102 protein-coding genes, 2 tRNA genes and 3 pseudogenes (2 of these 107 running past the window's edge) are annotated in these 115,343 nt (G+C 65.2%); 52 read left to right on the top strand and 55 right to left on the bottom strand.

Features of this window, described 5'->3' with window-relative positions; genetic code table 11:
* On the top strand, window positions 1–304 hold the 3' end of the coding sequence (gene pknB, locus AL755_RS22040) for a Stk1 family PASTA domain-containing Ser/Thr kinase (RefSeq protein ID WP_054012845.1). 1,625 nt of this gene lie to the left of the window's left edge; only the last 304 of its 1,929 coding nucleotides appear in the window; its start codon lies off the left edge, out of view; it ends in the stop codon at window positions 302–304.
* Here the strand turns inward: pknB and AL755_RS22035 are convergent.
* From AL755_RS22035 to AL755_RS22030, 3 genes are read right to left on the bottom strand one after another with little or no spacing between them, the layout of a single operon-like run.
* Window positions 301–939 (bottom strand): anthranilate synthase component II, encoded by a 639-nt coding sequence (locus tag AL755_RS22035; RefSeq protein ID WP_054012844.1) that lies wholly within the window; start codon window positions 937–939, stop codon window positions 301–303. The genes pknB and AL755_RS22035 overlap by 4 nt on opposite strands.
* On the bottom strand, window positions 936–1,106 hold the full coding sequence (locus AL755_RS23665; protein WP_192841647.1) for a hypothetical protein: 171 nt from the start codon (window positions 1,104–1,106) through the stop codon (window positions 936–938). The genes AL755_RS22035 and AL755_RS23665 overlap by 4 nt, the downstream gene beginning before the upstream one ends.
* A 2-nt stretch (window positions 1,107–1,108) precedes the next feature.
* A complete protein-coding gene (locus AL755_RS22030) occupies window positions 1,109–1,909 on the bottom strand; it encodes a class E sortase (RefSeq protein WP_445290520.1) in 801 nt (266 codons plus the stop codon).
* Between the two features lie 241 nt (window positions 1,910–2,150).
* Between AL755_RS22030 and AL755_RS22025 the strand changes: the two genes are divergently transcribed.
* Window positions 2,151–2,405: a cell division protein CrgA gene (locus AL755_RS22025; RefSeq protein ID WP_054012843.1), complete on the top strand. Its 255-nt coding sequence runs from the start codon at window positions 2,151–2,153 to the stop codon at window positions 2,403–2,405.
* A 4-nt stretch (window positions 2,406–2,409) separates the two neighbouring features.
* On the opposite strand, the gene AL755_RS22020 is transcribed toward AL755_RS22025, so the two are convergent.
* The 3 genes from AL755_RS22020 to AL755_RS22010 all read right to left on the bottom strand — a co-directional run bounded on the left by AL755_RS22020 (window position 2,410) and on the right by AL755_RS22010 (window position 7,613).
* Entirely contained in the window at window positions 2,410–2,763 is a 354-nt protein-coding gene (locus AL755_RS22020) for a hypothetical protein (protein WP_150117212.1), read from the bottom strand.
* Between the two features lie 409 nt (window positions 2,764–3,172).
* On the bottom strand, window positions 3,173–5,824 hold the full coding sequence (locus tag AL755_RS22015; protein WP_054012841.1) for a LuxR C-terminal-related transcriptional regulator: 2,652 nt from the start codon (window positions 5,822–5,824) through the stop codon (window positions 3,173–3,175).
* A 175-nt stretch (window positions 5,825–5,999) separates the two neighbouring features.
* The gene (locus tag AL755_RS22010; protein WP_054012840.1) at window positions 6,000–7,613 is read right to left on the bottom strand and encodes an FMN-binding glutamate synthase family protein; all 1,614 of its coding nucleotides are present in this window, start codon (window positions 7,611–7,613) and stop codon (window positions 6,000–6,002) included.
* Window positions 7,614–7,957: 344 nt separating this feature from the next.
* Here AL755_RS22010 and AL755_RS23795 point away from each other — a divergent pair, with 344 nt between their 5' ends.
* The 4 genes from AL755_RS23795 (at window position 7,958) to AL755_RS21990 (ending at window position 10,475) form a co-directional block, all read left to right on the top strand.
* Window positions 7,958–8,362 carry a hypothetical protein gene (locus tag AL755_RS23795; protein ID WP_054012839.1) on the top strand — a complete coding sequence of 135 codons (405 nt, stop codon included), beginning with the start codon at window positions 7,958–7,960 and terminating at the stop codon, window positions 8,360–8,362.
* Window positions 8,359–8,952: a TetR/AcrR family transcriptional regulator gene (locus tag AL755_RS22735; RefSeq protein WP_054012838.1), complete on the top strand. Its 594-nt coding sequence runs from the start codon at window positions 8,359–8,361 to the stop codon at window positions 8,950–8,952. Before AL755_RS23795 ends, AL755_RS22735 begins: the two co-directional genes overlap by 4 nt.
* On the top strand, window positions 8,953–9,420 hold the full coding sequence (locus AL755_RS21995; RefSeq protein ID WP_054012837.1) for an anthrone oxygenase family protein: 468 nt from the start codon (window positions 8,953–8,955) through the stop codon (window positions 9,418–9,420).
* A 503-nt stretch (window positions 9,421–9,923) separates the two neighbouring features.
* Window positions 9,924–10,475, top strand: a complete 552-nt coding sequence (locus tag AL755_RS21990; RefSeq protein WP_054012836.1) for a flavin reductase family protein — start codon at window positions 9,924–9,926, stop codon at window positions 10,473–10,475.
* Here the strand turns inward: AL755_RS21990 and AL755_RS21985 are convergent.
* Window positions 10,472–11,335: a rhomboid family intramembrane serine protease gene (locus AL755_RS21985; RefSeq protein WP_054012835.1), complete on the bottom strand. Its 864-nt coding sequence runs from the start codon at window positions 11,333–11,335 to the stop codon at window positions 10,472–10,474. The genes AL755_RS21990 and AL755_RS21985 overlap by 4 nt on opposite strands.
* A 97-nt stretch (window positions 11,336–11,432) precedes the next feature.
* Window positions 11,433–11,975, bottom strand: coding sequence for a peptidylprolyl isomerase (locus AL755_RS21980; RefSeq protein ID WP_054012834.1), 543 nt, complete (start codon window positions 11,973–11,975; stop codon window positions 11,433–11,435).
* Window positions 11,976–12,115: 140 nt separating this feature from the next.
* Between AL755_RS21980 and AL755_RS21975 the strand changes: the two genes are divergently transcribed.
* A complete protein-coding gene (locus tag AL755_RS21975; RefSeq protein ID WP_150117211.1) occupies window positions 12,116–13,075 on the top strand; it encodes a hypothetical protein in 960 nt (319 codons plus the stop codon).
* A gap of 74 nt (window positions 13,076–13,149) precedes the next feature.
* On the opposite strand, the gene AL755_RS21970 is transcribed toward AL755_RS21975, so the two are convergent.
* The 12 genes and pseudogenes from AL755_RS21970 to dnaA form a co-directional block, all read right to left on the bottom strand.
* Window positions 13,150–14,031 carry a DMT family transporter gene (locus tag AL755_RS21970; RefSeq protein ID WP_054012832.1) on the bottom strand — a complete coding sequence of 294 codons (882 nt, stop codon included), beginning with the start codon at window positions 14,029–14,031 and terminating at the stop codon, window positions 13,150–13,152.
* Window positions 14,032–14,133: 102 nt separating this feature from the next.
* Window positions 14,134–14,206, bottom strand: a tRNA-Ala gene (locus AL755_RS21965).
* Between the two features lie 26 nt (window positions 14,207–14,232).
* Window positions 14,233–14,352, bottom strand: a complete 120-nt coding sequence (locus tag AL755_RS24225) for a DLW-39 family protein (RefSeq protein WP_237762582.1) — start codon at window positions 14,350–14,352, stop codon at window positions 14,233–14,235.
* A 36-nt stretch (window positions 14,353–14,388) separates the two neighbouring features.
* A tRNA-Ile gene (locus AL755_RS21960) sits at window positions 14,389–14,462 on the bottom strand.
* Between the two features lie 123 nt (window positions 14,463–14,585).
* Window positions 14,586–15,110 carry a DUF3566 domain-containing protein gene (locus AL755_RS21955; protein WP_054012831.1) on the bottom strand — a complete coding sequence of 175 codons (525 nt, stop codon included), beginning with the start codon at window positions 15,108–15,110 and terminating at the stop codon, window positions 14,586–14,588.
* Window positions 15,107–17,776 carry a DNA gyrase subunit A gene (gyrA, locus tag AL755_RS21950; RefSeq protein WP_082369504.1) on the bottom strand — a complete coding sequence of 890 codons (2,670 nt, stop codon included), beginning with the start codon at window positions 17,774–17,776 and terminating at the stop codon, window positions 15,107–15,109. Before gyrA ends, AL755_RS21955 begins: the two co-directional genes overlap by 4 nt.
* Before the next feature lie 75 nt (window positions 17,777–17,851).
* Window positions 17,852–19,927, bottom strand: a complete 2,076-nt coding sequence (gyrB, locus tag AL755_RS21945) for a DNA topoisomerase (ATP-hydrolyzing) subunit B (protein ID WP_082369649.1) — start codon at window positions 19,925–19,927, stop codon at window positions 17,852–17,854.
* A gap of 364 nt (window positions 19,928–20,291) precedes the next feature.
* The gene (locus tag AL755_RS21940) at window positions 20,292–20,885 is read right to left on the bottom strand and encodes a DUF721 domain-containing protein (RefSeq protein WP_082369503.1); all 594 of its coding nucleotides are present in this window, start codon (window positions 20,883–20,885) and stop codon (window positions 20,292–20,294) included.
* Window positions 20,875–22,071, bottom strand: coding sequence for a DNA replication/repair protein RecF (gene recF / locus AL755_RS21935; RefSeq protein WP_054012829.1), 1,197 nt, complete (start codon window positions 22,069–22,071; stop codon window positions 20,875–20,877). The genes AL755_RS21940 and recF overlap by 11 nt, the downstream gene beginning before the upstream one ends.
* Before the next feature lie 26 nt (window positions 22,072–22,097).
* Entirely contained in the window at window positions 22,098–22,985 is an 888-nt protein-coding gene (gene gnd, locus AL755_RS21930; protein ID WP_054012828.1) for a phosphogluconate dehydrogenase (NAD(+)-dependent, decarboxylating), read from the bottom strand.
* Window positions 22,986–23,035: 50 nt separating this feature from the next.
* Window positions 23,036–24,159, bottom strand: a pseudogene (dnaN, locus tag AL755_RS21925) (DNA polymerase III subunit beta).
* Window positions 24,160–24,625: 466 nt separating this feature from the next.
* Window positions 24,626–26,062, bottom strand: a complete 1,437-nt coding sequence (gene dnaA / locus AL755_RS21920) for a chromosomal replication initiator protein DnaA (RefSeq protein ID WP_054012827.1) — start codon at window positions 26,060–26,062, stop codon at window positions 24,626–24,628.
* Window positions 26,063–26,632: 570 nt separating this feature from the next.
* Between dnaA and rpmH the strand changes: the two genes are divergently transcribed.
* The 8 genes from rpmH to AL755_RS21890 all read left to right on the top strand — a co-directional run bounded on the left by rpmH (window position 26,633) and on the right by AL755_RS21890 (window position 32,155).
* A complete protein-coding gene (gene rpmH, locus AL755_RS21915) occupies window positions 26,633–26,770 on the top strand; it encodes a 50S ribosomal protein L34 (RefSeq protein ID WP_011776797.1) in 138 nt (45 codons plus the stop codon).
* A gap of 55 nt (window positions 26,771–26,825) precedes the next feature.
* Window positions 26,826–27,269, top strand: coding sequence for a ribonuclease P protein component (gene rnpA / locus AL755_RS22730; protein ID WP_082369502.1), 444 nt, complete (start codon window positions 26,826–26,828; stop codon window positions 27,267–27,269).
* Window positions 27,270–27,279: 10 nt separating this feature from the next.
* Window positions 27,280–27,645: a membrane protein insertion efficiency factor YidD gene (gene yidD, locus AL755_RS22725; protein WP_237762753.1), complete on the top strand. Its 366-nt coding sequence runs from the start codon at window positions 27,280–27,282 to the stop codon at window positions 27,643–27,645.
* Window positions 27,646–27,663: 18 nt separating this feature from the next.
* Window positions 27,664–28,626: a membrane protein insertase YidC gene (gene yidC / locus AL755_RS21910; RefSeq protein WP_054012826.1), complete on the top strand. Its 963-nt coding sequence runs from the start codon at window positions 27,664–27,666 to the stop codon at window positions 28,624–28,626.
* Complete coding sequence (locus AL755_RS21905) at window positions 28,626–29,156, top strand: Jag family protein (RefSeq protein ID WP_054012825.1); 531 nt, start codon at window positions 28,626–28,628, stop codon at window positions 29,154–29,156. The genes yidC and AL755_RS21905 overlap by 1 nt, the downstream gene beginning before the upstream one ends.
* 85 nt (window positions 29,157–29,241) lie before the next feature.
* Window positions 29,242–29,880 (top strand): 16S rRNA (guanine(527)-N(7))-methyltransferase RsmG, encoded by a 639-nt coding sequence (gene rsmG, locus AL755_RS21900; RefSeq protein ID WP_054012824.1) that lies wholly within the window; start codon window positions 29,242–29,244, stop codon window positions 29,878–29,880.
* 74 nt (window positions 29,881–29,954) lie between these two features.
* Complete coding sequence (locus tag AL755_RS21895) at window positions 29,955–31,028, top strand: ParA family protein (RefSeq protein WP_237762580.1); 1,074 nt, start codon at window positions 29,955–29,957, stop codon at window positions 31,026–31,028.
* A 98-nt stretch (window positions 31,029–31,126) separates the two neighbouring features.
* Window positions 31,127–32,155, top strand: coding sequence for a ParB/RepB/Spo0J family partition protein (locus tag AL755_RS21890; RefSeq protein WP_054012822.1), 1,029 nt, complete (start codon window positions 31,127–31,129; stop codon window positions 32,153–32,155).
* A gap of 459 nt (window positions 32,156–32,614) precedes the next feature.
* On the opposite strand, the pseudogene AL755_RS22720 reads toward AL755_RS21890, so the two are convergent.
* The 4 genes and pseudogenes from AL755_RS22720 to AL755_RS21875 all read right to left on the bottom strand — a co-directional run.
* Window positions 32,615–33,101 (bottom strand): annotated as a pseudogene (locus AL755_RS22720) (leucine zipper domain-containing protein); the annotation flags it as partial.
* A 327-nt stretch (window positions 33,102–33,428) separates the two neighbouring features.
* Window positions 33,429–34,103 (bottom strand): alpha-ketoglutarate-dependent dioxygenase AlkB family protein, encoded by a 675-nt coding sequence (locus AL755_RS21885; RefSeq protein WP_054012821.1) that lies wholly within the window; start codon window positions 34,101–34,103, stop codon window positions 33,429–33,431.
* 237 nt (window positions 34,104–34,340) lie between these two features.
* Window positions 34,341–34,766, bottom strand: a complete 426-nt coding sequence (locus AL755_RS22715) for an Ada metal-binding domain-containing protein (protein ID WP_237762579.1) — start codon at window positions 34,764–34,766, stop codon at window positions 34,341–34,343.
* Window positions 34,767–34,895: 129 nt separating this feature from the next.
* On the bottom strand, window positions 34,896–35,081 hold the full coding sequence (locus tag AL755_RS21875; protein ID WP_054012819.1) for a hypothetical protein: 186 nt from the start codon (window positions 35,079–35,081) through the stop codon (window positions 34,896–34,898).
* 338 nt (window positions 35,082–35,419) lie between these two features.
* Here AL755_RS21875 and AL755_RS21870 point away from each other — a divergent pair, with 338 nt between their 5' ends.
* Together AL755_RS21870 and AL755_RS21865 are read left to right on the top strand one after the other, a co-directional pair.
* A complete protein-coding gene (locus AL755_RS21870; RefSeq protein WP_054012818.1) occupies window positions 35,420–36,805 on the top strand; it encodes a 3' terminal RNA ribose 2'-O-methyltransferase Hen1 in 1,386 nt (461 codons plus the stop codon).
* Between the two features lie 2 nt (window positions 36,806–36,807).
* On the top strand, window positions 36,808–39,345 hold the full coding sequence (locus AL755_RS21865; protein WP_054012817.1) for a polynucleotide kinase-phosphatase: 2,538 nt from the start codon (window positions 36,808–36,810) through the stop codon (window positions 39,343–39,345).
* 228 nt (window positions 39,346–39,573) lie between these two features.
* Here AL755_RS21865 and trxA read toward each other — a convergent pair whose 3' ends face one another.
* The 5 genes from trxA to AL755_RS21840 all read right to left on the bottom strand — a co-directional run bounded on the left by trxA (window position 39,574) and on the right by AL755_RS21840 (window position 44,927).
* A complete protein-coding gene (gene trxA, locus AL755_RS21860) occupies window positions 39,574–39,900 on the bottom strand; it encodes a thioredoxin (RefSeq protein ID WP_054012816.1) in 327 nt (108 codons plus the stop codon).
* 16 nt (window positions 39,901–39,916) lie between these two features.
* A complete protein-coding gene (gene trxB, locus AL755_RS21855) occupies window positions 39,917–40,873 on the bottom strand; it encodes a thioredoxin-disulfide reductase (protein WP_054012815.1) in 957 nt (318 codons plus the stop codon).
* A 139-nt stretch (window positions 40,874–41,012) separates the two neighbouring features.
* Window positions 41,013–42,467: an ABC transporter substrate-binding protein gene (locus AL755_RS21850; RefSeq protein ID WP_150117210.1), complete on the bottom strand. Its 1,455-nt coding sequence runs from the start codon at window positions 42,465–42,467 to the stop codon at window positions 41,013–41,015.
* Between the two features lie 158 nt (window positions 42,468–42,625).
* Window positions 42,626–44,359, bottom strand: coding sequence for a murein biosynthesis integral membrane protein MurJ (gene murJ, locus AL755_RS21845; protein WP_237762578.1), 1,734 nt, complete (start codon window positions 44,357–44,359; stop codon window positions 42,626–42,628).
* Window positions 44,360–44,426: 67 nt separating this feature from the next.
* On the bottom strand, window positions 44,427–44,927 hold the full coding sequence (locus AL755_RS21840) for an NUDIX hydrolase (protein ID WP_054012813.1): 501 nt from the start codon (window positions 44,925–44,927) through the stop codon (window positions 44,427–44,429).
* 175 nt (window positions 44,928–45,102) lie between these two features.
* Here AL755_RS21840 and AL755_RS21835 point away from each other — a divergent pair, with 175 nt between their 5' ends.
* Genes AL755_RS21835 through AL755_RS21825 form a run of 3 tightly spaced genes read left to right on the top strand, consistent with a single transcriptional unit; the run spans window position 45,103 to window position 47,852 of the window.
* Window positions 45,103–46,581, top strand: a complete 1,479-nt coding sequence (locus tag AL755_RS21835) for a CCA tRNA nucleotidyltransferase (protein ID WP_445290488.1) — start codon at window positions 45,103–45,105, stop codon at window positions 46,579–46,581.
* A gap of 54 nt (window positions 46,582–46,635) precedes the next feature.
* Window positions 46,636–47,283: a histidine phosphatase family protein gene (locus tag AL755_RS21830; protein ID WP_082369497.1), complete on the top strand. Its 648-nt coding sequence runs from the start codon at window positions 46,636–46,638 to the stop codon at window positions 47,281–47,283.
* Window positions 47,271–47,852, top strand: a complete 582-nt coding sequence (locus AL755_RS21825) for a PH domain-containing protein (RefSeq protein ID WP_150117209.1) — start codon at window positions 47,271–47,273, stop codon at window positions 47,850–47,852. The genes AL755_RS21830 and AL755_RS21825 overlap by 13 nt, the downstream gene beginning before the upstream one ends.
* A 168-nt stretch (window positions 47,853–48,020) precedes the next feature.
* On the opposite strand, the gene AL755_RS21820 is transcribed toward AL755_RS21825, so the two are convergent.
* From AL755_RS21820 to AL755_RS21805, 4 genes are all read right to left on the bottom strand, one after another.
* A complete protein-coding gene (locus tag AL755_RS21820) occupies window positions 48,021–49,751 on the bottom strand; it encodes an ABC transporter family substrate-binding protein (protein ID WP_054012810.1) in 1,731 nt (576 codons plus the stop codon).
* 66 nt (window positions 49,752–49,817) lie between these two features.
* Window positions 49,818–51,935, bottom strand: a complete 2,118-nt coding sequence (locus AL755_RS21815; RefSeq protein WP_054012809.1) for an ABC transporter ATP-binding protein — start codon at window positions 51,933–51,935, stop codon at window positions 49,818–49,820.
* Complete coding sequence (locus tag AL755_RS21810) at window positions 51,886–52,812, bottom strand: ABC transporter permease (protein WP_082369496.1); 927 nt, start codon at window positions 52,810–52,812, stop codon at window positions 51,886–51,888. The genes AL755_RS21815 and AL755_RS21810 overlap by 50 nt, the downstream gene beginning before the upstream one ends.
* 2 nt (window positions 52,813–52,814) lie before the next feature.
* Complete coding sequence (locus tag AL755_RS21805) at window positions 52,815–53,798, bottom strand: ABC transporter permease (protein ID WP_054012808.1); 984 nt, start codon at window positions 53,796–53,798, stop codon at window positions 52,815–52,817.
* A 1,014-nt stretch (window positions 53,799–54,812) separates the two neighbouring features.
* Here AL755_RS21805 and AL755_RS24330 point away from each other — a divergent pair.
* The 3 genes from AL755_RS24330 to AL755_RS21795 all read left to right on the top strand — a co-directional run bounded on the left by AL755_RS24330 (window position 54,813) and on the right by AL755_RS21795 (window position 58,133).
* Window positions 54,813–54,944: a hypothetical protein gene (locus AL755_RS24330; RefSeq protein ID WP_272946695.1), complete on the top strand. Its 132-nt coding sequence runs from the start codon at window positions 54,813–54,815 to the stop codon at window positions 54,942–54,944.
* Window positions 54,945–55,201: 257 nt separating this feature from the next.
* Entirely contained in the window at window positions 55,202–56,692 is a 1,491-nt protein-coding gene (locus tag AL755_RS21800; RefSeq protein ID WP_082369495.1) for a glycosyltransferase family 87 protein, read from the top strand.
* Window positions 56,685–58,133, top strand: a complete 1,449-nt coding sequence (locus AL755_RS21795) for a phytoene desaturase family protein (protein ID WP_054012806.1) — start codon at window positions 56,685–56,687, stop codon at window positions 58,131–58,133. The genes AL755_RS21800 and AL755_RS21795 overlap by 8 nt, the downstream gene beginning before the upstream one ends.
* On the opposite strand, the gene AL755_RS21790 is transcribed toward AL755_RS21795, so the two are convergent.
* Complete coding sequence (locus AL755_RS21790; protein WP_054012805.1) at window positions 58,130–58,735, bottom strand: NAD(P)-dependent oxidoreductase; 606 nt, start codon at window positions 58,733–58,735, stop codon at window positions 58,130–58,132. The two genes, AL755_RS21795 and AL755_RS21790, sit on opposite strands and share 4 nt — an antisense overlap.
* An 88-nt stretch (window positions 58,736–58,823) precedes the next feature.
* Here AL755_RS21790 and AL755_RS21785 point away from each other — a divergent pair, with 88 nt between their 5' ends.
* Window positions 58,824–59,216 (top strand): winged helix-turn-helix transcriptional regulator, encoded by a 393-nt coding sequence (locus AL755_RS21785; RefSeq protein WP_054012804.1) that lies wholly within the window; start codon window positions 58,824–58,826, stop codon window positions 59,214–59,216.
* An 86-nt stretch (window positions 59,217–59,302) separates the two neighbouring features.
* Here the strand turns inward: AL755_RS21785 and AL755_RS21780 are convergent, their stop codons facing one another.
* The 3 genes and pseudogenes from AL755_RS21780 to AL755_RS21770 all read right to left on the bottom strand — a co-directional run bounded on the left by AL755_RS21780 (window position 59,303) and on the right by AL755_RS21770 (window position 61,670).
* Window positions 59,303–59,686: an META domain-containing protein gene (locus tag AL755_RS21780; RefSeq protein ID WP_054012803.1), complete on the bottom strand. Its 384-nt coding sequence runs from the start codon at window positions 59,684–59,686 to the stop codon at window positions 59,303–59,305.
* 89 nt (window positions 59,687–59,775) lie between these two features.
* Window positions 59,776–60,480, bottom strand: coding sequence for an ABC transporter ATP-binding protein (locus AL755_RS21775; RefSeq protein WP_054012802.1), 705 nt, complete (start codon window positions 60,478–60,480; stop codon window positions 59,776–59,778).
* Window positions 60,481–60,540: 60 nt separating this feature from the next.
* Window positions 60,541–61,670: pseudogene (locus AL755_RS21770) on the bottom strand (ABC transporter permease).
* 180 nt (window positions 61,671–61,850) lie between these two features.
* On the opposite strand from AL755_RS21770, the gene AL755_RS21765 reads away from it, so the two are divergent.
* The 4 genes from AL755_RS21765 to rox all read left to right on the top strand — a co-directional run bounded on the left by AL755_RS21765 (window position 61,851) and on the right by rox (window position 66,695).
* Entirely contained in the window at window positions 61,851–63,173 is a 1,323-nt protein-coding gene (locus AL755_RS21765; RefSeq protein WP_445290487.1) for a sensor histidine kinase, read from the top strand.
* Window positions 63,170–63,820 carry a response regulator gene (locus AL755_RS21760; protein WP_054012801.1) on the top strand — a complete coding sequence of 217 codons (651 nt, stop codon included), beginning with the start codon at window positions 63,170–63,172 and terminating at the stop codon, window positions 63,818–63,820. Before AL755_RS21765 ends, AL755_RS21760 begins: the two co-directional genes overlap by 4 nt.
* A 195-nt stretch (window positions 63,821–64,015) precedes the next feature.
* Window positions 64,016–65,197, top strand: coding sequence for a C40 family peptidase (locus tag AL755_RS23790; RefSeq protein ID WP_054012800.1), 1,182 nt, complete (start codon window positions 64,016–64,018; stop codon window positions 65,195–65,197).
* A 70-nt stretch (window positions 65,198–65,267) separates the two neighbouring features.
* Window positions 65,268–66,695 carry a rifampin monooxygenase gene (gene rox, locus AL755_RS21750; protein WP_054012799.1) on the top strand — a complete coding sequence of 476 codons (1,428 nt, stop codon included), beginning with the start codon at window positions 65,268–65,270 and terminating at the stop codon, window positions 66,693–66,695.
* 4 nt (window positions 66,696–66,699) lie between these two features.
* Here the strand turns inward: rox and AL755_RS21745 are convergent, their stop codons facing one another.
* Genes AL755_RS21745 through AL755_RS21735 form a run of 3 tightly spaced genes read right to left on the bottom strand, consistent with a single transcriptional unit; the run spans window position 66,700 to window position 68,123 of the window.
* On the bottom strand, window positions 66,700–67,251 hold the full coding sequence (locus tag AL755_RS21745) for a hypothetical protein (RefSeq protein ID WP_150117208.1): 552 nt from the start codon (window positions 67,249–67,251) through the stop codon (window positions 66,700–66,702).
* Complete coding sequence (locus AL755_RS21740; RefSeq protein ID WP_082369494.1) at window positions 67,248–67,583, bottom strand: PadR family transcriptional regulator; 336 nt, start codon at window positions 67,581–67,583, stop codon at window positions 67,248–67,250. Before AL755_RS21740 ends, AL755_RS21745 begins: the two co-directional genes overlap by 4 nt.
* A 30-nt stretch (window positions 67,584–67,613) precedes the next feature.
* On the bottom strand, window positions 67,614–68,123 hold the full coding sequence (locus tag AL755_RS21735) for a hypothetical protein (RefSeq protein ID WP_054012796.1): 510 nt from the start codon (window positions 68,121–68,123) through the stop codon (window positions 67,614–67,616).
* Between the two features lie 114 nt (window positions 68,124–68,237).
* Here AL755_RS21735 and AL755_RS21730 point away from each other — a divergent pair, with 114 nt between their 5' ends.
* Together AL755_RS21730 and AL755_RS21725 are read left to right on the top strand one after the other, a co-directional pair.
* On the top strand, window positions 68,238–69,149 hold the full coding sequence (locus tag AL755_RS21730; protein ID WP_054012795.1) for a hypothetical protein: 912 nt from the start codon (window positions 68,238–68,240) through the stop codon (window positions 69,147–69,149).
* Between the two features lie 223 nt (window positions 69,150–69,372).
* On the top strand, window positions 69,373–74,367 hold the full coding sequence (locus AL755_RS21725; protein ID WP_082369493.1) for an NPCBM/NEW2 domain-containing protein: 4,995 nt from the start codon (window positions 69,373–69,375) through the stop codon (window positions 74,365–74,367).
* Window positions 74,368–74,435: 68 nt separating this feature from the next.
* Here AL755_RS21725 and AL755_RS21720 read toward each other — a convergent pair whose 3' ends face one another.
* Both AL755_RS21720 and AL755_RS21715 read right to left on the bottom strand, forming a co-directional pair.
* Entirely contained in the window at window positions 74,436–75,089 is a 654-nt protein-coding gene (locus AL755_RS21720; protein ID WP_054012794.1) for a response regulator transcription factor, read from the bottom strand.
* Between the two features lie 4 nt (window positions 75,090–75,093).
* Entirely contained in the window at window positions 75,094–76,401 is a 1,308-nt protein-coding gene (locus tag AL755_RS21715) for a sensor histidine kinase (protein ID WP_054012793.1), read from the bottom strand.
* A 322-nt stretch (window positions 76,402–76,723) separates the two neighbouring features.
* Here AL755_RS21715 and AL755_RS21710 point away from each other — a divergent pair, with 322 nt between their 5' ends.
* Window positions 76,724–78,406 carry an ABC-F family ATP-binding cassette domain-containing protein gene (locus AL755_RS21710; RefSeq protein WP_054012792.1) on the top strand — a complete coding sequence of 561 codons (1,683 nt, stop codon included), beginning with the start codon at window positions 76,724–76,726 and terminating at the stop codon, window positions 78,404–78,406.
* 110 nt (window positions 78,407–78,516) lie between these two features.
* Here AL755_RS21710 and AL755_RS21705 read toward each other — a convergent pair whose 3' ends face one another.
* From AL755_RS21705 to AL755_RS21685, 5 genes are all read right to left on the bottom strand, one after another.
* Window positions 78,517–79,320 carry an ABC transporter permease subunit gene (locus AL755_RS21705; protein ID WP_054012791.1) on the bottom strand — a complete coding sequence of 268 codons (804 nt, stop codon included), beginning with the start codon at window positions 79,318–79,320 and terminating at the stop codon, window positions 78,517–78,519.
* The gene (locus tag AL755_RS21700) at window positions 79,304–80,221 is read right to left on the bottom strand and encodes a 2-aminoethylphosphonate ABC transporter permease subunit (RefSeq protein ID WP_082369492.1); all 918 of its coding nucleotides are present in this window, start codon (window positions 80,219–80,221) and stop codon (window positions 79,304–79,306) included. Before AL755_RS21700 ends, AL755_RS21705 begins: the two co-directional genes overlap by 17 nt.
* The gene (locus AL755_RS21695; protein WP_107503968.1) at window positions 80,218–81,399 is read right to left on the bottom strand and encodes an ABC transporter ATP-binding protein; all 1,182 of its coding nucleotides are present in this window, start codon (window positions 81,397–81,399) and stop codon (window positions 80,218–80,220) included. The genes AL755_RS21700 and AL755_RS21695 overlap by 4 nt, the downstream gene beginning before the upstream one ends.
* Before the next feature lie 278 nt (window positions 81,400–81,677).
* Complete coding sequence (locus AL755_RS21690) at window positions 81,678–82,742, bottom strand: 2-aminoethylphosphonate ABC transporter substrate-binding protein (RefSeq protein ID WP_054012789.1); 1,065 nt, start codon at window positions 82,740–82,742, stop codon at window positions 81,678–81,680.
* 10 nt (window positions 82,743–82,752) lie between these two features.
* Window positions 82,753–83,940 carry a TIGR03364 family FAD-dependent oxidoreductase gene (locus AL755_RS21685; protein WP_054012788.1) on the bottom strand — a complete coding sequence of 396 codons (1,188 nt, stop codon included), beginning with the start codon at window positions 83,938–83,940 and terminating at the stop codon, window positions 82,753–82,755.
* 165 nt (window positions 83,941–84,105) lie between these two features.
* On the opposite strand from AL755_RS21685, the gene AL755_RS21680 reads away from it, so the two are divergent.
* Both AL755_RS21680 and AL755_RS21675 read left to right on the top strand, forming a co-directional pair.
* Window positions 84,106–84,795, top strand: coding sequence for a GntR family transcriptional regulator (locus AL755_RS21680; RefSeq protein WP_054012787.1), 690 nt, complete (start codon window positions 84,106–84,108; stop codon window positions 84,793–84,795).
* Between the two features lie 78 nt (window positions 84,796–84,873).
* Window positions 84,874–85,560, top strand: a complete 687-nt coding sequence (locus AL755_RS21675) for a phosphonatase-like hydrolase (protein ID WP_054012786.1) — start codon at window positions 84,874–84,876, stop codon at window positions 85,558–85,560.
* 81 nt (window positions 85,561–85,641) lie between these two features.
* Here the strand turns inward: AL755_RS21675 and AL755_RS21670 are convergent, their stop codons facing one another.
* Together AL755_RS21670 and AL755_RS21665 are read right to left on the bottom strand one after the other, a co-directional pair.
* Window positions 85,642–88,134, bottom strand: coding sequence for a beta-glucosidase family protein (locus tag AL755_RS21670; protein ID WP_054012785.1), 2,493 nt, complete (start codon window positions 88,132–88,134; stop codon window positions 85,642–85,644).
* Window positions 88,134–89,399, bottom strand: coding sequence for an MFS transporter (locus AL755_RS21665; RefSeq protein WP_054012784.1), 1,266 nt, complete (start codon window positions 89,397–89,399; stop codon window positions 88,134–88,136). Before AL755_RS21665 ends, AL755_RS21670 begins: the two co-directional genes overlap by 1 nt.
* 131 nt (window positions 89,400–89,530) lie before the next feature.
* On the opposite strand from AL755_RS21665, the gene AL755_RS21660 reads away from it, so the two are divergent.
* Both AL755_RS21660 and AL755_RS21655 read left to right on the top strand, forming a co-directional pair.
* Complete coding sequence (locus tag AL755_RS21660; protein WP_054012783.1) at window positions 89,531–90,148, top strand: TetR/AcrR family transcriptional regulator; 618 nt, start codon at window positions 89,531–89,533, stop codon at window positions 90,146–90,148.
* Window positions 90,149–90,192: 44 nt separating this feature from the next.
* A complete protein-coding gene (locus AL755_RS21655; protein WP_107503967.1) occupies window positions 90,193–91,401 on the top strand; it encodes an MFS transporter in 1,209 nt (402 codons plus the stop codon).
* Here AL755_RS21655 and AL755_RS21650 read toward each other — a convergent pair.
* Window positions 91,398–92,048, bottom strand: a complete 651-nt coding sequence (locus tag AL755_RS21650; protein ID WP_054012781.1) for a phosphatase PAP2 family protein — start codon at window positions 92,046–92,048, stop codon at window positions 91,398–91,400. The genes AL755_RS21655 and AL755_RS21650 overlap by 4 nt on opposite strands.
* A gap of 196 nt (window positions 92,049–92,244) precedes the next feature.
* On the opposite strand from AL755_RS21650, the gene AL755_RS21645 reads away from it, so the two are divergent.
* From AL755_RS21645 to AL755_RS21630, 4 genes are read left to right on the top strand one after another with little or no spacing between them, the layout of a single operon-like run.
* Window positions 92,245–93,195, top strand: coding sequence for an ABC transporter ATP-binding protein (locus AL755_RS21645; RefSeq protein ID WP_054012780.1), 951 nt, complete (start codon window positions 92,245–92,247; stop codon window positions 93,193–93,195).
* Window positions 93,196–93,197: 2 nt separating this feature from the next.
* Complete coding sequence (locus tag AL755_RS21640) at window positions 93,198–94,112, top strand: ABC transporter (RefSeq protein WP_054012779.1); 915 nt, start codon at window positions 93,198–93,200, stop codon at window positions 94,110–94,112.
* 48 nt (window positions 94,113–94,160) lie between these two features.
* Window positions 94,161–95,450, top strand: a complete 1,290-nt coding sequence (locus tag AL755_RS21635) for a sensor histidine kinase (protein WP_237762577.1) — start codon at window positions 94,161–94,163, stop codon at window positions 95,448–95,450.
* Window positions 95,447–96,169, top strand: coding sequence for a response regulator transcription factor (locus AL755_RS21630; RefSeq protein ID WP_192841645.1), 723 nt, complete (start codon window positions 95,447–95,449; stop codon window positions 96,167–96,169). The genes AL755_RS21635 and AL755_RS21630 overlap by 4 nt, the downstream gene beginning before the upstream one ends.
* Window positions 96,170–96,195: 26 nt before the next feature.
* On the opposite strand, the gene AL755_RS21625 is transcribed toward AL755_RS21630, so the two are convergent.
* A complete protein-coding gene (locus tag AL755_RS21625; protein ID WP_054012777.1) occupies window positions 96,196–97,143 on the bottom strand; it encodes a hypothetical protein in 948 nt (315 codons plus the stop codon).
* A gap of 152 nt (window positions 97,144–97,295) precedes the next feature.
* Here AL755_RS21625 and AL755_RS21620 point away from each other — a divergent pair, with 152 nt between their 5' ends.
* Entirely contained in the window at window positions 97,296–98,570 is a 1,275-nt protein-coding gene (locus AL755_RS21620; protein WP_054012776.1) for a M18 family aminopeptidase, read from the top strand.
* Window positions 98,571–98,611: 41 nt separating this feature from the next.
* Here AL755_RS21620 and AL755_RS21615 read toward each other — a convergent pair whose 3' ends face one another.
* Window positions 98,612–99,265: a DUF1345 domain-containing protein gene (locus AL755_RS21615; RefSeq protein ID WP_054012775.1), complete on the bottom strand. Its 654-nt coding sequence runs from the start codon at window positions 99,263–99,265 to the stop codon at window positions 98,612–98,614.
* Between the two features lie 96 nt (window positions 99,266–99,361).
* Here AL755_RS21615 and AL755_RS21610 point away from each other — a divergent pair, with 96 nt between their 5' ends.
* From AL755_RS21610 to rplI, 6 genes are all read left to right on the top strand, one after another.
* Window positions 99,362–100,309 (top strand): proline dehydrogenase family protein, encoded by a 948-nt coding sequence (locus tag AL755_RS21610; RefSeq protein ID WP_054012774.1) that lies wholly within the window; start codon window positions 99,362–99,364, stop codon window positions 100,307–100,309.
* 75 nt (window positions 100,310–100,384) lie between these two features.
* On the top strand, window positions 100,385–101,218 hold the full coding sequence (locus AL755_RS21605) for an intradiol ring-cleavage dioxygenase (protein ID WP_054012773.1): 834 nt from the start codon (window positions 100,385–100,387) through the stop codon (window positions 101,216–101,218).
* A gap of 213 nt (window positions 101,219–101,431) precedes the next feature.
* Window positions 101,432–101,737, top strand: a complete 306-nt coding sequence (gene rpsF / locus AL755_RS21600) for a 30S ribosomal protein S6 (protein WP_054012772.1) — start codon at window positions 101,432–101,434, stop codon at window positions 101,735–101,737.
* Between the two features lie 63 nt (window positions 101,738–101,800).
* Window positions 101,801–102,403 (top strand): single-stranded DNA-binding protein, encoded by a 603-nt coding sequence (locus AL755_RS21595; RefSeq protein ID WP_054012771.1) that lies wholly within the window; start codon window positions 101,801–101,803, stop codon window positions 102,401–102,403.
* Between the two features lie 93 nt (window positions 102,404–102,496).
* On the top strand, window positions 102,497–102,736 hold the full coding sequence (gene rpsR / locus AL755_RS21590) for a 30S ribosomal protein S18 (protein ID WP_003800144.1): 240 nt from the start codon (window positions 102,497–102,499) through the stop codon (window positions 102,734–102,736).
* Between the two features lie 15 nt (window positions 102,737–102,751).
* Window positions 102,752–103,201 (top strand): 50S ribosomal protein L9, encoded by a 450-nt coding sequence (gene rplI, locus AL755_RS21585; RefSeq protein ID WP_054012770.1) that lies wholly within the window; start codon window positions 102,752–102,754, stop codon window positions 103,199–103,201.
* Window positions 103,202–103,288: 87 nt separating this feature from the next.
* On the opposite strand, the gene AL755_RS21580 is transcribed toward rplI, so the two are convergent.
* The gene (locus tag AL755_RS21580) at window positions 103,289–103,801 is read right to left on the bottom strand and encodes a DUF1801 domain-containing protein (RefSeq protein WP_054012769.1); all 513 of its coding nucleotides are present in this window, start codon (window positions 103,799–103,801) and stop codon (window positions 103,289–103,291) included.
* A 192-nt stretch (window positions 103,802–103,993) separates the two neighbouring features.
* On the opposite strand from AL755_RS21580, the gene AL755_RS23560 reads away from it, so the two are divergent.
* Together AL755_RS23560 and dnaB are read left to right on the top strand one after the other, a co-directional pair.
* Entirely contained in the window at window positions 103,994–108,505 is a 4,512-nt protein-coding gene (locus AL755_RS23560; protein WP_160318949.1) for a glycosyl hydrolase family 95 catalytic domain-containing protein, read from the top strand.
* A gap of 437 nt (window positions 108,506–108,942) precedes the next feature.
* Window positions 108,943–110,328 (top strand): replicative DNA helicase, encoded by a 1,386-nt coding sequence (gene dnaB, locus AL755_RS21570; protein ID WP_054012768.1) that lies wholly within the window; start codon window positions 108,943–108,945, stop codon window positions 110,326–110,328.
* Here the strand turns inward: dnaB and AL755_RS21565 are convergent.
* Window positions 110,278–111,270, bottom strand: coding sequence for a DMT family transporter (locus AL755_RS21565; protein ID WP_237762576.1), 993 nt, complete (start codon window positions 111,268–111,270; stop codon window positions 110,278–110,280). The genes dnaB and AL755_RS21565 overlap by 51 nt on opposite strands.
* A gap of 72 nt (window positions 111,271–111,342) precedes the next feature.
* Here AL755_RS21565 and AL755_RS21560 point away from each other — a divergent pair, with 72 nt between their 5' ends.
* The 4 genes from AL755_RS21560 (at window position 111,343) to AL755_RS23660 (ending at window position 114,773) form a co-directional block, all read left to right on the top strand.
* Window positions 111,343–112,311, top strand: a complete 969-nt coding sequence (locus AL755_RS21560) for a LysR family transcriptional regulator (protein WP_082369490.1) — start codon at window positions 111,343–111,345, stop codon at window positions 112,309–112,311.
* Window positions 112,312–112,313: 2 nt separating this feature from the next.
* Entirely contained in the window at window positions 112,314–113,720 is a 1,407-nt protein-coding gene (locus tag AL755_RS21555; protein WP_082369489.1) for an MATE family efflux transporter, read from the top strand.
* Between the two features lie 9 nt (window positions 113,721–113,729).
* The gene (locus AL755_RS21550; protein ID WP_150117206.1) at window positions 113,730–114,335 is read left to right on the top strand and encodes a hypothetical protein; all 606 of its coding nucleotides are present in this window, start codon (window positions 113,730–113,732) and stop codon (window positions 114,333–114,335) included.
* A 72-nt stretch (window positions 114,336–114,407) separates the two neighbouring features.
* The gene (locus AL755_RS23660) at window positions 114,408–114,773 is read left to right on the top strand and encodes a hypothetical protein (RefSeq protein ID WP_192841644.1); all 366 of its coding nucleotides are present in this window, start codon (window positions 114,408–114,410) and stop codon (window positions 114,771–114,773) included.
* A 109-nt stretch (window positions 114,774–114,882) separates the two neighbouring features.
* Here AL755_RS23660 and AL755_RS22695 read toward each other — a convergent pair whose 3' ends face one another.
* Window positions 114,883–115,343, bottom strand: partial view of an N-acetylglucosamine kinase gene (locus AL755_RS22695; protein WP_160318948.1) — the end only. Its footprint extends 538 nt past the window's final position; the window shows 461 of its 999 coding nt (coding positions 539–999); its start codon lies off the right edge, out of view; the stop codon is at window positions 114,883–114,885.

Raw genomic sequence — 115,343 nt, 5'->3', positions numbered from 1 at the left:
TGACCTGGCAAAGGACCCCACGGCGGTCAGGAAGGCGGTGGAGGCCGCGCTGAAGAAGGCATCCCCGCTGCTGCAGGTGAAGTTCGAGGAGGACGTCAACGCCGCCGTGACGCCCGGCATGGTGATACGGCAGTCCGAGCCGGCCGGTACCGAGGTCCCGCAGCGAAGCGTCATCACGGTAACACTGGCCAAGGCGCCCGAGCCGGAATCACCGACTCCCTCGCCCACAGCCACCCCAACACCGACGCCGGATCCGGCGGCTACCGCCCCGACGTCGGCCCCGGACCCGGGCCCCGCGAACTAGTTGTTGATGAGGGGACTGAGGGTGGCCGCGTGTGCGGCTGCTCCGGCCAGGCCCACTGATTCAAGCCAGTTGCCCACCATCTGGTAGCCGCCCTGGGTCAGCACAGATTCCGGGTGGAACTGGACCCCGCACAAGGGTGCACTCTTGTGAGCAAGACCCATGATGACGCCGTCGGCCGTTTCGGCGGTGATCTCGAGCGAATCCGGGATGGTCGATCGAACGGCGGCCAGTGAATGGTAGCGGGTCGCCGTGACCGGGCTGGGAAGGCCGGCAAAAACGTTGGTCCCGTGGTGGAGGACCTCACTGGTCTTGCCGTGCATGAGCTGTTCGGCGTGCGTGACGACACCCCCGTAGGCTTCGGCCAGGGCCTGGTGGCCCAGGCACACCCCAAACATGGGCTTGGCGTTTTCCCCGCACCACTTGATCAGCTCAATGCAGACACCGGCCTCGGCGGGCGTTCCCGGCCCGGGGGAGACCAGGACCCCGTCGCGTGCTGCGGCGAGCTCCACCGCTTCGGCCAGGGTGACGTCGTCGTTCCTGACCACAGTGGTTTCGGCGCCAAGCTGCTGCAGATAGCCGACCAGGGTGTAGACGAAGCTGTCGTAATTATCGATCACCAGAATGCGTGTGGTCATGGCTGGGGACTACCACCAATCGTTGAGTCAGTCAGCGGGTTGAATTGTGAGAGCCAGGGGAACACATACTGCATCAGCACCAGCACTGCGGCGACCACAAACAGCACCGAGGTGATGATGCGGAACCACAGCGGCCCGGGCAGGTGTCGGAAAATCCATCCGTACATGGCTAGCCTTTCGACTTGTTCGCGGCGACCTGGGCGGCGATCGCTGCCGGCGGGCCTGCGCTGGCCGGCTGCCAGGACGTCATCACCGAGTAGGCGATGATGCGTTCCTCGGAACCGAACCGGGGGTTGCAGCTGGTCATGGTCATGAAGCGTTCCGTGGGCTTGGCACCCTTTTGCGTGGGGACGGGCAGGAGCACGTCGGCACGGGTGGGCAACACGATCTCGTTGTTGCGGAACACATACGTGTAGTAGCCGTCCTGGGTCTGGACGTAGATCTTGTCGCCCGGCACCAGGGTGTGGATCGCGTCAAGCACGGCGCCGTGCGTCTGCCGGTGCCCGGCCACGGCAAAGTTGCCAATGCCGCCGGGCATCGTGGAGCTGTCGTAACGGCCCAGTCCGTAGGTGTCCAGCTGGGCCGACGTCGTGCCCTCCACCAGCGGGCGGCTGTAGGTTTTGCCGAAACGGGGAATGTACACCACGCCAAAGATTGTCCCGGGAACCTCCGGGGCGGCCATGACCTTGGGCGGACCGTAGTTGGTGGGCGCGTTGGGTGCCGGCGGTGTCACGGGGCCCTTGAAATCGTGGGCGAACTGGGTCACCGCGTGCTGTTGGGCGTTGTTGGCGTCAATGTTTGTCCACCACAATTCCCACACTACGAACAACAACAAGATCACACCGGCGGTGATGAGGAGTTCGCCGAGCACCTGGATGAGCGTGCGGAAGAAGCCCTGTTTGGGCCGCTTGGCCCGTTCCCGACGGCGATTCCGGGCCGCGCGGCCGCGTGCCGCACCATTTCCGGAAATTAGTTCATCCACGCCAACGGCGGATTCGACATGCTCTGGCGATCGAACCACGCGAGGGATCCTCCTGAATGCGTCGGGTAAGGTCATGCAAACTTCGGCTGCACCATTTACAGCTAGAATTACGTCAACAATACCGGCAGTCCAGTACCGGGGAAGAATTCACCCTGCAACACCACTGGTTTTGGACAGCCTTCCCAGCCCCGGCACGAACTGGTGCCGTTCGACATGTCAAGGAGCTCCTGTGCCCGAGTCAAAATCGCGTCGCCGCCCCACCAAGGGCCCGGCCGAAACGCCCTCTTCGAAGGTACAGAAGCCCAACGCCGCATGGTTCCTGCCCGTCATGGTCACCCTGATGCTGGTGGGGCTGTTGTGGATCATCACGTATTACATTTCCGATGGCCGGTTCCCCATTCCGGACATCAATAACTGGAACATTGGCATTGGTTTTGCCATTGCCCTGTCCGGTTTCATGATGACGACACGCTGGCGCAGCTAAAGGCTTAGTCCTCTTTCTTACCGCTCTTCGGGGCATCGCCGTAATCCCCGGTCACGTAATCGCCCTTGGGGTCTTTGTCGGCATGCCCGGGCACATCTCCGGCAGTGCCGTAGTCGGCCTCCACGAAGCGGCCGGACGCTTCGCTGGTGCTGGCGTCCTCCGTGCCCGTGGCACCGTAATCCCCTTCAACGTAGCGTCCGTGTGCGTCGGCGACGTGGTGGCCGGCTTCGGCGCCCGCCTTCCCATAGGCGCCCTCGACGTAACGTCCATGGTCTTCCGGCGCATCGGCGTCGTTGTCCTGTGGTTCCTCATTGACGTGCTGCCCTGACATGGTCCGGCCCACTTTCCACTGTTCCATTGGCGGTTGCCGTCCGGCAGCCGTTTCTTGTTCCGCGTATCGTTCAGTCTAGGCTGCCGGACCGCCCGATCACAGACTGTTGGAGCAAACGCAGTGGATCGGCCCAAGACAGAAGGACCCCCGCCGGGGGAAGGCGGGGGTCCTTGCTTTTCTGCACTGCGGCACCCAGCTGGGGGACTGGACTGCCGCTGGTTCCCCGGCACACTCGCTGCACCGGGGAGCCTTTGCTGCGCTGTACGCAGCCACGCACGGGGCGTGCACCATCATGATATGGAGCTTTGGGCGCAGGATTCCCGAGTGGTGGACACTCGACTTTTATGCGGGCCCCCACTCTATTCGGCAGTGGCGCCACTCTAATTCCTGGTGCGGACACTTGACTAGGGCAGGTACTGTCACCGGCCATGCCCTTTTAGGCCGAGAAAACCCGTTCACCCGAGCGGTCCGCGTTGATCAACTCTGCCAGTTGCTCCCGTGACTGCAAATCCAGTTTGATGAAGGTGCGGTACAGGTGGCCCTCCACGGTGCGCAGGGAAACGTTGAGCCGTTCCGCAATGGCATTGTTTGATTCACCCCTGGCCACCAGCAACGCTATTTCATGCTCCCTGCGGGTCATCTTGGGCCGGTCAACGGCCTGGAAGACCGGAGAGATAAGTCCGGGGATCTGTTCCCGCATGGACACAACCTTGCTGGCGGTTTTCCGGCTGCGATGGACCTTGCCGTCGTCGTCGAACCGCTTTTGTGCCTGGGTGGCCAGTTCCACGGCCACCAGCTCGAACCCATAATCCATGGCCGTGACGCTGGCGCGGTCCAGGATGATGGGGTCCTGGGACAGCAGGGCTTCGGCCCACTCCGTGTAGTAGGCCTTGGAACTGGATTCAATGCGCCCGGCGACCTCCGCCATCCTTGGCACAACCTGCAATTCACCCACCCGGACCAACAAGGAAAGCACTGTCATTTCGGTACCCAGATATCCGTGTTGCTGGCATTCCTGGGCGAGGGAATGCAATTGCTTCACGCCCGCGGCGGCGTGGCCGGACATGGCCATGGCCGCCGCCGCGTAGGCGTACCCTTCCACCTGGTAGAACCTGCTGAAGCGCCGATTCGTCGACTGCAACCTTTCCAGGGGGAGCTGCGCGCCGTCGGGATCGCCGCGCATCACCAGCCCGTAGGCCAACAGGCCCAGCGCCGAGGGCAATACGAGCCAGGGATCATAATCCGTCAACGCCGCGATGGAGGGTCCCAGAACGGCAATCGCCTCATCGATATGGCCGCGCCGGGTGTGCATCATGGCCGAACCAAGGTCACGCAATCCTCCGGAGAACAGCATCAAATCCGGATTCGTAAATACTGACGGTTCCAGCGCCTGGCGCACGATGTCCCATTTGCCGTCATAAATGAAGGCCGACACTGCCCGGGCGTAGGCCAGGATGGCGATGTCGGGGCGTGGGAACCCGTCCGGGGCTTCAAGTTCGGCGATCACCTCGAAGGCCAACGCCGACGCGGCATCCATGCGTCCGGTGGTCGAGAGCACCTCGCACAGCATCGACTTCAGCAAGGTCTGATCGATCCGGTTGGCCGTCAATGGATGAATGAGCAGCTCATTGATCCGTTTGGAGGCATCGGCCGTTTCGCCCAAGGTGACAGCTGCCATGGCTTCGAGGAGCTGGACTTCAATGTCGGCCCGCTTTGCCTTCCGCCCCCTGTGCACGGCGCCAAATTTGGCTTCGTATGTCGCCAGGGCCTCCTCAAAGTGTTTCTTGTAGTCCGGGTCCGCAAAATTGGCGGCGTGCACGGCACGCAGGGCCGATGCGCCGACGTCGGCCGTCGCAGCCAGCTCAAGGCTCCTGGAGGCAAGAGCCCGGGCCTGATCACCCGACTTATAGTTCATGTACGCAATTGCCTGCTGCGCCAACAATGCTGCGACACTTTCCGGCCCCACCTGGAGGCTGCTGATTTGCAGGGCGTCCTGGACCCGCACCAGTTGATTGGCCCAGGTGGCGGCGGCAACGACGCGCACGTCACTGACAGGTACCCCGCAGTCCACGGCCCACCGGGTGAAGTTGATGAGCAGCTCCGGCCCGGCGTTGTCGGCCGGAAGGAAAACGTTGGAAACCTCGGCCAACAGTTTCCGGCTGCGGCCCACCGGAATCATCTTGCGGATGGGGCCGGCCGTCGCGGGACGGGCCAGCCTCATGGTCAAGGTGGTGCCGGAGTCGATATCCACCAGGTCCCGCTGCTGGATGTCATCGACGGACTCCGCATCGGTCAAATCCAGCAGGACGTCAAGGGGCAACGGGCCGGCCAGCGCCAGGATATCGACAATGCGCCGCGACTCCGGGCTCAGGTGGTCAAGTTCCATTTGCAGGAAGTCCCGGGATTCGGAACCGAGTTTGTCGCCGGGGTGGTCAAGCATCCAGACGCCGTCCACCTGGTGCAGGGATCCCTCTTCCATGGCGCCCGCCACAAGGCCCTTCAGGACCAGGGGGTTTCCCGCTGAGCGGCTCGAAAGGTAATTCGCGGCGGTGGAGGCCACTTTGCCGTCAAGGACGCCCTCAAGAAAGAGTTGTACGTCCTGTGTTTTGAGGGATTCAAGTTCAAACCGGGCCAGGTGGCCGTCACGCCACAATTCACGCAAATAGGTGTGGTGGCTGCCCGGTTGGTCGACCAGAATCAGCTTGGCGTCCGTGGACATGATCACCTGCATGATGACGGCGGCACTTTGTTCGTCGATTTGGTCCCCGTTGTCCACCATGAGGAAGACACTTTCCGCGGCCTCAAATCCGGCGCGGATCTGTCCCAGGAGCCCGTTGAGCACCTCGTAGTAGTCGCTGCTGCGGACCAGGTTGGGGCCCACCCTTGCGTTGACCGCGCCAAACGGCACCGAGGACAGGGCCTTGCTGGGGGAGAGCCTAATCGTTACCGATCCCGACCCGAGTGCGGCGAGGACTTGTCCGAGCATCCAGGTCTTGCCGGCACCCCGTGGACCCACGACAAGAACGCCCCGGGACGATTTGTCCTTGAGCTGGGCAACAATGTCCCCAACATTCGCGCGCCGTGCCAACTTCCCCCATTTCATACGTCTGACCAACAAAGTAAATTAGCCGCGACGAAAAAGAACCTTGCTTGAAACCCCACATTTCAAACACTTTGCACAAGTATCCTCAGTCTATGGATTTGGAAGCAGTTAGTCGATGTTTCCACTGAACGCCGAAGTACAAATGACGTTTTCTCGTCATTCAGTTCAGCATTCTTCCGTTATATCCGCGCTGGGGCATGAAGGAATCGGGGTCCGCAGCGGCCCAATCCGCAGCCCAGGATTCCGGGGTCTCGGCCAATAATTCACCTGGTTCCATCCAGTGATAGAGCTCCGCATAGGACTTTGTATCCATGTGGCCGATCCGGCGCCGCATCATCAACGGGGTGAGCTGTCCGGGACCTTCGGCGCCCATGGAGGCCATCATGCGCAGCGCCTCGCTGACCGTGGCTTGCTGGAAACGTTGCACGCGAAGGCTTTTATTTTCCACGTCCAGGGCGCGTGCCTTGCGTGGATCCTGGGTGGCCACGCCCACGGGGCATTCGTTGGTGTGGCAACGTTGGGCCTGGATGCAGCCCGTGGCCATCATCATGGCCCTGGCGGCGTTCGTGTAGTCCGCACCCTGAATAATCCTCTTGACGATATCGGTGCCCGTTGCCACCTTCCCCGCGGCGCCAATCCGAATCCGCTCGCGCAGACCGGTTCCCACAAGTGCGTTGTGCACCAACATCAGCCCCTCCGTGAGCGGGGTGCCCATGTGGTCCTCATATTCCATCGGAGCCGCACCGGTGCCGCCCTCGGAACCGTCGACGACGATGAAATCGGGCGTGACTCCCTCATCCAGCATGGCCTTGCAGATGGCCAAAACGTCGACACGGGACCCCACACACAATTTGAATCCCACGGGTTTCCCCCGGGCGAGTTGGCGCATGGTTCCCATGAAACGGATCAGTTCACGCGGAGTGGTGAATACGGTGTGGGCCGCCGGGCTGACACACTTCACACCCTCGGGCACGTTGCGGGCCGCGGCGATCTCGGCGGTGACCTTCGCGGCCGGCAGCACCCCGCCAATGCCCGGTTTGGCACCCTGGCTGAGCTTGAGGGAAAGGCACTTCACTGCCGGGTGGGCTGCCTTGTCGGCGAACATTTGCGGGTCAAAGCGGCCGTCCTTGGTGCGTGCGCCGAAATAGCCGCTACCGATCTCCCACACCAGGTCTCCACCGTTGCGGAGATGGTATTCGGTCAGCCCACCCTCCCCGGTATCGTGGGCAAATCCGCCCATTGACGCACCCTTGTTAAGGGCCAGGATGGCGTTGGCGGACAGGGCGCCAAAGCTCATGGCCGACACGTTCAGCAGCGACATGTCGTAGGGCTGGGTGCAGTCCGGCCCGCCGATCCGCACCCTGGGTGGTTCGGCGGGCGGTTCCAGTGGCGCCGTCGAATGCATCAGGTACTCGTACCCCACCTCGTTGACGTCCCGCTCGGTCCCGAAGGCCTGTTCCTGGTTGGTGCCCTTGGCGCGCTCATAGATGAGTGAACGCGTGTCCCTGTCAAAGGGGCGGCCGTCATAGTTGCGCTCGATGAAGTACTGCTGCAGTTCCGGGCGGATGTATTCGAGTGCGAACCGCAAGTGGCCCAGCACCGGGTAGTTGCGCAGGATTGAGTGCCGTTTCTGTGTCACATCGACCAGGGCAAGGACCAGGAGCCCCGCAAAAACCACCACGGCGACCCACCAGCCCGGCCCGAAGAAGACCAGCAACAGCACCGAAGCGACGGTCAGAAGGAACATCAAGGACACCACTGAAACCCTGAGCATGGACCCAGCCTAGATGATCGAGTGCCCCGCATCCGTGGATGTTTGGGCGGAATTGCCAACCGGCAGCGTGTTGGGCAAACCGGCGATCACCGTATTTTGGCGACTGGCCGGTTCTCATGGAATACGCCCACTACCGTTCCCCTTTTCCACCAGCTCCGATCTAGGGGCGGGAACACGCCATGTCAGCATGGGCGCTCCGCGTTGACCGGAGTTATGTGGTGCCAAGGCGAGCAACTCCACACATGCAAAACCGTCGCTGCCGAGAACGCCGGAAAGTTCAAGATCAATGAGGTGGATTGACCAAAGCCTTTACTAGTAAGTGGGCGAACGCTTACTATTGATCTATGGATACCGTTTCGACGAAAAACCAGAATCCTCGTTCCCCTGCCAGCCAGGCGGTGCCGCTGTGGGTGCCGGCGCGGCGATGGACGGCAGCGGTCTTGCTGGTGGCTGGAATCGCCACGCTGGCAACATCGTTCGCCGCGCTGCCCGTGCCGATTCTTGTACTCGTTGTCGCAGGATGGTCCGTGGCAGTGATGGTCCTTGCCCAATCGGGCCACGGTCCAATCGGATTCCTGATTCTGTCGATTTGTGTCAAAGTCACAACACTCTTCATCATCGGACTGCTCATCTTCGATCCTGCGTCCCCCATCGGAGCACAAAATGGTTTGTACTGGATCCCCTTAGGGCTGCTGAACATGGGAAGCGGGCTGTGGTTCCTGAAGATGATTCGCAGGAGGGCAGCGTGACTGAGCCCAGCCCCAGGCGCCGGTTAAGTGCCGATGACCGGAGGGCGGAGATTTCAGGTGCAGCGCGTTCCCTGTTTGCGACGAATGGCTACCATGCGACGACCACGCGCGAACTTGCCCGAGCCGCTGGTGTCAGCGACGCGTTGCTGTATCGGCATTTTGCCAACAAGCGGGACTTGCTTGACTTCGTGGTCACCCAGGCAATCGAGACGTTCAGTTCGTTGCCTCCGCTCGAACGAATGGCCGCACTTCCAACAGAGCAGCTCCTCCTGCGCCTCGGCCGTGGATTCCTGGAGCGGATCACCGCCAACCTCGACCTCATCCTGATCCTCGTCGGCAACCACGCAGAGGTTCAGGATGCCCGCTTTGCCGGCTTCATCGACCGTGCAGCGTCTGCGCTCGGCGAGCAGCTGGCACAGCGTGGGGTCGCCAAAAACGCGGACGAGGGCTACCTCAGCGCGAGATCGTTCTTCGGAAGCCTGATGTCATTCATCTTGCTGCAGCGCGTACTCGGCATGGACTCCGTCAGACCGGTAGACACGGACCGCTACCTCGAGCACTTGGTCGAACTGACAGTGGGAGGAAGATAGATGCTGTATCCGGGCATCATCCGGCTTCTGGCCCTCGCGACGATGGGCATCCTCGCCGGAGCGTACGTCGACGGCGCACTTGTGCTGGTCCCCGCACAAAATCGGCTCTCCGCATCGGCCTACATCGAGTCCGAACAGGCGAACACGGCGCTCGGGACAATCAGATACCGCATCCTGGTGTTCGCTGCGATCGGCACCGGAACGCTCCTTGCGATCTCGTTCGCTACGCAGCCGGCCCAATTCGCACTCTCAATTCTCGCGATTGCGCTGATTGCAGCCGCTACCGTGCTCACCATTGCGCGTGTTGTCCCGATCAATAGGACTGTGCACAACTGGGAGGCAGGTGCGCCGCCGTCGAACTGGGCGGACATTCGCCGCCAGTGGCACCGCTTGCACTACATCCGCACGGCAATGGTCCTGGCCGCAATGCTCCTTCAGCTCGCCGCGGTGGTTGGCGCGCTGCCATAGTCTGTCCCACCAACCTGATCGGATGAGGGTCCCAAAGTACTCACGGGTATGCGTCGGATGACACGAAACCCGGAATAGTGACACGTTGCTCCGGGCCCTCCAAAACCGGCGTCGCGCGACCGCTGTGCACAGACTATCCCCAGCCTTATCCACATGGTGTGGATCTCGTGGGGGAAGAACTGAAACTTATCCACTGCCGTTGACAACTTGTTCGAACTATCCACAGGCGGTCTTCGAAGGTGGGGCCATAGCGAGTTGTTCACAACGTTATCCACAGAAGTGGATAACTTTTGCCCCACTTTCGCTTAAAAGACGCGGAAGTGCCCTCCGAAAGTAATCCACAGCTGTGGAATTACATGTGTGTAACTTATTAACAATGTGTACATCCTTGTGGAAAAGGATGTGTACGACGAAGTTTCAACTACTAGAACTACATGTCTGTAAGTTATGCCCATGTGTGGATAGTCCTGTGGACAACTGTGGATGCGTGGGACGATGAACGCATGGAAATCTCCGATCCACTCGACTCAGTTCGTATTTCCCCACAGGCACCGAGCCAAAGTGACATCGATGAATACCGCCGGCTGAGCGCCGAACAGGCCGCCGGTGTGGGCATCGTCAGCACGGTGTGGCGCGGGCGTGATTACGCGGCCACGGTCTCCGCGTACCTCTCAGTGTCCTACGACCCTCCGACACTCCTGGTGAGCCTCTATGAGGGTTCACGGATCGCGCAGGCCGTGGCGTCGTCCGGACAGTGGGCGTTGACGTTGCTGACGGCGGATCAACAGCGGGAGGCCAATTGGCTGGCAAGTCCGGGCACGCCCCTTGAGGGGCTCCTGAGCCAGGTGCCTTTTAGGCGCGGGCCAGCCACTGGAAACGCCGTCATTGAGGGCGGGCTGGCGTATTTTGAGGTCGCCACAACGGCCGTTCATGAGGCGGCCACGCATTTGCTGGTGGTGGGAAATGTGGTGGGCATGGGCAGTGGGGTTCCGTGGCATCCGGGCCTGGGCCCGTTGCTCCACTATGCCGGTGACTACCGGAAGATCAAGCCCTAGCCGATGATGAACGGCGGGAAAGTGGAGACCTTGTAGACGGTCAGTGCCGCCAGGATGACCACGACGGCGGCCATGCCACCCCACTGGACCAGGTTGCGGTTCTTGATGGCCGGGGCATAGGCAATGGCTGCCGTGCACAGGGCGCCGGTGATCAGGCCGCCCAGGTGGGCCTGCCAGGAGATGTTGGGGATGATGAAGCCGAGTGCGGCGTTGATGAGCAACAGGACAACGATCTGGCGAAGATCGCCGCCCCGCTTCTTTTGAACCACGAACAGTGCCCCGAAGAGGCCGAAGACGGCGCCTGAGGCACCCACGACGGCGGTGTCGATGGGGGAGAGCAGCAGCACCCCCACGGATCCGCCGAGGGCGCTGATGAGGTAAACGGAGAGGAATCTCAGGCGGCCAAATGCCGGTTCCAGGGCGTTGCCCAAAATCCACAAGGCGTACATGTTAAAGGCGATGTGCAGGATGTCGGTGGAGTGCAGGAACGCCGACGTCAGCATCCGCCACGGCTCGGACTCCGTGAAGAACGGCGCGTAGGCAAGGTTGTTGAAGATAAAGCCGTTGGGGATGATCCAGTCCAGGGCAAAGAGCACCACGCAGATGGCCATCATGGTGATGGTGACCACCGGCCGGCCCGTGGTCACGGCCCCGCCAAAAATGGTCCTCCTGGTCGGCATGGCCCGGGCTGATTCCTTGACGCAATCCACGCACTGGATGCCAACGGCGGCGCTGCGCTGGCATTCCGGGCAGGTTGGCCGGCCACACCGCTGGCAGCTCACATAGGAGACCCTGTCAGGGTGGCGGGGGCAAACCGGGGCGCCCACGGGGGCGCCGGCGCTTGGATAGGCAGAACTCATGGCGTGGATTCCTAGAAAAGTTGCGTCAACGGCAGCGGGTAAAACAACGGGCCCGGCCCCGGGTGCTCCCAGGGGCCGGGCCCGCCACAAACTTTGCTTAGAGCTGCTCCACCGTGACGGAGTTGATGACGACGTCTTCACGCGGCTTGTCGCCGGGACCCGTGGCGACAGCCTCGATGGCGTCGACGACGGCCTTGGAGTCGGCGTCGGTCACTTCACCGAAGATGGTGTGCTTGCCCTGGAGCCAGCTCGTGTTCACCGTGGTGATGAAGAACTGTGAACCGTTGGTGCCGCGACCGCCCTGGATGCCGGCGTTGGCCATGGCGAACTTGTAGGGGTCGTTGAAGTTCAGTTCCGGGTGGATCTCGTCGTCGAACTGGAAACCGGGACCGCCAACGCCGCGGCCCAGGGGATCGCCACCCTGGATCATGAAGTCCTTGATGATGCGGTGGAAGATGGTGCCGTTGTACAGCGGGGCGGTGGTCTTCTCGCCGGTTGCCGGGTGGGTCCATTCGATGGCACCGGTGGCCAGGCCCACGAAGTTGTTGACAGTCTTGGGAGCGTGGTTACCGAAAAGGTTAACGACGATGTCGCCCAGGCTGGTGCTGATAGTTGCTTTTGCGGTTGGGATAGCAGTCATGGCGCCATTCTGCCACGCCCGACTGGCAATTTTCCTGACAAGTCCACACATTCCGCGCGGGGCGAACTGCCAAATGATGGCAAGCGCACAGGCACAGGACGTAGGCTGAAGAAGAAGACGCAGACACCTGGAGGAGAACCGTGAAGACAGTAGACCGCTTTACCCATGGTCTGGAAGAGTCGCTGAACACCGGGGTGGACAACGCCCGCGATTGGGCAGGTCCCCGTGTGGAAAGCGCCCTGGAATGGACCACACCGCGGGTTGAAGCCGCCTGGGGCTGGGCCGCACCGCGCCTGGAAAAGGGTTTCGAGACCGCCTCGCCGAAGGTCCAGGACGGCCTGCGCAAGGCCGCCCAGTACACGGCCGACGGCGTCGCAGCCGTCACCCCAAGGATCCAGGAAGGGTTGGAGAAGCTGGCTCCGAGAATTTCCGACGCCGTCGACGAGGCCGCGCCACGCATGCACCAGGCCCTTGACCGGGCCACCCCCGCCATCCACTCCGCCAAGGACAAGGTGGTGGGCGAGTACATTCCGATGTTCTCGGAGAAGTTGGGCGACGCCGCACAGGCGGTTGGCTCAGCCCTGGACACTTCCCAGGCCGCGGACCGCGCCGACGCCGTGGCAGCCTCGGTAAAGGGAAAGCTGCAGGTGAGCAAGAAGGCGCTTGCCAAGGCCCAAAAGGACGCGGCGGAAGCCGCCAAGAAGGCAGCCACAGATCTCAAGCGCAGCCAGAAGAAGGGCCACAAGGGTTGGGTTGTGGTGGGCCTGGTCATCGCAGCCTCGGCGGCCGGCGTCGCGGTGTGGAAGGCTTCCAAACCCGTACAGGATCCCTGGAAGACTCCGGCACCGGTTCACCCGGCACCGGTAGTGTCCGCCCCGCCCGCGGAGGCCAAGGTTCCGGCCACTGTCGAAGAGGCGAAGGACGCCGCCAAGGACGCCGTCGAAACCGTCAAGGACAAGGTCGAGGACACGGCAAAGGCTGCCGCGGACACCGTCAAGGAAACTGCCAAGCACCTGCAGGAGAAGGCCGCCGACGTGGTGGAGGATGCCAAGGACGCGGTCAAGGACGCGACACCCAAGCCGAAGGCTCCCAACAAGTAGTCAACTAACAGTTGCGGGCCCACAGGCCCCGTAACAAGGCAGGCCCCGGATCACTGGATCCGGGGCCTGCCTTGTTATGTGGACTCTTTGGCCGATTTCAGGCCGCTGCGGCCCTGGTACAGGACCACCACGGCGAGGCCGGCGATGATCAGGCCAAGACCGGCATAGGTTCCGGACGGCAGCTCCTCACCGAGGAAGACGGCGGCCAGGACGGCGGCTCCGGGAATCTCCAACAGGATCATCATGGAGACAACCAATGGCGAAATGGTGGCGAGCAGGTGGTTGAAGATGGTGTGGCCCAGGATTTGCGCGGCAATCGTCACGCCAAGGATGCCCCACCACGCCTCGGCGGGGAGATTGATGAGGGGCTGGCCGAAGACCAGGCACATGGCCAGCAGGATCAGCGAGGCGATGCTGTAGCAAATACTTGTGTACAAGGTGGTGGACATGCTCTTGCGGGCCCGCGCGCCGGCCATCGTGTAGATGGCGGCCAGGGCGCCTCCGGCCAGGGCCAGGACATCGCCCAGCAGCGCCTGGGGGGAGACCCCCACGTCGAAGCCGGTAATGACCACCACGCCGCCCAGGGCGATCCCCAGGCCCAGCACGATGGGGCGTGGGGGCTTTCGGCCCCTAATCCACTGGAACAGGGCTATCCAGGCCGCCTGAAGGCATACCAGGGCCGTCGCGGCAGCAACACTGGTCAGTTTCACGCTGGTCACGAAGCAGGCAAAGTGCAGGGCCAGGGCCGTGGCCGCAATGGCCGAGTATTTAAGCTCGGCGCGTGTCAGGTTCTTCAGCCCGTCCCGGTTGCCCAACAGCACGGGGGTGCCCATGGTCAGTGCGCCGAGCGCATTGCGCCAGAAGGCGATGGTGAGGGCTGGAGCGGCGGTGGCGGCCATGATCGGCCCGGACGCCGAAACACCGAGAATGCCGACTACGGCCAGGAGCAAGATCACCGTTCAACAGTAGGTGATGCCGAAGGCCGGGCAAGAACTTTGCGGGGAAGTTCACTTAAAACAAAATCACCCCGGTCCAGAAGACCGGGGTGATTCTCACGGTGGAGGCACGGGGACTCGAACCCCGAACCCCCTGCTTGCAAAGCAGGTGCGCTACCAATTGCGCCATGCCCCCGTGAGGGTGGTTCAGTATTTCCGGAGCTATTTGACGGAATCCGTCGCCTTGCTCCAGGTTGCCTTCGCAACTTTGGATTCTTGCCACTTCTTGTTCAGCAAGACCGCGGCGCCAAGAGCTGCGACCAAGATCAGCAACTTCTTCACTCCACACCTTCCATCCCTAAGAACCGGCAGGTTCCGTGGGCGCACCAGGACTTGAACCTGGGACCTCTTCGTTATCAGCGAAGCGCTCTAACCGCCTGAGCTATGCGCCCTCATCGGCCCTCATCGGGCCGAGATAAAACTTTACCCCACACTTTCCCAAACTCACAAATCGGCGGGTCCAATCAGTTGTTGAACCCGCCAATTCGCGGAATTTTGGGCCTTTCCGGACGGTCTTAGTCGTCGGTAAGGGTCACGCCAATGCCACCCACCAGGGTGGCGGAGATGTTGTACAGCACTGCCGAGAGCATGGACAGCGCGGTCAGCAGCACCACGTTGACGACGGCGATGATGGTCGCGTAGGACGCCACCTGGCCCAGCGAGGCGTACTTCATCAGGTCGAACGCGGCACCGCCCTCGGAGCCCTGGATATCCGTCATGAGCGCGTTGACCTTGTCGAACAGGCCGATCACGTCCAGGACGCTCCACAGCACGATCGAGGCCACCACGGTGATGATGCCCAGTGCCACGGACAGCAGGAACGCCATCTTCAGTACGGACCACGGCTCAACCTTGCTCACCAGGAGGCGGGCGCGGCGCGCCTTGGCCTTGGGAGCGGGCTTGACCAGCGGCGGGCGGGCCGGGGCCGGGCGCTTCACGGCTGTTGGCGCCGACGACGTTCCCGGCCGCTGCGGCGGGCGGGCGGGTGCACTTACCCTGGGGGCGGTACCGGGCCGCGGATTCGGGTTATTCGTGCTCAATCGGTGCCTCCATTTGTAGCGTCATCGTCGTTTAACGGTACTTCATCTATCTGATTGTTTGCTCCGAGAGCAGTCTCAGCGCTGCCGTCACCGTCAATGGCAGTCTCCGTGGCGCCTTCGGCGTCCTCGGGATTTTCCGCGTCATCGTCTTGTTCGAGCCCGCGTTCGCTGTTGCGCGCCACTTCGATGATGCGGTCGTTCTTATCCGGCTTGGCGAAGATGACGCCCATGGTGTCGCGACCCTTGGCCGGCACCTCCGAGACGTTGGAGCGGACCACCTTGCCGCCGCTCATGACCACGAGTACCTCGTCGTCTTCCTTCACGATCAGGGCGCCCACCAGGTCGCCACGGTCCTCGACGAGCTTGGCCACCTTGATGCCGAGGCCGCCTCGTCCCTGCAGACGGTATTCGTCGACGGCGGTGCGCTTGGCGTAGCCGCCCTCCGTCACAACGAATACGAAGGAATCGTCGGTGACCACATCGGCGGCCAGCAGCTCATCCGTATCGCGGAACTTCATTCCGGTCACGCCCGAGGTGGCCCGGCCCATGGGGCGCAGGGCCTCGTTGGACGCCGTGAACCGGATGGACTGACCCTTGCGGGAGACCAGCAGCAGGTCGTCGGTTTCGGAGACCAGCTGCGCGGAGACGAGCTCGTCGTCGTCGCGCAGGTTGATGGCGATGACACCGGCCGAACGGTTGGTGTCGTAGTCCTCCAACCGGGTCTTCTTGACGAGCCCGCTCTTGGTGGCCAGCACCAGGTACGGGGACTGCTGGTAGTCGCGCAGGTCCATGACCTGGGCAATCTTCTCATCGGGCTGGAAGGCCATCAGGTTCGCCACGTGCTGGCCCTTGGCGTCACGGCCGGCTTCCGCCAGCTCGTAGGCCTTGGCGCGGTAGACGCGGCCCAGGTTGGTGAAGAACAGCAACCAGTGGTGGGTGGTGGTGACAAAGAAATGCTCGACGACGTCGTCCCCGCGCAGCTGGGCGCCCTTGATGCCCTTGCCGCCGCGGTGCTGTGAACGGTAGTTGTCGCTGCGGGTCCGCTTGACGTAGCCGCCGCGGGTGATCGTGACGACCATTTCCTCTTCGGGAATCAGGTCTTCCATGCTCATGTTGGGGTCGTAGCCCATCATGATTTCGGTGCGCCGGTCATCGCCGTACTTGGCCGTGATCTCGGCCAGTTCCTCGCTGACGATGCCGCGCTGGACCTCGGGATCGGCAAGGATCCGGTTGAATTCCACGATCATGGTTTCGAGCACGTCGCTGCGGTCCTGGATCTTCTGGTGTTCCAGGGCTGCCAGGCGTCGCAGCTGCATGTCGAGAATGGCCTTCGCCTGGATCTCGTCGATCTCAAGCAGGGCCATCAGGCCGTCACGGGCCTCCTCCGTGGTGGAGGAGCGGCGGATCAGCGCAATGACCTCGTCCAGGGCACCCAGGGCCTTCAGGAGGGCGCGCTGGATGTGCTGCTCCTCCTCGGCCTTGCGCAGCCGGAACCGGGTGCGGCGGACGATGACGTCCATCTGGTGGGTGACCCAGTGCCGAATGAACGCGTCCAGCGGCAGCGTGCGGGGCACGCCGTCGACGATCGCCAGCATGTTGGCGCTGAAGTTGTCCTGCAGCTGCGTGTGCTTGTAGAGGTTGTTCAGCACCACCTTGGCGACGGCGTCGCGCTTGAGCACGACGACGAGGCGCTGGCCGGTGCGTCCGGAGGTCTCATCGCGGAGGTCGGCGATGCCGGCGATCTTGCCGTCCTTGACGAGTTCGGCGATCTTGATGGCCAGGTTGTCCGGGTTGGCCTGGTAGGGCAGCTCGGTGACCACCAGGCAGGTGCGTCCCTGGATTTCCTCCACATTGACCACGGCGCGCATGGTGATGGAGCCGCGACCCGTGCGGTAGGCGTCTTCGATGCCCTTGCGGCCCAGGATCTGCGCCCCGGTGGGGAAGTCGGGTCCCTTGATGCGCTCGATCAGCGCCTCAAGCAGCTCTTCGCGGCTGACATTGGGGTTGGCCAGGTACCACTGCACACCCTCCGCGACCTCGCGGAGGTTGTGCGGCGGAATGTTGGTGGCCATACCCACGGCGATACCCGAGGAGCCGTTGACCAAAAGGTTCGGGAAACGGGCCGGCAAGATGGTTGGTTCCTGGTTCTTGCCGTCGTAGTTGTCCTGGAAGTCGACGGTTTCCTCGTCGATGTCCCGGACCATTTCCATGGCCAGCGGGGCCATTTTGGTTTCCGTGTAACGGGGGGCGGCCGCGCCGTCGTTGCCGGGGGAACCGAAATTACCCTGTCCCAGCGCCAGCGGGTAGCGCATGGTCCAGTCCTGGATCAGGCGGACCAGGGCATCGTAGATGGCCGAGTCACCGTGCGGGTGGTACTGGCCCATGACCTCACCCACCACGCGGGCGCACTTGTTGAAGGAGCGCTCGGGGCGGTAGCCGCCGTCGAACATCGCGTACAGCACGCGGCGGTGCACGGGCTTGAGCCCGTCGCGGACATCCGGCAGCGCGCGGCCAACGATGACTGCCATGGCGTAGTCGAGGTACGAACGCTGCATTTCTTCCTGCAGGTCGATCTGCTCCACGCGGTCGTGGAGCACGGCGCCTTCGATCGCGGCGTCCGCGGGCTCCATCTCATTGCCCGGATTCTCGGGTGTTTCGTCACTCATAGTCTTTTATATTCCAATCCCAATATATGTCCCGTTTGATATATGTAAGTTGCGGAAGATGATCTTCCGTTCAGCCTAGATATCGAGGAACCGGACGTCCTTGGCGTTCTGCTGGATAAAGTTTCTGCGGGATTCGACGTCCTCACCCATGAGGATGGAGAAGGTCTGATCCGCCGCGGCGGCGTCGTCCATGGTGACCTGGAGCAGGGTCCGGTGGGCCGGGTCCATGGTGGTGTCCCACAGCTCGGAGTAGTCCATCTCGCCGAGGCCCTTGTAGCGCTGGATGCCGTTGTCCTTCGGGATGCGGCGTCCTGCCGCGGCACCTGCGGCCAGGGCGGCGTCGCGCTCCTTGTCGCTGTACACGTAGTCGTGCGCGGCGTTGGACCACTTGATCCGGTACAGCGGCGGCTGGGCCAGGTACACATAACCGCTTTCAACCAGCGGGCGCATGTAACGGAATAGCAGTGTCAGCAGCAGCGTGGTGATGTGCTGGCCGTCGACGTCGGCATCGGCCATCAACACGATCTTGTGGTACCGGGCCTTGTCGACGTCGAAGTCCTCACCAATGCCGGCGCCGAACGCCGTGATCATGGCCTGGACTTCGGCGTTGCCCAGGGCCCTGTCCAGGCGGGCGCGCTCGACGTTCAGGATCTTGCCGCGAAGCGGAAGGATGGCCTGGGTCCGCGGATCGCGGCCGCGGACGGCCGAACCGCCTGCGGAGTCACCCTCCACGATGTAGATTTCGGAGATCGACGGGTCCTTGGACTGGCAGTCCTTGAGCTTTCCGGGCATTCCGCCGGATTCCAACAGGCCCTTGCGCCGCGTGTTCTCGCGCGCCTTGCGGGCGGCGAGCCGGGCCTGGGAGGCCTGGATCGACTTGCGGATCACGTCGCGGGCCGGGCCGGGGTTGCGCTCGAGCCAGTCGCCCAGGCCGTCGGTGACAACGCGCTGGACAAAGCCCTTGACCTCGGAGTTGCCGAGCTTGGTCTTCGTCTGGCCCTCGAACTGCGGTTCGGAAAGCTTCACGGAAATGACGGCGGTCAGGCCTTCACGGATGTCATCGCCCGTGAGGTTGTCGTCCTTTTCCTTGATGATGTTCTTCTCGCGGGCGTACCGGTTGATCAGCGACGTCATGGCGGCACGGAAACCCTCTTCGTGGGTACCGCCCTCATGGGTGTTGATCGTGTTCGCGTAGGTGTGCACGCTCTCGGAGTAGGCGGTGGTCCACTGCATCGCGAGTTCAACGGCCATGCTGCGCGAGGGATCCTCGGTTTCGAAGGCGATGACGTCCTCGTGGACAACGTCGACCTTCTTCGAGGAGTTCAGGTGCTTGACGTAGTCGAGCAGGCCATCGTTGTACTGGTAGATCACTTCGCGGAAACCGGAAGCGGTGTCTTCGCCCTCCGGCAAGGCGTCCAGGTCCGGGTCTTCACTGTCCGAAACGTTGACCACGCGTTCGTCGGTCAGCGTGATCTTCAGGCCCTTGTTCAGGAACGCCATCTGCTGGAATCGGGCCCGCAGGGTCTCAAAGTCGTACTCCACGGACTCGAATATGCTCGGATCGGCATAGAAGGTCTGGGTGGTTCCGGTCTCGGTGGTGGCCTCGCCCTGGACGAGTTCGGTCTGGGGCTTGCCGCCGTCGGCGAAGCTCATGCGCCAGACGTGGCCTTGGCGGCGAATCTCGGTGTCGACACGGCGGGAGAGCGCGTTAACCACGGAAATACCCACGCCGTGCAGGCCGCCGGAGACCGCGTAGCCGCCGCCGCCAAACTTGCCGCCGGCGTGCAGGATGGTCATGACGACCTCCACCGTGGGCTTGCCCTCGGTGGGGTGGATGTCGACGGGGATTCCGCGGCCGTTGTCGACGACCTTGACGCCGCCATCGGCCTGCAGGGTGATCTCGATGTGATCGCAATATCCGGCCAGGGCCTCATCGACGGAGTTGTCGACCACTTCGTATACGAGGTGGTGGAGGCCGCGCGGACCGGTGGAACCGATGTACATGCCGGGACGTTTCCGGACAGCTTCGAGACCTTCCAGGACGGTGATGTCGCTGGCGCCGTAGTGTCCGTCGTCGGGCTCACCTGCCGTCGGGGCAGCGGCCGGAACAACCTGCGGGGCTGTTTCGTCGCTGTCTTGGTCTGGATTAATCGCGTTGTCCGGCTGCTCCGGATTATTCGTAGTCACAGGCGCGTTCGACCCCTTTATTGTTCGCTCGATTGCCGACGACGGGCATTGTCACGGAGACAGCTGTCCCGTGCACCTTTTCACCCTTGGAAGGCAGATAAATACCGCTCCCGAGGTCACTACAAGGCGTGCTGTAGCGCCGCTCAGAGACGGTCCTGCTTCCGATTCTACCTTGCCGAGAGCAACAATGGCCGCTAATTGTGCCCTGAGACGCACGAAAACCGGCTCAGGACGCAATAAAGAGTCCCCGGATGAGGAGCTGTACGCCGTTGGGGGTTTCAAAGGCGCTGACGCGCTTTCATAGTCCCGGCGGGAAAATTTGCTGCGTCTATCCGTAGGTATCCCGCGGTCCCCGGCCCTTGACGCTTCGGAAGCCCTTTCGCCAGCTCGGAGCCGTGGGTCCCAGGACCAGGATCTTGGTCACCACGCCGGCGCCCAGTTCGGCGTCAAACTTGGCAAGCAGCGACGACGAAAGCAGCCGCAACTGGGTGGCCCAGCTCGTTGAGTCACACCGCACGTGCAAGGTGGTGACCTCAAAACTTTCGGGCTGGCAGTGCGCGGCGATGTCCGCCCCCACCAAGGTGTCCCACTGCGCCATGACCGAACCAACCGCCAGCGGCGAGCTCCATCCCCGGTCCGAGACAAGCCGGCTGACAACATTGCCCAACCCCAGGGGGTCCCGGCCGCCATCCTTGACGTCAAGGAACGGCTGCCGCTTCGCCTTCGGGGTGGCCTTTTCGCCGAGCCGGCTGCGCGGAATCCGCAATTCGCCGCGGCTTTTGGCGATGCCGCGCATCCTGTTCAGGGCGGCCTGGGGCGCATCGACTTCGGTCACATGGTCTTGTGCCTGCGCGGCCAGGCGGCTTTTCTTGCCGGTGGCGTCGTGCGGAACGCCACTACTGGGGGGCTGCTCAGTCGGCATGGGACACCACGGCGCCCGGAATCACCTGAAGCTGCGCCCCCACCAGTTCGGCCGGAATGTCCTCGCCCACCGCGGCCGTCACCAGGACCTGTTCGGCCGTGGCGACCATGGCTGCCAGCTTTCGCCTCCGTTGGGTGTCCAATTCGGCAAAAACGTCATCGAGGATCAGGATTGGCTGGTTTCCGGCGATGTGGTCGTCCTCCCCCAACACGTGGAAGGATGCGAGCCGCAGGGCCAGCGCCACCGACCACGATTCGCCGTGCGAAGCATACCCGCGGGCCGGTGCCGCGCCGAGCAAAAGCTCGAGTTCGTCGCGGTGCGGACCCACCAGCGACATGCCGCGTTCCAATTCCCGGGTCCGTGAGGCAGCCAGGGCCGCAACGTATTTTTCCCGGAGCTCGTCCAGGCTGCTCAGGGACAGGTCCTCCGGCTCGACGGCGGTGCCCGGCAGGCCGGCGTCGTCAAGTTCCGCGTCAAGGCTGCTGCGGTAGACCGCCCGCAGCAATTTGGAGCCGTCCGTCAATTGGGCGTAGGCCTCGGACATGTGCGGGCGCAGCCGGTTGAGCAAATCGAGCCGGGCCTCGAGCAGTTTCGCCGCTGCGTCGGCCATGTGCTGGTCCCACACATCGAGGGTCGACAAGTGGCCTTCACCGACACCGTTGCGGGAGAAATGCGCGGCTCGGGCCGATTTCAGCAAGGCATTGCGCTGCTTGAGCACCCTGTCGTACTCGGATCGCGTCGCGGCATGCTTGGGCAGCAGGACCACCAGCAGTTCATCGAGAAAACGACGCCGGCTGGACGGGTCGCCCTTGACCAGGGCAAGGTCCTCGGGGGCAAAAATCACCGTGCGGCAGATGCCCAGGACATCCCGGGCCCGAATCGGGTTGGCCCGGTTGATCCTGGCCCGGTTCGCCCGCGATGCGTTGATCTCCACTTCCACCATGACTTTTTGCTCACCACGGACCAGCTGTGCGCGGATCAATGCCCGCTCGGTGCCAAAGCGAAGCAGCGGGCCATCGGCACTGACGCGGTGCGAGGACAGGGTGGACAGGTACCCGATCGACTCCACCAGGTTGGTTTTACCCAATCCGTTGGAGCCGACCAGGACCGTCACGCCGGGTTTGAGCGCAAGGTCGATGTGCTCGTAGCTGCGAAAGTCTGTCAGGGAAAGATGTTCAAGAAACACGGGTACTGCCGGCTTTTCTTTGTGTCTTAGGAACCGGCGGGTTTGGTGGCATGTCCACCAAACTGGTGGCGCAGCGCCGACACCATTTTCATGGCTGGGGAATTGTCTTCACGCGAGGAGAAGCGGGCAAAAAGTGCGGCCGTGATGGCGGGGGCGGGCACTGCGTTGGCAATGGCCTCTTCCACGGTCCAGCGGCCCTCGCCCGAATCCTCGACGTAGTCGTCAATGGATTCCAGGCCCGGATCCTCATCCAGGGCCTTGACCATGAGGTCCAAGAGCCAGGACCGGACAACCGTGCCCTTTTGCCACGCCCGGAAAGTACCGGGCAGATCCTCGATGATGTCCTTCTTCATCAACAGCTCATAACCCTCGGCATAGGCCTGCATGAGGCCGTATTCAATGCCGTTATGGACCATTTTTGCGTAGTGCCCCGCACCGACTCCGCCCACATGGACAAAGCTGTCGGCACGGTCACCCTCGGGACGAAGTGCATCCAGAACCGGCATGGCCCGGGTGACATCCTCGACGGAGCCGCCGGCCATCAGGCCGTACCCGTTCTTCAGTCCCCAGACACCACCGGAGACGCCAACATCCATGAAGCCAATGCCCTTTTCGGCCAGCTTGGCGCCGTGCTTCTGGTCTTCGGTGAAGCGGGAATTGCCGCCGTCGATGAGTAGGTCGCCGGGCTCCATGTGGTTCGACAATTCGGTGATGACAGAGTCGGTGATGTCTCCGGAAGGGACCATGACCCAGATCAGTCGGGGTGCCGGAACTGCCGCTACGAGCCCGGCGAGGGAAGGCACATCGGTGACATCGGGGTTGCTGTCAAAACCAGTGACGTCAATCTGCGCAGCCCGCAGGCGTGCCCGCATGTTGAAGCCCATTTTTCCAAGTCCGACAAGTCCGATGTGCACGGCGTTTCTCTTTTCCGGTAGAGGTGTGGAGCTAAAACTTCAGGTGTGAACTACTGGTTGGGCAGCCTCACCGGCATGACCAGGTAGCGGTAGTCGTCACGATTGTCACCGTCGATGTCGTCCTGGGCCGTCAACATGGCCGGCTTGGGTGCGGAGGTGAAGGAGAACCTCACGTACTTGCTATCGAAAGCGCTCAAACCTTCGCTCAGGTAGTGCGGGTTGAACGCGACGGTGATTTCCTCGCCGACAAGTGCCGCCTCAAGGTTTTCCGATGCCTGCGCATCCTCGCCGGTTCCGGCGTCGAGGGTGAGCTGGCCGTCCGTGAAGATCAACCTGACAGGAGTGTTGCGTTCGGCCACGAGGGATACGCGACGTACGGCCTCGGCCAGGGCGTGGGTTTCCACTGTGGCGTAGATAGGCGTGTTGTCCGGGAACAGCGAACGGATCTTGGGGTAATCCCCATCCACGAGCAGCGAAGTGGTGCGGCGTCCGCCACTTTCAAAGCCGATAAGTTCGCTGTTTTCGGAGAGCGCGATGTTGATGTTTCCGGCGCCACCGAGGGTTTTGGCGACTTCGCTCAACGTTTTGGCCTTGACCAGGGCTCCGGTGGAGATTCCCGGGAGGTGGGGTTCCAGCGGATTTCCCGCAGGGCCAGCCGGTAACGGTCGGTGGCCAGCAAGGTGATCAGGTCACCTTCAATTTCCATCTTCACGCCGGTGAGGATGGGCAGGGTGTCGTCCTTGCTGGAGGCAATGATGACCTGGGAAACAGCCTGGGCGAAGGCTTCGCCGTCGACGGTTCCGCTCAGCTCGGGCAGGGCCGGAAGTTCCGGATAGTCGTTGACCGGCATGGTGGCCAGGTGGAAACGACTGCTGCGGCAGGTGAGGGTGACTTTCGATCCGTCGGTCTCCACCTCAACCGGTGCGGCGGGAAGGCTGCGGCAAATATCGGCCAGCAACCGTCCGGAGACCAGGATGGTGCCCTCTTCAGTGATGTCCGCAGGGATTTCCAGACGTGCGGAAATCTCATAGTCAAAGCTGGCGAGGCTCAAGGTGCCGGCTTCGGCCTTGAGCAGCAGACCTGAAAGGACAGGAACCGGGGGCCGGGGCGACAGCGAACGTGCGGCCCAACTGACTGCTTCGGTCAGAACATCCCGTTCGACTCGGAACTTCACGGAAGGGTGCCGCCTTTCATCATGCGAAAAGTGTGTGGTGCCTGGGGGTGGAATCCCTGGGCTTGTGGGCCGGGACTTCCACGAATGGAATTACATGCTTGGAGACAGCTTAGCCCTTTGAGCGGCCCAGCCGAACATTGTCATTCGGTCCAAGGGGGCCGGGGATGGGTGGAGAGGAAAATGTTGTTTGAAACGAAGAATTCTTGGGATTCGTAGTGTTAATAAGTCCTGTGGATACTGTGGATAACCCCGCTGCACCGCGGCATCGCACCGATCTGCCCTGTGCACAGTTTGTGGGGCTGGCCCGTAACGGGATGTGGAAGGCGGTGGAGAACTTTTCCCGCCAATTCAGGGATCCACAGCGGGGTGTGTAGTTATCCGCAGGGTAGGGGCGGTTGTGCACTTAACTATCCACAGGATTATCCACACCTGTTAATTCACAAAAAATTTTCGTCCGCTGCGCGGACTAGCCTTCGCGCTGCTGCTGCTTGATCTTGTTGGTCAGTTCGGTGACCTGGTTGTAGATGGCGCGTCGTTCGGCCATCAGTTCCCTGATTTTGCGGTCGGCGTGGATCACCGTGGTGTGGTCACGGCCACCAAATTCCTGCCCAATCTTTGGCAGGGACATGTCGGTAAGCTCACGGCACAGGTACATGGCAATTTGCCGGGCCGTCACCAAAGTCCGCGTACGGGATTTGCTGCAGAGCTCCTCCAGGGAGATGTTGAAGTACGCGGCGGTCTGTCCGAGGATCGCGGTCGAGGTAATTTCCTGTGCGCCGTCGTCGGTGATGAGGTCCTTCAACACCATTTCGGCAAGTCCCACATCCACCGGCTGCCGGTTCAAGCTGGCGAAGGCCGTGACCCGGATCAGTGCCCCCTCAAGTTCACGGATGTTGGTGGAGATCTTCGAGGCAATGTATTCAAGGGCGTCATCGGGCGCCGAAAGACCTTCCCCAATGGCCTTTTTGCGCAGGATCGCGATACGGGTTTCCAATTCCGGCGGCTGAACGTCGGTCAGCAGGCCCCACTCGAATCGTGAGCGCATGCGTTCCTCAAAGCCCTGCAGGCGCTTCGGCGGAAGGTCGGAGGTGATGACAACCTGCTTGTTGTGGTTGTGCAGGGCGTTGAAGGTGTGGAAGAACTCCTCCTGGGTGGCGTCCTTGTTCGCCAGGAACTGGATGTCGTCGATAAGCAGGATGTCCACGTTGCGGTAGAGCTGTTTGAAGCTGGCGCCTTCGTCGTCCCGGATGGAGTTGATGAAGTCGTTCGTGAACTCCTCGGAATTGACGTACCGAACACGGATTCCGTTGTAGAGCCGGCGTGCGTAGTGGCCAATGGCGTGCAGGAGGTGGGTTTTTCCGAGCCCGGAATCCCCGTAGATAAACAGCGGGTTGTAGGCCTTCGCCGGCGCCTCCGCCACTGCCACGGCCGCTGCGTGGGCAAAACGGTTCGAGGAACCGATCACGAAGGAGTCAAAAACGTACTTCGGGTTGAGCCGGCCAAACTCCTGCGAGGTGCTCGGCAGGGTGGGTGACGGCTTGGAAGCCTGCTCGGCAGGTTCCGGGCGTTCGATCCGCTCGGAACGAAGGGGAGCGGGCTCCGCCGCGGCTTCCTCTTCCTTGACGGGGGGTACCAGATCGGCATTGACGCTGAAGGCACAGCCGATTTCTTCGGGGAAAACCTGGCGCAGGGCATCGTTGAGGGCGGTGTTAAGTTGGGTTTGGAGGACCTCGCGGGTCAGTTCATTGGGAACAGCCACCAGCAAGGTGTTGCCGATCAGGCCCTGCGGTTGGGTCAGGACGACGAATCCGCGCTGGCGCGGGGATACCCGTTCATCTTGTTCCAGAATTCGAATGACCCGGCGCCAGGAACTTCCAACGTCATTGATCTCCTCAGTGCTCATTGACTGGTCCACCCTTACTGCCGGTGGCCCGCTCCCGGGCCGGCATCTCGTATTTGTGCGCTCACTGTGAGTGACTTCCCTTACATATGCGCCGCTCGCGGCGTCGATGGCCGGGGACGATCAACATCCGTCATCCACAGAGTTATTCACAACCAGTGGATAACTTGCTACGGGCCTAGCCTAAAGGATGAAAAGGGTAGAAGATAGCTGGGAAAACGGCTTGTGGATAAATGTCACACATGGGGCCGGAGCGGGAGGCGTTGCGCACAGTTTGTCCACGGTTTGTCCACGGGTTATCCACGGAACTGTGCACAGGCAGCCGTGGATGGGTGCCGCGAAAATATGGCACCACAGCACCCCTCCGGGAAGGGGCGGCGCCCGCCGCGGTTTGACTGTGGGGGCCAAAATGACCTAATGTTGTGAAGTCCCATGTGTCTGCTTTGCGCACCTGCGCATGCTTCCTATTACTGGAAGCGATAAGCGGGCATCCATATACTTAGCGTCGGCCTGTTCTTCCCCTTACTTAGCTTCGGGCAAGGCGCATCTTTAGATTGTCTTGGAGTAACTACCGTGAGCAAGCGGACTTTTCAGCCGAACAACCGCCGTCGTGCCAAGAAGCACGGCTTCCGCCTTCGCATGCGCACCCGCGCCGGCCGCGCCATTTTGGCCGCCCGCCGTGGCAAGGGTCGCGTCGAGCTGTCGGCCTAACCAATAACTGCTTGACGATCCGTCGAGCCTTAACAGAAGTAGCGTTGGTCGCAGGGTGCTAGCCACCAGAAACAGAATGCGGACATCCGCCAACTTCTCACATACTGTACGTTCCGGCGTCCGCAATGGACGCCGGAACTTAGTGTTATCTGTGGTGTCCACTTCCGACGACGAACCAACCCAAATTGGTTTCATCGTCGCGAAGACCGTTGGGAACGCTGTGACTCGCAACCTCGTTAAGAGGAGACTAAGAGAAATAGCGTTTGAAACGGTTCGCCGCCATCCATTCGGTATCAACGTTGTGGTCCGGGCCCTGCCCGCGTCCGCAAACGCCGCGTGGGGCGAACTGGTCAACGATTACAACAGGGCATTTTCCAAGGCAGCCTCCCGCATAGCGGAGCAGCCTGGGGAAAGTGCTCGCCAGGACGCCCCACCAACGGCAGTTGTGAAGGCCAACGTGTCGAAAGGAGATGATGTCCGTGACCCAAGCAAGGCTTGAGCGTCGCGCAATGGGCAGCCCGGCCGTCGTCGGACGCTTCATCTGGCATCTTCCCCGCAACATCTTGATAGTTGTATTGAAACTGTACCGGCGACTCATCTCACCCATTTATGGGCAGGTGTGCCGGTTTTTTCCGTCATGTTCGGCCTATGCCCTGGAGGCGGTCACCGTTCATGGGGCAGTTAAAGGCAGCTGGTATGCGGCCCGTCGCATAGTGCGGTGCCATCCTTGGAATTCCGGCGGCATCGATCCGGTGCCCGCACCGGCTCACGTCCACTGGGACGATCCCTCCAAGGTCCCCTTCATTGTCCAGCTGAACCACCCGGACGTCTTTCTTCCGGCTCAGACGGATACACAAGGCCGCCCGGCGGCTTGAGGAGAATAGAAAAGTAATATGGACTTCTTCGGGACGATTCTGGCTCCCTTCAAATGGCTCGTTTCATGGATCATGGTGCTGTTCCATGACGGGCTGACCTTCCTGGGCCTGCCGGCAGCCTCCGGTGTTACCTGGACCCTGGCGATCATCGGCCTGGTGCTGGTGATTCGTGCGGCCCTGATCCCGGTCTTCGTCAAGCAGATCAAGGCTCAGCGCGGCATGCAGGCATTGCAGCCGGACATGAAGAAGTTGCAGGCCAAGTACAAGGGCAAGACCGACCAGCTCTCCCGCCAGGCCATGGCGCAGGAACAGATGGCACTGTACAAGGAGCACGGCACCAACCCGTTCTCCGCCTGCCTGCCCATGCTGATCCAGATGCCGTTCTTCTTCTCCCTGTTCCAGGTGCTTTCCGGTGTTTCAAAGGCCAACGGCACCGGCTCCGGCATCGGCGCGATGAGCCATGACCAGGTGGCACAGTTCGACCACGCCTCCATCTTCGGAGCCCCGCTCTCCGCAGCGTTCCTGCCGCAGCTGCAGGGTGGCGATCTCAACATGGCCGTTGTGGTGCTGTCGCTGATCATGATCATTGCCATGATCGCCTCGCAGTTCATCACGCAGAAGCAGATCATGAGCAAGAACATGTCCGAAGAGGCCATGGCCGGCCCGTTCATGAAGCAGCAGAAGATGATGCTGTACGTACTGCCCCTCGTGTTCGGTATCGGTGGTGTGAACTTCCCGATCGGTGTCCTGATCTACTGGACCACCACGAACATTTGGACCATGGGCCAGCAGTTCTTCGTGATCCGCCGGATGCCCACCCCCGGATCCCCCGCCTACAAGGAGTACCAGAAGCGCCGCGAGGCCAAGGGCCTGCCGTTGCTCGGTGCCTCTAAGAAGAGCATCGTCGCGGAGATCGAAGAAGTTCCCGAGCCCAAGGTCCAGCGCGTCCAGCCTCAACGTAAGAACAGGAAGAAGAAATAATGCCTGCTGAAACCGAGATTGTCCCCGAAGAAACCGTTGCCGAAGAAGTTACAACGGGAGCAAGCCGCCTCGAAGAAGAGGGCGACATTGCCGCGGACTACCTGGAGGAACTGCTGGACATCGCCGACATCGACGGCGACATCGACATTGAAGTCCGCAACGGCCGCACCTACATCTCCATCGTTGCCGATGAGGAGACGGACTCCCTGAAGGACCTGGTGGGGAACGACGGCGAAGTCCTCGACGCCCTGCAGGAACTGACCCGCTTGAGCGTGCTCTCGGCCACCGAGAACCGTTCACGGTTGGTCCTGGATATTTCCGGTTACCGGGACCGCCGCAACGTTGAACTGGCAAAGATCGCCAAGGACGCGGCGGAGAAGATTGCCGCCGGCAGCACCTCGGTGGCATTGGAGCCCATGGGCGCCTACGAACGCAAGATCGTGCACGACGCCATTGCCGGGCTGGGCTTGGAATCAGAGTCCGAGGGCGAAGGCGCCAGCCGCCACATCGTCGTCACGCCGGCACAGTAACAACACCTAAGAGTTTGAAAATTGACGGTCCCGTTCACCTGCCCTTCGGCAAGTGGACGGGACCGCTCGCGAGGGGATACCTAAAGTGGTAGAGCTAACTGCCGAAGAGACCATTGCCGCAGAGCGGATCTTCGGCGACCGGCTGGAGCTGGCCAAGCGCTACGTTGAGCACCTGGCCACGTCCGGCATCGAACGTGGCTTGATCGGCCCGCGGGAAGTTCCCCGGCTGTGGAGCCGGCACGTGCTCAACTGTGCGGTTGTGGCCGAGCTGATCGACGACGGCGCGAAAGTCGCCGACGTGGGAAGCGGCGCCGGCCTGCCGGGCCTGTGCCTGGCGATCGCCCGCCCGGACCTGTACCTCACTCTGATCGAACCGCTTGAACGCAGGGTCATATGGCTCGAGGAAGTGGTCATGGACCTGGGCCTGCACAATGTGGAGATTGTCCGAGCACGGGCAGAGGCCGCGATCGGCAAGGTTGAATGCTCCGTGGTGACGGCACGCGCCGTTTCCGCCCTCAATACCCTGGCGCCGCTGACCATTCCGCTGCTTGGCGGGCAGGGCGAACTGCTGGCCATCAAGGGACGCAGTGCGGCCGAGGAAATCACCAAGGCGGCCAAGACCATCAAGAAGCTTGGCGGCGTCCAGACCGAGGTGCTGGTTGCCGGTGCCGACATTCTTGAAGAACCCACCACGGTGGTTCGCGTGAAGGTGGCTCGGCGCTGATCCGCCAGGCCCGGCATGAGAACCGATAGGCTAGTGAGTGGCAAATACGGCCAGATGAAAGTGAGTGTGTCAGCGTGACCAGTAGCGAAGCAGCTTCGCAACGGATCCCTCCGTTCATGTCGTTGGGGTCGGCACGATCTGATGCAAACGGCGCGATCGGAACCCAGTTCGGCGCCCGACTTATAAATCAACCTAAAACGGTTGATTCATCAAACGAGCGTCATGTTTCACGTGAAACAACAGCAAGTGATGTCTCCGCTTTTGGCAACGACTTTGACGAGAGTAGTCCCATTGCCAGCCAGCTGGTCAGTGAGACCAAGCGCCGCGAGCGACTGTTGGGCCGCAAGTTGCCGCGCCCCAGCCACACGCGGATCCTGACTGTTGCCAACCAAAAGGGTGGCGTTGGCAAGACCACCACCACGGTCAACATTGCCGCCGCCCTCGCGTCGGCGGGGCTTCAGGTTCTGGTCATCGACATCGACCCCCAAGGCAACGCGTCCACGGCACTGGGTGTTCCCCATCATGCGGAAATCGACAGCATCTACGATGTGTTGATCAACGACTTCGCCATGTCCGATGTGGTGCAACAGTGCCCCGACATCGACAATCTGTATTGCGCGCCGGCCACCATCCACCTTGCCGGCGCCGAAATTGAGCTGGTTTCCCTGGTGGCGCGTGAACAGCGCCTGCGCCGCGCCATCGACGGATACGTCAAGTATCGCGAAGCCAACGGTGAAGAGCGCCTGGACTTCATCTTTATTGACTGCCCGCCGAGCCTGGGATTGCTGACCGTCAACGCGTTCTGCGCCGCCAATGAGGTCATGATCCCAATTCAGTGCGAATACTATGCACTTGAGGGACTCAGCCAGTTGTTGAAAAACATTGAGATGATCCAAAAACACCTGAATTCCGATCTGGTGGTCTCCACGATCCTGTTGACCATGTATGACGGCAGGACCAACCTGGCCGCCCATGTGGCCGCGGATGTGCGCGAACACTTCCCCAAGCAGGTCCTGCAGGCCCTCATTCCGCGTTCGGTGCGTATTTCCGAGGCGCCCAGCTACCAGCAGACCGTCATGACGTACGATCCGTCGTCCACCGGCGCGTTGTCCTACTTGGAAGCCGCCGCAGAACTGGCTGAACGCTAGACTTCATACATGGAACGCGTTCGCGTGTTCGACAATTTTACGTAGGCAAAATATCCGGCCCGGCAGTACCAAGGGCTCGTTCAATGGAGGACATTTCAATGACCGATAAGCGTAGAGGCCTTGGTCGCGGCTTGGGTGCCTTGATTCCCAGCTCGGCGTCCGACGACTCCGGTGCATCCTCGCAGCCGACGCGCCCGGTGGATTTGTTCTTCCCCGAGCCCAAGAGCCGGAAGCCCGCAGTTTCACGTGAAACAAAGAAGCCGGTTGTGGATTCGGAGCCGGCTCCTGTTTCCGGACCGGAGCTGGTGGAAGTACCCGGCGCCCGGTTCATGGAATTGCCCGTGGGGGACATTCACCCCAACCGCAAGCAGCCGCGTACCATTTTCGATGAAGACGATATGGCCGAATTGGTCCATTCCGTCCGGGAAATCGGTGTCCTGCAGCCAATCGTGGTGCGCAAGTCCTCCGAAAAGAGCGACCAACCGTACGAATTGGTTATGGGTGAGCGCCGCTGGCGCGCCTCCCAGGCGGCGGGTCTTCAGACAATTCCGGTTATTGTCCGAGAAACCACCGATGACAACTTGTTGCGCGACGCGTTGCTGGAGAACCTGCATCGCAGCCAGCTGAATCCGTTGGAAGAGGCTGCCGCGTACCAGCAGTTGCTGGAAGACTTTGGCACCACCCACGAGCAGCTTGCCGACAAGATCGGGCGTTCCCGACCGCAGGTCTCCAACACCCTGCGCCTGCTCAAACTGCCGCCCGTCGTTCAACGCCGTGTCGCGGCAGGGGTGCTCTCGGCAGGCCACGCCCGTGCCCTGTTGGCCCTTCCCGATGTGGACTCCATGGAGCGCTTGGCCCAGAAGATCGTCGCCGAGGGCATGTCCGTTCGTGCGACGGAGGAGGCCGTGCAGTTGTACCAGGCTCCCGATGCGGCAAAGCGGGTTGCGCCGGCGAAGCCCAGCCCTCGGCATGAGCGTCTTGATTTTCTTGCCAGTTCGCTGTCGGACCGTTTGGACACGAACGTGAAGATCTCATTGGGAGCCCGTAAGGGCAAGGTCAGCATTGAGTTCGCCTCGGTGGAGGACCTGAACCGAATTATGGATGTCCTGTCCCCGGACACAAACTAAGACGTCGCACCTAGGGGGTGTCGTTGTTTCACGTGAAACAACGACACCCCCTTTTTGTCAATGTCCGGGTTCTCCTGGAATGATCCTAAGACATCAAAAGATGTTGCCAATTTCCTGGGATTCACCGCTAACGGGGCAAGATTCGGCACGTATTGAACGGGTCATTGAATGCAGCATCAATAAGCGGAGCGATGCATCGAAGCGAACCGTGCGTCATGTTTCACGTGAAACGGTCGCGCACCGCCGACGAAACATGAGGATGTGGATAACGGTGGGACCGTCACAGTCTGGGCGTGGTCGGCGAACTCGATGTTTCCCCTGAACTCTTCGCGTTCCAGTTACATCGCCAAGTGAGATCTATCGGCACACTAAATTCGGTGCGTGTGTTTCACGTGAAACAAGCATCGGCGCATGAACTCGGGACCGGACTGGTCTGGCTCTGTTAGGTGTACGTGGCCATGAGATTGGTGGCACTCGGGCGATGGGTGTCGTTCCGATGACGGCGTGGATGCGTTCATTGTTGTAGTGGGGTGAGCCAGGGGTCAGGGTCATGGGCGCGTTCGGTACTGCTGGCGTCCGGGCACCGGTCGGACCCATTCGGTGGCCAGGGAGCGATATTGCCGTTGGCCCAGGGACAGTATGGTTTGATGAATTTCTGTACCGCCCCGAGTTCGGCGATGGCGGCCTTGAATACTGTTGCATTCCGGTGGGCGAAGGCGCCGTCGCTGATGACTCGTTCCAGGGTGGGGCTGGCGTGTGGGCGGCTGGAGCGATCGCATAGCCCGGTGGCGCCTTTTGCAATGTAGCGGTGGGCCCGGCGGGACGCCGTCTGGCGCGAGATCCCGAGTTCCCTGGTGACATGAGCGACAGGACGGCCGCCTCCGGACGGCTGCCGCACCAACAAAGCTCCTCCAAGAATCGTGAGCCTGGCATTTGCGTGAGTCAGAAGGAATCTCCGGACCGTGAAGGCTTAGGCAGTTCCATTAACCCCCGGGGTCCTTCCAATTAACAAGACCGCCGAGTCGCCAACCTCACGGCCCGGTGCGGCTGGGAGCCCTGCACGGCCTCTGAGCGCCCTGATCGCCTCGATAACGGCTTGGAGAGTGCCAGGGCCGTCCCGAGGTGCCACAGGGCGCTCCTGGGGCTTCCAGGGGCGCGGGCGCGTGTGACGGAGGAATGTGATGTTGGGCCGATCGCCGGGAGATCCGGGCGGTTTCGGTCTGCGCCTACTGGACGGTAGCTCCGCCGTCGCCGGCGATAGGTCCGGCCGTACTCATTGATCGTTCAATCCGGTGACGCGCATGGTGATGTTGATACGTCCGGCATTCAGCCCACAGTCGGCGGGTGCCGTGCCCGGGTGGATGCGGGTAATGCCGTGGTAGGCCAGGCGTGAGGCACCGCCGAAGACGAACAGGTCTCCGGAGGCCAGGGTGATATCTTCGTAGGGCTTCGACCTGTTTGTTGTGTTTCCAAAGCGGAACGTGGAGGTGTCGCCGATAGACAGGGACACCACGGGGGCATTGGAGAGCTCATCCTTGTCCTGATGCATTCCCATGCGAGCAGTCGCGTCGTAGTAGTTCAACAGGGCCGTGTCGGGGGTGTAGTCATCGCCGGCATTAGGGTCGCCGGATGCCTCGACGATGGCCTTCCTGCCGAGCCGGACCATCCAGTCGGGGAAGTCGAGCACGCGGTTGCCGTTTACGTCAACGGCGTTTCGCGTGTATTGGTAAGGGTGCCAGTGCCAGCCGAGACAGACCGTCTTCACGGACATTTCGTGGCCGCCGACCCTTGCCGAGCGGATGGGCACCGGCCCGTTGGCCCATTCCTTGAACCGGGCGACGATCCACTGTTGTTGTTCCAGAGTCAGCCAGTTTGGAACATGCACGGCCCCGGGCGCCAACTCGCGGCGGGGCCGGGCGATGAAGTCGTCGCCGAACAGGTAGTTCATGTGGGTATTCCTTCGAATATGAACGCATCGTCGCGGATGCGCCAGATCTTGTTGAATTCAAACGGTCCCGCCAGTCCGTCAAGGACGCCGCCGACTCGGGCCAGTCTACGACGCCCACCCAACACGCCTCCAGCGCTTGCGGACCCGGGCCCGATGGTGACGGTAGTTGCTCCCCATTGGTGGGCAAGGACAACGAGCATGTCTATCACTGCCGGAGACGTCGGCGGGGCGACGGCGTTATCCAATCCGGCAGGAGGAATTATCAGCTCGTCGATCCGGGGGGAGTGCACAATAGATGCCTCCTTCACGTCGTTCATGCTTCCAGATGAGGTACTTCTCGCGCAGGCAGACTCCACAAGGCCGGTAACCGGCAGCGATTGCCGTGGACTCATCAGCAAAGAACACCCGGCTCTTCACATAGCTGCCGAGGGCAATCGCCCTGGTCGCGGCGGGGCACTCCATCAGCCCGTAGATTTTGTTGCCGCGGTGGCCACCCCAAAGCCCCTTGGCCGGGGACGGATAGGGGCGGCCGTCGGTGCCGATCAGCTCATACTGTTTCATCGTCACTCCACGTAGTGGTGAAGTTTGGTCCCACCATTCGTGGGAATCAACGGGCCCGCGCCGCTGGTCCGCCGGTGCTTGCCGCAGTGCCATTGCGGTCATCGCTCTCTCCATACCAGGTAGACGCGTCCAGTCCTGGAAACGTGAGGTGTTCCGCCGGAGACAAGCTAAGGCTTCCAAACCAAGGATGCCGAGGCCGGATCCCTGCCGACCTCACATCTCTGCTGGAATTCACGTCTTCAAGGCATCACCAGGCGCATGGGCGCCGATGACATTCACCCATTGATGGAAGGACACCACCATGTCACTCGAAGGAAACAGGGCCAAGGTCGCCCGCCGGCTCGCTGGACTGTGTGGCGCAGCGAGTTCCATCCGAACGTCGTCGACGATCTCGCCGCGTTCGATCTGCGGCTCCACTACTCCCGCCACAATCCGCCCTTTGGGCCGTGAGTAGTCAGTGATCTCGGCAGGCGTTTTTCGCGAGGCATTCGACGGATCTGATCCTCGCCGCCTGTCTGTTCGCTGACGGAGACTGAGCCGTCGATCTGAGTTGAGAGAGAGACGCGATGGCCCTCAAAGCAGATAGCGGGGAGTCGAGCCCGGAACAGGTGGATTGCCCGGAATGCGGCAGCGTTGCGTCCCGGACCTGAGGACGGGGTCCCCGGCTGCAGTGGTTGTTTCACGTGAAACGAGACCGTGCCAACGCCGCGCGGTAGAGTGGCGGAAACGTTGACTGATATTGACCGGGGGATACCTTGCTCGTCACCATCACCTATACGGGTCCTGCCGCTACCGATCTTGGATATCTCCTCCACAAGCATCCCGGCAAGGTCCAGGCATTCGACACGAGCGTGGGCACTGCCCATGTCTTTTATCCCGAGAAGGAAGCAGCCCGCTGCACGGTCGCCATGCTCCTGGAGATCGACGCGTTGGCACTTGCAAGGAACAAGCATCTGCGGGGAGGCTCCGGCGCTGATTCCCTGGACAACTATGTCAACGACCGGCCCTACGCATCATCCTCCATGACCGCCGTGGCGCTCGGGCAATTGTTTAGGACGGCAATGACCGGCCGCTGCGACTCCCGCCCGGAACTGGCTGCCTCCGCCATACCGCTGGAGATCGCCCTGACAGCGGTTCCGGTCAAGGGCGGGTCCGGGCTGGCGCAGCGCCTCTTTGAGCCTCTTGGCTGGAACGTGGCGGAGGAGTCCATACCGTTGGATCCCCAGGATCCCGGCTGGGGTGCGTCGGACTACGTCAACCTGCAGCTTCGCGGAACGGTCCGGCTCGCCGCCGCCCTGAGGCAGATCTACGTCCTACTCCCGGTCATGGACGACTCCAAACACTATTGGGTGGGCGACGACGAGGTGGCGAAGCTGCTCCGTGCGGGGGAGGGATGGCTGAACGACCATCCCGAACGGGAACTGATCACCCGCCGCTACCTGGCCCACCAGCGGGACATGGTGGACGCCGCCACCGAAGCCTTCCCGGTTAACCATGATGCCGCAGTGCCGAGCGACGGGGACGCCGAAGCTCCAATCGTTCCGCTGCACCGACTCCGGGCCGACGCCGTCATGGCGGCACTGAAGGAGGTGGGCGCGCACAGCGTTGCGGACCTGGGCTGCGGGGAAGGTGCGCTGATCAAACGGCTCCTGGGTGATTCCGCCTTTGAGGAAATCATCGGCACCGACGTTTCCGCCAGGGCCCTGGCGAACGCGGCACAGCGGCTGCGGCTCGACGAGGTCTCCGAGCGCCACCGCGACAGGGTGCGGCTGCTCCATTCCTCCGTCACCTACCTCGACGACAGGCTGCGTGGGTTGGACGCCGCCGTCCTCATGGAGGTCGTGGAGCACCTTGATCCGGAACGGCTGCCGGCTTTGGAGCAAAGCGTCTTTGGATACTCGCGCCCACAGACGGTGGTGGTCACGACACCCAACGTCGAATACAACGTGCTCTACCCGCGGCTTGGCGCGGGGCAGCGGCGCCACCCGGATCACAGATTTGAGTGGACCCGGCATGAGTTCCAGGCATGGGCGTCCTCGGTCGGTGCCACCCACGGCTACGACGTGGACTTCCGCACGGTGGGCGACGTCGATCCCGAGGCGGGTTCACCCACTCAACTTGCGCTCTTTAGGAGGGGCTGACGATGGCTGAATTGGGAATTCCGCAACTGTGCCTGCTGGTGCTGGTGGGTGCCAGCGGGGCCGGCAAGTCCACGTTCGCCCGCCAGCACTTCCACCCCTTCGAAGTGCTCTCAAGCGACTTCTTCCGCGGGCTTGTCTCCAATGATGAGAACGACCAGGGCGCCACGAAGGCCGCCTTTGAGTCCCTCATGTTTGTGGCAGGAAAGAGGCTCGACGCCGGCCTGTTGACGGTGGTCGACGCAACCAGCGTGCAAGCGGAGTCCCGGCGTGAATTGATTCGACTGGCCCGTGACCATGACGTGCTGCCCGTGGCCGTGGTGCTGGACCTGCCCATGGCGACAAGCATTGAGCGGGACGCGCAGCGCAGTGACCGGCAGGTGGGCGCCCGGGTGATCCGGCGCCAGGCGGACCAATTGCGCCGCTCCCTGAAGAGCCTGGGCAGGGAAGGTTTCCGGAAGGTCCACGTCCTGCACAACGAGGCCGAGGTTGCCGCCGCCTCCTTCAAGCGCGAGCCACTGCTCAATGACTTCCGCCAGGACGTGGGGCCCTTCGACGTGATCGGCGACGTCCACGGATGCCTGGCCGAACTGGAAGCAATACTGGCCAAGCTGGGGTACCGGATCGACCGGGATGCCGATGGCAGGGCCACCGACGCCGCGCATCCGGAGGGGCGCAAGGCGATATTTGTCGGTGACCTGGTGGACCGCGGACCCGACAGTCCCGGCGTCCTGCGGCTCGTCATGGGGATGGTGCGCAACGGCCACGCCCGTTCGGTGCCGGGCAATCACGAGGACAAACTGGTGCGGGCGCTGCGCGGCAAGAAGGTGCAGACCGGCCACGGCCTGGCCGAAACGCTCGCCCAACTGGCCTCGGAACCGGCGGACTTCCGTGCAGAGGTGCTGGGCTTCTGCGAGGGCCTCGTCTCCCATCTGGTGCTCGACGGCGGCAAATTGGTGGTGGCCCACGCCGGACTCCTCGAAAGCTACCACGGGCGCGCATCGGCCCGGGTGCGTGCCTTCGCCCTGTATGGCGATACAACAGGGGAGACGGACGTTTACGGACTTCCTGTTCGCTACCCGTGGGCCGAGGACTACCGGGGTGCAGCAACCGTGCTCTACGGCCACACGCCGACAGTTGACGCGGAGTGGGTCAACGGGACCATGTGCCTGGACACGGGCTGCGTCTTCGGCGGCAAGCTCACAGCCCTGCGCTACCCGGAAAAGGAGGTCGTCACCGTCCCGGCGGAGCGAATCTGGTGCGAGCCGGTCAAGCCCTTGGCACCGGCGCCCGGCGCGGAACCGGAACGCGCGGCCGACATGCTGCGGATCGATGACGTGCTGGGCCGTCAGGTCATCGAAACGGGCACACATGGAAGGATCGGTATCCGGGAACAGTACGCCGCCGGCGCCCTCGAGGTGATGAGCCGCTGGGCGATTGATCCGCGCTGGCTGCCATACCTTCCACCCACCATGACGCCGGCCCCGGCCTCGGAAGTGGACGGCTACCTGGAACACCCGGGCGAAGCCTTTGCCGTCTACCGCAAGGACGGGGTGGAGCAGGTGGTCTGCGAGGAGAAGCACATGGGCTCGCGGGTCGTGGTGCTCCTGAGCCGGAATGCCGCGAGGTTCGCGGCTCCGGATGGCTGGCGCGGCACGGTGTACACGCGCACGGGCCGGCCGTTCTTTCAACCAGAGACCACGGATATTTTCCTCGCACGGCTTGACGATGCGATGGAACGGGCGGGGCTATGGGCCGAGCTCGACACCGACTGGATCCTCCTCGACGCCGAACTCCTGCCTTGGTCACTCAAGGCGGGCGAGATGATCCGCAACCACTATGCCGCCGTCGGCGCCGCAGCCACGACGGCACTGGGACGGGCCGTCACTGCACTGGAACAGGCTGCCGACGGCGGTGCCGATGTTGCCGAATTGCTGGCCCGGACCGTGGCGAGGGAGCAGAACGCGGCCGACTATGTGGCCGCGTACAGGCGCTACAGTGCTCCGGCAGAGGGGTTGGAGGGCGTGCAAGTGGCCCCTTTCCAGGTTCTGGCGACGGAGGGCAGGAGCTACTCACGCACCGGCCACGACTGGCACCTGGGCATCACCGAACGGTTGGCGGCCGCCGATCCCGAACTTATCCGGCCCACGCAGTCGATGGTTGTGGACGTCCGGGACCAGGCATCCACCGATGCCGGAACGTTGTGGTGGACGAAGCTGACCGAAAGCGGAGGGGAGGGCATGGTGGTCAAACCGCTGGCCAATCTGTCGCGTGGCACCAAGGGCATGGTCCAACCGGGCATCAAGGTGCGGGGGCGGGAGTATCTGCGCATCATCTATGGCCCGGACTATACCGAGCCGCACAATCTTGGGCGATTGCGAAATCGCAATGAGGCCCACAAACGGTCGATGGCATCGAGGGAGTACGCGCTTGGCTTGGAAGCAGTGGAACGCCTGGTGGGTGGCGAACCCTTGTGGCGGATCCATCAGGCGGTGTTTGCCGTCCTCGCCATGGAGTCCGAGGCCGTGGACCCCCGGCTGTAATTCCGAATTGTCGATGCGGTGGGCAATGGCCGCGAAAGACGAACGCCGTCACTGTTTCACGTGAAACGCTGCGGTTTCGAGAAATGGGGTCCGGGGAAGCCAAAAATCGACGGATCCGGCCAGAATACAGATCATACTTTTGACGCTTAGGATCAATCTGGGAGAAGCGCTTTAACCACGTGTGGACCGGACATCAGTCCGGTCCACACGTGGTTAAGGCAAAGCCGCTTACTGCAGGTAGTCGGCGAATTCCTTTTCAAGGTACTGCTTGGGACGGGCGCCGATCACGGTGCTCTTCACCTCGCCACCCTGGAACAGGTAGACGGCCGGAATCGAGGTGATTCCGTACTTGGCGGAGATGGCCGGGTTGGCATCAACGTCGACCTTGACGACCTGGACCTTGTCGGCGTACTCCACCGACATTTCGTCGAGGATGGGGCCGATCTTCCGGCAGGGGCCGCACCATTCGGCCCAGAAGTCCACGATGACCGGCTTGTCGGAATTCAGGACGTCTTCGGCGAAGCTTGCGTCGGTAGCGCTCTTTGCATTGCTCATGTCATTCTGCTTTCTCTTAGGAATCAAGCTCGGCGAGGAAATGTTCCACGTCCAGGGCTGCCACACAGCCGGAGCCGGAGGCCGTGATGGCCTGGCGGTAGGTGGGGTCGACGACGTCGCCGGCCGCGAAGACGCCGGGGAGGCTGGTCTTGGAGGAGCGGCCCTCGACGGCAATGGTCCCGGCGTCGGTGAGGTTCAGGACGTCCTTGACCAGGTCAACGCGGGGATCGTTGCCTATGGCAACGAATACGCCGGTGACGGGGAGATCGCTCTTCTCGCCGGTGACCAGGTTGTTGAGGCGGACGTTGTTGACCTTGTCCTCGCCGTCAATGCCCACCACCTCGGAGTTCCAAACGAACTTGATCTTCGGGTGGTTCAGGGCGCGATCGGCCATGATCTTGGAGGCCCGCAGCGTCTCGCGACGGTGCACCACGGTTACGGACTCGGCAAACTTCGTCAGGAAGATGGCCTCCTCCATGGCGGAGTCGCCGCCGCCAATGACGGCGATGTTGTGGCCCTTGAAGAAGAAGCCGTCGCACGTGGCACAGGAGCTGACGCCGTGGCCCACCAGGCGCTTCTCGCCCTCCACGCCCAGCTCACGGTAAGCGGAGCCGGTGGAGAGGATGATTGCGCGCGCCTTGAACTCGCGGCCGTCGGCCAGGGTCACGGTCTTCACCGCACCATCAAGCGCAACGGAGGTGACGTCGTCGTACATGACCTCGGTGCCGAAGCGCTCTGCCTGCTTGCCGAAGTTTTCCATCAGGTCCGGGCCCATGATGCCGTCGGGGAAACCGGGGAAGTTCTCAACGTCGGTCGTGTTCATCAGCTCGCCACCGGCAGTGACGGAACCGGCGATCATCAACGGTTTGAGATCGGCCCGCGCGGTGTAGATGGCAGCCGTGTAGCCGGCCGGGCCGGAGCCTACGATGATGACGTCGCGGATATCACCGGCGGGGGTCGCTTGCGTGGTCACGGGTGCGTGTTCCTCTTCCTTCGGGGGTGCAGCCGCGACTGGCGCGGATGCTGCGGGGCATTTGACTTACACAACTAAAACGGGTGAAAAAATATTCCGCGGGGAGCGCCCCCGCACACGGCGAGGGCGCTCCACACGGCTACTTGACGTCGATCTCGGCAATTTTCAACCCGTACGGGTATGCCTGGAACGGTTGCAGCTTGGGCAGCTGGGTGAAGTTGATGATGACGTATTTGGCCTTCACGCCGTCGGCCGCCTTCAGGGTGAAGTCCGGCGAACTGAACGATCCGCTGCCGATCTTGACCGCGCCATCAAGGGACGGCTTGCTGTTGGTGAGGATGTTGAACTGTCCGCCCGAGCCGCCGATCTGGTTGATCGTCACGGAACTGATGTTGGACACCGCTTTCAGTTCCACGGCCAGGTCGATGCTGTCCGTGACGCCGGCGAAGGTGTCGTTGGAGAACTCCACCGTGGGCCAGTAGGTGCCCTTGTTGTTGTCGAAGGCGTTCTTCAGGCGCGGGATGAACATTTCGTTGTAGTGTTCGGCGCCGGGCGCGTAGACGGTGATGTCGGAGATGGCCTGGATGGAAGGGGGCACCACGACGGCGACGGGGGGCTTCACGGCGGTGGTTTGGGCACCGGTGGCCGGCGCCGAGACTGCCGGGGTGTTCTTCCCGGTCTCCGCGACGTTGCCGCCGTTGACCAGGCTGCCAATGTGGGTGATGGCAAAGATCAGTGCCGCCGCCACGAGGGCCGTGACAATGACGCCGGTAAGCCAGCGTCCGCCGGTGCGGGGCGCGTTGTCGTCCTCGTCCTCATCCTGCTCCGGTTCCGCCGCGTAATCCTCGTAGTCGTCGCTGGCCGCTCGGGCCTCGGCCGGGAACGTGCCGGCCTTGCGGGCCTGGCCGACGGTTGCCTCATGGTCGTCGTTGATGAAGCCGTAGTCCTCGTCGTCCCACAGGGTCACCTTGGGTTCGGCGGCCGGCTCGGGAGCACGGGGCGTTGCTGCTGCGGGCGGCACCACCACGGGCGGCACCACCACGGGGGGTACGACGGCGGCCGGCACGGCCGCCGTGGGGGTCGCGGGCCGGGGGGCCTGCTGCCGGGCGGGAGGTTGCTGCGGGGTGCGCCGGACCGCCGGCGTCGGCGCGGCAGGGGTCAGCGGAGAGTCGTCCTCGTAGACGTACGCGCTGATGGACGGTGCCACGTCGCGGGCCGAGCCGAAGATCTCCGTGCCCAGCGTGTCGGTGAAGAACGGTTCACGGTAGACGGGTTCCTCAACCGCTTCCGTGGGGACCACCAGGTCCAGCAGGTCCGCGGGGGTGGTGCGTGCGGCAATGAGGTAGGTGGCGCCGTCGGCCGCACCGAGGTCAAGGATGGAAACACCCGACACCCGTTCGCCGGTGGCCACCTCGCGGGCGCTTTGGGTCAGGTTCGCAGAATTCGCCACCGCCGACACCAGGATACTGACAGGCCGGTTCAAAACCTGGTCCAGGCCGTCCAAAATGACGTCGCCCTCGGCGGAGGCCAGAATGCGGCCGGTCACCTTGTAACGGCCGCCAAGGATGGAGCCCACATCAATGGGTTGTGGCACCGAATCCTCCTCATGATTTGCTGCTGCGCGCAGCGCAGACGCGGCGGCCCGGCACGGGAATGGTGTGCTGGGCCGTAATTTTACTGATTCTATCGGACGGGGCAGTGATTCCGCCGGTTAACGCCCACGGGCACCCATCCAATCCGCTCCGCGCCGCGTCAGCGAGCGATGCGGGACCGGACTTTGCCCAGTAGCGGTTCCAGGACGTCGTCCAGTTCGCGGACCCGCAAAAGCTTCAGCATGATCCCGTAGACCAACGCCATGAACGTTCCCACCACGGCAAGCGTCACCAGGGACGCCGAGATGGAGGTCCACAGGAAACCGCCGGCGGAGGATCCGCCAAACAGCCGCAGCGCAAGGACGCCAGCCACCCCGGCCACGAGTGCCGCGAACAGGAAACGCATATAGGCCCGCAGGATCAGTCCGCCGCCGTAGTTCCCCAGCCGCTTGCGCAGATAGAAGTTGCTCAGCACCGGGCCCAGGAAGTTGTTGACCGTATATGTGCACGCCAGGCCGTAGATGATCAACGGGGCCGGCAGCTGGGCCGCAATCAGGACCATGATGACGCTGGTGACCACCACGATGCACTGGATGATGAACGGCGTCCTGGCATCCTCCAGGGCGTAGAACACCCGGTTGAGGATGAAGTACACGCTGAAGAACGGGGCGCCGATGGCCAGGATGGCCAGGATGATGGCGATCTGGCGGCCCGAGAATTCCCTGTTGCCGCCAAAGAGCATGCCCAACGGGCCCGCCAGCACGATCAAGGCCATGGCTGCAAACACGGTGGCCACGCCCGTGGTGCGCAGCGCGGCGGAAAGCGAGCTGCGCAGGCCCGAGAAGTCCCGGCCCGCGGCGGCGCGCGCCATGGCCGTGAACATCACCGTGGCGATGGACAGCGCAATGATGGAGTGCGGCATGATGTACAGCTCGGTGGCCCGGTTGAACTCGTAAACGCCGGGAATGGCCGAGCCCACGTCGGGGGCGCCGTCGGGCTTGCTGCCCGTTGGAATCGTGGCGATGCGCAAAATGACCAGGTAGCTGAGCTGGCCGATGATCATGGTGCCCATGGTCCAGCCGGCAACCCTGGCCGTGGCGCCGAGCCCCGTGCCCCGCCAGCCGAACTTGGGCCGCAATCGCAGTCCCAGCCGCTTGACCGGGATGATCAGGATCAGGGACTGGACGGCGATGCCCAAGGTGGCCGTTCCGGCCAGCATCACGGTCTGCCCGGCCGTCCAGTTGTCCACGGTGTGCTGGTGCCTGGCCGAGCTGCCCGCCACGGCGATGAACACCAGCAGCCCGGAGATTGCCACCACGTTGTTCAGCACGGGGGCCCAGGCATAGGCCCTGAACGAGTTGTGGGCGTTGAGGATCTGGCCCAAAAGCGTGTACAGGCCATAGAAGAAGATCTGCGGCAGCAGGAACAGCCCAAACGTCACGGCCAGTTCAAGCTGTTTGCCGCTGAACGACGTCGAGGCGCCCACAATGGGCACCACCAGGACCATGACAACGGCCGTCAGGGCGAGCAAACCCGAGATGCCCAGGGTGAGCAGCCGGGAGATGAAGTCGGAGCCGTTGTCCGGCTGCCTGCTCGCCTTGACGATCTGCGGGATCAGCACGGCGTTGAACACACCGCCGGCCACCAGCAGGAAGATGATGTTGGGCAGGTTGTTGGAACCCTCGAACACGTCGCTCACGGTGGTGCCGGCGATCGCAATACCCAACACGACGCCCTTGACCAGGCCCAGGATGCGTGAGATCAGGGTGCCAACCGCCATCGACGCGCTGGAGCGGGCTCCCTGCAACTTTGCCGGTGCCGGGGTTGCACCCTGCCGCCTGATCCCGGCAGGGAGGCTCGACGGCGGGATGGTGGGTTTGGCGGGGATTCTCACCCTTGATTCATTAGACATCGTTCCCCATCATCTCACTGCACGCCGGGTAAGGGCTGGAACAGGGGCCTTAGAAGTATTCCGGCAGCAGATCCCGGGCCAGGTCGGTGATCCGCCGTTCGTTCGGGAACGACAGTTTGCGGTCCAGTTCGGCCAGCGGAACCCAGGCGACGTCGACCGCTTCATGGTCGGGATCGTTCTCGATTGTCAGGAAGCCGCCCGTGGCACGCAGCAGGAAGTGGTGGACGGTCTTGTGGACCCGGTGGCCGCTGACGGTGAACCAGTAGTCGATGCTGCCCAGCGGTGCCAGGATGTCCCCGGCGATGCCGGTCTCTTCCTCAATTTCACGCACGGCCGCCTCGGCGTACGTTTCCACGCCCTCCGGGTGGCCCTTGGGCAGGCACCATTCCAGCCGGCCGCCGCGGTTGATCCGGGCGATGATCGCAACGCACAATGCGCCGTCGCGCCGTTCCACCACGACGCCGCCGGCGGAGATTTCCTCCACCGTGGGCAGCTGGCTGGCGGAGCTTGGTGCCGCGGGCGCGCTCTGGCCGCCCATTGCCGACGGCAATGGGCTCCTTTTCGGCGCGCGCGGCACTGGGTGAACCATGGAGTCCACTCTAGCTATCTTTGGGCCGGGATGATGACAGGGCGGATCCGCCGTTTTCATGCCGCGTCGGGGCAAGCGTTCAGCCGTGCGGCGGTGGCGGCGGCAAAAAGTCTGGCATTCTTAAGGGACTATGGAAATGGTGCCCGATACCTCGAATTTAGACCCGGTAGTCCTTGAACTGGGACACCTCTTTGCCGACGCAGGATATGAACTGTCCCTGGTGGGCGGCCCCGTCCGCGACCTGTTCCTGGGCAGGATTTCCCCGGACCTGGACTTCACCACCAACGCCACCCCGGATGAGATCCTGGCCGTGGCCAAGAAATGGGCGGATTCACACTGGGAGATGGGCCGGGCCTTTGGCACCATCGGCTTCCGCAAGCGCAACCGGAACAAGGACGTCCTCCTTATAGAGGTCACCACGTACCGTGCGGAGGCGTACGACCCCGACTCCCGCAAACCCCAGGTGGCGTTTGGCGCGTCCCTGGAGGACGATCTGCAACGCCGCGACTTCAGCGTCAATGCGATGGCGCTGCGCCTGCCCGGACTGGAACTCGTGGATCCCTACGGCGGCGCCGCAGACCTCGCCGCCGGCGTGCTGCGGACCCCCGGCACACCGCAGCAGTCCTTCTCCGATGACCCGCTGCGCATGATGCGGGCTGCCCGCTTTGCCTCCCAACTTGGCTTCGACGTGCATCCCGACGTGCGCCAGGCGATGACCGGCATGGCCGAACGCATCAGCATCATTTCCGCCGAGCGTGTCCGCGACGAGCTCGTGAAGCTCATTTGCGGCGCCCACCCGCGGGCCGGCATCGACCTCCTGGTGGAGACCGGGCTGGCCGATCTGGTGCTCCCGGAGGTGCCGGCGTTGAAGCTGGAAACCGACGAGCACCACCGCCACAAGGACGTCTACCAGCACTCCCTGCAGGTCCTGGAGCAGGCGGCCGCCCTGGAAACCGGCCCCGACGGCCCCGTTCCGGGCCCGGACTTCGTGTTGCGGTTCGCTGCCCTGATGCACGACGTCGGCAAGCCCAAGACCCGCCGATTTGAGCCAGGCGGCGCCGTCAGCTTCCGGCACCACGACCTGGCCGGGGCCAAACTGACTGCAAAGCGCATGAAGGCATTGCGCTTTGACAACGATTCCATCAAGGCCGTGGCCCGCCTGGTGGAACTGCACATGCGTTTTTACGGCTACGGCGACGCGGGCTGGACCGATTCGGCCGTCCGCCGTTACGTGACCGACGCCGGCCCCGTCCTGGAGCGCTTGCACCGGCTCACCCGGTCGGACGTCACCACCCGCAACCAGCGCAAGGCGGACAGGCTGTCCTTTGCCTATGACGACCTGGAAGAGCGCATTGCCGTGCTGGCCGAGCAGGAGGAGCTCGACTCGATCCGCCCCGACCTGGACGGTGCTGCCATCATGGAGCTGCTGGGACTAAAGCCCGGGCCGGTGGTGGGGCGTGCCTACAAACACCTGCTGGAACTTCGCATGGACCAGGGACCGCTGGACCATGCGGACGCCGTGGCGGCGCTGCAGTCCTGGTGGGCGGAACAACCCGAGTCCGCGCCGCCCGTTGAAACAGCCGATTCACCCGCTCCGTCCACGGACAATCCCTAAGAGCAACGCCGGGCCGGCCGCACCAGGCCGGCCCCCAGAAAAGAGGACCAACGCATGAGCCCTGCAGTTGCATCTGAAGCCGTTCCCACCGGGTCGACGCCGTTGAGCCACATCCCCGTGCCCGGCGGGCCCAAACTGTGGCTGCTGCGCCACGGCGAAACCGAATGGTCCCGCAGCGGCCAGTACACCGGCCTGACGGACCTGCCGCTCACCGAAGAAGGAGAGGAGCAGGCCCGCTCGGCCCGGCCCGCCCTGCTCGGCAACCACTTCGACCTGGTGCTCACCTCGCCGCTGCAGCGCGCACGCCGCACCGCGGAACTTGCCGGCTACCCAGACGCGGAGGTGGAGCCCAACGCCGTCGAATGGAACTACGGCGACTATGAAGGCATCAACAGCGCCGTGGTGCGGGCCGAGAACCCCGGCTACCTGATCTGGGACAGCGGCGTGCCCAACGGCGAGACGCTGGCCCAGGTGGCGGCCCGCGCCGACGCCATTGTTGACCGGGTGCGCGCACCCCAGCCCGACGGCAGCGTTGCGGCCAACGTGCTGCTCGTGGCGCACGGTCACTTCCTGCGCATCCTCACGGCCCGCTGGTTGGGGCTCGACGCCGGCGAAGGCAGGCACTTTGTGCTGGGCACCGCCAAGGTCTGCACGCTCGGGTGGGACAAGATGACCCCGGCTGTGGAGCAGTGGGGACTGTAACGGGCCGCGAGTCCCTGTATTCGAGGCCCACGCGGGTGCTTGCCGTGGTCGCGTGGGTGTTCTGCGTGCTCTTTGCCGTGAACCTGCTCATGACCGGCACGGCGGCATCCATCTGGCACTTCCTGCCGTGGCTGCTGCTGGCAGCGTGGGCGGTGTTCGTGCTCCTGTGGCGGCCCCGCCTGGTGGTGCACCCGGACGGGCTCACGGTGGTCAACATCCTGCGCGACCATGACGTGCCGTTTGGCCGCCTGACGGCCGTTCGCGTCACGCAGACGGTCATCCTGGACACCTCCGACGGGCGGATTCCCTGCTGGGGCGCCCCGGGGGTGGGCAAACTGGGCCCGCGCCGGCTGCCCGGCGGGAAGGGCTCCGGCGGGGCGGACTTTGCCGTCCCGCCCACCCAGCTCGGCGTGGATGCCGCGTGGGACGCCTGGGAGACCCGCAACGCCTCCGCCGGTGCCGCCGCTGCTGCCAGGGATGAGCCTGCGGTGGCGCACCGCTGGAACGTGCCGGCCGCCGTCGTCGGCCTGGTGCTGGCGGTGCTCGCCGTGGTGAGCGTGTTCAGCTAACGGGCCCAAGCATCGGTTTCGGCAAGCTCAACCACCGAGAACGACAAGCTCAACCACCGGTTTCGGCAAGCTCAACCACCGAAAACGGCAGGCCCAACCACCGAAAACGGCAGGCCCAACCCCGCAAAAGCGGTGGTTGGGCCTGCCGTTGTCCGTTAGTGCCTGGGCTTAGGCCTTCCAGCCCACCTTGGTCCAGTCAATCGACTGGAACTGTGCCGCACCGTAGTTGACCACGCCCGTGGTGACACCGTAGGTGTTCGGGGTGGGCGTCAACGGGATGACGGGTGTGTAGGCGAAGATGGCCTTGTCGATCTCGTTGGCCAGTGCGATCCGCTTGGCCGGATCCAGTTCGGCGTTGGCCTTGGCCCACATGTCGCCGAGCTTCGCATCGGTGATGCCGGTGAAGTTCTGGCCGGAATCCACGGGGTAGAAGATCGATTCCGTCGAGGAAACCGGGAACGGCGTGCCCGACCAGGCGAAGCCCGTCATCTCAAAGTTGCTCTTGAGCACGTAGTCGGAGAAGAACTTGTCCGAAGGGACCGTGTTGTTCTTCAGCGTGATGCCCACAACCTGCAGGTTGGCCTGGAACTGCTTGAACAGCTGCTCCGAGACGGGGTTGTTGGCGTCCAGGGTGTAGGTCAGGACCAGCTTCTGGCCGCCCTTGGCCTGGATGCCGTCGGAACCCTTTGCGTAGCCGGCCTCCTTGAGCAGGTCCAGGGACTTGGCCGTGTCGTAGCCGATGACCGATGTGGCGTCATCCTGGTAGCCCTTCTGGCCGGGCATGTAGATGTAGCTGTTCTGGCTGGTCACCGGTGCGCCGATCGGGCTCAAGCGGCTGGCGGAGATGGTGTCCCGGTCAATGGCGCGGGCCACTGCCTGGCGTACCTTCACATCGGCCAGCGGGCCCTTGGAACCGTTCATGGTGATGTGGTTCCAGGTCAGGCCGCCGGACTGCTGGATGGTGCCGTCGGTGCGCTTCTTGGCGGTGTCGTAGTTGTCCTTGTTGGTGCCGATGCTGACGACGTCCAGTTCCTTGTTCGCGTAGGCCTGGGCGAGCCCGTCACGGGAAACGACCTTCATGATGATCTTGTCCAGCTTGGGCTTCTCGCCCCACCACTTCGGGTTCGGGGTCAGCGTGACCACCTGGCCGTTGCTGTCGACGTTGGAGACCATGAACGGGCCATCCGACGGCAGCGCCTTGGACTTGTAGCCTTCGTTGAACGCCTTGGGGTCGGCGGCGATGGCCGCCGGCAGGATGCTGGCCGTGGCCGAGCCGGCCGTGCTGCCGCCCAGGATGGAGGGCCAGTCGGCGTTCTTGTTCTTGAACGTGATCTTGAAGTTCTGGTCGGTGTCCTCGCGGGACACCGAGGCGATGTCCTTGTAGACGTTGTCCGAGACCAGCTGGTAGGCCTTGTTTGCACCGCTGGAGGCCTTGACCGTGGCCTCGAAGTCCTTGTACGTCACCGGGGTGCCGTCCTGCCAGACCGCCTTCGGGTTCAGCTTGACCTCAACCACCTGGGGGTCGTCGCTGACAAGCTTGACCTCGGTCGCGTAGTCCGGGTTGACCTCCCAGCCGCCGTCGGCCGTGGTGCGCACGGGCCCACCGGTGGTCGGGTCGACGATCTGCGCTGTGGAGACGTTGTTGCCGTCGGCCTGGAGCGTGTTCCAGTTGTCCGGCAGCTGGTCAATGGCCAGCGTCAGGGTTCCGCCACTCTTGACCGCGGAGTAGTCGGCAGCCGTCCACGCCGTGGTGGGCAGCGTGCCTGTTGCTGCGGCGCCCTGGGAACTATTGACGGTGGGCTTGGTGCCTCCGCCGCCGCCGGCGCTGCAGCCGGAGACGATCATCGCCAGGGTCAGCGTCGCCGCACCCGCCGTCATGACTTTCTTGATGCGGTTCATTGTTGGCTTCCTCCTAGATGTGTTCCCTGCGTCCGGGGTTGTCCCGGCCTTTGGGTCACGAGTGTTTTACTGCAAGACAAGTTCAATCGATTCCGCATGGTGGCAGGCTGCCTCCGTTCCATCCACTTGGCGAAGCGCCGGGTCCTCACCGGCACATCGTCCCTGCGCCTCCGCGTCCAGCAACCTGTACAGGGGGCAGCGGGTGCGGAAGTTGCAGCCCGGGATGTTCTCGGTGGGGCTGGGCAGGTCCCCGTCGAGAATGATGCGCTTGCGGTTCTTCTCCAGCGTTGGGTCCGGGACCGGCACGGCGGACAGCAGCGCCCGCGTGTAGGGGTGTTTGGGGGCGTCAAAGACGGACTCCGCGGGTCCCGACTCCACCACGCGGCCCAAATACATCACGGCCACGGTGTGGGCGATCTGGCGGACCACGGCAAGGTCGTGGGCCACGAACAGGTACGACAGCCCCAACCGTTCCTGCAGATCCTCGAGCAGGTTGATGACGCCGGCCTGGATGGAGACGTCCAGGGCTGAGACGGGCTCGTCCAGCACGATGATCTTCGGATCCGTCACGAGGGCCCGCGCAATGCCGATCCTTTGGCGCTGGCCGCCGGAAAACTCGTGCGGGTACCTGTTCGCCATGACCGGGTCCAGTCCCACGAGCTCAAGGACCTCGGCCACCTTTTCGCGCCGTTCCGCGGCCGGCACGCCGTGCACCGTCAGCGGTTCGGCGATGATGTCCTGAATGGGCAGGCGCGGGTCGAGGGAGGCCATGGGGTCCTGGAAGACCACCTGGATGTCGCGGCGCAGGGCCCGGCGTTCCTTGGCGGACATGGCGGCCACGTCCCGGCCGTCGACGCTGATGCGCCCGGCCTGCGGTTTGGCGAGCTCCAGGATTTCCATGATGGTGGTGGTCTTGCCGCAACCGGACTCGCCCACCAGCCCCAGCGTCTGCCCCGAGCGGATGTCGAGGCTGACGCCGTCGACCGCCTTGACGGTGCCCACCTGCCGCTTGAACACGGCACCCTTCAGGAGCGGGAAGTGCCGCACCAGGCCCTCGACGGCCAGCACGCTGGCAGGTTCGACGGCGGCCCGTTCGGCGGCAGCCACGGGGGCCGGGACCGGGTAAATCTGGCCGCGCTTGAGTTGGCCGCCGTCGATCTCCGCCATGCGCAGGCAGGCGGCGCTGTGGTTTGATGCGTCCCCGATCATGGCGAGGGGTGGCTCGGTGCTGCGGCAGGCGTCGACGGCGATGGGGCACCGGGGCGCGAACGGGCAGCCCGGGGCAAGGTTGCTCAACTGCGGCGGACGTCCCTCCAAAGGCACCAGCCGGGTGTGCCCCGCCGTGGCCAGGTTCGGCATGGAGCGCAGCAGCCCGATCGTGTACGGCATGGTGGGCTCGTGGAACACCTGGTCCACGGTTCCGGTCTCCACGATCCGGCCCGCGTACATGACGGCGATGCGGTCGGCGTTCCCGGCCACCACGCCAAGGTCATGGGTGATCAGCACGACGGCGGCACCCGTGAGGTCCTTCGCCTTCTGCAACACCTCCAGGATCTGCGCCTGGATGGTGACGTCCAGCGCCGTGGTCGGCTCGTCGGCGATGATCAGGCGGGGGTTGTTGGCGATGGCGATCGCGATCATGGCGCGTTGGCGCATGCCGCCGGAAAACTCGTGCGGGAACGCCTGGGCCCGGCGTTCCGGGTTCGGGATGCCGACGATCTTCAACAGTTCCACGGCACGGGCATTGGCGGCCAGTTTGGAGAGGCCCTTGTCGTGCAGGAGCAACGACTCCGCGATCTGCGCGCCGATCGTGTAGACAGGCGTCAGGGCGGACAGCGGGTCCTGGAAGATGATGGAGATGCCGTCGCCGCGCAGCCGCGACATCTGGGCGTCATTGCGGCCCAGCAGCGGCTTGCCCTCGAAGAGGATCTCGCCGCTGACCTGGGCGGAGGACGGCAGCAGGCCCATGACGGCCAGCGAGGACACTGACTTTCCGGAGCCGGACTCGCCCACGATGCCCAGGAACTCGCCCTTGTTGACGTGGTAGTTGACGCCGCGCACTGCGGTGACGGAACCGCTGGGGGCAGGGAAAGTGACGCTGAGGTCGCGGACCTCGAGCAGGGGTGTGTTGTTATCAGCCACGGTTGACTCCGGAGGTAGGGTCCACTGCGTCACGCAGGGCATCGCCGACCAGACTGGCGGACAGCACGGTCCAGACCAGGATGGCGGCGGGGAAGACGAACAGCCAGGGGCGCGTGACGGCGGCGCCCTGTCCGGCATTGAGGAGGGTGCCGAGGGAGACGTCGGGCGCCTGGATGCCGAAGCCGAAGTAGCTCAGCGTGGTCTCGCTCAGGATGGCCGCGCCGACGCCGAGCGTAGCGTCGATGATCAGCAGCGAGGAGACGTTGGGCAGGATGTGCCGGCGGATGATGGTCCAGGTGTCGACGCCCATGAAGCGGGCGGCCTTGATGAAATCGCGTTCCTTCAGAGACATGGTCTGGGCTCGGATCACCCGGGCCATGATCATCCAGCCGAAGGCGGCCAGCAGGAAGATCAGCGCCACCCAGGATAGCGACTTGAAGATGGGGCTCAACAGCACGAACAGGAACAGGCTGGGCAGCACCAGCAGCAGGTCGATGAACCAGACGATGACCTTGTCCCAGCGGCCGCCAAGGTAGCCGGCAAAGGCGCCGATGATGCCGGCGAGGATGGAGGCCAGCGGGCCGGCCAGCAGGCCGATGATCAGGGATTTGCGCAGGCCCACAATGGTTTGGGCGTAGATGTCCTCGCCGATGTCGCTGGTGCCGAACCAGTGCAGGGCCGACGGGCTTGAGCCCATGTTCAGCACGTCAAGGTCGGTGGGGTTCCAGGCGTTGGGTGCCAGGCCGAAGATGGCCCACAGGCTGATCAACGCCAGCCCGACGATGCCCACCCAGAAGCGCGGCATGTGGCGCAGGCGGCGGAACACCATGCGGGAGCGGGAGGCAGGCTTGCTGCCGGGCTTGGTGGGAACGGTCGCTTCGGGGGAATCCGTGACGGGCAGTTCGCTCAGTACTTCCATGGCTATACCCGCACTCTCGGGTCGAGGGCGGAATAGGCGACGTCGGACAGGGTGCCGGCGATCAGCACCAGGATCGCGTTGAACAAGATGGCACCGGTAAAGGCGTTGATGTCGCTTTGCTGGATGGCCTGGAACAGGAACTCGCCCATGCCGTGCCAGCTGAACACCTGCTCGATGACGGCCGCCCCGGCCAGGATGGTGGCAAAGGAGTACGCGAAATATGTCGACATGGGGATCAGTGCAACCCGGACGCCGTGGCGGACCAGTGCCGATCCCCGGGTGCGGCCCTTGGACCGTGCCGTGCGGATGTAGTCCGCGGAGAGCACGTCCAGCATGGCGCTGCGTTGGTACCGCGAGTAGGCGGCGGCGCCTGTCAGGGCCAGTGCGATGGTCGGCAGCACCAGGTGTCCGGCGCGGTCGGCAAACTGGTCCCACCAGCCGCCGTCGAGCCCGGGAGTGTACTCACCGGTGAAGTTGATCAGCTGGATGCCCAGGATGCTGTTCAGGTTGGTGGCCAGGATCATGAGCAGGATGCCGATGACGAACGACGGCATGGCCAGGATGGTGAATGATCCGTAGGAGATGACCTGGTCGCTGAGTTTGTACTGCCGCACCGCGCCCCACACGCCCAGGGCCACGCCGACGACGGCGGCGATGATGGTGCCGATGATCAGCAGGCGCAGGCTGGTGCCCGCCCGGGCCGTCATCTCGCTGAGCACGGAGGTGTTGTGGATGGTGTCGCCGAGCGAACCGTGGGTGACGATGTTGACGAGCCACGTCCACACCCGCTCAATGACGGGGGTGTGGGGGTTGACGCCCAAGCCGTCCAGGATGGCGTTGACCGTCGCATCCGAGGGCCGCGGGTTGCGCCCGTAATACCGGGCCGCCGGGTTGAGGATGGCGCTTGCCAGGACGTAGGCGCTCAAGGTGGCGATGATGGAAAGGATTGCGTAATTAATGAACCGTTTGACTACGAAGCCGATCAAAGTCTCAGCCTCCCGAAGGAAAACCGGTCCGGTCCGTCAAGATGGCGGGCCACACGCTGCCGGGGTGTGTGCAGTGGCAAGAAATCATCCTTAAAGCTTGTCCGCAGTCCCCGGCCAAGGTTATCGGCAGGCGTCGTGCGAAATGGCGTTGTTCCCAGGGCAGCAAGGGGAGGGAATCGTCCCCCGTTTGCCTCTACCGTGCAAATGTACTCTGCGTCACACGCTTCCGCGGGGTTGTGCGGCGGCAACAGCCCGGCGTGGCGTACTGGCGAGTAACGATTGCACCCCCGATCGGAGCCGAAAACCCCTTTAATTCGCGGGATCCAGCCCGTTTGACGGCCCGCGGAATGTAACAAAAGTGTTATCTGCGTAGTCGGCGCCTTGGTGGTCGGGTGCCACTCCGGAGGTGTTCCCGGCGGTCGACCCGGCTGGGGTGGTTGCGGCCGGGGCGTCCAGCCGGCGTCGGACTGGTTTCTCCATCCACGGCGGGCCGCCGCGAACGTAATACAAGGAAATTTGATTAATATTCGCCGTGGGCTGGTCATGGGGGTTGGTAATGCTGTACTTTAATAATTAGTTCCGATGAATTCCCTCGGAATGTCCGCGTGCATGTTGAAAGGAGGCCATGATGTTTACAGCAATCAAGTCCGGAGTTATTGGACATCGTCTGGCCTCTGCATGGCGCGCCGGCATGGCGTCGTAACCACACAAAAGGTTACGTACGCATCCGGGTTTGCCTGACAGAGGCTGCCCGAGACCGGTCAGTCTGACCGACACCCACTCAAGTCCACCCCGGCCCTCCCGTGGAATACTCCATCGGAAACGGGTCTGCAGCGACATGGTGTGTGATCACACGCTGACCATCCGCCGATTTGTAATCGGCATCAATGCACAAAATTACTCGCGCCTTTTTGTGCTCTGATATTGCCCTTTTTCGAAAGAAGAATATGGCTTTATTTGTCGCGCCAAAAATAATAAGTATTGCCATATTCAATGGTGAGAGGGGGTGAAAAAATGAAGAAAAAACGTTCGCTATCCGCCGTCAAGAGAGTGTTCTTTACGCCGGTCGACCACCAGAAGTTCGTCGAGCTGCGCGAAAGCACGCAGCAGCAAATCATGCGGGTTGACCTGTTCAACATCCGCTAGGACACCGGCCCCGCCAGAAAGGTGGCCCACGGATGACCATTACTCATTCTGTAGACACGAGCCGCAACCCAGGGGGAACCGGCGACGGCGCCCCCGCCAACCGTGAACAGCCCGCGCTGACCGGCGCGGGCTGCTTCGCGTCCGGACGCTGTTTCGCGGAAGGCCGCAAGCCGGTGAAAACGTGTGCCCCGCGCGCATGAATACGGGCTTCTGACGCAATCAAAACTGTGTGCCGCCGACCCGGTAGGCTCGTAGCCATGGAGGATTCTCAGGCCTCGGGACAGCAGACCCGACACCGCATTGTTGTGCCGTCGCGCACCGACCCAACGCTTCGGACCATGACGGAGCCCGTTGGCGGTCCGCTGGGGCGCCGGACGGCCCCCGGCATCACTGATCCCGGATTCTTCACGGTGGAACGCGTGCTGATCTTCATGGCCATGGTCTCTGCACTTATCGCCGTGCTGGCGAAATACCATTGCCGCGAGAGCGGGTGGACCACCCCCGACCAGTACTCCACCGTGTGCTGGTCGGAATTCCCCAACTCCTTTGTGCAGCACAACCTCGGCTCGGTGTTCCCGTTCCTGGGCAAGGGCTCCACGTTTGACCAGCTGCCGCTGGCGGGCTTCATCGCCGGCATCACGGCCTGGCTCACGGGTGGTGCCGGGCATGGCGCCCTTCGCCAGCTGGCGTTCTTTGACCTCAATGCGGTACTGATTGCCGCCGTCTGGATCTTCACAGTAGTGGTGGTGGCGCGGACCGCCCGACGCCGGCCCTGGGACGCGGCCATCGTCGCCGCAAGCCCGCTGCTGTGGTTGACGGCCTTTGTCAGCTGGGATTTTTGGGCCGCGGGGCTCGTGGCGCTTGGCATCTACTTGTTTGCCCGACGCCGAACCATCTGGGCCGGGTTCGTCCTGGGCCTGGCCGCCATGGTGGCCCCCTACGCGATCCTGGTCCTGGTTGCGCTGGTCCTGCTGGGGGTGCGCGCCAAATCGGCAACGAAAATGTTGGAGGTCCTGGCGGCCGGGGCCGTGGGCTGGTTGCTGGTGCTCCTGCCGGTCATGCTCTCCAACGCGGCCGGATGGAAGGCCTATGTGGATGGTGTCATCAACGGCCCGGCCTCGGATTCCTCGATCTATGGCGGCTACAACCTCCTTGCCGGGCGCATGGGCATGCCGGAAATGTCCACCGTGTCCGTCAACACGCTGTCCGCCGTCCTGGTGATGCTGGTGGTGTTGGGCGTCGCCGCGATTGCCCTCTACGCACCACGCCAGCCGCGGGTGGCGCAACTTGCCTTCGTGGCGGTCGCCGGGTTCGTCGTCGTCAACAAGACTGCCGAGCCGTGGCAGGCCGTGTGGCTGCTGCCGCTGGTGGCGCTCGCGCTGCCGCGCTGGCGGCCCGTGCTGCTGTGGCAGGCTGCGGTGATCACCCATTTCATCGCCCTGATGCTGTTCCAAAGCAAGCAGCTGGGCAACATCAGCCCGCAACACGCCATCGACACCCCGTACTTTGTCATGGCCTCGGCCCTGGCCGGTATTGCCACGGTGGCCTTGCTGGCGCTGGCTGTTCGGGACATTTGGCGCCCGCACTACGACGTGGTGCGCCGCGGCGGCGTGGACGATCCCCAGGGCGGGGTGCTGCTCGCAAAAGCTCCGCGAACGGGCGACGACGAGGCAGCCACAGGTACGCCCGACGCCGGTACGCCCGACGCCGGCGAGCCGGGCCTGGCGAAGCACCCCAAACATGCCTGACGTCGCAGTAGTTGGCGCCGGCCCGAATGGCCTTGCCGCCGCCGTGACCATGGCCCGGGCGGGCCTGTCCGTCACCGTCCATGAGGCCGCGGGCAGTATCGGCGGCGGGACGCGCACCGCCGAGCTCACCCTGCCCGGCTTCCGCCACGACGTGTGCTCCGCCGTGCACCCCATGGCGCTGGCGTCCCCGTTCTTCCGCGAGTTTGGGCTGGCCGGGCGGATCGAACTCATGGTGCCGGAGATTTCCTACGGCCACCCGCTCGACGGCGGCCGGGCCGGGATCGCTTACCGCGACCTTGACCGTACGGTGGACGCGCTGGGTCCCGACGGCAGGGCGTGGCGCGCCCTCATGGAGCCGTTGTTGCGCCGGCTGGACGGCGTCATCGACTTCACCCAGCACGGCCTGGTGCGGATTCCCCGGGATCCCGTGGCGGCCGTGCAATACGGCCTGCGCACCCTGGAACTTGGTACCCCGGCCTGGAATCTGCGCTTCCGGGGCGAGGCCGCGCCGGCCATGCTGGCGGGTGTGTCCGCCCACGCGATCGGACGGCTGCCGGGCCTGGCCACCGCCGGTGCGGGGCTGCTGCTGGGCGCCCTGGCCCACGCCGGAGGCTGGCCGGTTCCCAAGGGGGGCTCCGCAGCCATTGCCGACGCGATGGCCGCGGACCTCACGGCACACGGCGGCACGATTGAACTGGACTCGCCCGTGACGAGCATCGCGGAGCTGCGTGCGCAGACGTCGGCGAAGGCCATCATCTGCGACGTCACCCCGCGCGCACTGGTGCGCCTGGCGGGTGCGGAACTACCGGATCGATATGTACGCCGCTTGGAATCCTTCCGCTACGGCGCCGGCGTGTGCAAGGTGGACTTTGCCCTTTCGGGTCCCGTGCCGTGGACGAACGCCGCACTCCGCGGGGCGCCCACCCTGCACTTGGGTGGCTCACGGCGGGCCATTGCCGCCGCGGAAAACCGGGTCCTGAACGGCGGACACCCGGATGACCCCTACGTCCTGGTGGCCCAGCCCGGAGTTGTCGACCCCAGCCGCGCACCGGCAGGCAGGCACACATTCTGGGCCTACACGCACGTCCCGGCCGGCTCTGCGGAGGACCGGACGGAGGCGATCACGGCCCAGGTGGAGCGGTTTGCCCCGGGCTTCAGGGACCTGATCCTGGACACCCACACTGCCACTGCACGTGACGTGGGCGCCTACAACCCCAACTACGTTGACGGCGACATCAGCTCCGGAGCCGTGACCCTGGCCCAGCTGCTCAAACGCCCCGTTGTGGCGCGGGATCCATGGCGGACGCCGGCGCCGGGCCTTTACCTGGGGTCGGCCTCCACACCGCCCGGCCCCGCTGTGCACGGCATGGGCGGCTGGTTCGCGGCGCAATCGGCGCTGCGCCACACCTTTGGCCTGCCGACCCCAGGCTTAAGTGCCTAGTTGGCGACCGTGAAACGTGCCCGGACGTGCTTCGGCGTCTCCAGCTCATCCAGTGCGGCCACGGCGAAGTCCTGCGTGGAGATCGAGGAACCTGCGGGGGAGTCGTTGCCGGTCAGGTACGCGCCGGTCCGCTCGCCGGGGGCGATCTCCGGCGCCGGTGCCTGTACCGTCCAGTTGACGGACGCCGGAAGTGCCCTGATGGCATCCAGTGCGGCGGCTGCGGTGAGCGCCTCCGCCTTGTACGCATCCGGGAAACCGGGCTGGTCCAACAGGCGCACGCCGTCCACCGTCAACGTCCCGGCACCGCCCACCACGAGGGTGCGGGTGGCGCCCACGTTGCCGAGGGTCGTGGCCATGGCGTCGAGCCACTCCTGGTGGTCGCCGCCCGTGCGGCTGGGGCCCGTGGCAATGACCACGGCGTCGTGTGCGGCAGCCACTGAAGCGACCGTACCGGCGTCGGACATGTCGGCCGACAGGGCGGTGGCGCCGGGAACATCCTTGCCGGAGCGGGAAATGGCGGTGACCTCATGGCCGCGGCGCAGGGCCTCGGCGGCAATCTGCGAACCGACCATACCGGTGGCTCCAAAAACGGCAATCTTCATGGCGAACTCCTCTTTGGTATCTTGCGGAAACTAATGAGACAATAGTATGCATCGGAAACCAAGGCTTGCAAGGAAACTGAGTTACCCCATGGATACTAATGACTTCATCGGCAACGTGTTTGACCCGAACTGCCCGTCCCGGATGGTGTTCGCCCGGATCGGGGACAAATGGGCCACGCTGGTCATCCAGGTGCTCTCCGACGGACCGCTGCGGTTCTCCGAACTGCGCGGGCGCGTCCAGGTGGTCACGCCAAAGGTCCTGACCCAAACGCTGCGCGCCCTTGAGCGCGACGGCCTGGTGGAGCGCACCATTTTCGCCCAGGTGCCGCCGCGGGTGGACTACGAACTGACCCCGCTGGGCCGGACCCTGCTGGAACCGCTGACGGCACTGCGGCTGTGGGCCGAAAACAACGTCTCCACCATGCTCCGGGCCCGGGATGAGTACGACGACGTCCAGGACGAACGCCTGTTGGGCTACTGACGTGGGCCGTTAAAGCAAAAACCGGCCCGCGACAACCGCCCGGAATCAAAGGGGCGGTGTTGCGGGCCGGCGCAGGCTGCGAACGGTTAGTTGCGGCGGTCCAGCGTTCCCAGCGTGGCGCCGTTGGCGTCCGTGATGGTCAGCTTGTTGCCGTCGATGGTGCCGCCCTTGGCCTTGGACAGCCAGGCGTCGATGCCCGTGCAGGCCAGGGTGGTGCCGCCCAGCTGCGGGAACGTGAGCTCGCCGCCGGCGTACATCCACTGCCCCGCCAGGCGGTTGCAGCCGTCGCTGCCGGTCAGGTAGCCGGCCTGGTCGCCGTTCTGCACCGCGCCCAGGGACAGCTCCAGGTAAGGCTGCTTGTCCTTGTTATAGCCGTTGCCCCAGGTGCCGACGGGGCCGGTAGCGGCGCCACAGGAGGAGATGGTCAGGGCAAGCAGGAGGCTGCCGGCAAGTGCGAGGACGCGTTTCATGAAGTGATGGCTCCGTTTCAAGTGACTCAGGAATCAGTTTCCCCCATGGTATTGCATGGGGCCTGATCGGCGGGGTTCCGCGGCCGCCCTCAACCGGCCATCGCGGGCGCCTGCGTGGGCACCGGGGCGCTCAGGACGCCGTCGCGCATGGTGGCCACGGAGTCGGTCAGCGGCACGAATTCGGTGTCGTGGGTGACCATGACGGTGGCGACCGCAAAGTCATCTGTCACCTTGCGCAGGAGCCGCACGATCGACTCGCTGCGCTCATGGTCCAGTGCGGCCGTTGGCTCATCCACCAGCAGCACCTTGGGGCTGCCCATCAGTGCCCGGGCAATGTTGACCCGCTGGCGCTGCCCGCCCGAAAGCTGGTGCGGGCGCTTGTGGGCGCTGTCCGAGAGTCCGACGACGTCCAGCAGCTCCGCCGCCCGGCCCGCCGCCGCACGGGCGGACTTGCCGCGCAGGTGGTCGCCGATGATGAGCTGTTCGGCCGCCGTGAGCGATGCCAGCAGGTTCGGTTGCTGGAAGATGATGCCCACCGAATCCCGGCGCAGCGCGGCCAACTCCTTCTCCGCCAGGCCCGTGGCGTCGGTGCCGTCAATGGTGAGCAGGCCCGACGTCGGCTTGACCAGGGTGGCGGCAACGGCCAGCAGGCTGGACTTTCCCGAGCCGGACGGGCCCACCAGGGACAGGAACTCGCCGGCGTTGACGGACAGGTTTACCGCATCGAGGGCGGTGATGGTGCCCTCGCCGTCGGGGTAGTCGAGGGTGACGTTGCTGAGGTTCAAGGCAGACATGGGGTGATTCCTTAGGTTTGGGGGAGGCGGTTGGGGATCTCGACAGGCTCGATCAGGGGGCTAGTTGCCGCCGAGGGCGATGAGTGCGTCGACGCGGGTGACGTTGCGGACGGCCAGTGCCGCGCCGGCCAGTCCCAGGGCCACGATGCCGATCACGGGCAGCATGGTGGTGGCGGGGGTGACCAGGAAGGGTGCGGCCTTGGCGGCGAAGAATCCGCCAACCACGCCCACGAGTCCGCCGAGGGCGGCGCCGGCCAGCAGGACGATTGCCGCCTGAGTCAGTGCATCCTTCAGCAGGTACTTGCCGGAGGCGCCCATGGCCTTCAGGACGGCGATGTCGCGGGTGCGCTGCACGGTCCATACGGTCAGGAAGGCGACGATCACAAGGGCAGAGATTCCGTAGAGGAAGGCCTGCATCATCAGCAGGGATCCGTGTTCGCTGCTGTAGCCGCCCAGGCCCTGGAAGGCGCCGGAGCGCGTGGTGCTGACGGTGCCGGCGGTGGCGTTCGCGGCGGCTGCGTCCACCGTGGCGCCGTCGTCGTAGCTCACGGCCAGGACCGTGGAGATCTGCTGCGGGTCGCTCAGGTGGGCCAGTTTGGTCCAGGTAGGCAGCGTGGTCCAGACGACCGAGGTGTGTGAATACCATTGGTCGGCCACGACGGCGGAGATCTTCAGCGTGGTCCCGCCCATGGTGACGGAATCGCCCACGGCCAGGCCCAGGTCCTTTGCCACCGTGGTGCCGATAACCACAGTGCTGTCGGTGACGGCCGACGGCGAGATCCCGTTACCGGCCCCGTTTCCGCCGGAGCCGAACACGGCAACGTTGGTGGTGCCCTTCGTGGCGCCGGCCCCCTGGAACCGGGTTTGGCTGATGCCCAACGGGGTTGCGGAGGACACGCCGGGGGTCGCGGCCCAGGTTTTCTGCTGGGCGGCGGTCACTTCGCTTTCGGTGAAGGACACGGTGGGGTGTTCTTGCCCGGAGCGCCAAAGACGATCTGGTTGACGGGCGCCGTCGTCGACGAACCCGCGGCACCCTTGCCGAGATCGGCGATGGCCGAGGTGGATTGGTTGCCGAGCCCGGCGGTGAGGCCGGAAAGCATCACCAGGAGCAGGCTGATCAGGGCCACGACACCGCCCATCAGGGCAAAGCGGCCTTTGGCGAAGCGGATGTCTCTAAGGGCGAGGAACATGGGGTGTCTTTTCGGTAGTGGCGGGCCCGGTAGTGCCGGGCTTTTCTCTTACTTCCACTTTCCTTTGCTTCGCGATCCGATCCATCGCGGAGTTGGATGATTCCCGGATTCCCCTTGGTTGACGCGCCACTCAACCATTTGGTTGATCCGCGACGGTCCGGCACCGCCTAAGCTGGTGGCATGTCTGCCGTGGAACACCCGCCCGTGACGACTGCCGGCAACGCGGCGGCGGTTTCCACCGAGCCCACCATGGACGGGATCCTGCGCTTCCTGCGGGTCACCTTGCACGTAGGGTTTGCGCTGCTGCTGGCAGTGGCCGTCGTGCAGTTGATGGCGTCGTCCATGGGCCGTCCGGCACGCTACATTTTCCTGGCCCTCGCCCTGCTCCTGGCCGCCGTCTACCTATTGGGGACCGTCGCGGAGAAACGCTTCGCGGCCGGCGCCCTGGCCCGCAACCCGGGCCGGTACGCGCTGCTGTGGCTGGGCCTGGTCACGGTGCTGTGGGCCGTGCTGCTGACGGGTTCGGCCGCCTTCTCCTGGCTCGTGTTCCCGCTGTTCTTCCTGCATCTGCACTTCCTGCCGCGCTGGGCCGGCTTTGCCGCCGTCGCCGTCATGACGGCGGCCGTGATTGGGGCACAGTGGGCCGCCGCCGGCGGACTGCCGATGGCCGCCGTGCTGGGCCCGGTGTTTGGTGCCGCGTTCGCCGTGGTCACGTCCATGGCATACCACCTGCTCTACCGGAACGGCGAAAGCCAGCGCTTGGCCGCGGATGAGTTGCGGCGCACGCGGGCCGAACTCTCCGCCACCCAGCATGAGGCCGGCGTCCTGGCCGAACGGGCCCGCCTCGCCCGGGAAATCCACGACACCCTGGCGCAGGGTTTCTCCTCCATCATCCTTGTCTCCCGTGCGGCCGGGCGGTCCCTGGAATCCGGCGACCTGGTGTCCACCCGGGAAAGCATCGACATGGTGGCGGCGACGGCGTCGGAAAGCCTGGCCGAGGCCCGGAGCTTTGTGCGCGGGCTGTCCTCCCCGGCATTGGAGGGCACATCCCTCGTGGAAAGCCTGCGGCGGTTGTGCGAGAAGACCCAACTGGAGGCGGCTGCCCGCGGCGTCAACCTGGCCTGCACCTTCCGTGTCGACGGTGAGCCCGTGGACCTGCCGCAGCCGTACCGGGTCACGCTGCTGCGCGCCGCCCAGGCGAGCCTCGCCAACGTCTGGCTGCACGCAAAGGCCGGCACCGCCGTCGTCAGCCTCGCCTACCTGGGCACGGAGGTGGCCCTGGACGTGTTCGACGACGGCCGCGGCTTCGAGCCGGCAACGCTTGCCGACATGGTGGCCGGCCGGGCGGACGGGAGCGGTTTTGGGCTGAAGTCGCTGGCCGATCGGGTTGAGGCGCAGCACGGCACCCTGGCGTTAGAATCCGCCCCGGGTGAGGGGACGGTGGTGGCCATCCGGCTGCCGCTCGATGGCGGTGCGGGGGATGGAAATGAGGGCGCGCGATGACTGAGATACGCATTTTGCTGGTGGACGACCACCCCGTGGTGCGTGCCGGCCTGCGGGCCATGCTGACCGAATTTGAGGGTTTCACCGTGGTGGCGGAGGCGCCCGAAGGCGCCGCGGCCATCAAGGAGGTCCAACGCCTGCAAACCCTGGGCGAACCCCTCGACGTGGTCCTCATGGACCTGCAGATGGGCGCCGGAATGGACGGGGTCAGCGCCACCAGGGCCATCAAGGCGCTGCCATTTGCCCCGCCGGTGCTGATCCTGACCACCTACGACACCGACGCCGACATCCTGGCCGCCGTCGAGGCCGGCGCCAGCGGCTACATGCTCAAGGACGCCCCGCCGGAACAGATCCGGGCGGCCGTGCAATCGGCCGCCGCCGGCCAGACGGCCCTGGCCCCCGAAGTGGCGGCTCGCCTGCTGGGCCGAATCCGCAACCCCGAGCCGGTACTCTCGGCCCGCGAGGTGCAGCTGCTGGAACTGTTGGCGACCGGGATGACCAACAAGGCCATGGCCAAGTCGCTGTTCATCTCCGAGGCGACCGTCAAGACGCATCTGGTGCATATTTACGACAAATTGGGCGTGGACAACCGCACGGCCGCCATTGCCGTGGCCACGCAGCGGCGGATCATTCGCAACGCCGGATAAGGGCCGCCAAAACCATGGCCGTTCCTGTGCGGTAACCCCCTGAAACACGTTCATTTAAGACATGTTGTGTCATTTTGTGAAAACTCTGTTTGGTTTTGAGTATGCGGCGTATGCTCATCCATACCGAGTGCAACGAAGCAGGGGGATACTTTAGTGGCGTCATCGCAGGGGAAATCGCGACCGTACCAATTGAGCATGGCAGTCATCTGCACCCTGTTGGCCTCAGCGGGTTTTGTGGGTGCCGGGTATGCAAGTACTTCCGCGGCTGACGCCGCCACCGCGACCGCCGCCGAGTATGCAGCACCGACCCCCACTCCCACCACGGATATCGCCGCGGGCTTCGACTCCTTCGCCGCACAGGGACTCGGCGTGAAGGTGTCCTTCGCGAACACGCTGATCATGGCGCAAAAGCCCAAGCCCAAACAACTTTTCGACCTGACCAGCCCGAACGGCAACACTCCCCAATTTGCCCGTTCCGCGGCCGCCATGCGCGGCGATGTCCCCGAAATCTCGGCGGCGATGATCTCCACCGTCCGCAAGGAAATTCTGGCTGCCGCGTACGAGGGCCTTGGCCACAGCTATGTTTGGGGCGGAACAAGTTTTACGAACGGTTGGGACTGCTCGGGGTTTGTGCAGTGGGCCTACGCCCAGGCCGGCGTCGCCCTGCCGCGCACCGAGCAATGGGTTCCGATGGTCCAGACCAACAACCCGCAGCCCGGGGACCTGGTGGTGCAAAACCCCGACGGTCCCGACCACTGGTCGCACATTGGCATTTACGTTGGCGACGGGGAGATGATCAGCGCGCTCAACCCCTCCGTTGGCACCATCCTCCACACGCCCCAGTCCACCAGCAATTCCTCCGCCTACTTCACGATGCCCGGTTTTGCCGCCCAGGATGAGCTTGCCGCGAAGGCAGCCAAGGAGAAGACGGCGAAGGAAAAGGCCGCCAAGGACAAGGCAACGCTGAAGGCGGCCAGCAGTACCAAGCCGGCCAAGACCGCAACGGCCAAACCGTCCAAGTCGGCAACGCCGTCCGCGAAGCCCAGCGAGACGCCCAGCCATCCGGCCACCACGCCGCCCGGAACAAAGCCCCCTGTGACCACCCCTCCGGGTACCACGCCGCCCGTCACCACTCCGCCAGGCACGAAACCTCCGGTGACGACACCACCCGTCATTACTCCGCCGGGAACCACCCCGCCCGGCACCACGCCGCCGGCAACCGTGCCCACCGAGCCGTCCTCACCCAGCGGAGCGACCCCGTCCGAGAGTGCGACGCCATCCACGGAAGCCGCCCAGTCGCAGTCGCAATCGGTGTCGCCGGACTCCGCCTCGACGTCGGCGGGTCCGGACTCGAGCAGCGGTTCAACCGGTCCTTAAGGTTTACCTTTCCCAACCACGCCTTCTGCGATCGCCCGGGCCGAAGGCGTTGCCAAGGTAGGGAGTTCTTATGTTCGATGTGATCATTGTCGGCGCGGGACCCACGGGCCTGATGCTGGCGGGAGAGCTGCGGTTGCACGGCGTGTCCACGCTCGTGCTGGAGAGGGATGCGCAGCCCACCGCGATTGTGCGGGCGTTGGGGCTGCACGTGCGCAGCATCGAGGTGATGGACCAGCGCGGCCTGCTGGGGAGGTTCCTGGTCCAGGGCCAAAAGTACCCGTTGACCGGGTTCTTCGCGGGCATCTCGAAACCGGTGCCAACGGACCTTGACACCGCCCATGGCTATGTCCTTGGCATTCCCCAGCCGGCCACCGACCGGATCCTGGAGGAGCACGCGATCGAACTGGGTGCGGAACTGCGCCGCGGCGCCGAGTTGGTGGCACTGACCCAGCGGGATGACCGGGTGGAGGTGGAGTTGGCCGACGGCACCCGGCTGGAATCCCGCTACGTGGTGGGGTGCGACGGCGGTCGCAGCACCGTGCGGAAACTGCTCGGCGTGGCCTTTCCCGGGGAGCCGTCCAGGGTGGATACCCTCATCGGCGAGATGGAGCTGACCATGGCCCTGGACGAGGTCACCGCCATCGTCACCGAGGTCCGCAAGACCCAGAAACGGTTTGGCTTGGGCCCCCTGGGCGGCGGACTCTACCGCCTGGTGGTGCCCGCCGCGCAGGTGGCGGCGGACAGGACCGCCCCACCCGACTTCGAGGAGATCAAGCAACAGCTGCGCACCTGGGCTGGCACCGATTTTGGCGTCCATTCACCGCGCTGGCTCTCCCGGTTTGGTGATTCCACCCGGGTCGCCGAACGCTACCGCGTTGGCCGGGTGATGCTGGCCGGCGACGCCGCACACATCCACCCACCCGTCGGCGGGCAGGGCCTGAACCTCGGCGTCCAGGACGCGTTCAACCTGGGCTGGAAACTCGCCGCCACCGTCAACGGCTGGGCGCCCGACGGCCACCTGGAGAGTTACCACGCCGAACGGCACCCGGTGGCGGTCGACGTCATTGAAACCACGCGAGCGAACATGCAATTGCTCGACACCGAACCCGGGCCCCAGGCCGTGCGCAAGCTGATCGCCGACCTCATGGACTTCGACGACGTGAACCGGTACCTGATCGAAAAGCTCACCGCGATCTCCATCCGTTACGACGTCGGCCAAGGGAGCCGCCCGCTGCTTGGCCGGCGGTTGCGGGACGTGAAGTTGGCGCAGGGGCGGCTCTACGAGCGGATGCGCGCCGGCCGCGGCCTGCTGCTGGACCAGACCGGCAAGCTCACGGTCTCCGGCTGGGATGACCGCGTCGACCTGTTGGCCGGCACGATCGAGGAACTCGACGAACGCGCCGTCCTCCTGCGTCCCGACGGACATGTCACGTGGGTTGGCGATGACCAGCAGGACCTCAACAGCCACCTTCCCCGTTGGTTCGGCGACAAGCGGTAGGCGGTCACCCAGCTGGTTTATCCACGGGGAAACTGTCGATAATCGCCCCGGACTTGGCATCAAGGATGGTCACGGAGTCCATCGTCACGGAAGGGTCGACGACGACGCTGGAGTCTTTGCCTGAGATCAACGTGAGCTGTTTTCCTTCGTTCTTTGCCCGCACGAAGGCTTCGCGAATGTCCCCGGTCGCGGTGTCTACCGAGACGGTATTGTCCTGCTGGACGGCCGAACTCCCTGCACTTTCGCTGGCCACGCTGGATTCCTGCGCGGTGGCGTGAACTTGATGCTGTGTTGTGTGTAGGCCAACGAGGGTGCCGCTGACCAGCGCCAGGGCAACGCCGAGCGTGCAAAGTACCAGCCTCAGGTTCCTCCCCGTCATCTCGCGAGCTCTGGCTGTTGCGGAAGAGCGAAGGGCTCCAAACAACAAGGAGGACTGCGAAATGCCCATTTCGGTGCAGTCCCGCAAATCCGCCCTCAGCTGCTCGTTACGAACAGCCCGGGAATCCGCCGGCCCCAGGGCAAGGCACATGGCAAGGATCCATTCCCGGCCCTTCATGCTGTACAGCCTGTTCCCGCGGGCGCTGCGGGGAACGGCCGCGTCACGGCCTTTCCTTCCTTCGCCCGCTGCGTCTTCACGTAGGCCAGCGCCAACGGACGGGCGTCAGGCACCAGCCTGTAATACCGGCGCCGCGGACCCTTTCTGGCCTCGTCGCTATTCCACTCGCCGACAACCCACCCCGCCGACTCCAAACGATCGAGGATCGGGTAAACCGTTCCCGGCTTCTTGCCGGCGGCCTTGACGATCTGCAGCCCCCAAACACGTTCCGCAGATAGTAGTGCTTCAAGCACCAGTGCAGTGGCCGGAGTTACGCGCCCCAAGTTATCCATGAATTAAATCTAGCTATATAGATTTAGAAGTCAAGCGTCCTGCGCCGTGAGGTAGTTCCCGACGATCGGCCACCAGTGCCGGTCCGCAAGCTCGGCGTGGGCCCGGTCGGCGCCGACCCAGTCGCCAGCGACTATCGGCTCGGCTGTGTCGGTGACCAGGAATACCGGCACGTGGGCCCACGGTGACGGGTATGCATAATTGGGGTCGAGCGTGGGGACGACGTTGCGGATGAAGCCAATGCAGCGGGTCGCCAGGTCACCGCGCCCAAACACCTCCGTCATGAGGCGCGAGGTGCCGTCAGCGACGGACTCGTGATCCTCGCTGCCCCACAGATAGCGGGTTGGGAGATTTGGGCCCCGGGGTGTTGGAACGCGGAAGAATTCCAAGGTGCCGGCTGAACTGCGCCGCACCAGAAGCAGCCGGGTGACGATGACCGGGTCGATGACCTGGCAATCATTTCCCGCCCAAGCTTCCGCAGTGCTTCCGGGCGGGAGCCACGGCGCATCGAGAACACGGGCAATGCGGCGCTCATCAGTCATGTAGCAATGCTACGAGGCTCAGCTTCGGCAATCCGGTTGCGGCTCAGGACCACGCGCAGCCCGCGTGATCTAATTGCTCTCGAGCGCACGCTGGAGCGAGGAATTGGGGGAGGAATGCTGCACACCCAGAAGGAAACGGGAGACGGCCTCGTGCCGGCCGATGATTCCTGGCTGCCCGTTGTCCGGCATCGAATCCTCCGCGGCCCGACGGCGCTCGCGCTGCAGACCGCGCGAGGCTGGGCCATGGTGGGGATACTCGTCTCGCTCATCCCGATCATGGTCGTGGCCTTCGTCAGCAGCCACGGCACGAATCTCAGGGCGTGGGTGGGGTTTGCCGTCGGGCCATACTTCTTTCTTGCAATGGCAACCGGCGTGCTGTCCATCGCGTCGATGATTGCGGCGCGGCGGGAATACCGCCACGGCTATACGACACTGCAGGATTTCGGCCGGCCAGGCCTCTATTACAGGGTCATGGCCCAAGTGGACCCCCACACCGGAGTCGAGGTTCGCGCACCCAACCAAGCGAAGCTTGACTGGGCCACCCTCAAGAATCGCAACGCCGCGGCACGGGCCAGCCAGCCGCGTGCGGAGAGGATGACACGCGCCGAGGCCGCGCAGGCAGTCATCCAGGCACTGCCCGTTGACGCCGTGAATCGGGAGATCACCAGAATCAATTCGGCGCGGGGCCAATTCGTGATCCAGTTTGGGCCAGTTGCCGGGAACATGCGGGCAGACGCCCGGAACATCATTATTGCCGTGACCATTTCCGGCTTCGCATCTGTGCCGCTGCTCGTTTTCTCCGCCCTGGGCGCCTATGAGGTGCGCAATCCCGCGCTACTCCTTCCCTATGCGGTCCTGGCGATCTGTTTGACACTCCTTGCCGCGGTGGGGCGAAGGAAGTCCGGCCAATCAACCAAACTGGCCGCCGAGTACCTGTCCGTGCCGCCTTCCAAGATACCCAGGCTGACCCTGGCGGGACCGCTGGCTGGAAAAACATATAAGACAAACGCCGGCAGCCAGGGTTAGGGCGCCGACCGGGCGCGGCCCGGGACCAGGAGCAGCCGGCCGTTGGCCGTGACTACACCCAAACGATGACGTCACATTAATGGCAAAGTGAGCCGAGTCACTCGATGTTATCCATCACAACTCAAAATGGCTTGACCTGCGTCACATTCATACGTGATTGTTAATGAGTGTTTGATGGATAATCCCATCACAAATCATCGCTAACGCCCGAAAGTGAGTTTGCATGTCACTGCGTCACGAGAAGAATCCGGCAGCGTTGCCGGCCAACCCCCCAGGACGGGGACAGCTTTCAAAACGCGCCGCGGCGCTGGCCATTGCGGGCCTGCTCACGGTTGGCACAGTCCCGGCCGTGGCCCTGTCCCAGGCGGCAACCGCCGCACCGGGAACACCCATCGCCGCCTCCACCATTGCCCCCGAAGTCGCCGTTGACGCCGGAGGCACCACGCTTGGCGCCATCAAGTCGTATGTGCAGGCAAAAAACGTGGTCACCCTGACCCCCGACAAGGGTGCCGTCCGCGTCACGTTCCTCGACGACGGCAACTTCCGCCTCGAGGCCACCCCCACCGGCACGTTCAGCGACCCGGCCAACACGCCCGAATCGCCCGCCGACGCCACCCGCACCGCAAACATCGTGGTGGGGGCCGACCAGTTCAAGGCCGGCACCGTCACCGTTTCCGAGGCCGGCGGCGTCATCACCATGGCCACCGCCAAGGTCAAGCTCGAGGCCAACAAGGCCACCGGCGCCTTCACGCTCAAGCGCACCGACGGCAGCGTCGTCTGGCAGGAATCCTCCGCCCTGAGCTTTGGCTCCGACACCACCACCCAGCACCTGAAGCCGGTTGCCGGCGAACAGTTCCTGGGCGGCGGCATGCAGAACGGCCGCGTGGTCCACACCGGATCCACCATCAACGTCTCCACCAACTTCAACTGGGCCGACGGCGGAAACCCCAACGCGGTGCCGTACTACATGACAAGTGCCGGCTACGGCGTGCTGCGCAACACCTTCGCCCCGGGCTCGTACACGTTCACCAACAACGAGACCACCACCCACCAGGAAAAGCGCTTCGACGCCTACTACTTCGTGGGCGACTACAAGGAGGACCTGGACGGCTACACGAAGCTGACCGGCCGGCCCAACCTGCCTCCCGTCTACGGCCTCGAGTACGGCGACGCGGACTGCTACAACCGCTCAAGCCCCACGTATTCGTCGTCGGGCTACACCAGCGCCACCACGCCCAAGCAGAACACCTTCGACGCCGTCACCACGGCGAAGGAATTCAAGGCCCACGACATGCCGGCCGGCTGGATGATCGTCAACGACGGCTACGGCTGCGAGTACACGCAGGACCCCGCCGGCTATGACAAGAACGCCCCCTACAACCCGGCCAACCCGGACAAGGGCCTGGGCGGCACAGTCAAGGCCATCAAGGCCGAGGCCGACCTCAAGACCGGCCTGTGGACGCAACGGTCGCTGACCAACCAGCCCACCGAGGTGGGTGCCGACGGCATCGCCATGCGCAAGCTCGACGTCGCCTGGGTGGGCGCCGGCTACCGGCTGGCCCTGACCGGCTGCGAATCCTCCAAATCGGGCCTCGAAACCTACTCCAACGGCCGCGCCAACACCCTCATGGTGGAGGGCTGGGCCGGTGCGCAGCGCTGCGGCGTGCAGTGGACCGGCGACCACTCCGGAAACCTGGACCAGATCCGCTGGGGCGTCCCCGCCCTGGCCGGCGCAGCCAACTCCGGCCAGGCGTTCACCACCTCCGACATTGACGGAATCTTTGGCGGCAGCCCCGAAAGCTACGTCCGCGACCTGCAGTGGAAGGCATTCGCGCCGGAACTGTACTCCATGAGCGGCTGGGCCCCCACCGACAAGCGTCCGTGGCTCTACGGCGACACCGCCACCGAGATCAACCGCAAGTACCTGCAGATGCGCCAGGAACTCATGCCGTACATCTACTCGCTCGCCGTCGACGCCAGCAACACCGGTGTGGGCATGATGCGCAGCATGCCGCTGGAATTCCCGAACGACCCGCTTTCCTACACCAAGGAAGCCGAAACCCAGTTCATGCTCGGTTCCAACTACCTCATGGCACCGGTCTCCACCAGCACCGACGTCCGCAACGGCATCGTGCTGCCCGCCGGCAGCCAATGGGTGGACTACTGGACCGGCACCGTCTACCAGGGAGGCCAGGTCCTTAACGGTTACCACGCCCCGCTGGAAACCCTGCCCATGTTCGTCCGCGCCGGCGCCGTGGTGCCGCAGGGCGAAATTGCCCGCAACGCCTCCCTGGTCCCGGAAAACTCGCCCATCACGGTGGACGTCTACCCGTCCGGCTCCTCCTCCTTCACCATGAAGGAGGACGACAAGGTCACCCGTGACTACCGCAACGGCAAGTCAAGCGCCCAGGTCTTCAACGTCACCGCCCCCGCCAAGAACGGCGGCGACGTTGCCGTCACCATCGGCAAGCGCGACGGCGACTACGCCGGCAAGGCTGCCACCCGCCCGTACAAGCTGGCGGTCCACAGCGGTTCGCTGCCCTCCGCGGTGACGGTCGGCTCCACCACGCTGGCCAAGGTGGCCGACGCGAAGGCATTCGCCGCCGCCACCACGGGCTGGTACTACGACGCCGCAGATGCCGGCGGAACCGTGCACGTGAAGGCCGGCGACGTCGCCTCGACAGCTTCGGCAACCGTCACGCTGAAGGCAAGCTCCGCCGTCGGCGGTACCAATTCCGACGGACTCGCCGCCCAGGTGGCAGTGAGCCTGGATGCCAAGGTCTTCCAGGGCCAGAAGACCACGGCCGCCGTGTCCTTCACGAACAACGGCAGCGCAGCCAAGACCAACGTCGTCATCGCCCCGGTGGTGCCGGCCGGCTGGACCGTCAGCAACGCCAAGGGCGCCACCGTCGCCTCCGTCGGTGCGGGCGCCACCGTGCGGGCAACCTTCGACCTGACCCCGGGAGCGGATACCGCCGCCGGAGCCCAGACCGTCAGCGCCAAGGCAACGTACAAGGACGCCGGCAACACGCCGCGCGAGGTGGCCGGCGCCAACCAGATCTACGTGGCGTACGGCTCCCTGGCCGGGGCGTTCAACAACGTCGCCGTCACGACCCCCAAGGGCGCCTTCGACAACGCGATCGGAAACTTTGACGGCGGCGGAGCGTCCTTCAACGCCGACGCGCTGAAGAACGCCACGGTTCCCGCCGGCGGCGTCACCCCGGGCTCCAAGGTCACCGTGGACGCGGGCCTGCCCACCGAGGTCAACTACACCTGGCCCGCCGTGGGCCCGGACAAGAACAACGCCGTCGCACTCGCCGGACAAACCGTGGCCGTAACGGGCCAGGGCACCGACCTGGCAGTCCTCGGCTCGGCTGCCGCCGGCGCCGGAGTTTCACCGGAACTGACCATCAACTACGCCGACGGCACCAGCCAGAAGCAGTCCCTGTACTTCCCGAACTGGCTCATCCAGGGCGACGCGCAGGGCACCAAGACGGCCATCAAGTCGCTGGGGCGCAACAGCAAGACCAACGCCGCCAACCCCGAATACACCACCAGCGCCTACCAGGTCTACTCCGACACCGTCCGGCTGATCCCGGGCAAGCAGCTGGCCTCGGTCACGCTGCCCACCGCGGACAACGTGAAGATCTTCGACTGGCAGGTAGTGGACTTCCCGCTGCCCACGGCGCCGAACGCGGACTCCTTCGCCTCCGACCTGACCCCGGTATCCTCCACCAACGGGTACGGCGTCATGGGCAAGGACGTCGCCAACAAGGACGCGGCAAACTCACCGGATGTTCCGCTGACGATCGTTGACACAACGGGAGCCGCTCCCGTCACCACCACGTACACGAAGGGACTGGGCGTGCACGCGCCGTCGAACGTGACGTACTACCTCGGCGGCCAGTGCAGCCGCTTCACTTCCTCCGTGGGCCTGGAGGGCAACTTCCAGGGCAAGATCATCTTCACCGTGATCGGTGACGGAAAGCAGCTCTACCAGAGCCGCACCTTCGTCAACGGATTTGCCCCGGAGCAGCTGAACCTCGACCTCAAGGGCGTCTCCTACCTGGAACTGCACGTCGACCCGATCTCCGCCGGCGCCATCAATGGTGCCCACGGCGTATGGGGCGATGCCAAGTTCACGTGCGCCGAGCCTGCCCCGGCAGACACGACGGCGCCCGTCACCACGGCAACCACCACCCCGGCAGCTCCGGCCGCCTCCGGCTGGTACACCACCGCACCGGCCATCACGCTGGCGGCAACGGACAATGTGGGCGTCGCAAAGACCGAATACCAGATCGGCACCGGCCCCTGGGTTGAGTACACGAAGGCGTTCACGCTCCCCGGGGGCGTCAACGCGGTCAACTACCGTTCCAGTGATGCCGCCGGAAACCTGGAGACCGTCAAGACCCTGGGATCGCTGAAGGTTGACACCACCGTGCCCACCGTCAAGGCCAAGGTCGACACCACCGCCCGCACAGTCACGGTCACCGCGGCCGATGCGGGATCGGGCATCGCCAAGGTGGAGTTCTCCACCGACGGCGGCACCACCTGGAAGGCCTACACGGCTCCCGTCAAGGCCGGGAACGACGGCGTATCCGTCGCCTACCGCGCCACCGACAAGGCCGGGCTGTCCGTCGCCTCCACGGTTGATGCCGTGGTGGCACCGGTCGACAAGCCGCAGCCCGGGGCGCCGGCACTGTCCGTGCCGGGCACCGTGGTTGCCGGCTCCGCCATCAAGGTCACGGCCACCAACCTGGTGGCCGGGCAGGGCTACGAACTGTGGGTCCACTCCGAGCCGCTGAAGCTGGCCGAGGTCAAGGCCGGCAACGACGGCACGCTGAGCGCCACCGTGACCATTCCGGCCAAGTTTGCCGCCGGTGCGCACACCATCACGCTGGAGCAATCCGGCACGGTGTTGGCGAGCACGGCATTCGTGGTCACCGCGGCAACCGTCGACCCGCCGGTCACGGTCGACCCGACGCCGAGCGCGAAGCCGTCCACTTCCGCCTCGGGCTCCGCGAAGCCGTCGACGTCGGCCAAGCCGTCCGTCTCCGGTGCGGCCACCACGCCCGCCGCGGACGGCAACAGCAACAACGGCGACCTGGCCAGCACGGGTGCGCAGGTGCTCATCCCGGCCGGCCTCGCGTTGCTGCTGGTGCTGGGAGGTGCCGGTGCACTTTTGGTGACCCGCCGCCGTCGGGCACAAAAGCACTAAGGAAGTAAGGCATGAGAAGAGGGGCCCGTCCGTACACCGCGGACGGGCCCCTTTTTCGCGTGGCCGGCTTAGCGCTGCTGCATATAGGCGAGTACGGCCAGCACGCGGCGGTGGTCGTCGCCGGTGGCCGCCAGTCCGAGCTTGGCGAAGATCGAGCTGATGTGCTTTTCCACGGCCCCGGCGCTGACCACCAGATGCTTGGCGATGGCGGCGTTGGTGCGCCCGCCCGCCATCAAGGCCAGCACCTCGGACTCGCGCGGCGTGAGGGAAGTTATGGGGTCCGCGGCGCCGCGGTTGGCCAACAGCGCGCTGACCACCTCGGGATCAATCACCGTTGCGCCGCCGGCAACGCGGCCTATCGCGTCGGCAAAGTCGGCAAAGCGGGCCACCCTGTCCTTGAGCAGGTAGCCCACGCCGCCCCCGGATGAGGCGCCGGCCAGCAACTCGGTGGCATACGTCAGTTCCACGTACTGGGACAGCACCAGCACGGCCATGCCCGGGTACGTGGCACGCACCTCCAGGGCCGCCTTGAGCCCCTCGTCCCGGTGTGACGGCGGCATGCGGACATCGGTGATCAGCAGGTCCGGACGGTGCTCGGCCACGGCCGCCAGAAGCTCAGTGCCGTCGCCGACGGCCGCACAAACCTCCGCGCCGGTTTCCTCGAGCAAGCGGACCAGGCCCTCACGGAGCAGGACGGAATCTTCAGCCAAAACAACACGCATTGCTTCAGCGTAGCGGGATGCTGGCGCGCACCAGGGTGGGGCCGCCGTCGGGGCTGGTGATTTCCAGCGAGCCGTCCACCCCGGCAAGCCGGTCCAGCAGCCCGGCCAGCCCGTGGCCCTTGCCCACGTGGGCGCCGCCGTGGCCGTCGTCGAGCACGTCAAGGAGCAATTCGGCGTCCGTCACGTCCACGGTGACCTGCGCCCTGGTGGCGCCGGAATGCTTGGAGACGTTGGCGAGGGCCTCGGAGACCACAAAGTAGGCGGCATTCTCGGCGCTTTCGGCCAGCCGCTCGCCGCCGGCCAGGTTTCCGGACACCTCCACCGGGACCGTTGAGCGGCTCCCCAGGGACTGGATGGCGGCGTGCAGGCCGCGGTCGGCCAGCAGGGGAGGGGCGATGCCGCGGGACAGGGACCGCAGCTCCGCCAGGGCCTCCCGGCTTTGCTCAAGGGCGCCATCCATGAGTTCACGGGCGGTTGCGGGGTCCGAATCCATCCGGCGCTGGGCCGCCTCGACGTCCATTTGCAGGCGGATCAGGCGTTGCTGCGGGCCATCGTGCAGGTCCCGCTCAATCTTGCGCAGGGTCTTGGCCTCCTCGGACACCACCTGGGCGCGGCTGCTGGCCAGCTCGGCGCTGCGGGCGCGCAGGGCCGCGTTCTCGTTCGTGAGCAGGCCGCGGGCCATTGCGGCGTCGGTGGCCGCGAGAAGGTGCGTCACCAGCGGCAGGGTCAGGAGAAAGACGACGCCGTAGGCCAGTCCCAGCCAGCCCTCGGCCGCCGCCGGACTCAGGCCAAGAAAGCGGTCCAGGCCGATCAATTCCGCAAGCGGCATGTTATCGGAGGGCAGGAACCGGTTCCAGAACCATTGCGTCAGGCCGCCCAGCGCCACGATCGGCCAGGTCATGGCAACGCTGAAAGCCACGGTCCGGAAGGCGAAGGAGACCACCGTGCCGTGGACCAGGTCCTTCCACAACTGCGGATCGGCAAGGTTCTTGAACATGCCGCCAATGGAATTCTTATGCCGTGGTTTGTAGTACACGGGCGGAATTTCCCCTGCCCAACGCGCCAGCATGGCCCGGTTGACGGAGCCAAACCACCGGGCCACGGCCAGGCACAGCAACAGGATCGGCAGGCCAATCCAGATGATGAGCGTGGAGACGCCCACGGAAAACAACGTCACCAGCACGATGAAGGACACGAGCGACACGAAGAAGCCCGGCAGGAGGTAGGCCAGGTCCGCGCCGATCCGGCGCCACGTGGCCGGGCGGACAATGAGCCAGGACGGCGACGGCACGGAGGCGGCGGAAGTGTTCATGGTTCAATCCTTGCCGCAACGGCCGCCGGAAACCATCAGGCCAGCCGGTCAATCCGGGGTGGGGTTTTCCCCACCTGCTCCCCAACCTCGTCCCTCCCCAAGCGCTCCCGTCGCTCGCAAGCTCGCAACGGGTCCCTCGCGCTTGCGGGCCCAGGCCGGGGCCCCTCGCAGGCGTGGCCCCACCCACCTGCCCGTTTGCATCGAACGGGGAGCAGTTGCCGATGTTTGCGCGCGACATCAGCAACAAGTGCCCGTTCGATGTGGGAGGGGGCGCCGCCGTCGTCCGTCCCGCAAGGCCGGCACGGGATGGGAGAATTGGAGGGTGGGACACATTGACGTTGCAAACATTGACTACTTTCTCTCCGACGGCCGGCAGCTGCTGAACGGGGTGAACTTCCGCGTCTCCGATGGCACCAAGACGGCGCTGATCGGTCCCAACGGCACGGGCAAGACCACGCTCCTGCGCATCATCTGCCAGGACATCAAGCCGGACGAGGGCGTGGTGTCCCGTTCGGGCAGCATGGGCGTGATGCGCCAGTTCGTGGGCCAGGTGCGCGACGACAGCACCGTGCGCGACCTGCTGCTGTCCGTGGCCTCGGCCAACATCGCCGCCGCCGGCAAGGCCGTGGACGACGCCGAACTGGCCATGCTGGAACGCGACGACGAGCCCAGCCAGATGGCGTACGCCCAGGCGATTGCCGACTGGGGCGACGTGGGCGGCTACGAGATGGAAACCACCTGGGACGAAGTGACCATGGCCGCCATGGGCATGGACTTCTATACCGCCCAGTACCGCAAGGCGTCCTCCCTCAGCGGCGGCGAGCAAAAGCGGCTGGTCCTGGAGGCCTTGTTTTCCGGCCCCGACGAGCTGCTGCTGCTCGATGAGCCCGACAACTACCTCGACGTGCCCGGCAAGCGCTGGCTCGAGGCGAAAATGGCCGAGTCCGACAAGTCCGTGCTGTTCGTCAGCCACGACCGGGAGCTGCTGGCCAACGCCGCGGACAGGATCGTCACCCTGGAACCGGGCATCAACGGCGCCTCCAGCTGGACCCACGGCGGCGGCTTCGCCTCCTACGTGAAGGCCCGCGACGACCGCAACGCCCGCTTTGAGGAGCTGCGCAAGCGCTGGGACGAGGAGCACGTCAAGCTCAAGGAACTCGTCAACATGTACAAGACCAAGGCGGCGTTCCGCTCCGACATGGCGAACCGTTACCAGGCCGCCCAGTCGAGGCTCGCGCAGTTCCTGGAGAAGGGCCCGCCAGAGGCGCTGCCCATTGAGCAGAACGTGAAGATGCGGCTCAAGGGCGGGCGCACGGCCAAGCGCGCCATCGTGGCCACCAAGCTGGAGTTGACGGGGCTCATGAAGCCGTTCAGCACCGAGGTCTGGTTTGGCGACCGCGTGGGCGTGCTGGGCTCCAACGGCTCCGGCAAGAGCCACTTCCTGCGACTCTTGGCGGCCGGCGGTTCGGACCCGGACAAGGAACACGAGCCGGTGTCCGACGTCGACATCGCCCCCGTGCCGCACGAGGGTTCCGTGAAGCTTGGTGCCCGCATCCGGCCCGGCTTCTTCGCCCAGACCCATGCCCGCCCGGACCTTTTGAGTCGGTCATTGCTGGACATCCTGCACCGCGGCGACGAGCACCGTTCGGGCCTGGGCCGCGAGGCTGCGGCCGGGGCGCTTGACCGTTACGGCCTGGCCTCCAGCTCGGAGCAAAAGTACGATTCCCTCTCCGGCGGCCAGCAGGCACGGTTCCAGATCCTGCTCCTGGAGCTCTCCGGCGCCACGCTGCTGCTGCTCGACGAGCCCACGGACAACCTTGACCTGCATTCGGCCGAGGCGCTGGAAAAGGCCATCGACTCCTTCGAGGGAACCGTGCTCGCCGTGACCCACGACCGCTGGTTTGCCCGCTCCTTCGACCGCTTCCTGGTGTTCGGCTCGGACGGCAAGGTCTACGAATCCGACGAGCCCGTGTGGGACGAAAAGCGGGTCGAGAGGGCTCGTTAGCAGCGCCCCGATTGCCGAGTCAGACGGAGAGGTGCCGAGTCTGACGGAGCGCTCCGTCTTACTCGCAACGTTCCGTCAGACTCGGCGCAGTGCCGGTTCAGCCGTCGTGCCTACCTGACGGCGGTCTTGCCGCGGAACTTCGCGATGACCGCCAGCACCACCACGGTGACGCTGATGAGCACCAGCGTGTTCGCGGCGGCGTCGAACAGGGCGCCGCGGTCGCTCAGGGCGAAGATGGTGACCGGGAGGGTGCGCCAGCTGGCCGGGTACACCATCACGGTGGCGCCGAGCTCGCCCATGCACAGGGCCAGGGCCAGGCCCGTCGCCGCGGCGATGGACGGCAGCAGCAGCGGCAGCCGCACGGTCAGCAGGACCCGCAGCTTCGACGCGCCCAGGCTTGCCGCGGCGAGCGGAACCAGCGGGTCCAGGCCGCGGGCGGCGGCGGAAACCGTGCTGTAGGCAAACGCCAGGACCAGCAGCGTTTGCGCCAGGATCACGATGGTCACGGTGCCGTTGAGCAGCAGCGGGGCCTTGCTGAACGCCGTCAGCAGCCCCAGTCCGACGACGACGGACGGCACGGCCGCGGGCAGGTGGAAGACGGCGTCGGCCACCTTCGCCACCGCCGAGGAAGCCGGTGCGGCGGCCGCGCACAGCGCCGCCCAGGTGCCCAGGAAGACGGCCAGCAGGCTCGCGAAGACGGCGGTTTGCAGGCTGACCACCAGCGAGGACAGGTTGTCCGAGGCCAGTGCGCCGGCCAGGTGGGAGACGGTGGGGTTGGTGGGCAGCACGCCGTTCCAACTCCCGGCGAAGGCTGCCATGACGGTCACCAGCAGCGGTGCGCCCACCAACAGCATCAGGGCCACGGCCAGGAACGTCCAAACAACGGCGCGGGCGGATTTAGCGTGCAGCAGCATGGTGGGCTCCGGAAAGTTTCTTGGTGACGGCGCGGTAGAGGCAGTACACGCCCAGCGACAGGGCCACCTGGATGCAGGCGATGACGGCGGCGGACGGGAAGTCGAAGGTGACGATGCTGCGTGTGTAAATCAGCATGGGCAGGGTCATGACGTTCTTGGCGCCCGTGAACAAGATGATGCCGAACTCGTTCATGGTCAGCAGGAACGTGAGCCCGGCCGCGGCGGCCAAGGCGGGAACGGCGGCCGGCAGGATCACTGTCCGCACAATGGCCCAAGGCCCGCTGCCAAGGCTCCCGGCAACGTCGATCAGATCGCGCGGCACCTGGGAGAACACGGCCAGCAGGGGCCGGATGACGAAGGGCGTGTAGAACGCGATTTCCGCCAGCACCACGCCGGGAACGTCGTTGACGAAGTTCAGCGCGGGCAGCGACGGGGCCACGGATTCCAGCACGGAATTGACCACGCCGGTGCGCCCGTACAGGATGCTGAAGGCCAGCGGGATCAGGAAGGACGGGAACGACACCACGGTTTCAATGAGCCGGGTGATGAACCCTGCCCCGCGAAAGGGCACGAAGGCCAGCGCGAGGGCGATGAACGTGCCCAGTACAAGCGAGCCCAGCGTGGACAGGCCGGCGATCTTCAGCGTGGTGACCATGGCCGTCTGCACGGCCTTGGACGCGAGCTCGTACTGCCAGTTTTCCAGCCCCGCGGCGGTGCCGTCCTGGTTGAGGAACGACTGTGCACCGATCTGGATCAGCGGGTAGACAAAGAAAGCGGCCACGAAGAGCAGCGGCAGGGCCAGCCACAGCCAGGCCCGCCAGCTGCCGGCCGGGCGGCGTTGCACGCCTCTTAGGTCCGACGCCGGTGCCTGCGCAGGTGCCTCTGCCTGGGCCACGCTCATGCGTGGTCCCCGGCGGGAACCAGCACGGCGTGCTGCGGATCGACGGCCAGCACCACCAGGTCGCCGGGGACCGGCACCTTTGAGAGTGCCGGCAGGTCGACCGTGACGCGTTCGGAAATGCCAATCAGGTCCACCTGGAGGCGGTGGCCGGCGCCGCGCCACTGCACGGATTCGACCCGGCCCGGCAGGCTGTTGACGGGTGCGGGCGTGCCCTCGGGCGTCTCCGCCACGAGTTGCCAGGCGTGCGGGCGGATTGCCATCCGGGCCCGGTCTCCCGGCGCCAGGGCAAACGGTGCCACGGACTGCATGCGGTGTGAACCCACCACGACGGCCGCCATGCCGCCGTCGTCCGGGACCACCGTGGTGGACACGGCCGGCAGCAGGGAAGCCCCGCCCAGGAACTTGGCGGTAAAGGCGCTGGCGGGCCGGTTGTAGAGCTGGTCCGCCGTGCCGATCTCCTCGAGCCGGGCGTTGCGCATCACGGCGATCCGGTCCGCCAGGGTCAGCGCCTCGGACTGGTCGTGCGTCACGTAGACCATGGCGATGTCGGGCAGTTCGGCGCGCAGGGCCTGGAGCTCAATGAGCATCTCGGCCCGCAGCGATGCGTCCAGGGCGGAGAGCGGCTCATCGAGCAGCAGCACCGAGGGCTTGATGGCGAGTGCCCGGGCAATGGCCACGCGCTGCTGCTGGCCGCCGGAGAGCTGGCGCGGCAGCTTGTGCGCATGATCCTCCATGCCCACCATTTCCAGCATCGCCTTGACCCGGGCGGTGATCTCCGCTTTGGGCATCCGGCGCGCCTTCAGGCCGTACGCCACGTTCGCGTCGATCCGCATGTGCGGGAACAACGCGTACTGCTGGACCACGACGCCGATGCCGCGCTGGGCGGGGGAAGCGTCCGTGACGTCCCGCCCGTCGAGCAGAACGCGCCCGCCGGAGGGGCGTTCAAAGCCAGCGATCGCCTTCAACGCCGTGGACTTTCCGGAGCCCGAGGGTCCCAGCAGTGCCACGGTCTCCCCGCGCGCCACCTGCAGGTCCAACCCGGCCAGGGCCGTCGTGGTGCCGTACGTGACCGACACGTTCCGCAATTCCACGGCATTCTCAGGCACGATGCCGGCTGCTTGGCTTTCCTGCGCCGGTTCGGCGTGGGCGCCGCGCCGGGTGCGGGGTGATTTCTTCATGGTGGACAACATGGTGCTCCTGATTGGAGGGGAATAGATGAGGCGGCGGGGCCGGCGTTTTTTGTAGTCGACGTAAAGGAGACGCCTAAGGCCGCCCGCGGCCGTGGCGTCGGATAGTCCCCAAGCGCTCCCACGGCTCGCAAGCTCGCAGCGGGACCCTCGCGCTTGGGGGCCCAGACGGAAAAATGCCGGACCGCCGCCGGAGGTGAGCCGCCGCGGGTGAGTCGGGTCCCGGTGGTCTCGACAAGCTCGACCACCGGGACCCGACCGCAGGGGTTTTACTGGCCGGTGGCGGCGTTGTAGGCCTTGACGTCGGAGTCGAGGCCGCTGAGGACGTCGTTCCAGTTCGGCGTCCAGACGGTGACGCCGTCCATGGTCTTCTTCAGGGCCGCGTAGTTCGCGTCCGTGGGGGTCACATCGGAGCGCGAGGGCAGGCCGAGGGCGGAGCTGGAGATGGTCTCCTGGACGGGCTTGGAGAGCAGGTAGTCCATCAGCTTCGCTGCGCTGGCCTCGTGGGGTGCGTTGGCGGCCAGGCCCATGTAGTAGGGCAGCGGCAGGGTGACGCGGGAGCCGTCGTCGTTCTTGGGGAAGAAGACCTCAAAGGCGGACTTGTCGGCCTGGATGGACTGCAGCGCCATCTGGACGTCGCTGTTGGCGACCGTCAGTTCGCCCTTGGAAACCTTCGGGCCGAGCTTGCCGGTGGAGGCGCTGGGGCCAACGTTGTTCTTCTGCAGGTCCGCAAGGTACTTCAGTGCGCCGTCCTTGCCCTTGAGGTGCTGGAGGAGCAGCAGCACGGCGGTGCCGTCGCCGGCCTGGCCCGGGGTGGAGTACTGGATCTTGCCCTGGTACTTCGGGTCCAGCAGCTGTGCCCAGGAGTCGGGCTTGTCCGTGGCGGCGGTGTTGCGGATCATGGTCAGGTAGTTGTTGGCCAGGGAGACGTACATGCCGTCGGGGGACTTGGACTCGGCCGGGATGGCGCTGGTGTCGGCCGAGTTCTTCTGCAGCAGGCCGTCCTTCTCCGCCATCTGGATGAACGGCGGGAGGGTGATGAGCAGGTCGGCCTGCGGGTTCGACTTTTCCTTTTCGGCGCGCGAAACGACCTCGCCGGAACCGGCCTCCACCACGTTGACCTTGATGCCGGTGTCCTTGGTGAAGCCCGCGAACGTCTTGGAGTACCAGTCGCCCAGGCCGTCGGCGCTGTAGATGGTGACCTGCTTGTCGGAGCCGCTGCCGGCGTTCGCGTCGGCGGCGTTGTTGGTGGCGGTGCCGCCACAGCCGGTCATGAGGATGGCGCCGGCCGCGGTGGCGGCAACAAGGGAAAGGAGGCGGAAGGGCATTTTCATTTCAGTTTCCTTAGCGGGTTGTGGAAAGTGCGTAAGCGGATTCGAGCTGGTCAAAGGTCTTGCGGGCCAGGCCAAAGGAGATGGTCATGCCGATTCCCGAGGTGACGGTCACGGTGGTGACCTTGTCCTGGAGGTGTTCGATGAGGAAGCTTTGTTGTTTGCTGCTGGCGTAGACGCCCTGCCAGCGCTGCAACACCGCGAAGTTGCCGGTGCCCAGCAGGTGCGCGGCGGCGTTGAGCAGGGTGTCGGAGGTCTGCTCGGACAGGAACGGATCCGTGGCGGTGTCGTTGCGGTGGCTGTCACCGATGATCAGGGTGCCGTCGGGGCGCTGGGTCAGCATCACGTTGGCGTCGATCGCCAGCAGTTCCGGGTTCCTGGCGGCCAGTTCCTTCTTCAGCTCTCCGGCCGCGGACGTCTCGGCGAAGGCCGGGTAGCGCAGCATGGAGGTGCCGGTCAATACGGCCGGGCGGATCTGCAGGGACGCCGGCGGGCGCACCAGCGCCATTTGCAGGGCGCACCGTTCGACGCCGAATTCCTCGGCCAGTTCCGGGTAGACCCGGTCAAGGTCGTGGCCCACGCAGACAATGACGCGCCCGGCCCGGATGGGGCCGCGGGAGGTCTGGGCGGTGACGGATTCGGCGGTGGGGGAGCCGGCGTCGTCCGTGCCGAGGTAGGCGGTGCGCCACAGGAAGTTCACGCGCGGCTGGCGGCCCAGCCAGGCGGCCAGCTTGGCCACGGCTTCGCGGGGGTCCACCCGGATGTCGTCGCGCAGCATCGCGCCGGCCAGGATGGCGGAGTCTCCCTGGCCCGAGAGTTCCCGGCGGACGTCGTCGGCGCCGATCATGGTGACTTCGTCGTTGCCGCGGGTGGCCGAAAGCTCCGAGAGTACGGCGACCTCTTGTTCGTTGCGGGCCACGGCCATGCCGCCGGACTCAACCGAGAAGAACCCGGCCAGCGCGCTGTGCCGCAGCCAGCCCTCCCGTGCCGTCCGGGCCAGTTCCAGCAGCTCGCCGGACTGGGCCGTTACGCAGCAGTGTCCGAAGTTGCGGATGGAGGCGCCCACGGCGCGGGTGTCCCGGTCAATAATGGTCACGCTCAGGCCGCGGGCCACGGCCTCGGCGGCGTGTGCCAGGCCGGTGATGCCGGCGCCGACGATCAGCACGTCGGTGCCGTGGAAGGGTGAAGTAGTTTCCGTCATGCCAACGACTTTGCCCTGCCCGGTGACGGTGAATCAAGCCAAAACGGCACAAGTATAGACAAGTTAGGAAACGGTTCATTTAGGCCCCCGAACGTTTACCTTTTGTTCAGAAATTGCGCTGAAATTCCAAGGTTTTGCTGACTTTTTCGCTTGTATACTCAACTCATGAAACTGCCGTTGCACGAACAACTTCGGGACGAATTCCTGCACCGAATTGCCACGGGCGTCTGGCTTGAAGGCGAACCCGTGCCGTCCGAGGCCGAGCTGTGCCGCGAGTTTGGCGCCTCCCGCGGACCCGTCCGCCAGGCGCTGGCCGCGCTGCGGAGTGAACAGGTGATTTCCGGCGGCCGCGGCAAACCGCCCGTGGTGCGCCCGGCCGTGGCCTTCCAATCGGTGGAGACGTTCATGTCCTTCACCGAATGGTCGGAGACCCTGGGCAAGGTGCCCGGGCAGCGGACCGTGGAGATTGCCCGCCGCGCCGCCGGCCCGCTCGTCGCCGAACAGCTGGAACTTGAGGCCACCGAACCTGTAGTGGCGTTGCTGCGGCTGCGTTCACTGGACGGGGAGGCGGCCATGGTCGAGCGCTCAGCGTTTGTACTGGAGGCCGGGAAGCTACTCTTCGACTTCGACACCGACTCCGGATCGACCTTCCGGTTCCTGATGGCGGCCGGCGTCGACCTGCACAGCGCCCGGCACATCATCGACGCCGTGGCCGCCGATGAAACGGACGCGGCCCTGCTGGGGATCCCCATGGGCTCGCCGCTGCTGCGGGAACGGCGGGTCACGTTTTCCTCCAAGGGCGAGCCGTTGGAATTTGCCGACGACAGGTACCGCCCGAACTTGCCAACTTCATGATCAACAACACCCTGCACGGCCGCGCCCCCGTGGCCCGTGTGCAAAGCACCACCACCCCCAAGAACCCAGGAGATACCCATGATTGAACTCGCCGCCTTTGACATGGCCGGAACCACGATTGACGACCACGGGCTGGTCTACGTGGCCCTTGCCGAGGCCGTGGAGGAAACCGGTGCGCCCGTTTCCGCCGCCGAACTCCAGCAGTGGATGGGGACCGACAAGGTCACGGCCATCACGGCGCTCATGAAGCTTGGCGGCCAGGAGCCCGACGACGCCCGGGTCGCCGCCGCGTTCGACCGCTTCCGCGCCATCCTGGCCGAGCGCTACGCCGCCACGCCGCCCGTGGCATTGCCCGGGGTGGAGACGGCCCTGACGGCCCTGCGTGCCCGCGGCATCAAGGTGGCGCTGACCACCGGCTTCGACGACGACGTGGCCCACCCGCTGCTGGAATCGCTCGGTTGGCGGGTGGGCAGCGGCGCCGGCACCATGATCGACGCCGTGGTCACGACCTCTGACGTAGCGGCAGGCCGCCCGGCCCCGTACATGATCCACCGCGCCATGGAAAAGACCGGGGTGAACGACGTCCGCAACGTGCTGGCAGCGGGCGACACCGCGGTCGACGTCGAGGCCGGGCGCAACGCCGGGGCGATCTCCGTGGGCGTGCTGACGGGCAAGATGACCCGCGAACTGTTGGCCGGACTGCCCTGCGACCACGTGCTGGACAGCGTTGCCGACGTCCCCGCCCTGGCCGAAACGCAGCCGTAGAACAGCCGTAAAACACCGCAAGGCGCGGATCGGGGGCAGCCCTAAAGCTGCCCCGATCCGCGCCTTGGCTGTTCCCGCCCGTCAGCCGATCGTGACCGACGTGGAGCGGAAATCGTCCTCCACGTGCAGGCCGGCAAGCACCTCGAAGGTGCCGGGTTCCTGCTGCCAGCCCGCCTCATAGTGGGCGAAGGCGCGGGCCGGAATCCGGATCTCCACGCTGCCCGACGCACCGGCGTCGAGCACGGTGTCCGCATAACCGGCAAGCCAGCGCACGGGCCGGTCGATCGCTGAATCAGTGCGGGCCAGGTACACCTGGACCACGGCTCGGCCGGTCCGGGCGCCCGTGTTGCTGACGGGCACCCGCACGGATACCTCGGCGCCGGTGGGAACTGCGGCGGGAACCGTGGGCGTTCCCAGTTCAAACGTCGTGTAGCCGAGTCCGAAGCCAAACGGGAAGGCGGGTGCGGCGCCGCCCGTGGCCTGCTGCTTGAGCCAGGCGCGGTAGCCCACGTGGATTCCCTCCTCGTAGACAAGCCGGCCGTTGCTCGGCGTCGTGTTTAGCACCGGCACGTCCTCGAGGGCGGCCGGCCAGGAGGTGGGCAGGCGGCCGCCGGGCTCTGCGGCCCCCAACAGCACGTCCGCGATGGCGGCGCCGAATTCCTGGCCGCCAAACCAGCCCAGCAGCACGGCGTCAACCTTGTCGCGCCACGGCATGAGCACGGGGGATCCGGCATTGACCACCACCACGGTGCGCGGATTGACGGCGGCCACGGCCTCCACGAGCTCATTTTGGTGGCCGGGCAAATCGAGGTCGCTCCGGTCGAAGCCCTCGGACTCGATGGCGGAGTTGGTGCCCACCACCACGATCGCGACGTCGGCGGTCCGGGCGTTCTCCACGGCTTCGGCAATCTCCGCGGCAGGGTCCGCCACTACGGTTTCCTCGCCGAGCAGGATGGCAGTCAGCGGGATGGACTGGCTGGCCGGCAGTTGGTAGACGGCCGTCAGGGCCACTTTTCCGCCGGACTCCGTGGTGACCTGGAAGGTCCGCTGCGGCGGTGAGAACAGCGCCGCGCCCAGAACGTTGGTGTCGTCGGTGAGCTCGGCATCGAATACGTCGACGCCGTCCAGCGACAGCCGGACCCCGCCCACCGTGCCAATGCCCACGGTGTGCACGCCCGCGGTGGGCGCCGTCCACACTGTCTCCACCCGGATCGTTGCGGCACCCTCGGGGATGCCCACGCCAAACCAGATCAGGTGCGAGGCCAGCCGGTCCTCGCCGCTCAGCTCGGCCCCGGCCGCGTCGAGGAACGTCACCCGGACGCCAGGAACATCACTGACCGGGTTGTGGAGTTCGCCGCGCGGGAATTCCTGCAACCCCTCGGCCACCTTGGCGCCGCGGCTGTAGTGGATCGCGGCACCGGGCAGTGCACTGCGCAGGCCTTCCAGCGGGGACACGTTGTGCTTGGGCAGCACCGTGGCGCTGCCGCCGCCCTGCGTGCGGGCCTGGTCGGCGTTGTGCCCGATCACGGCCACCCGGGACAGCGTGGACGCGTCGAGGGGCAGGAGGCCGTTTTCGTTGCGGACCAGCACGGCGCCGCGGGTGGCGGTCTCGCGGGCCAGGGCGACGCCGTCGAGCCCGGCCGGGAGCTCGGTGACGGCCGGGGCAAAGCCGTCCAGCACCCCCACCCTGGCGGCCAGGCGGAGGATCCGGGTCACCTTTTCGGTGATCTTCTCGCGCGGCACGCGGCCGTCCTTGACGGCGGCCACCAGGACGGGGCCCCAATGGCCCGCCGGGCCGGGCATTTCCAGGTCCTGGTGGGCGTTGGCGGCCTGCACGCTGCGCACGCCCGTCCAGTCGGAGACCACCACGCCGTCGAAGCCCCACTCGGTGGACAGCGGCGTCTCCAGGAGATCGTTCTCGCTGGCCGTGGTGCCGTTGATGGAGTTGTAGGAGCTCATGACGAGCCAGGCCCCGGCCTCGGCCACGGCATCCTCGAACGCTGCCAGGTACAGCTCGCGCAGCGGCCGTTCGGCCACCACGGAATCGACCGTGAAGCGGTCCGTCTCGGACTCATTGGCCAGGTAATGCTTGGGGGTTGCGCCAACGCCCATGGACTGGACGCCGTCCACATAGGCCGCGGCGAGGGTCGCCGTCAGGGCCGGGTCCTCGCTGAACGCCTCGAAGTGCCGACCGCCCAGGGGAGAGCGGTGCAGGTTGATGGTGGGGCCCAGCACGGCGTGCACGCCCTTGCGGCGGGCCTCCTGGCCCAGCACCTGGCCGTAACGGCGGGCCACGTCCAGGCTCCAGGTGGCACCGAGGGCCGAGGCGGAGGGCAGCGAAATGGAGTCGTGGCGTTCGTCGAAGTCCTCGCCGCGCACGCCCGACGGCCCGTCGGAGAGCACGATCCGGTCCAGCCCGATCTCCGGGATGGTGCGCGTGGACCAGACGTCCGCGCCCGTCAACAGGGCCACCTGCTGCTCCAGCCCCAGGCCCTCGGCCAGGGCGCGCAGCCGGGCATCGGTGTCCGCATCGGCTTCGGTGATGAGAGCTTCGGTGTTCGTTGAGACGGTCATTATTTGACTCCTTTAATGCGGGTGACAAGGACGGCGCCGATCAGGCCAAAGACGGCACCCGTGATGAACAGGGCGGTGTAGCCGCCCAGCGCGATGATGGGGAAGGCCACCGCGGGGACGATTGACTGGGGCAGGGCCTGGGCGATGTTGAAGACACCAAACGTCTTGGCGTTTTCGCTTTGGTCCTGCGGCAGGAGGTCCGCGATCAGGGCCACGTCGACGGCGCTGAAGCAGCCCAGGCCCAGGCCGATGATGGTTTGGCCCACCATGACCTGCGGGACGCCGGTGGCCGTGGCAACCACCATGAGCCCGGCCATGATGACGACGGCGGAGATGATCACCAGGACCTTGCGGCGGCCGATCTTGTCGCTGAGCCAGCCGCCGGTAAGGCTTGTCACCACGGTGCCGGCGGCGCTGGCCAGCGTGGCCTGGAAGACCAACGAGGGCACCTCGGCCGACGGGACCAGCAGGTGGTCGGAGAAGAAGTAGGGCAGGTACAGCAGGCCGGTGCAGTAGCCGATGTAGATCAGGAACTTGGTGAACCAGGCCCAGCCGAGCCCGGGGTGGTTCTTCGGGTTGAAGTAGAACGAACCGAGGATTTCCTTGATGTCCAGCGGAGCCGGCGTGCCTTCAAGGACACGGTCCTTGAAAGTGAACGCAAACGCGATGGCCAGGGCCGTGCCGACGATGCCGGGAACCACGGCCATCAGGAAGGTTGAGTGGAAGATCTGCACCACGAAGGTCGAGGCCACCAGGCCAACGGTCAGGGTCATCCCGATCAGCCCGGACAGCCGCCCGCGCTCCTCCGCCCCGGCCTGGTCCGGCAGGGTGGCCACGAGGGCCGCAAGAGCCGCGTTGAAGGAAAGCTGTGCCAGGACCCAGCCCACCAGGACCATGGGGACGCTGGTGGCCGAACCCAAAATGAACAGGGAACCCAGACCGATGACGGAGCCGCCGATGATCCAGGGCTTGCGCATGCCAAAGCGGGAGGTGGTGCGGTCGCTGAGCCGGCCGAACAGCGGGTTTGCCAGCAGGGCGATGACGGCGCCGACGCCGGCCACCAGGCTCAGTGCCCCTGCCCGGGACTCGGCCGTGGTGATCTCGGAGATCTTCACGGCGAGCACCACGATGGCGGGAGCCAGGAGGGCCATCCACAGCCCGGCGCTGGCAATGGGCATGCCGATCACGTACGCCCGGGATGCCCGGCGGGTCGCCGGCGGCTGTGCCGGAACGGATGTCTTCTGTTGCTGATTGGTCAGGGCCAACGCTGCCTCCTGGTCTGTGCCGCACCCCACATTGGATGCGTGATCCAGAATACACACTAAAACCGAGTCTGACTAGATTTTGACCGAGTGGGACTAGATTTTTACCCCGCCCGTGACTATAGACTGGCAACATGTCCACTCCCCAGCCCCGAGGGCGGTACGCCAAGGGCGTCGAGCGCCGGGAACAAATCATCCAGACGGCCACGGACGTTTTTGCCACCGAAGGTTTTGAAGGCACGGCCCTGAAGCGCGTGGCCGAAACGGTGGGCGTCCGCGAGGCCACCTTGTTCCACTACTTCGGCAGTAAACAGGAACTCCTGACGGCGGTCCTGGAGGAACGCGACCGCCGCGCCTACCGGGACATGGACCAGGAGAGCGGGGACCTGGTGACGTCCATGCCCTGGGTGGCCCGCCGCAATGCGACCCAACCGGGGCTGACCACGCTCTATGCGGTGGCATCGGCCACGGCCAATGCGCCCACCCACGCCTCCCACGAGTACTTCCAGCAACGCTTCAGCAACCTGATCGAGAACGCGTCCCGCGACATTGCCGTCCGGCAGGCGGAGGGCACGCTGCGCGCCGACCTGCCGCCCGAGGTGCTGGCCAGGCTGCTCGTGGCCGCGTCGGACGGCCTGCAGCTGCAGTGGATGTACGACAAAACCATCGATATGGCCGCCGATCTTGACTCCCTGGCCACGACCCTGTTTGCCCCGGTCGGCCACCCGGCCCACCAGCCCGCTACGCAATGACCCGCCAAACAACGACCAGCCAAGCCATGAACGGTGATTTCCCCATGAACCAGCAAGCCATCCGCCGCGCCGCCACGGCCACCTTTGTGGTCTTCGCCATCAACGGATTCGTCTTTGCCAGCTGGGCCGCCCGCATCCCCGCCGTGACCCGCGTCCTGGACCTGACGGCGGGGGAGATGGGACTGCTGCTCCTGACCATTGCGGCCGGCTCCGTGATCGCCCTGCCCCTGGCCGGGACGGTCGTCGCCAGGATCGGCACGGCCTCCGCACTGCGCACCGGTGGAGCGGTGGTGGCCTGCGGCGGCGTCGTCGTGGCGATCGCCCTGGCACTGGGCTCGGTGCCGCTCACCGCCGTCGGGCTGTTCTTCTTTGGCATCGGCATTGGCCTGTGGGACGTGTCCCAGAACATTGAAGGCGCCGACGTGGAGCGTCACCTGGGCCGGACCGTCATGCCCCAGTTCCATGCCGGCTTCAGCGGCGGCGCCTTTGTGGGTGCGCTCGTGGGCGCCGGGTTGTCGGCCGTGAACGTGAGCATGTCGATCCACCTGGCGGCCATCGTGGTGCTGGTCAGCGCCGCCATGGTGGCGGTGCCGCGCTTCTTCCTGCCCGAATCCGCCGCAGCGACGGCCGGCGTCGATGCACAATCGGCGGGGGAGCCCGCCGCCAAGGGCCGCAGCGCCTGGACCGAACGGCGCACGCTGTTGGTGGGGCTCGTGGTCCTGGGCGCGGCGCTGACGGAGGGCGCGGCCAACGACTGGATTGCCAAGGCCACCGTGGACGGCCTGGGCGCCACCGAATCCGGCGGCGCCATCATGTTCGCCGTCTTCGTCGCCTCCATGACCCTGACCCGGTTCTTTGGCGGCCGCTTCATCGACGCCTACGGCCGCGTGCCCGTCCTCTATGGCAGCCTCGGCGCGGCATTGCTGGGCCTGGTCCTGTTCGTGGTGGCACCGAGCATCTGGCTGGCCGCCCTGGGCGCCGTGCTGTGGGGTGCGGGCGCGGCCATGGGCTTCCCCATGGGCATGTCCGCCGCCGCCGACGACCCCGCCCGGGCCGCCGTGCGGGTTTCGGTTGTCTCCACGATCGGTTACGTCGCGTTCCTGGCGGGACCACCGCTGCTGGGCTTCCTGGGCGACCACGTCACAGTCCGCTGGGCCCTGCTGGCCATCGGCGTGGCGATCATCGCCTCCATCCTCACGGCACCGGCCGCCCGGCCGCTGCCGGCATCCGAACGCGTGGGAGCCGAAAGCTAAGCGGGCAGGCCGGGGGAGATATGCCCCTCCCGGCATTTATCCTTCACGAGGGCCCACAGCAACAACACAACACCCACGCCCAGCAGGGCGCCGGCAATCGTGTCGGAGAGCCAATGCGCGCCCAGGTACGTGCGGCTGTACATCATGGCCACACCCAGGATGCTCCCGCTGATCCACATCCACAGTTTTCCCAGCACGACGGCGGTGCACACCATGGCCGCCACCGTGGCACTGACATGCCCCGACGGGTATGAACCCGAATCCACGCTGACCAGCCGGTCCAGGGGGCGGGGCCGCCCCACCAGGAACTTAATCAGGTGGGTGAGGGCCAGCGCACCAAGGTTGGCGCCGGCGGTAAAGAACGCGAGCCTGCGGTGGCGGACCAGCAGGGCGGCAAACAATGCGACTGCGTAAATGACCATTCCGCTGTTGCCCACAAAGTCCAGCACCCGGTTCACGGAGGTGAGCCACGGCGTCCGCGAGGCCGTCACCGCGCGGTTCCAGGCGACGTCGAGCCCCTGGAACGGCGGGTTGTTGTGGCTGGACCAGACCACGAGGGCGCCGGCAAACAGCACGGCCAGGGCGGGCAGGGAAATCGCGTAAAGGGTCCGCGCGGGAATCCGGGTTTCAGCAGTGACCAAGGGCATCGGCCCATCCTAACGGCACGCCCCGCACGGGCCGGGATCATCCCAACGGACGACCCTGAGCCGACCCTGATTCATCCCTGAGATCGAAGATAAAGCCGCTGCGGGTGCGTACCGTAGTGCTTAGATCAGCGGTATCGAGAACAGCGCACCAGCGCCGCGCGCTACTGTTCCACCAACTCCCAAAGGGGATGAACACATGATTGAGGCTGTAAACCTGGCCAAGCACTATGGTGCGAAGACCGCCGTCGGCGGTGTCACGTTCACCGTCAAGCCCGGCATGGTCACCGGCTTCCTGGGCCCCAACGGCGCCGGCAAGTCGACCACCATGCGCATGATTGTCGGCCTGGACAAGCCCAGCGCCGGAACCGTCACGGTCAACGGCAAGCGTTATGTGGACCATCATGACCCGCTCCACCAGGTGGGCGCACTGCTGGACGCCAAGGCCGTCCACACCTCCCGCAGCGCCTACAACCACCTGCTGGCCATGGCCGCAACCCACAACATCCCCACCAAGCGCGTCAACGAGGTCATCGACATGACCGGCCTGGCCGCCGTCGCCAGGAAGAAGGCCGGCGGGTTCTCCCTGGGCATGGGCCAGCGCCTGGGCATCGCCGGCGCCCTCCTGGGCGACCCCCAGACACTGATCCTCGACGAGCCCGTCAACGGCCTTGACCCGGAAGGCGTGCTGTGGGTCCGCAACCTTGCCAAGCACCTCGCCGCGCAGGGCAAGACGGTTTTCCTCTCCTCCCACCTCATGAGCGAGATGGCGCAGACCGCCGACCACCTGATCGTGATCGGCCGCGGCAAGATCATCGCCGACGCCCCCATCGAGGCCATCATCGCCGGCGCCCAGCAGGCCAAGGTGCGTGTCCGCACGCCCGACGTCACCCGCCTGGGCCAGCTCCTGGGCGGCAGCGGCGTCCAGGTCGAGTGCAACGAAAACGAAACCCTTGAGGTCACGGGGCTTGATTCGCGCAAGATCGCGCAGCTGGCCCTGGACAACCACGTGCTGGTGTACGAGCTGACCCCGCTCACCACCTCCCTGGAAGAGGCGTACTTCGACCTGACCAAGGACGAGGTGGAATACCACTCCCAAGAATTCAACGACGACGAAGCCGCCGAGCCGGCTGCCACGAAGGGACGCTAAAAATGAGTACGACGACGGCTTCCGCACACGCACAGCCTGCCCGGACCTCCCCCTCCTCGCTGACCTTCATGGGTGTGCTGCGCAGCGAACTCATCAAGTTCCGCTCGCTCATGTCCACCAGGCTCCTGGTGCTCTTCACCCTTGTCGCCGTAGTGGGCGTCGGCGCGCTGGCCGCCTGGCTGCGCGGCCAGGTCATCCACGAATTCATGCTCCACGGTGCCGGGGCCGGCCCGCGTGGCGGCGGCGGATCCGGTGCCGCCATGACGCAGGCACAGGCCGAATCCGCCGCGGCGGCGCTCGGGCTGAACCTTTACGGCATCCCCGCCGCCGGCTTGCAGATCGGCATCCTGGTGTTGGGCGCCCTGGCGGTATTGCTGATTGCCGGCGAGTTCAGCACGGGCATGATCCGTTCCTCCATGGCGGCCGTGCCCAAGCGCCTGCCGGTGTTCTGGGCCAAGGCGATCGTGCTGGTGGTTGTCTCCTACGTGGTGACCCTGGTGGCCTCGCTGCTGACCTTCCTCGTCTCGATCCCGATCCTGCACAGCTACGGGATCACCATGAACTTCGGGATCGACGGGGTTGTGTACGGGATCTTCATGGGCGGCCTCTACGTGGCCGGGGTCTCCCTGATCGGCCTGTCGCTGGGCACCCTGCTGCGCAACAACGCCGGCGCCATCATCACCCTCGTGGCCCTCTTCTTCGTGGTGCCCTTCGCCACCCAGTTCCTGAGCGCCGTGCCGGGTGACTTCTGGAAGTACGTGGGCCAGTACACGCCCAGCATTGCCGGTGGACGGATGCTGGAAATCGGAGACAAGGCGGCCTTCATCAGCCCGCTGGCGGGCGGCATGATCTTCCTGGCCTGGATCGTCGTGCTGACGGTTCCCGCCGTCGTCGCCCTCAAGACCCGTGACGTCTAGGACGGCCTGGGCGCCCATGGATCAACCGGGCTCCTAGACTTGCCTCTTATGCGCACACATGACCAGGCGGGGGCCGCGGAACGAACGGCCGCGGCTCCCGCCGAACCACCCTCCGCCGGACGGCGGGCCGACGAATTCTCGGCCCGCCGCCGCGGCAGGATGCGGACATACCTCTACAACCACCCCCGCGTCATGGACGTGGTGGTGGTTGTGGCATATCTGCTGGCCGGCTCCGGGACCTTCCTGAGCTCCCGGCCGGCCCTGAACGTCACGACGCACCTGGTGCTGATGGCCGCGGCGTCGGTCGTGTTGATGTTCCGCCGCGACAAGCCCCTTGCCGTGCTGGCCATCCTGTCCGTCTTTGAAATCATGAACGTGATGCTGGTGCCCAACGCCAGCAACATCGGCGCGAGCCTCTGGTTTGCCCTGTATGCGGTGGCCCTGAACCACCGGGCAGTGGTGAGTTTCGCAATAGCCGCAGTGGCCTCCATCCCCCTGGTGGTCTACACCCTGTACTTTTACCAATTTCCGGCGGAATTCCTCACCGCCGACGGCCCCAGCGCCCTGGAGAGCAACATCATCACGGTGATCGTGATGCTGTTGTCCAACGTCATCGCCACCGGCATTGGCGCTTCCGTGCGCCGCGGCCGGGAGCATGAGACCGAGCTGCGCCAATGGGCCATCCGCAACGCCCAGCTGGCCTCCGTGGCCGAACGCAACAGGATTGCCCGGGAGATGCACGACGTCGTGGCCCACTCGCTGACCGTGATGATCGCCCTGTCCGACGGCGCCGCCGTGGTGGTGCGCCGCGACCCGGCACAGGCGGGGGAGGTGCTGGGCCAGCTCTCCCACACGGGGCGGAACGCGCTGGCGGACATGCGCCGGGTGCTTGGCGTCCTGCGGGATGACTCCGCCGCCGGAGGCGCGCGATCCCCGCAACCCGACCACGCCGACCTGGGTGCCTTGTTTGAGGGCTTCCGGCAGGCCGGGCTTCCGTTGTCCGTCACCCAGGCCGGGCCGCCGCTGCCGGCGGACCCGTCCCTCCAACTGACCGTGTACAGGATTGCGCAGGAGTCCCTGACAAATGTGCTGCGCTACGGAACCGCCGTATCCCGGGTGCAGGTGCTCATCGACAACGATCCGGCCGGGGGCATGCTGCGCATGCGGATCACCGACGACGGCCACGGCTCCGTGGACCCCTCCAAGGGCACGGGACAGGGCATCGTGGGCATGCGCGAACGCGCGGGAATCTATGCCGGGACCCTCGAGGCCGGACCGGTCGCCCAGGGCGGCTGGAGCGTGGACGTGGTGCTGCACCCCGCGGCGGGACCCGAATGAGCAACGACGACGATAAATACGCAACGGAGCATAAAGTGAGCGACGCACCCATCAAGGTCCTGCTGGTGGACGACCAGCCCCTGCTGCGCATGGGCTTCCGGCTCATCCTGGAGGGCGAGGCCGACCTGGCCGTGGTCGGGGAGGCCTCCAACGGCGTGGAGGCGCTGACCGCCGTCGAACGCCTGCAACCCGACGTGGTGCTGATGGATGTGCGGATGCCCGTCATGGACGGGATCGAGGCCACCGCCAAGATCACCGCCTCGGCCACCGCGGCACGGGTCATCATCCTGACCACCTTCGACCTGGACGAATATGCCTTTGCCGGTCTGCAGGCCGGAGCCAGCGCCTTCCTGCTCAAGGACGTGGCCCCGGCCGAACTCGTCAATGCCGTGCACCTCGTGGCCAGCGGCGACGCCGTGGTGGCGCCGCGCGTCACGCAACGGCTGCTGGAGAACTTTGTCCGCTCCCAACCTGCCCGGCCCGCCCTGCCACGGGACCCGTTGCTCGACGAGCTGACGCCGCGCGAGCTGGAGGTGGCGCAGTCAATTGCCCAGGGGCTCTCCAACGCCGAGATCGCCCACCAGTTGTTCCTGTCCGAGGCCACCGTGAAGACGCATGTGCGCCGGATCCTGACCAAACTGCACCTGCGCGACCGGGTCCAGGTGGTGGTTTACGCCTACGAGACGGGCATGGTCACCCCCAGCAACCCCGATTACTGATCCGCGCCACCACCCCGCCTTCCGCGTCACAGATGCCGAGGGGAGGGGCGCCAGCCATTCGCGAGCAAGGCGCTGCGGATCTTCGCGACGGCGTCGCGGGCGTCGTTCTCCATATGCCGCTTGGTGATGCGCACCTGGGCCCAGCCGAATCGTGCGAAATCCTCCTCGCGGGCCACATCGCGGACCACCTGGTCGGGGCTCGCGTGGGTGCCGCCGTCATACTCCACCGCCACGCGGTACTCAGGAAAGGATTGGTCCGGGGTGCGCTCGACACCATAGCCAAGCCGGACGGGCATGTTCAGCTCCGGCTCGGGCAGCCCGGCCCGGACGACGGCGAGGCGCAGCCGGGTTTCGGGGGCCGAATCCGCCCCGACCCGGGCCAGTGCGAGTGCGTCCCGGGCCTTGGGAATGCCAGGCGTTCCCTTGTGCCGGTCAAGCATCCGGGCCAGGTCATCGACAGTTGAGTACGCCAGTTCCCGCCCCTCGAATTGGGGTCGGGGAATGCGGATCAGATGGTCGGCAACCACAATGAGTTCGTCCACGCTCATCAGCCGGGCACAATCGAGCCAGGTGCGCGCCCGCGTGGTGATCCACAGGCCCTGGTGGAACTCCACTTCGTCATCGGTGAACTGGGTGCGGTGGGCCACCACGCCCTTGCGTCGAGGAGCAGCGTGCGGGAACTGCCGGGCAATGTGGATTGCCTGGTCGCGGGCCCCGGGCAGGAAGCCCGGGAGATCCCAGATGGCGAAGGCGGTGGCGTGGGAGGCGGCCGAGTACCCGGTGACCAGGGTGAACGGGCGAGTTAGAAGCGCCAGCGGCAGTTCGGCATCGTTGGGGAGGGACTTGATGCCGCGGCTGAGCCGGATGACGTCGCGATGGCGCAAGCTGCCGTCGCTGGCACCGGCGGCCCGGGCATCGGCGAGCGTGAATGGCCCGTTGGCGAGGTTCCGTGGAAAACGTTGGGTTGCACCCATCTCCTCATCATGGCAATTTTTACGGCAGCCCGCAGAAGTTATCCACAACCGCCCGCCCTGTCCGTCTGTGTCGCGGAAGCTGCACGGAAATCGGCAATTTTGTGCAACTTCCGCGACACAGACGGGGGCGGGGTCCGTGATTGAATCGAAGCATGACTTCTGTTGAGCACATCCTGGACCTTCGAGACTTCATTGCCGCCTCACCGTCGAGCTTCCACGCCGCCCACGAGGCAGGCCGCAGGCTGAGCGACGCCGGCTTCACCCAGCTGGCCGAATCGGCGCAGTGGCCGGCGCACGGCAAGCACTTCGTGATCCGCGACGGCGCCATCATCGCCTGGGTGACCCCGGAGAACGCAACTGTCACGACGGGGTTCAACATCCTGGGCGCACACACGGATTCGCCGTCGTTCAAGCTCAAGCCCAAGCCGACCACCGGCCGTTTCGGCTGGCTGCAGGCCGGGGTGGAGGTCTACGGCGGGCCGCTGCTGAACTCCTGGCTGGACCGGGAACTGCAGTTTGCCGGCCGCCTGGTGGACCTGGACGGCACCGAAAGCCTCGTCGCCACCGGCCCCCTGCTGCGCTTCCCGCAGCTGGCCATCCACCTGGACCGGGCCGCCAACGACGGCCTGAAACTGGACAAGCAGCAGCACATGAACCCGATCTGGGGCCAGGGGAACCCGGTGGAGGAGGACCTGCTGGGCCTGCTCGCCGAGCGCGCCGGGGTGGACGCGGCCACGATCGGCGGCTTCGACATCGTGGTGGCCGACACCCAGCCGGGCCAGGTGTTCGGCGCCAGGAACGAGTTCTTCGCCGCCGGCCGCATGGACAACCTGACGTCGGTGCACGCGGGCCTGGCTGCGCTCATCAACGCCTCCACCGCCCAGGACAGCCCCGTCATCGCCGTCCTGGCCGCCTTTGACCACGAGGAGATCGGCTCCGGCTCCCGCTCCGGCGCGTGCGGACCCATCCTCGAAGACATCCTGACCCGGGTCTCCGACGGGCTGGGCGCCTCGGTGAGCGAGCGCCGTCGGGCCTTCGCCAACTCCTTCTGCGTTTCCGCCGACGCCGGCCACGCCGTCCACCCGAACTATTCGGAACGGCACGACCCCGCGAACCTGCCCGTGCTGGGCGGCGGCCCGCTGCTGAAGATCAACGCCAACCAGCGCTACGCCACCGACGCCACGGGGGCCGCAATCTGGGCACGGCTGTGCACCGCCGCCGGCGCTCCGTACCAGGAATTCGTCTCCAACAACGATGTCCCGTGCGGCTCCACGATCGGCCCGCTCACGGCAACCCGCCTGGGCATCCGCACCGTGGACGTGGGCACGCCGCTGCTGTCCATGCACTCGGCCCGGGAACTGTGCGGGGTGGACGATCCGTTCCACCTCTCACGCATCACGGAAACGTTCTTCCGCACCAGCGTGTAGCTCCCTTCGGCGGTGCTCCCGGGCGGCGCCAATGTGCGGCGTTACTGGGCGAGGCTGACCACCAGGTTGATGGTGGTGGCCAGGATCCCCGTGCCAAACACAAAGGCAAGCAGGCTGTGGCGCAGCACCGCCGAACGCATCTCCCTCGTGGTGATGTTCGTGTCCGACACCTGGTAGGTCATGCCCACGCTGAAGGCCATATAGGCGACGTCGGTGTACTGGGGCAGGGCCGCCTGGTTGAAGCCGATGCCGTCGGGTTCCTCGCGGGCGTAGAAAAGCTCGGCATAGCGCAGCGTGAACAGGGTGTGCACCAGCAGCCAGGACATCGCGGTGCAGCCCAGCGCCAGCAGCGCCAACAGGAAACGGCCCGTTCCGGCCACGTGCGAGCTGCCGACCATGACAAGCACCACGGCGCCCAGCGAGCCCAACGCCGCCAGGAGGATCAGCAGGTCCGACGTTCGCCGGCCCGGGTCCTCGGCCTGGGCGTGCGCGGCCGTGCGGACGTTGTCCATGGGGGCAATCGTGAACCAGACCCACACGTTGTAGACCAGGGCCGCCACACCCCACCCGACGGCCGGGGCGTAGATCCATGCGCCCAGCAGGCCCGTGAGAACGGCAGCGGCAACGCCGCCGACAACCATGCCAAGAAGGCGGAACCGCCGGTGCCGTGCCCGCCGCGAGAGTGTGGATTCCATGGAAGTGATCATGCCACGCCCGGGCGGGCAAACCGGCGCGTGTTCACGGTTCGGGACGCCATGCCGCCGGGGTGTGGGCCCCTATAGGGTGGTTGGATGACACCTGTGACCGAACGTGAGCATGCCGCCGACACCCTCCGGGCGTGGGCCCTGGACGAAGACCTCAAACGGCATGTCATGTCCACCCCCGAACTGGCTGCCGCCGCGTCGAAGGTGGCACGGCGCTATTCGGCGGGGGAAACCGTGGGCGAGGCCATCGCGGTGGCGGGTGCCGCCGTCGCCCGCGGACATCAGGCAAGCATTGAATACGCGGGGGAGAGCATCCGCACGGCCGGGCTGGCACGCTCCGAGGCCGGGGTTTTCCTGGACCTTGCCGCGGCCATCGGTGCGGCGGGGCTGCCCAGCACCATCTCCTTCGACCTTTCGCACCTGGGCCTGCTCGTGGACCCCGAACTGGCCATCGAGCACGTGCGCATGCTCGCTGCGGCCACCGAGCCACGGGGCACGCAGCTGATGATTTCCGCGGAGGGCTCGGACCGGACCGACGCGGTCCTGGACGCCTATGACCGACTCGCCGCCGAGACTCCCCGCGTTGGGATCACCCTCCAGGCCCGGCTGCACCGCACGCCCGCTGACCTGGAACGCGTTTTGCGCCACCCCGGCACCATCCGCCTGGTCAAGGGCGCCTTCCTGGAGCCGGAGTCGGTGGCCCACGCCCGGGGCAGCGCCGAATTGGCCGCCGCGTACCGCCGGCTGGCCGCCCGCGTTGTGGGCGCCGGGCATGCTCTGAACCTTGCCACGCACGACGACGAGCTCGTGGACACGCTCATCGCCGAGTTGGGTGATGCGCTGAAGTCCCCGACGGTCGAATTCGAGATGCTACTCGGCCTGGGCACCGATTTGCTGGACGCGCTGCAGCGCGACGGCTACCGCACCCGCGAGTACGTCATCTTTGGCGGCGAATGGTGGCTGTACGTGCTCAACCGGATCGCCGAACAACCCGAACGCATCGTGACGGCATTGGCCGACCTGAACCGGCACTAACGGGCCCGCCGATGCCTAAAACCCGCACAGTCGGTTCACAGCCGGCACTTATGAGGCATTGCTGAAATTGTCAGCATGACAAACTCACCCCATCCCGATCATGACCGCGGCCTGGAATTCGACCTGGCCACATTGCTGAGCCGGCGCCGTGCCCTGGGACTTGTGTTCGGTGCCGGGGCGGTCGCCGGGCTTGCCGCCTGCGCCCCGTCCGGCGGCGGTACGTCCGCTACCGCGTCGGCCACCGCGCAGGTGACCCGTGCGCTCACCGAATGCACGGCCAACACCCCGGATACGCCGGAGGAAACCGGCGGCCCGTACCCGGCGGACGGTTCCAACGGCCCGGACGTACTCACCGCCTCCGGAGTGGTGCGGTCGGACATCACCGCCAGCTTTGGCGGATCGGCGACGAAAGCGCCGGGCGTTCCGCTGAAAGTCACGCTGACCGTGATGGACAACGCCAACGGCTGCAAACCCCTTGCCGGCGCGGCCGTCTACCTGTGGCATGCCACCCGGGATGGCAAGTACTCGCTCTACGACCAAGGCCTGGAAAACGAGAACTTCCTGCGCGGCGTGCAGGAGACGGACGCCAACGGGCAGCTTGAATTCACCACCATTTTCCCCGGCGCCTACAACGGCCGCTGGCCGCACATCCACTTTGAGGTGTTTGAGTCCATGAGCAATGCCACCAAGGCCGGGCAAATCCTGCGCACCTCCCAAATCGCCATGACGGAGGCCTCCTGCAACGCCGTCTATGCCACGGCCGGCTATGAATCCAGCAAGCAAAACTTCCCCAACACAACCCTCGCCTCGGACATGGTGTTTGGCGACGACGGCGGCATCCACCAGTTGGCGTCCACCTCGGGTTCGCCAGCGGACGGGTACCGGGCTGCGCTGAACGTGGTCATCTGACCCCGTCGCCGCCCCTCGATGGTGATTGGCGCCTGTGGCGAGGGTTACCCGGAAAGGGCTGTGCCGCCGTCGTACTTACGGTAAGATAGATAAGTCTGTGCTGGCACCGGGCCCACCTCCATGGTGTGGCCCACGGGTGGCGCAGGCACCGCAAATGAACCTCCTGTTACGGAAAGACCGTAACCGCCTAGCCCAAAGGAGGTGGGTTCACATATGCGTCCTTACGAATTGATGGTAATCATCGACCCCGAGGTCGACGAGCGCACCGTAGAGTCGTCGCTTCAGAAGTTCCTCAATGTCATCACCAACGATGGTGGAACCATCGAAAAGGTTGACATCTGGGGCCGTCGCCGTCTGGCGTACGACATCCAGAAGAAGTCTGAAGGTATCTACGCAGTAGTGAACTTCACGGCTACTCCGGCTACCGCTCAGGAACTTGACCGCCAGCTTGGCCTCAACGAGACCATCCTGCGCACCAAGATCACCCGTCCGGAAGAGCAGAAAGTAGTAGCCGAGTAATTTCGGTCCACTCACTTTTAGTTCTTTTCCGTAGGAAAACACTCAAGCAGGAAGCAGGAGCAGATGGCAGGCGAAACCACTATCACGGTCATTGGTAATCTCACCAGTGACCCCGAACTCCGGTTCACACCGAGCGGTTCAGCAGTAGCGAACTTCACCATTGCGTCGACTCCGCGGACCTTTGACCGCCAGTCCAACGAGTGGAAGGACGGCGAAACGCTGTTCCTCCGCGCGTCGATCTGGCGTGAAGCGGCCGAGAACGTCGCGGAGTCCCTCACGAAGGGAACCCGCGTCATCGTCTCGGGCCGGCTGAAGTCTCGGACCTACGACACCAAAGAAGGCGAAAAGCGCACCGTCATGGAGCTTGAGGTCGACGAGATCGGCCCCTCGCTGCGCTACGCCAACGCCAAGGTCAACCGCACCCAACGCTCCGGCGGTCAGGGTGGGGGCAACTTTGGCGGCGGCAACGGCGGCAATGGCGGTAACTTCGGCGGCGGCAACGCCGGCGGGGGCCAGGGCGGCTTTGGCGGCAATTCCGGCGGAGGAAACTTCGGCGGCAATGGCGGCCAGCAGCAGTCCGCACCGGCATCCGACCCCTGGGCCACGCCCGGTGGCGGTTCCTCCGGTTGGGGCGCCGGCCCGGATAACTCCGAGCCTCCCTTCTAAGCAATAACTTTTTCAAAGGTGCGGCAACCGCCGCACGCTCACCATCCCGCGGATTAATATCCACGGGCTCCACGAATACTAAGGAGCTCCACGATGGCTAAGGCTGAACTCCGTAAGCCCAAACCAAAGTCCAACCCCTTGAAGGCCGCTGACATCACTGTCATCGACTACAAGGACGTAGCATTGCTGCGCAAGTTCATCTCTGATCGCGGAAAGATCCGTGCGCGTCGCGTCACGGGTGTCACCGTCCAGGAGCAGCGCAAAATCGCCCAGGCAATCAAGAATGCCCGCGAAGTTGCACTGCTGCCCTACTCCGGCGCTGGCCGCGGTTAAGGGAGATAAATAAACATGGCAAAGCTCATTCTGACCCACGAAGTAACCGGTCTCGGTACCTCAGGTGACATAGTCGAGGTGAAGAACGGTTACGCACGTAACTACCTTCTGCCCCGCGGTTTCGCTCTGGCATGGTCCAAGGGTGGCGAAAAGCAGATCGAACTGATCAAGGCTGCCCGCGCCGCTCACGAGCACGCTTCCGTTGAAGCTGCTCAGGCCCAGGCTGCTGCCCTGCAGGCCAAGCCGGTCACGCTGACCGTCAAGGCCGGCCAGGCCGGTCGCCTGTTCGGCACCGTCAAGACCGACGACGTCGCAAAGGCTGTCGCTGCTGCCGGTCTCGGCAACATTGACAAGCGCAAGGTTGAACTGCCCGCCCACATCAAGTCGGTTGGCAAGTACACGGCAAACGTCCGTCTCTACGAAGACGTCACCGCCGTTATCAACCTGAACGTTGTTGCAGGCTAATACCCTCCCCAACGCTTCAAGCAAAAGGCCCGGTCCCCGTTCGCGGGGGCCGGGCCTTTTGCTCTAACGGTCCTGTTGGGACTGGCCCTATTCGGACCGCCCCTTCTGGGATTGCAGCGACTGGATGTCAGCCGTGGTCATGTGCCGGTAGCCGTTGCGGACAAGCTCCCGCAGCACGTCCAGGTCGACGTCCGCCAGCTTGTTGACGTAGATGCAGCCGGCCCCGCGCTTGACCTTGCCCAGCCGCTCCAGCAGGGGCTCGACGCCGGGCGCGGACGACAGCCCGTACAGCACCAGTGACGCCTTGCGTGGCGAGAACCCCGCGGCCGCCGCATCGCCTTCGCGGCCCGATGCGTACTTGTAGTGGTAACTGCCAAAACCGATGATGGACGGCCCCCACATGGTCGCCGGCTGGCCGGTTTCCTGAGCCATCAGCTCCAGCAGCACGGCGGCGTCGCTGCGCCTGGTCTCGCTGATGTCGGCAGTGTCGATGAACTCCAGCGGGCTGATTTGGGTGGGGACGGTCTTCACTGCGTTCTTGGCCGACGTCCGGGCCGAGGCCTTCGCGGTGGTCGACGGCGGTGCAGACTTTTCCGGCATATGCATGCTCCTTTGCTCATTTTCAGCGTAGTGGAAAGCCCCTGCCGGCGGTAACAATCCGGAATGGAACGAAAATCATGGACGGTAAAACATCGGATGTATTACTGTGGGTCACGTCACTTGTTATCCATATCATGCTGTTGTGTCCGGAAATTGCCTTCCGCCGGCGGCCTGCTTCATTGCTGAGGGATTATGGTCCTGCTTAAAATTCGAAGAACTATCGCCAAGCCGCTTGCCGCTGCGTGCGCCGTGGCAGTCATTGCCGGGCTGGGCCTGACGTCCATCAATGGCGCCAACGCCGCCGAAACGCCCGTGGCTCCGGTCAGCTCGGCCGGCATAGCCGCTGCGTCCCAGCTTTCCGCCGCCGACCAGACGCTCTGGTATTCGGCGCCGGCCACCAACTGGGAGACCCAGTCGCTGCCCATCGGCGGTGGCGCCCAGGGTGCCAGCATCTTTGGCGGCGTCAGCTCCGAGCAATTGAGCCTGAATATCGATTCCCTCTGGTCCGGTGGCCCCGGTTCGCCGGGCTGGACCGGCGGCAACTGGCCCGCGGGCACCCACGTCAACGCCCTGAAGGACGTACGTGACTACATCAACGCCAACGGTTCCATGGACCCCGACGCCGTCGCGAAAAAGCTGGGCGTACCGTCCTACAGCCTCCCCGGCGGCGTCATCCCCGGCTTTGGCTCGTACCTGAACTTTGGCCAGTTCTACTTCGACGTCCCCGACGCGGCCGGCTACACAAACTACCGGCGGGACCTGAACCTGGGCAACGCCGTGGCCGGCGTCAGCTATACCAAGAGCGACGGCGCCAAGGTTCAGAGGTCATACTTCTCCTCCTACCCGGACAATGTGGTGGTTTCCAACTTCACGGCGGATACCGCCGGGGCAATCAACTTCACCACCCGCTTCACCTCACCGAACGGGGCCACGCAAACGGCGGCGGGAGACCGGATCACCGTCAAGGGCCTGGTGGCCGACAACGGCCTCAAATACGAGATGCAGGCCCGCATCGTGGCCAACGGCGGCACCGTCAGCGTCTCGGGCAACAACCTCAAGGTCACGGGTGCCACGAGCGCCACGATGTACCTGACCATGGGCACCGACTACAAGGACAGCTACCCCAGCTACCGTGGGGTGGACCCGCACGCTGCCGTCACGAGCTCCGTGGACAAGGCCGTGGCCAAGGGCTACGCGGCGGTTCGGGCCGCGCATGAGGCCGACTACAAGGGCCTCTATGAAAACATGAGCCTGAACATTGGCGGCCACCTGCCCGCCGACGTTCCCACCAACACGCTGCGCGCCCAATACAAGGGCGACGGCTCCGAGCGCGACAAGGCCCTGGAGACGCTGTTCTTCAACTACGGCCGCTACATGCTCATCGCCAGCTCCCGCCCGGGCACCCTGCCCGCCAACCTGCAGGGCATCTGGACCAACACGAATACCCCGCCCTGGCAGGCCGATTACCACACGAACATCAACCTGCAGATGAACTATTGGCTCTCCGAGGTCACCAACATGGCCGAAACCGAGGAGCCCCTCAACGATTTCATGGCGGCCCTGGTAGCTCCCGGCGAGATAACGGCAAAGTCCATCTTCGGCGCAGATTCGCCCGGCTGGATCGTCAACCAGAACACCAACGTCTTCGGCTTCACCGGCGTGCACGACTGGTCCACGTCCTTCTGGATGCCCGAGGCCGCGGCCTGGATGATGCAGCCCGTCTACGAGCACTACGCCTTCTCCGGCGACGTCGACTACTTGCGCAACACCGCCTACCCGATGATGAAGGGCGCCGCGGAGTTCTGGATCCACAACCTCCAGCCGGACCCCAATGACAACGGCCGCCTGGTGGTCACCCCCAGCTACTCCCCGGAACAGGGGCCGTTCACGGCCGGCGCCGCCATTTCCGAGCAGATTGTCGCCAACCTGCTCAAGGACACGCTCAGCGCCGCCACCACCTTGAATTCCGATTCCGCATTCCGCACCACCCTGGCCGCCACGCTCGCCAAGCTCGATCCGGGCCTGGCCGTGGGTTCCTGGGGCCAGATCAAGGAATGGAAGAAGGAGTTGCCGCTGGACAACCCCACGAACCAGCACCGCCACGCCTCAAACCTGTTCGCCCTGTTCCCGGGCGACGCGATCGATGTCCGCAACGACCCCACGCTGGCCAAGGCCGCACGGACGTCCCTGGATGCCCGCGGCGACGGTGAAACCGGCTGGTCCAAGGCCTGGAAGATCAACTTCCTGGCCCGCCTGCTCGACGGCAGCGGCGCCCAGAAGATGCTCTCGGCCCAGCTGAAGAACAACGTCTACGACAACCTGTGGGACGCGCACCCGCCGTTCCAGATCGACGGCAACTTCGGTGCAACCAACGGCGTGGCCGAGATGCTCCTGCAGTCCCAGTCCAACGCGATCGACCTGCTCCCGGCCCTGCCCGCCAACTGGCCCACCGGCTCGGTCAACGGCCTGAAGGCGCGCGGCAACGTGGAGGTCGGCATCAGCTGGAAGGACGGTGCCGCCACCGGCGCCGTGCTCACGCCCGCCAAGGATGGTGCCATCGCGGTCCGTTCGGGCATGTTCGACGGCAAGTACTCCATCACCGACGAAGCCACCGGCGCCAACCTGGTCGCCACCAAGGGTACCGACGGCATCGTGACGTTCACCGGCGTCGCGGGTCACAAGTACCTGCTCAACGCCACGGCCGGCATTACCCTCGATGCTCCGGCCAGCATCCCCGGCAGCAAGGCGTTCGACGTCAGCGTCAACCTCAACGCCCCCGGTGCGGCCCTCGCCGCCGGTTCCGTGAAGATCACGGCCCCGGCCGGCTGGACCGTGGAACCGGCGACGGCGTCTACCCCCGCCGTTGCCGCCGGCACCGCCGCCGTGGCCAAGTTCAAGCTCAAGGCGCCGCCGGCACCGCTGGGTGCGGCCCAGTTGTCGGCAACGTTGACCGCCGGCGGCTCAACGCTGACGGTTGCCAAGGCCATCACGGTCACCGACCCCACGGTGGTGCCGTGCTCGGCCATGACGGTCACCAAGGTCAGCAGCGAGGAAACGGCCGCCGAGAACGATCGCGGCGTCAACATGACCGACTGCGACACGACCACCACCTGGCACTCCGCCTGGAGCGTGGGCAGCACACCGCCGCCGCATTGGGCCGTCATTGACCTGGGCTCCACCGTGAACCTGACCGCCGCCGGCTGCACGCCGCGCCAGCAAGTCAACGGCCGGATCAGCAAGGCGCGCATCGAAACAAGCCTTGACGGAACCAGCTGGGGCCAGGCAACGGAAGGGACCTGGGCCAACAACACCGACACGAAGTGGATCACCCTTGACGGTTCGCCGGCACGCTACGTGCGGATGACGGGCCTGGCCTCCTTTGATGGCAACTGGATCTCCTGTGCCGAATTCAACGCAAAGGTTGCCGTTGACGGCGGCACCACACCAACGGCAACCGCTTCGGCAACCCCTTCGGCAACCGCAACGGCGTCGCCCACCGGGCCGGCCGGCGGAACCGTGACGCCCATTGCCTGCACCGAGATGAAGGTGACAGGTTTCAGCAGCCAGGAAACCGCCGGCGAAAACCGTCCGGCCAGCAACCTGGTGGACTGTGCGCAGGAGCCAGGCTGGACATCAGCGTGGAGCGCCAACTCCACCCCGCCGCCGCACTGGGTCATCATCGACCTCGGCAAACCCCGCAACGTGGTGGCCGCCGGCTGCCTGGGGCGCAAGTCCGCCAACGGCCGCATCAAGGACGTCTCCATGGAGACCAGCCTTGACGGCGCCGTGTGGGGTGCGCCGGTGAAGGCAGTCTGGACCAACTCCATCGAGGCACAGTCAGTCACGCTTGACGGCTCACCGGCCCGCTACATCCGCATGACCGGGCTGAGCTCGTACGACGGGCAGTGGATTGCCTGCGGCGAGTTCCAGGCCTCGGAGCTGATCGGCGGGGGAACCCCCACCGCAACGCCGAGCGCCACGGCTACGCCCAGCGCCACGGCCAGCACGACGCCGTCCGCCACCCAGGAGCCGACCGCAACGCCGTCGTCAACGCAGGAACCGTCGGCCACGGCCACGGATTCTGCAACGGCCACCGCGACGGATTCGGCCAGCGCGTCGGCCAGTGCAAGCGGTCAACCGACCGCCACGCAGGTGCCCACCACCTCACAACCGGCAACGGAACAGCCCACGCAGCCCGGCACCACCGAGCCAAGCGTGAGCGCAACCGCAACCGTGACGGCAAGCTCCGGCGGCACCCCAAGCCCATCGGGAACTGCCACGGCAACGGCGTCGTCCACTGCGGTTGCCCCGGTGATCGCAGCGCAGGGAGGTTCGCTGGTGATCAAGGCCGGCGGATTCGCCCCGAATGAGGGCGTCACGGCTGTCATCCACTCGAGCGCCGTGCAAATGGGCACTTTTGTTGCCGATGCAAAGGGCAACGTCACCGTCAGCTGGAAGGTCCCCGCAGACTTTGCGCCGGGGAACCACACGGTGACGCTGACCGGCAAAACGTCCGCGCATGTGGTGGTGGTTCCCGTGGCCATCACGGCCGCGACCACCGCCACCACGCCGGCACAGGAGGGGCTGCCCAATACGGGCGCCGGCGAACTCGCGCTGACGCTGACCCTTGGCCTGCTGGTCCTTGCGGCGGGTGCTGCACTGGTGATTCGGTCCAGGCGGAAGTACATGCCCAAGCGCGCATAGGCGCAGGTCACGATGCCGCAGGGGAGTAGTTCACAGTCATGGCATATGTCTGTGGATATCCCCTGCGGTATCTGCCTTTAACGCCACTGTCAACAGCCGGGTTGTGGAGGGTGTGAGATTAAAAACTCCTCTTCTTCCACAGGGCGGGGACAGTGTTTACGCAGGTCAGAGCGGGTTTCCATAAGCTTCTCCACAGTTATCCACATTCTTGTCCCCATCCTGTGCACAAGCCACGGCACTTAATCCACAAGTTATCCACAGATACGGTGGATAGTGGGGTTGGCAGTTGTCCACAGAGCGTCTAACGTTGCAAAGGATCCCCTCTGCGAACGGCAACAATGTCGTCATCCGCTGGTAGAACGGGAAGAGGCCCGCCAGGTGAAACCACGAGGTTTCAACGATGGCCGGGCCGGCAGGTAAGAAAGTGGGCACAAGACATGTCAGCTCCAGCCATGGATGCGGTTGGTTCATCACGAGAGCCGGACTTCGCCCGGACACCGCCGCAGGATTTGGTGGCGGAACAAAGTGTTCTTGGCGGCATGATGCTGTCCAAGGACGCCATTGCCGACGTCGTCGAGGTTTTGCGCGGCAATGACTTTTACCGGCCCTCCCACGAAAGCATTTACGAGGCCATCCTTGACCTCTATGGCCGCGGCGAACCGGCCGACGCCGTCACGGTGGCCGACGAACTGACCAAGCGCACCGAGATTGCCAAGGTTGGCGGCGCCGCCTACCTGCACCAGCTCATCCAGTCCGTTCCCACCGCGGCCAACGCCGGCTTCTACGCCGAAATCGTCGCCGAACGCGCCGTGCTGCGCCGCCTTGTCACGGCCGGTACCAAGATCGTCCAGATGGGTTACGCCCAGGACGGTGAGGTCGAGGACGTCGTCAACGCCGCGCAGGCGGAAATCTTTGCCGTGGCCGAGCGTCGCACCACCGAGGACTATGTGATCCTCAAGGACGTCATGGAATCCACCGTCGACGAAATTGAGGCCTCGGGCCACAAGGGCGAAGGCATGACCGGCGTGCCCACCGGCTTCTACGAATTTGATGAACTGACCAACGGCCTGCACCCGGGCCAGATGATCGTCATCGCCGCACGTCCGGCCGTCGGTAAAAGTACATTCGCACTTGACTGGGCGCGATCGGCCGCAATCGACCACAACATGGCCACGGTCGTGTTCTCCCTGGAAATGGGCCGGAACGAGCTGGCCATGCGCCTGCTCTCCGCCGAGGCCACCATCAGCCTGCAGGACCTGCGCAAGGGAACCGTCAAGGACGACCAGTGGTCCAAGATCGCCACGACCATGGGCAAGATGAACGACGCCCCGTTGTTCATTGACGATTCGCCCAACATGTCGCTGATGGAGATCCGGGCCAAGTGCCGGCGCCTGAAGCAGCAGCACGATCTCAAGCTGGTGATCCTTGACTATCTCCAGCTCATGTCCTCCGGCAAGAAGGTCGAATCCCGCCAGCAGGAAGTGTCCGAGTTCTCCCGCGCACTGAAGCTGCTGGCCAAGGAGCTACAGGTGCCCGTGGTGGCGCTGTCGCAGCTGAACCGTGGTTCCGAGCAGCGCACCGACAAGAAGCCCATGGTGTCGGACCTTCGTGAATCCGGTTCCATTGAGCAGGATGCCGACATGGTCATCCTGCTGCACCGTGAAGACATCTATGACAAGGAATCGGCGCGCGCCGGCGAGGCCGACGTGATCGTGGCCAAGCACCGTAACGGTCCCACGAAAACCCTTGTGGTCGCGTTCCAGGGCCACTATTCACGGTTTGCCAACATGGCCAACGACGGCGGGGGTGGCGGCGGGTACTAGCGCCGCACCGGTGGCCCCGCCGGGCAGGTCACCACGCCCGTCGGGAACGGGTGGCGTGGCCCGGAACCGCGCCTCGATGCGCTGGCCCGCGAAACAGCCGCCAATGATCAGCCCGGCTCCGGCGGCGCCCGCCCAGCCGAGGTGCTCCCCCGCAATCAGAACGCCGGCGAGCACGGCCCAGACCGGTTCGGTGCCCATGAGCAGGCTGGCGCGGGAGGCGGAGGTGCGCCGCACGGCCCAGAGCTGGATGAGGAACGCGAACACGCTGGCGGCCAGCCCCAGATACAGCACGCCCAACCATTCGGCGGGGCCAAAGGAGCGGGCCGCCGTCGCCATGGCCGCCGGGTTGACGGCGATTCCCGCTGCGGCGCACACCACGGCCTGGATCAGGGTGACGGTGATCGAACTGTAGGGCTTGTTTCGAGTCAGGGCGCCGAGCAGGGTGACGTGTCCGGCGCGGACGGCCGCAGCCGCAAGCATGAGCAGGTCGCCGGGATTGGGTGCCCGGAACCCGTCGGCGGAAACCAGCAGGGCCACGCCCACGACGCACACCACCGCCGCCACGAAGAAGCCCCGCGGCAGCCAGCGTCGCGAGGCCGCCGCATCGAGCAGCGGCGTGAAAATCACCGTCAGGGAAATGATCAGCCCGGCATTTCCGGCCCGGGTGGCCGCCACGCCAAACGTTTCCAGGAAGAGCACGGCCGCCTGTGTCAGCCCGAGCAGCGCACCGGTCCACAGCTCCGCGCGCCCCGGGAGCCGCCTGACCCGCCACGCCCACAACACGCCCAGGGCCGCCGACGCCACCAGGAACCGCCAACCCAGCACGGCCGGCACGGGTGCGGCAAGGGTCAGGTCCTTGGCCACGAGGTAGCTGCCGCCCCACACCACGGCCACGGCCAGCAGGGCGGCGTCCACGCCAAGGCGGTTCCACAAGTTCTTCACCGTCCCATCCTGACGTCGATGTAGCGCAAGGACTAGATGTTGATTCTGTACGTAATGCATTAGTTTGAACTTATGGAACTTGGACAATTGAGGGCCCTGCGCGAGGTGCAGGCGAGGGGAAGCATTGCCGCGGCCGCGCTGGCACTGCACGTCACGGCGTCGTCCGTGTCCCAGCAACTGGCGGCCCTGCAGCGCAAGGCGGGGACGGCCCTGACGTACAAACTGGGCCGGCGCACGGCCCTGACCCCGGCCGGGCTGGCGCTGTGCCGGGCAGCGGCCGACGTGGAGGTGGCGCTCGCCCGGGCGGATGCGGCCGTGGAGTCCTTCAGGGAAAGCACCACCGAACCGGTCAGCGTTGCCGCGTTCCACAGTGCCGGGCTGGCGTTCTTCGGCCCGCTCGCTGCGATGTTCGCGGACGACGCCGGCCCCTCCCTGCGCTTTGCCGACCAGGACGTGGCGCAACAGGATTTCCCGGCACTGACCGCCGACTACGATGTGGTCATCGCCCACCGGCTGCCCAACAGCCCGCCGTGGCCGAACACCGTGGCCGTCACGCCGCTGGCCCTTGAACCACTCGACATCGCCGTGGGGGCCGGGCACCGCCTGGCCGGCCTGACGTCGCTGGACCCCGGTGCGCTGCGCGGGGAACAGTGGGTTTCCGTCCGTCAGGGCTTCCCGCTGGACGGCGCCATCGAAATGATCGGCACGCTCGCGGGGGAGGAGGTGGACGTTGCCCACCGGATCAATGAATTCTTCGTGGCCGCATCCGTGGTGGAAAACGGCCGCTACGTTTCCCTGATGCCGCGCTACACGGTGAACCGCAGCCACTTCCCGCGGCTGGTCCTGATTCCGCTGCGCGAACCCGCACTGGGCCGGCACATCGACCTGCTGACCCGGCCCGAGGCCCTCGAACGGGGTGCCGTGCGGCGTGTCATTGCGGAACTGGGGGCCATCATGGCCGGACTCGTGGACGACGCCGGAAACCCGGGCGCAGCCGGAACATCAGGCGCAGCCGGGCTCCCAGCCACCGATACTGTTTAACCATGCCTGAAACCCTGCCCGGCCCCTCCGCGCCGGACGCGTCCGCGGCGGGCCCCTCCGCCCCCGCTCCACCAGCCGGGACCTCGCAGTCCCGGGCGATCCTGCGCCTTGCCGTCCCCGCCTTTGGCGCCCTGATCGCCGAGCCGCTGTTCCTGCTGGCCGACTCCGCGATCGTGGGCCACCTGGGCGTCGCCGAACTGGCGGGCGTGGGGCTCGCGGCCACGGTGCTCCAGACGGCCGTGGGACTTATGGTGTTCCTGGCATATTCCACCACCCCTGCCGTGGCCCGGCTGCTGGGCGCCGGGCGGCGTGCCGACGCCCTTGCCGTGGGCCGCGACGGGCTGTGGCTGGCCGCCCTGCTCGGCGTGGTGCTGGCTGCCGCCGGCTGGCTTACGGCCACCCCGCTGCTCTCCGCACTGGGCGCCGACGGGGAGGTGCTGGACTTTGCCCGGCACTATCTGGTGGTCAGCATGGCCGGGATTCCCGCCATGTTGGTGGTGCTGGCCGCGACGGGCGTATTGCGCGGCCTGCAGGACACACGAACCCCGCTGGTGGTGGCCGGCCTGGGATTTGCGGTCAACATTGTGCTCAATTTTGCCCTGGTTTACGGCTTGCACATGTCCGTGGCCGGCGCCGCCCTGGGCACTGTGCTGGCCCAGTGGGGCATGGCGGCCACGTACCTGGTCATGGTGGTGCGGGCGGCCCGCGCAGCAGGCGTCGGCCTGCGCCCGGACTGGGTGGGCGTGCGCACGGTATCCCGCGTGGGCAGCTGGCTCATGGTGCGCACCTTGTCCCTGCGCATTGCCATCGTGGCCACTGTGATCGTGGCAACGGCCCAGGGCTCCGTCAACCTTGCCGCCCACCAGCTCGCCATGACGGTCTTTTCATTCCTGGCCTTTGCCCTGGACGCCCTGGCCATTGCCGCCCAGGCGCTCATTGGCAAGGAGCTCGGCGCCGGCAATGTCACGGCCGTGCGCGCTCTGACCCGCACCATGACCCGGTGGGGGCTGGGCTTCGGCGTGGTGACCGGCCTGGCCCTGTGGGCGGCGTCCGGGGGAGTCGGCTGGATCTTCACCACCGACGTCGGCGTCCACCACGCGCTGGCCGCGGCCCTGGTGGTCATGGCGTTGGGCCAGCCGCTGGCCGGTTACGTGTTCGTGCTCGACGGCGTCCTGATCGGCGCCGGTGACGCCCGCTACCTGGCGTTGGCCGGGCTGGCCAACCTGGTGATCTACCTCCCGTTGCTGTTCTGGGTCCAGGCGGCCCAGCCGTTGGAGAATCCGGCAGCGCTCGCCTGGCTGTGGGCCGCGTTCAGCCTCGGCTACATGGCCGCCCGTGCCCTGACCCTTGGCCTGCGGGCGCGGACGGGCCGGTGGATGCGGGTCGGGGCCGTGGCGGGCCGCGGCTAGACTTGTTGGGTGAGTGATACAGCCGTGCCCCAGGGCGTCAATGCAACCATTACCAGCACCCCAGCGTCCGCACTGTGGCAGCCGGTGCTTTTCCGCTCCATGATCACCCTGCTTTTCGGCATCATTACGGTCTTTTTCGGGGCGCCGGGAACCCTTGGCCTGTGCCTGAACCTGGCCTGGTACTTTCTGGTGCTCGCCGCGGCGCAGTACTGGTTTGTGCGCCGACTGGCTCTGCCGCGCGGTGACGCCAAGCGGCTGGCCCTGCCCGGGGCCGCAGCGTTCCTGGCCGTGGCCGGCGTCGTCATCTTCATTTCGGTCAACACGGACGTGGCCGCCTGGCTGGGCGCCGTGGCGCTGGTACTCATGGGCGCCGCGGAACTGTACGCCGCCCTGGCAAACCGCGCCGGGAAGGCCGCGAAGTCCCAGCTGCGCAGCGACTGGCTGATCTCCGGCGTCCTGAGCGTTGGCACGGGCCTGTTGCTGCCGTTCTTCATCGGCGCCGGCCCCCATGCCCTCCTGGGCGTCAGCGGCGGCGGCGCGCTGATGACGGGCGCCCTGTGGCTGTTGTCGGCGCTGAGCCTGCGCCATGACGGACGCACGGCAAAAGGTAAGTAAACTGGAAGTAATCTTCTACTTTGCGTAGAACGGCCGGGGTGTGCCGGCAACGACCAATAAAAAGGACTTAACGTGGGCAATGCAGAGCCACAGAACCCGAAGCAGGGCAATTCCATCAGGTTCCCCCTGACCTTTTCCTTCGTCCTGGCACTTGTGGCCGGCGTCGTGGTGCTGGTGGCGTCCGCCGGCGGCACCATCCACGGACTGCGCTGGGACCTCGGCGCCATCGCCTTCGGCATCGCGTTCATCGCCAGCCTGCTCGTGTCCTCGCTGCTGGTCATGGGGCACAAGGAAAACCCCGATTACCTCAGTGAGGGATCCGGCATCAACCGCAAGTCCTCGGACCGCCTGGAGGCCGCCCGGCAGAAGGCCGCGGACGCCGCGAAGGCGGCCGCAGATGCCGAAAAGTCCGACGACGGCGACACCCCGGCGCCTTAGGCCGCCCGGCAACCCGACGGCTCAGCCAACTTCTGCTCCCGATCCCGCCTTCCGCCCCCGAATTACCGGTGGCACAAAGCGGGATCGGGAGCATTTTTGCGTTGGACCGTCAATCGCGCAGCGCAGCCAGGCTTTCGGTGATGCGGCCGAACACGGCGGCGTCCACCTCGACGCCGTTGCGCTTCAGTGCGAGTACGGCGGCGCCCACCACGCCATCGTGGACCAAAACCGGTGCCAGTGGCTCCGAACCGGCGGCCGCACCCAGCTTGTCCGCCAGCCGCGCCGTCACGGCCGCAGCCACGGCGCCTCCCTTGGTCAACACGCTCCCGCCAAACACGAGGGGGCCCGGCGTATCCGCTTCGATCACGGCGCCCAGCGTCCGGGCCAGTGCATCCGCTGCCCGTTCGATGATGTCCGCCGCCACAGCGTCGTCCCGCACGGCAAACACCATGGGCGCAAAGCGTGAAAGTTCGATGGGCCGCATTTCATAGATCTTGACTATCAGCTGCTGCTGCGCGCCCACCCGGCCCTGGGTGCGCACGCCCGGGTCCAGGGTGATGTCCAGCTCGG

It is taken from the genome of Arthrobacter sp. ERGS1:01 (genome assembly GCF_001281315.1).
In the GTDB taxonomy this organism is placed as follows: Bacteria; Actinomycetota; Actinomycetes; order Actinomycetales; family Micrococcaceae; genus Specibacter.
The sequence above is the reverse complement of the archived record's forward strand: the minus strand, read 5'-3'. Positions and strand labels throughout refer to the sequence as shown.

Coding starts and splice junctions, on each gene's coding strand:
- AL755_RS21835 (WP_445290488.1), top strand. CDS start 45,103: ATGGTGCCCGATACCTCGAATTTAGACCCGGTAGTCCTTGAACTGGGA.
- AL755_RS21740 (WP_082369494.1), bottom strand. CDS start 67,583: ATGGATAACTTGGGGCGCGTAACTCCGGCCACTGCACTGGTGCTTGAA.
- AL755_RS21595 (WP_054012771.1), top strand. CDS start 101,801: ATGGCAGGCGAAACCACTATCACGGTCATTGGTAATCTCACCAGTGAC.
- rplI (WP_054012770.1), top strand. CDS start 102,752: ATGGCAAAGCTCATTCTGACCCACGAAGTAACCGGTCTCGGTACCTCA.
- AL755_RS21625 (WP_054012777.1), bottom strand. CDS start 97,143: ATGGGTGCAACCCAACGTTTTCCACGGAACCTCGCCAACGGGCCATTC.
- AL755_RS21745 (WP_150117208.1), bottom strand. CDS start 67,251: ATGAAGGGCCGGGAATGGATCCTTGCCATGTGCCTTGCCCTGGGGCCG.
- AL755_RS21995 (WP_054012837.1), top strand. CDS start 8,953: ATGCTGTATCCGGGCATCATCCGGCTTCTGGCCCTCGCGACGATGGGC.
- AL755_RS21830 (WP_082369497.1), top strand. CDS start 46,636: ATGAGCCCTGCAGTTGCATCTGAAGCCGTTCCCACCGGGTCGACGCCG.
- yidC (WP_054012826.1), top strand. CDS start 27,664: ATGGACTTCTTCGGGACGATTCTGGCTCCCTTCAAATGGCTCGTTTCA.
- AL755_RS21675 (WP_054012786.1), top strand. CDS start 84,874: ATGATTGAACTCGCCGCCTTTGACATGGCCGGAACCACGATTGACGAC.
- AL755_RS21560 (WP_082369490.1), top strand. CDS start 111,343: ATGGAACTTGGACAATTGAGGGCCCTGCGCGAGGTGCAGGCGAGGGGA.
- rpsF (WP_054012772.1), top strand. CDS start 101,432: ATGCGTCCTTACGAATTGATGGTAATCATCGACCCCGAGGTCGACGAG.
- AL755_RS21580 (WP_054012769.1), bottom strand. CDS start 103,801: ATGCCGGAAAAGTCTGCACCGCCGTCGACCACCGCGAAGGCCTCGGCC.
- AL755_RS21705 (WP_054012791.1), bottom strand. CDS start 79,320: ATGCTGCTGCACGCTAAATCCGCCCGCGCCGTTGTTTGGACGTTCCTG.
- AL755_RS21715 (WP_054012793.1), bottom strand. CDS start 76,401: ATGAACACTTCCGCCGCCTCCGTGCCGTCGCCGTCCTGGCTCATTGTC.
- AL755_RS23795 (WP_054012839.1), top strand. CDS start 7,958: ATGGATACCGTTTCGACGAAAAACCAGAATCCTCGTTCCCCTGCCAGC.
- AL755_RS21905 (WP_054012825.1), top strand. CDS start 28,626: ATGCCTGCTGAAACCGAGATTGTCCCCGAAGAAACCGTTGCCGAAGAA.
- AL755_RS21690 (WP_054012789.1), bottom strand. CDS start 82,742: ATGAAAATGCCCTTCCGCCTCCTTTCCCTTGTTGCCGCCACCGCGGCC.
- AL755_RS21785 (WP_054012804.1), top strand. CDS start 58,824: ATGGATACTAATGACTTCATCGGCAACGTGTTTGACCCGAACTGCCCG.
- AL755_RS23790 (WP_054012800.1), top strand. CDS start 64,016: ATGGCAGTCATCTGCACCCTGTTGGCCTCAGCGGGTTTTGTGGGTGCC.
- AL755_RS21655 (WP_107503967.1), top strand. CDS start 90,193: ATGAACCAGCAAGCCATCCGCCGCGCCGCCACGGCCACCTTTGTGGTC.
- AL755_RS21780 (WP_054012803.1), bottom strand. CDS start 59,686: ATGAAACGCGTCCTCGCACTTGCCGGCAGCCTCCTGCTTGCCCTGACC.
- rpsR (WP_003800144.1), top strand. CDS start 102,497: ATGGCTAAGGCTGAACTCCGTAAGCCCAAACCAAAGTCCAACCCCTTG.
- AL755_RS21735 (WP_054012796.1), bottom strand. CDS start 68,123: ATGACTGATGAGCGCCGCATTGCCCGTGTTCTCGATGCGCCGTGGCTC.
- AL755_RS21800 (WP_082369495.1), top strand. CDS start 55,202: ATGGAGGATTCTCAGGCCTCGGGACAGCAGACCCGACACCGCATTGTT.
- AL755_RS21695 (WP_107503968.1), bottom strand. CDS start 81,399: ATGAAGAAATCACCCCGCACCCGGCGCGGCGCCCACGCCGAACCGGCG.
- AL755_RS21620 (WP_054012776.1), top strand. CDS start 97,296: ATGACTTCTGTTGAGCACATCCTGGACCTTCGAGACTTCATTGCCGCC.
- AL755_RS21555 (WP_082369489.1), top strand. CDS start 112,314: ATGCCTGAAACCCTGCCCGGCCCCTCCGCGCCGGACGCGTCCGCGGCG.
- AL755_RS21775 (WP_054012802.1), bottom strand. CDS start 60,480: ATGTCTGCCTTGAACCTCAGCAACGTCACCCTCGACTACCCCGACGGC.
- AL755_RS21680 (WP_054012787.1), top strand. CDS start 84,106: ATGAAACTGCCGTTGCACGAACAACTTCGGGACGAATTCCTGCACCGA.
- AL755_RS21820 (WP_054012810.1), bottom strand. CDS start 49,751: ATGAACCGCATCAAGAAAGTCATGACGGCGGGTGCGGCGACGCTGACC.
- AL755_RS21765 (WP_445290487.1), top strand. CDS start 61,851: ATGTCTGCCGTGGAACACCCGCCCGTGACGACTGCCGGCAACGCGGCG.
- AL755_RS21990 (WP_054012836.1), top strand. CDS start 9,924: ATGGAAATCTCCGATCCACTCGACTCAGTTCGTATTTCCCCACAGGCA.
- AL755_RS21815 (WP_054012809.1), bottom strand. CDS start 51,935: ATGCCCTGCGTGACGCAGTGGACCCTACCTCCGGAGTCAACCGTGGCT.
- AL755_RS24330 (WP_272946695.1), top strand. CDS start 54,813: ATGAAGAAAAAACGTTCGCTATCCGCCGTCAAGAGAGTGTTCTTTACG.
- AL755_RS21730 (WP_054012795.1), top strand. CDS start 68,238: ATGCTGCACACCCAGAAGGAAACGGGAGACGGCCTCGTGCCGGCCGAT.
- AL755_RS21610 (WP_054012774.1), top strand. CDS start 99,362: ATGACACCTGTGACCGAACGTGAGCATGCCGCCGACACCCTCCGGGCG.
- AL755_RS21615 (WP_054012775.1), bottom strand. CDS start 99,265: ATGGAATCCACACTCTCGCGGCGGGCACGGCACCGGCGGTTCCGCCTT.
- AL755_RS21685 (WP_054012788.1), bottom strand. CDS start 83,940: ATGACGGAAACTACTTCACCCTTCCACGGCACCGACGTGCTGATCGTC.
- AL755_RS21790 (WP_054012805.1), bottom strand. CDS start 58,735: ATGAAGATTGCCGTTTTTGGAGCCACCGGTATGGTCGGTTCGCAGATT.
- dnaB (WP_054012768.1), top strand. CDS start 108,943: ATGTCAGCTCCAGCCATGGATGCGGTTGGTTCATCACGAGAGCCGGAC.
- rox (WP_054012799.1), top strand. CDS start 65,268: ATGTTCGATGTGATCATTGTCGGCGCGGGACCCACGGGCCTGATGCTG.
- AL755_RS21605 (WP_054012773.1), top strand. CDS start 100,385: ATGACAAACTCACCCCATCCCGATCATGACCGCGGCCTGGAATTCGAC.
- AL755_RS21650 (WP_054012781.1), bottom strand. CDS start 92,048: ATGCCCTTGGTCACTGCTGAAACCCGGATTCCCGCGCGGACCCTTTAC.
- AL755_RS21700 (WP_082369492.1), bottom strand. CDS start 80,221: ATGAGCGTGGCCCAGGCAGAGGCACCTGCGCAGGCACCGGCGTCGGAC.
- AL755_RS21980 (WP_054012834.1), bottom strand. CDS start 11,975: ATGACTGCTATCCCAACCGCAAAAGCAACTATCAGCACCAGCCTGGGC.
- AL755_RS21985 (WP_054012835.1), bottom strand. CDS start 11,335: ATGAGTTCTGCCTATCCAAGCGCCGGCGCCCCCGTGGGCGCCCCGGTT.
- AL755_RS21890 (WP_054012822.1), top strand. CDS start 31,127: ATGACCGATAAGCGTAGAGGCCTTGGTCGCGGCTTGGGTGCCTTGATT.
- AL755_RS21720 (WP_054012794.1), bottom strand. CDS start 75,089: ATGCGTGTTGTTTTGGCTGAAGATTCCGTCCTGCTCCGTGAGGGCCTG.
- AL755_RS21670 (WP_054012785.1), bottom strand. CDS start 88,134: ATGACCGTCTCAACGAACACCGAAGCTCTCATCACCGAAGCCGATGCG.
- trxA (WP_054012816.1), bottom strand. CDS start 39,900: ATGAGCAATGCAAAGAGCGCTACCGACGCAAGCTTCGCCGAAGACGTC.
- yidD (WP_237762753.1), top strand. CDS start 27,280: ATGGGCAGCCCGGCCGTCGTCGGACGCTTCATCTGGCATCTTCCCCGC.
- AL755_RS21725 (WP_082369493.1), top strand. CDS start 69,373: ATGTCACTGCGTCACGAGAAGAATCCGGCAGCGTTGCCGGCCAACCCC.
- AL755_RS21660 (WP_054012783.1), top strand. CDS start 89,531: ATGTCCACTCCCCAGCCCCGAGGGCGGTACGCCAAGGGCGTCGAGCGC.
- AL755_RS22010 (WP_054012840.1), bottom strand. CDS start 7,613: ATGCTCAGGGTTTCAGTGGTGTCCTTGATGTTCCTTCTGACCGTCGCT.
- AL755_RS21760 (WP_054012801.1), top strand. CDS start 63,170: ATGACTGAGATACGCATTTTGCTGGTGGACGACCACCCCGTGGTGCGT.
- dnaA (WP_054012827.1), bottom strand. CDS start 26,062: ATGAGCACTGAGGAGATCAATGACGTTGGAAGTTCCTGGCGCCGGGTC.
- AL755_RS22020 (WP_150117212.1), bottom strand. CDS start 2,763: ATGGAACAGTGGAAAGTGGGCCGGACCATGTCAGGGCAGCACGTCAAT.
- AL755_RS21640 (WP_054012779.1), top strand. CDS start 93,198: ATGAGTACGACGACGGCTTCCGCACACGCACAGCCTGCCCGGACCTCC.
- AL755_RS21810 (WP_082369496.1), bottom strand. CDS start 52,812: ATGGAAGTACTGAGCGAACTGCCCGTCACGGATTCCCCCGAAGCGACC.
- AL755_RS21865 (WP_054012817.1), top strand. CDS start 36,808: ATGGCTGAATTGGGAATTCCGCAACTGTGCCTGCTGGTGCTGGTGGGT.
- AL755_RS21635 (WP_237762577.1), top strand. CDS start 94,161: ATGCGCACACATGACCAGGCGGGGGCCGCGGAACGAACGGCCGCGGCT.
- AL755_RS21940 (WP_082369503.1), bottom strand. CDS start 20,885: ATGCCGACTGAGCAGCCCCCCAGTAGTGGCGTTCCGCACGACGCCACC.
- gyrA (WP_082369504.1), bottom strand. CDS start 17,776: ATGAGTGACGAAACACCCGAGAATCCGGGCAATGAGATGGAGCCCGCG.
- AL755_RS21795 (WP_054012806.1), top strand. CDS start 56,685: ATGCCTGACGTCGCAGTAGTTGGCGCCGGCCCGAATGGCCTTGCCGCC.
- AL755_RS23665 (WP_192841647.1), bottom strand. CDS start 1,106: ATGTACGGATGGATTTTCCGACACCTGCCCGGGCCGCTGTGGTTCCGC.
- AL755_RS23560 (WP_160318949.1), top strand. CDS start 103,994: ATGGTCCTGCTTAAAATTCGAAGAACTATCGCCAAGCCGCTTGCCGCT.
- AL755_RS22715 (WP_237762579.1), bottom strand. CDS start 34,766: ATGACCGCAATGGCACTGCGGCAAGCACCGGCGGACCAGCGGCGCGGG.
- AL755_RS21630 (WP_192841645.1), top strand. CDS start 95,447: ATGAGCAACGACGACGATAAATACGCAACGGAGCATAAAGTGAGCGAC.
- AL755_RS21885 (WP_054012821.1), bottom strand. CDS start 34,103: ATGAACTACCTGTTCGGCGACGACTTCATCGCCCGGCCCCGCCGCGAG.
- AL755_RS21645 (WP_054012780.1), top strand. CDS start 92,245: ATGATTGAGGCTGTAAACCTGGCCAAGCACTATGGTGCGAAGACCGCC.
- AL755_RS22035 (WP_054012844.1), bottom strand. CDS start 939: ATGACCACACGCATTCTGGTGATCGATAATTACGACAGCTTCGTCTAC.